Below are 114109 nucleotides of genomic sequence, written 5' to 3'. Positions count from 1 at the left end.
CTCCGGCCGGAAGAACCGGTCGAGGTCCGGCACGGCCGCGTACAGGTCCCGCCCACTGACGTCCACGTCCCCGGGCACGGCCGCAACCCCGTGCACGACGACCCCGCGCTCCTCCCCGCAGGCCACCACGCGGGCGCGCAGATCGGTGGTGAAGGTGCCGTGTGTCGAACCAAGCATCGTTCCGCCGCCCTCCTGAACACTGAACTGACGCACAGTCAGATTACAAGTCTGACGGCCAGTCAGGAACAGTCGTGCAGCGATCGTGCTCCAGCCGCGCGGTCACCGGCGCTACAACCCTCGGCGGTTCACCCTCGCCAACGTGGGTACGACCTGGGTGGCGAAGGACGGCCTCGTCGGGCCGCCCGCGCCGAGCGACGGCACGAGGCACGCCCCTCCCGTACGGTTTCCGTCCGGTGCGAGCGTCTCTAGGGCGCCACGGGGCCCTTGATGCCGGGGACGCGTACACCTTCTCCCCTGGTGCTGGAGCCTCTGAGCGCCGGTCTGGAGCGCGTGTCGGCCCGTGTCGCGACCCCGGACCTTGAGGGGCTGGACATGGACCCCGTGGACGACGAGGTCGAGGTCTCCGTGACGACTGACTACTAGCGCCTTGAGGCGGCGTGCTTCGCGATGTGCGCGGCGATGCGTTCGGCGTCGTGGGCGAGTTCGCGGAGCATGCCGCTGATGGGGTTGGTGAAGCCGGTGAAGTACAGGCCGGGGGCGTTCGGGGGTGACTTGGGGCCGCGGGTGGTCGGGCGGCCGCGGTCGTCGAGGACGTCGAGGTGGCCGACCAGGGGCTCCAGGGCGCGGCGGTAGCCGGTGGCGGCGATCACCGTGTCGGGGGTGAGGCGGGTGCCGTCCGCCAGGACGACCTCCCGGCCGTCGAACGACTCCACGGCGGCGACCGGCTCCACGCGGCCCGAGCGGATCGCGTCGATCAGGCCCACGTCCTGGACCGGGATCGCGCCCTCGCGGACGCGGGAGTACAGGCCCGTGTCCGGGCGGGGCAGGCCGTGGGCGGTGAGGTCCGGGATCGACAGGCGGGCGATCAGCTCGCCCGCCTTGTCCACCAGCCGTACCGGCAGGCGGCGCACCAGGATGCCGGTGCGCTGGGCCGGCCAGCCCACCGTCGAACGGCGCACGATGTGCGGGGCCGTGCGCACCGCGAGCCGGACCCGCGCCGCGCCGCCCTCCGCCAGGTCCGCCGCGATCTCCGCGCCGGTGTTCCCGACGCCGACGACCAGCACGTCCTTGTCCGTGTAAGGGGCCGGGTTGCGGTACGCGCTCGCGTGCAGCAGCTCGCCCTCGTAGGCCTCCGCGCCCGGCCACTCCGGCAGCTTCGGCGTGTGGTTGAAGCCCGTCGCGACCACGACCGCGCGGCCCGTCAGCCGCCGCCCGCCCGTCGCGTGCAGCACCCATGTGCCGTCGTCCGCGCGCTCGACCCGGTCGACCTCGACGCCGGTGACCGTCTCGAGTTCGTGCACCTCCGCGTACTTCTCCAGGTACCGCACCACGTCCGCGCGGGCGACCCAGCGGCCGAACGCCCGCGGTATCGGCAGCCCGGGGAGCGCGGAGAGGCGGCGCGTGGTGTGCAGGCGGAGCCGGTCGTAGTGGGTGCGCCAGGACGCCCCGACGGCATCGGACTTCTCGAGGACGACCGCGCGCACGCCCCGGGCCCGGAGCGCCGCCGCCGCGGCGAGTCCGCCCGGCCCGCCGCCGATGACGTAGACGGGGTGGACGGAGTGATCGTGGGAGGTGGTGACCATGACTTCCGAGCGTAATGACGTGGTCACCTCATGGGTCTCGGTCAAGACGGGAATCGGTTGCGAATCGGTCACGCCCGTGGGGTTTTCGTGTGCCCCGTGCGCGGCTCTTGCGTCCGGGGCCGCCCGTCCGGTGAACTGACGTACCGTCAGATTTCCTCGTTCACGGCAAGGAGGGCCCATGCAGACCGTCTGGCTCACCGGCGCCGAGTGGCTCGCCGTGCTTCGTATCGGTCTCGGTCTGTGGTGGCTGGAGAGCTGGCGCCACAAGGACCGCAAGGGCTGGTTCGAGCGCGGTACCGGCATAGCCTGGGCCGCCGACGTCGCCGGCAGGCACCGCTGGGGGTTCGTGCGGACCGGCTTCGAGCGGATCGTCGCGCCGCGCCCCAGGCTCATGGCGTACGTCGTCGTCTACGCCGAACTCGCCCTCGGGCTCGGGCTCGTCCTCGGGTTCCTCACCCCGGTCGCCCTGGTCGGCGGGCTGCTGCTCAACCTGCTGTATCTCGTCCTGATGATCCACGACTGGGCCGAGCAGGGGCAGAACGCGATGATGGCGCTGATCTCGTTCGTCGCCCTCTTCGCCGTGTCCTGGCAGACCTGGTCCCTCGACCGCCTGTGGGGGGTCTTCTGATGGCTCCGCCCCCGCCCCGGTACGACCTGCCCGACGTCGACGCCTTCAGCCGCGTCTACTGGGACGCCGCCGTCGACGGGAAGCTGCTCCTCCGGCGGTGTGCCGCATGCGCCGAGGCCCACCACTACCCGCGCGAGTTCTGCCCGTTCTGCTGGAGCGACGACGTCGCCTGGGAGGCGGCGAGCGGGCGGGCCACGCTGTACACCTGGTCCGTCGTGCACCGCAACGACCTGCCGCCGTTCGGTGAGCGCGTCCCGTACGTCGCCGCGGTCGTCGACCTCGACGAAGGGCCGCGGATGATGACCGAGGTCGTCGACTGCCCGGAGGACGAGCTGCGGATCGGGAGGGCGCTGCGGGTCGCGTTCCGAGAGGCGGACGACGGGTCGGCCGTCCCCGTGTTCGTGCCCGCCTGAGCGCCCCTACGGCCAGAGCAGTTCGCGCATCCACGCCTCGCCCTCACGCCGGTAGCGGAGCCGTACGTGCCGTCGCCGCTCGTCGCCCTGGAAGAACTCGACCTCCAGCGGTTCCAGCACGTACGCCGTCCACGTCTCCGGCTCCGCGTCCGGCTCCCGCCGGGCCCGCTCCCAGGCCGCCCCGCTCGCCGCCGCCAGGGTGTCCAGGTCCGGCAGCGGCTCGCTCTGCCGGCCGACCAGCGCCGCGGCCAGCGCGCCCGTGGAACGGGCGTGCAGATCCGCGTACGCCTCCTCGGGCGTGCCGGTCGAGACCCGGCCCCTGACCCGGACCTGCCGGCCCTGGGCGGGCCAGTAGAAGCCCAGCGCCGCCTCGGGGCGGGCGGCCAGCTGACGGCCCTTCGCGCTGGTCGCGTGCGAGGCGAAGTGTCAGCCGCGGGCGTCCGCGTCGTGCAGCATCAGCGTCCGCACGTCCGGCAGTCCGGCCTCGTCCACCGTCGCCAGGTGCATGGTGTGCGGCTCGACCGCGCCGGCCGCGGCCGCCTCGACGAACCAGGACCGGAAGAGCGTCACCGGCTCGGCGGGCACGGCCGCCGGGTCGAAGGCGGGGAGGTCGGTGTCCCACACGCGGAGGGCGCGCAGCGCGGCGTGGAAGGCACCGGGTTCGTCGTGGTCGTTCATGGCCCGACCCTACGCGTCGGGGCGCGGGGGCCGCGGGCCTGCCCGGCACGGCGGCCTCGGGCCCGGCGGTCCCGCCGGGCCCGGGCGGCTGCGGGACCCGCCAGCGCCCGCCCCGCCCCGCTGTCACACACCGGCCGGCAGGCCGTACGCCGGGTACTCCTTCACCGGTACCGCGTGCGCGCCCGCCTGGATCTCGTCGCGGATCTTCTTCGCGATCAGGTTCTTCCACGGCGTCCTCGGCAGCGTGCGGACCATGAACATCCGCAGCGCGATCTTCCACTTCCGGTCGACCGTCAGCTCCTTGACGAAGCTCTCCGCCATCCGCTGGTTCCGCTCCACGCCCGGCCGCAGCACCCGCTCGTACGCGGCGAAGGCGGTCCGGTGGTCGCCGCGCGCCGCCGCCAGCTCGCCGGCCAGCGTGTACGCGCCGAGCAGGGCGAGCCCGGTGCCCTGGCCGGAGGCCGGGGAGGCGCAGTGGGCGGCGTCGCCGAGCAGCACGACCCGGCCCTTCGACCAGCGGTCCATCTCCACCAGGGAGATCGCGTCGAAGTAGAAGTCGTCGGCGTCCGCCGCGTGCCGCATCAGCCGGGGGAGCTCCCAGCGGCCGTCCGCGAAGGCGTCGGCGAGCAGGCGCTTCTGCGCGGCCGTGTCCCGGTGGTCGTGGGGGAGTTCCTCGGGGGAGGCGAAGACGAAGAGGTTCTTGGCGTCGGTCTCGCCGGCCGAGCTGTACACGCAGGTCAGCCGGCCGGGGGCGGCGTGGTACGTCTCCCAGCGGTCCAGGACCAGATGGTTCGGCGCGGTGAAGATCGAGATGTACGCGCCGAGGTGGCGCCTGTACCGCTCCTCCGGGCCGAAGACGAGGCGGCGGGTGTGCGAGTGCATGCCGTCCGCGCCGACCACCAGGTCGAAGCGCCGCGTCGGGCCGCTCTCGAAGGTGACGTCGACACCGTCGGCGTCCTCGGCGAGGGCCGCGATCGAGTCGTCGAAGAGGTACTCGACGTCGTCGCGGGTCCGGTCGTGCAGGATCCGGGCCAGCTCGCCGCGCATGATCTCGTCGTCGTCCTCTGCCCGGCCGCCGAAGATCTCGGCCGGCAGCTCGCCGATCGTGCGGCCCGCGTCGTCGACGTACGAACCGCCCCGCATGTCCGTGGAGTTGGCGCGGACCTCGTCGAGGATCCCCATCCGGCGGCAGACCTCGATCGCGGTGCCGCGGATGTCGACCTTGTAGCCGCCGGTGCGCAGTTCGGGGGCGCGCTCGACGACGGTCGGGACGAAGCCGTACCGGTGCAGCCAGTACGCGAGCGCGGGGCCGGCGATCGAGGCGCCGGAGATCAGGACGGTCTTGGCGGGGGTGGAGGCGGAGGCGGAGGTGGTGCGCGTCATGGCAGGACTCCTCGTCGATGGGTGCGGGCGTTCCCCTGCCCGCACCGACGACTGTACGGATGTCTTACACATCTGTCTATGACGCTTGTATAAATTCCTCGGGCCGGCTCTCCGTGAGACCTCCGCGAGGCTCAGCCGCGCCCCAGCACCACCGTCCCCGACGAGCAGAACCAGCCCCCCGTCCCCGAGGCCACCGCCAGCTCCGGCAGGCTTCCGTCCGCCCGCCGCACCTGCCGCCCGTTCGCCTCGCCGCGCAGCTGCCGCACCGCCTCCACCAGCAGGAACAGCCCCCGCATTCCGGGGTGGCAGGCCGACAGGCCGCCTCCGTCGGTGTTCACCGGCAGCCCGCCGCCGTCCACCGTCAGCCGGCCCTTCTCGGCGAACGCGCCGCCCTCGCCCTTGGCGCAGAAGCCCAGGTCCTCCAGGGTCACGAGGGTCATGTACGTGAAGGCGTCGTAGATCTGGGCGAGGTCGACGTCGGCGGGCGTGACCCCGGCCCGCTCGAAGGCCAGCCGGCCGCTGACGGCCGCCGGGGAGACGGTGAAGTCCTCCCACTCCGACATCGTGGTGTGCGAGACGTGCTCGCCCGTGCCGAGCACCCAGACCGGCGCCCGCGCCGTGTCCGGTACGTACTCCTCGGCGGCGAGCAGCACCGCGCAGCCGCCGTCGCTGCGGATACAGCAGTGCAGCTTGGTGAACGGGTCGGCGATCATCGGCCCGGACAGCACCTCGTCGACCGTGATCGGCTCGCGGAACATCGCCTCCGGGTTGAGCGCCGCGTTCGCCCGCGCCTGCACCGCGACCTCGGCGAGCTGCTCCAGGGTGGTCCCGTACTCGTGCATGTGGCGGCGGGCCGCCATCGCGTACTTGGCGATGAGCGTGTGCCCGTACGGCACCTCGTACTGCAGCGGCCCGCGCGCCCCGAAGGAGAGGTTCGAGGTGCGCCGGCGGGCCTTGATGTCGGCGCGTGCGGTGGAGCCGTACGCGAGCAGCACGGCGTTCGCGTGACCGGCGGCGATGGCGTCGGCGGCGTGCGCGGCCATGACCTCCCAGGTGGCCCCGCCGACGGCGGTCGAGTCCACCCAGCGGGGCCGCAGCCCCAGGTACTCGGCGACCTCGACCGGCGCGAGCGTCCCGAGCCCGGCGGACCCGAGCCCGTCGACGAGCGACCGGTCGAGCCCGCTGTCCGCGAGCGCCCGCCGGGCGGCCTGGGCGTGCAGGGCGTAGGGGGTGGCCTCGTCGACGCGTCCGCAGTCGGAGAGGGCGATGCCGACGACGGCGACGCGTCGACCGGCGCGGTTCCGTGGAGTGGTGGGCATGAATCTGACGGTACATCAGATCCGGGCGGGCGCACCGGTCGCGGCCGGGTTCGTCCCACCCCTGTGCATTCCCGTTTCCCCGCCCTAACATGACGGCCCGTCAGATACGGAGGGAGCTCCATGGACGCCGCCTTCACCGGGGAGCAGGAAGAGATCCGCCGCACCCTGCGGGAACTGCTCGCCAAACGGTCCGGGCCCGACGAGGTGCGGGCGGCGGTCGACACCGCCGCCGGGTACGACCCCGAGCTGTGGCAGCGGCTCGCCGAGCGGCTCGGGCTGCCGGGGCTCGCGCTGCCGGAGGAGTACGGCGGTGCCGGCTGCGGCCCCGCCGAGCTCGCGCTCGCCTGCGAGGAGACCGGGCGGGCCCTCGCCCCCTCGCCGCTGCTCGCCACCGCGGTGCTCGCCGCGCCGCTGATCGCCGTGCTCGGGACCGCCGAGCAGTGCGCCGAACTGCTGCCGAAGGTGGCCTCCGGGGCGCTCACCGCCGCTCTGGCCGTGCCCGGCGGCTCGCTCGCCGTGGCCCTCGGGCTCACCGGCGGGGACCCGGACTGGGCGGGTGACGGGCGGGCCGGCGGGATGCAGGCCCGGCCGACCCGGGACGGCTGGACGCTGTACGGGGAGGCCGGCCAGGTCCTCGACGGGCACAGCGCCGACCTGCTCCTGGTCGCCGCCCACACCGGCGGCTTCGCCCGCAGCCGCACCCTGGTCTTCCTGGTCCGCGCGGACGCGCCGGGGCTCACCCGGGTCCGCCGTACCGCCCTCGACGGCACCCGCCCACAGGCGACCGTCGAACTGCGCGACGTGCCGGCCGAGTTGCTCGGCACCGACCCGGCCGACGTGGCCGGGGCCCTGGCCTCCGTCGGGCGGACCGCGGCCGCGGTCGTCGCCGCCGAGGCGGTCGGTGTCGCGGCCCACTGCCTGGACCGCACGGTCGCGTACGTGCGCACCCGCGAGCAGTTCGGCCGGCCGGTCGGCTCCTTCCAGGCCGTCAAGCACCGGCTCGCCGACCTGTACGTACAGCTCCAGGCGGCCCGCTCGGCGGCGTACTACGCGGCCTGGGACGCCGGCCGGCCCGGCCCCGGCGAGCCCGGGGCCGCCACGCTCGCGCTCGCGCAGTGCCTGGAGACCGCGCGGGCCGTCACCGGCGAGACGATCCAGCTGCACGGCGGCATCGGCTTCACCTGGGAGCACGAGGCGCACCTGTACTTCAAACGGGCGAGCGCCGACGAGCTGCTCTTCGGCCCGGTGCACCGGCTGCGCGCGGCCGCGGCCCGCAGCGCCGGGCTGTTCGACGGGCACGGGAGCGGGAAGGGGGCGGCGGCCTGATGGCGACCGGATCCGGAGCAGGAGCAGGACTGCGTCTGCTGCAGAAGGTGTCCTCCACGCGGACCTTCGCGAGGATCGCCCCGCATTTCATCCCCGCGATGGACCGCACGGTCCACCGGCTGACCCGCGGCAAGGTGATACTGAGCGCCCGGATGCTGCCCGGGGTGATCCTCACGGCGCACGGCGCGAAGTCGGGGCTGCCGCGGACCACGCCGCTGGCCTGCATGCCGGAGGACTCCGGTACGAGCTGGATCCTGGTCGGCTCGAACTTCGGCCGCCCGGGGCATCCCGCGTGGACGGCGAACCTGCTGGCCCATCCGGACGCGGAGGTGAGCTGGCGCGGCGAGACGATCCCGGTGCGCGCGGAGCGGCTGACGGGGGAGGAGCGGGCCGCCGCCTGGCAGGCCGTCCTCGGCTTCTGGCCGCCTTACGCGACGTACCAGGCGCGGGTGGAACGGGAGATCAGACTGTTCCGCCTCAGGCGCCGTTGAGCGCGGGGACGGGAACGCCGACGGCGGTCGTGAGCGTGATGCGGACCGCCGTCGGCGCGACAGGACGTCAGGACGTGGGGTGGTGCGTGCGGGCTCCGGCCCTACTTCGTCGGCTTCTTGCCCGTGATCCCGAGGTGCACCAACAGGGCCAGGTTCGGCTTCAGTTCGGCCTGCTTGACGCCCCAGGTCTGGAAGCCCTTCTGGTGGCCGGCCACCGAGGCGAGCATCGCGACGAGCGAGCCGGCCATCGCCGCCGGGCTCACGTCCTTGTCGACCTTGCCCTTGGCCTGGAGCTCCTTCACCGCGTCCGTAAGGGAGTTGGTGACCGAGTTCAGGATCTTCATGCGGATCTTGTAGAACCGCTTGTCGCCCTCCGCGGCACCGAGGTCCACCACGCGCAGGATGGCGTCGTGCTTGCGCCAGAAGTCCAGGAAGCCCTCGACGAGGTCCTCGGAGGTCTGCCAGCCCGCCTTGCCGACCCAGGAGCGGCCGGAGACCAGATCGGTCAACCCCGCGCCCTCCTTGGCCATTTCCTCCGCGAGTTCGAGGACGGCGCCCTCGACGTCGGGGAAGTACTGGTAGAACGTCGCGGGCGAAGTGCCCGCCTTCCGGGCCACGTCGATCACCTTGACGTCCCGGTACGGAGAGGAGCTGAGCATCTCGCTGAGGCAGTCGAGCAGCTTCTGCCGCGTCGCCTGACCGCGCCGACCGGCCACGCGGCCGTCGACGGTGCGTACTTGTCCTGTCATGCCGTCAGCTTACCGAGGGGTGTTCGGGGCGCGATTCGACCGACTGCAAATGGGGTGCACCCCCGGGAGCGCTCCCGGAGCGCACCGGTCCGGGGCCTCGGGCGGCGCTCACCTCCGCGAACGCGAATAGGCTTATTAACAGCCTGTGGACAACGTCGGTGGACAACCATGCTGTCAAATGTTCGATATCAGGGGGTGCGGGGTGATTCGCCCCGACCTAGCGTGGACACCGGATACCGGTATCTGGAAGGAACCACGCCCATGGCCGTATTCGCAGAGGGCACGCCGTGCTGGGTGGACGTGCAGCTCCCCGACCTCGAGGCGGGCAAGCGCTTCTACGGCGAACTCTTCGGCTGGACCTTCGACCCGGCCACCGGCGAGGCCCGCGTCGACGGCCGGCGCGCGGCCGGGCTGGTGCCCAAGCGGGACGGGCGGATGCCCACCACCTGGACGGTCTACCTGGCCACCGCGGACGCCGGGGTCCTCGCCCGGCGGATCAAGGCGGCCGGCGGCCGGATGGTGATGGAGCCGTACCCCGTCGGGCCGTACGGGGTGGTGGCGCTGGCCGCCGACCCCGGCGGGGCGGTGTTCGGGCTGCGGCAGGGCGGCGAGCGCGACGACGGCTTCCAGACCCACATGGAGCCCGGCTCCTTCTGCTGGATGGAGGTCTACACCCGGGAGAAGGACGCCGTGGACACCTTCTACGCGGCCGTCTTCGGCTATGTCGCCCAGGACCTCGCCGAGGGCGGCCTCGACTACCGGGTCTGGTCCCCGCCGGGCTCGCGGCCCGGCGACGACTCCTCGTTCGGCGGCCGCGCGCTGATCACCGACGCCTTCCCCGCCGAGATGCCCGGCCACGTCCTCGTGTACTTCGCCGTCGAGGACACCGACGCGGCCTGCGCCGCGACCGTCCGGATGGGCGGCCGGATCACCAACGAGCCCTTCGACACCCCGCACGGCCGCATCGCCGTCCTCACCGACAACCAGGGCGCGCGGTTCGGCGTCCTCGCGGAGCCGACGGGCGGGAAGCCCGCGAAGCGGGAGACGCCGGAGAAGCGCGAGCCGCAGGAGTCGCCGGAGCCGCAGGAGTCGAGGCAGGAGAAAGCGGAACCGCCGGAGAAGAGCGCACCGGGTGCCGAGGAGGGTACGGAATCCGGGGGCGACGCGGCCGCGAAACCGGATTCCGGGACCCCCGCTCCCGCCGAAGCAGCGAAAACGGCCGAAAAGTCCGCTGAAAAGCCCGACGATATGACCTAGGACACCCCGATCCGCCCCCGGGTTCGCAACCGCCGCCCCGGACAGGAAGAATCAGGGGGCGACGGGGCCGTACAGTCATGGCCCGTACGGGGAGGTGGCAGGCAAGTGGAGCAGCTGACGCAGCACGACCCGAGGCGGATCGGTCCCTTCGAGGTGCTGGGCCGGCTCGGCGCCGGAGGCATGGGCCTGGTCTATCTCGCGCGGTCGGCGTCCGGCCGGCGCGTGGCGATCAAGACCGTGCGCACGGAGCTCGCCGAGGACCAGCTGTTCCGCGTCCGGTTCACGCGCGAGGTGGAGGCCGCCCGCGCGGTCTCCGGTTTCTACACCGCGGCCGTGGTGGACGCCGACCCCCGGGCCGCCGTGCCCTGGCTGGCCACCGCGTACGTGCCCGCGCCCTCGCTCGAGGAGATAGTGAACGAGTGCGGGCCGCTCCCGGCCCAGGCGGTGCGCTGGCTCGCGGCCGGCGTCGCCGAGGCCCTGCAGTCCATCCACGGCGCGGGCCTGGTCCACCGCGACCTCAAGCCGTCCAACGTCCTCGTCGTCGAGGACGGCCCCCGGGTGATCGACTTCGGCATCGCGTCCGGCGTCTCCAACACCCGGCTGACCATGACCAACGTGGCCGTCGGCACGCCCGCGTACATGTCGCCCGAGCAGGCCCGCGACTCGCGCAGCGTCACCGGCGCCAGCGACGTGTTCTCGCTCGGCTCGATGCTGGTCTTCGCCGCCACCGGACACGCGCCGTACCACGGCGCGAACCCGGTCGAGACGGTGTTCATGCTGCTCCGCGAGGGCCCGGACCTGGCCGGTCTGCCCGACGAGCTGCGCCCGCTGATCGAGTCCTGCATGCAGATGGACGTCTCGCTGCGGCCCAGCCCCGCCGATCTGCAGGCCCAGCTCGCCCCGCACCTCTTCGGCCCCGGCAGCGACGACAGCGGCACCGCCTCGGCCTGGCTGCCGCAGCGCGCCGTCGCCATGATCGAGACCCGGCGCGGCGGCCGCCCCAGCCCGCAGCCCCCCGCGGGCAACGGCCCGTCCGGCCGGCCCCCGACGCCGCCGCCCCCGCCGGGCCCGCCGCCGACCGGGCCGCACCACGGCGACCCGCGCGCCCCCGCACCCGTGGGCGTCGGCGGCGGCCGGCACGCCGGGCCCGCCGAGTCCGCGCACCACGACGGCCCGGTGCGGCTGGCCGGCGCCGCCGTGCCGATCGGTCCCGGCCCCCGGGTCGCCGACACCCGCGCCTCGGTCGTCGCCGACACCGGCCCGGCCACCGGCTGGATCCGCCCGCCCGGCGCGGAGCCCGGCCCCGCGCCCGGTTCCCGGCCGCTGCCCGCACCGGCCCGCCCGACCGAGCCGCCGGCCACGCCCGAGCCCGGTCACTGGCGGCCCTGGCGGTTCCGCATGTCGAACGACGTCTGGGGCACCCCGGTCGTCGACGGCGAGCTGCTCTACGTCACCTCGTTCGAGGTGCACGCCCTCGACACCGGCAGCGGCCGCCGCCAGTTCAAGACGCGGGACGTCGCCTGGTCGATGGCGGTCGCCCAGGGCCGCATCCACGCCTCCGACGGGCCCTCGCTGTACGCGCTCGACGCCGCCGACGGCGTCGAGCGCTGGCGGACCGGCACGGACGCCTGGGTGTACTCGCTCAAGGTCGACCGCGGCACCCTCGTCACCGGCACCCGCGGCGGCGGTGTGCAGGGCTGGGAGGCGTCCAACGGCGCGAAGCTGTGGGAGCTGAGCGGCGCGCAGACCGACTTCGAGACCCCCGAGGCCGGCCCGGCGGTGCACGGCGACACCGTGTACGTGTGGCGGAACGCCCGCCTCCAGGCGCTGGACGCGCGCTCCGGCACGGAGCGCTGGTCGTACCCGATCGGCGACGCCGCGTCCTGCGGGAACGTGCCGGTCCGGGTGGCCCCGGCGGAGGACGGCTGCGTGTACGTCGCGGCCGGCACCCGCGTGCTGTCCATCGACATCGCCGGCGGCCACGTCCGCTGGCACTTCGAGGCCCCCGCGGTCTTCCTGTCCCCGCCCGCGTTCGTGCCCGGCCCGGCGGTGACCGGCGGCGGCGTGTACCTGGCGGACTACCTCGGCACGGTGTACGCGCTGGACGCGACGACCGGCCAGGACCGCTGGCGGATCGCCACCGAGCAGCGCCAGTCCGGCGAGCCGGTCCTGGTGGACGCCGGCAACGTGCACGTGGCCAGCGGCAGCGCGCTGTACACGCTGGACGCGGTCACCGGCACGCCGAAGTGGCGGTTCCCGGCGGGCGGCGCGATCACCGGCAGCCCGGTGGTCGCCGACGGCCGGCTGCACTTCGGCTCCGCGGACCACGTGCTGTACACGCTGGACGCGGCCGGCGGCCAGCTCCGCTGGAAGCTGGCGACCGGCGGCGAGATCACCGGCTCGCCGGTGGCCCGCAACGGCGTCGTCTACGCCTGCAGCAAGGACCGCTGTGTGTACGCCCTGGACGCGGTGAAGGGCACGGCCACGGGACGGGGCGCCTCGCAGGCGCGCGCCTGAGGCCCTCCTACCGCGGCCGTCCGGGCGGCTGTCCGCCCCGGCCGCGGTCCTGGTCGTCCGGGGCGTCCCACTGCGGGACGTCCATGGTCCGCGTGGGCTCGCCGTACGCGCCGCCGTGCCCGTCGTCGTACGGGGACTCCGGCGGCCGCTGCGGGCCGTCCAGGGTGGGGTGCGTCGGGTACGGATGCGTCGGCTCCCCGATCCGGGTGCGGTGCGCGGCGTGGCGGCGGTGCGGGGTGTGGCGGCCCGGCATGACCACCGCGGCCAGGAGCAGCAGCAGCGCCCCACCGAAGGCCATCGCCACGCCGGGGCCCAGACCGGTCCCGTCGCTCGCGACGGCGAAGCTGCCCTCGGCCTGGCCGACGCGGACCGACCACAGGATCGTGAAGCCGAGCACGATCAGCCCGGAGAGGGCGACGAGCAGCCGGGAGCGCAGCACCAGACCCACCAGGGTCACCAGGGCGGCGAAGGCGAACGGCAGCAGCATCGAGCCGATGACCTCGGCGCGTACGTCGGTGATCCCGCCGAACAGGTCCTCGATGCGGTAGTCGCTGCCGTGACGGCCGTCGTACCAGGCACGGAAGGGGCTCCATACGGCGGCCGTCGCTCCGGCGAGCGCCAGGACCGAGCCGACGATGTTGCGGATCATCGCGCGGCCTCCTCGGGTCCGGCTCTCGGTCCCGACGCTACGCCGGGTGCGGGCGGCCCGCCACGCGGCGCTAGGGTGGCGCGGACACGTCAGGATGGAAGGGAGCGGGGCGCGGTGAAGGCAGGACGAAGGCTGCGGTTCGCGGCGGTGCTGGTGGTGGTCGTGCTGGCGCTGACCGGCTTCCAGTCCGGCAAGAGCAGCGGCGGCAGCGGCGGGAAGAGCCGCGGCAAGAGCAGCAGCGGGGGCGGCTGCTCCAGCTCCGAGAAGAAGAACCACGACTACGACGACTACGACGATGACCTCGGCAGCGACAGCGGCTCCGGCTCCGACGCGTACCCCACCGACTCCGGCCCGGCGCCCACCGTCACCTCCTCCTCCGCGCCGGCGACGGTGACCGTGGTGGATTGCGTGAAGCCTTCGCAGAAGAAGCGCAAAGGCCGTCCGGCCCGCAAGGCGGACACGACGGCGAGCGTCCGGATCACCTCGCGGGCGACCGTGACCGAGACCTTCCGCGTTGAGCTGGAGTTCCGCGACGCCGGCGGCATGGAGCGGGACGAGGCGGCCGAGACCGTGCTGCTCGAGCCGGGGCAGACGCTGACCTTCGACGTGCCGATGTCGTCGCCGTCGTCGGTCAATCAGGTCAGGAAGTGTGAAATCGCGGGCGTCAGCGTCCAGTAAGGTGACGTGCGCCCGTCAATACCCATGGAAGCGGGCGTTGAAACCTGCCTGCCCGCGCCTTCGCGCACACTCAACGGGGGTTGAAGTATGAAGCTTCGTCATGTCCGTGCCATTGCCGTCTTCGGCATCGCCCTGGTCGCGCTCACCGGCGCCCGCGGCTCCGGCGGGGCCAGCTGCAGCGGCAGCTCCGGCGGCTCCAGCCACTCCAGCAGCAGCGGCTCCGACAGCAGCAGCAGCTCCAGCAGCAGCTCGTCCGGCAGCGTCAGCGGCGTCGGCGGCTCGTCGCGCGACCGCGCCGCCCGCGACATCAAGATCGACGAGTGCGCGCTCAGCGCGGACGGCAAGAACCTCGTCGCCAAGCTGACCATCACCAACAGCGACTCGTCGGCGTACCTCTACGACGTCACCATGCAGTTCAAGGGTGACGCCGGCAAGCCCGCCGGCCTGGCGGTCGCCCAGGTCGACGACCTGCGCGTCGAGGGCGGCGCCTCGAAGTCCACCGAGGCCACCACCCCGTACACCGGCACCGGCAACGGCTCCGAGTACACCAAGTGCGAGGTCGCCTTCGCGAACCGCACCGCCGCCTGAGCCGTCTCTTCGGCGCAGTGCCTCAGCGGATCCGGTAGCCCCCGCCCCCGCCCCGCCCCGTGAACAGCCCGGCCTGCCGCTCCGGCGGCAGATTGCCGAGCGACACCAGGTGCGGGGCGTGGGCCAGGGCGCCCGTCCTCGCCGGTTCCTTCGCCGACCACAGGGCCCGTACGGTGCCCTGCACCGCCTCCGTCGGGTACGAGGCGACGACGGTCGCGGCCGCCCGCGCGGCGGCGAGCGCCCCGCCCGGCTCGGTCACCTCGCTGACCAGCCCGGTCTCGTACGCGCGCCGCGCCGAGACCCGTTCGGCCGTGCCCATCAGCGCCATCCGGGCGATCTCCCCGTACGGCATCCGCTGGGCCATCAGGATCGTCTCGAACGCGGACACCATCCCGTACGTCGTGTGCGGGTCGAAGAAGGTCGCGTCCTGCCCGGCCACCACGAACTCCGCCTCGGCGATCAGGTAGAACGCGCCGCCGCAGGCCATCCCCTCCACCGCCGCCACCACGGGTTTCCACAGGTCGTTCGCCTTGGGGCCGATCGTGAGCAGCGGATCGTCGATCGTGTACGGCGACGAGGGCTGCGGCACGTTCCCCGCGGCGTCGCGGTCGATGCCGGTGCAGAAGGCCCGGCCGCCCGCGCCGGTGACGACGATCGCGCGGACGTCGTCCTCGTACCGGAAGCCCCGCCACACCTCGCCCAGGGCCCGGGCCATCTCCAGGGTGATCGCGTTGTGCTTCGCGGGCCGGTCGAGCGTGACGACGGCGACGCCGCTCTCCTTGTCCCGCTCGACGTGGACGCTCATCCCCGCTCCAGGATCCAGCGCGGCACGGTGACCCCGTCGACCTCGGCGAACGTCACCCGCACGGCCGCGCCGATCCGCAGCCGCGCCGGGTCGACGGAGTCCAGCGGCGCGTCGGGCGCGCTCACGACGTTGCCGACCAGCCGGATGCGGGGCGCGTCGGCGAGTTCGACGAGGACCACGTTGTACGGGGCCTGGGCGGCGTAATCGGGCAGCAGTGGCGGATGCGGCAGCACGTACGACCAGATCCGGCCGCGGCCGGACATCAGGCGCCACTCGCTCGCGAAGGACTGGCAGGAGGGGCAGCAGGGGCGCGGCGGGAACCGCAGTTCGCCGCAGGACGTGCAGGACTGGACGCGGAGTTCGCCCCGGGCGGCGTACTCCCAGAAGGGCGCGCCGTCCTCGTCGACGACAGGTGACAGCATCGTTCAGCTCCTCAGCAGTACGGCGGACGTGGGGACGCCCTCGCCGGCGGTGACGAGGCAGGTGGCGGCGTTCGGGACCTGAGCGGTGGACGTGCCGCGGAGCTGCTTCACGCCCTCGTTGATGAGGTTGAAGCCGTGCACGTAGGCCTCGGAGAGCCCGCCGCCGCCGGTGTTGAGCGGCAGCCGCCCGCCGATCTCCAGCGCGCCGCCCTCGGTGAACGCCCCGCCCTCGCCCCGGGCGCAGAAGCCGTACCCCTCCAGGGAGAGCGGGACGAGCGGGGTGAAGGCGTCGTAGATCTGGGCCACGTCGACGTCCTCGGGCCCGAAGTCGGCCTGCTTCCACAGGTGTCGGGCGGCGGTCCAGGCGGGGCCGGTGAGCGGGTCGTCGTTCCAGTAGTTGACCATGCCGTGGTGCTGTGCGGGCAGGCCCTGCGCGGCGGAGTGCACGTACACGGGCTTCTGCCGGCAGTCGCGGGCGCGTTCGGCGGAGACGATCACGCAGGCGAGCGCGCCGTCGGTCTCCAGGCAGTTGTCGAAGAGGCAGAGCGGTTCGCTGATCCAGCGGGCGGTCATGTACATCTCGCGGGTCAGCGGCCGCTCGTACATGATCGCGGCGGGGTTCTGGTTGGCGCGGTTGCGGCAGGCGAGGGCGACGTTGAACAGGTGGTCGCGGGTGGCGCCGTACTCGTGCATGTAGCGGCGGGCCAGCATGCCGATCTCGTCGGCCGGCCGCAGGAGCCCGAAGGGCCGGGTCCACTGGCCGGGGGTGGGCAGCTGGACGGCGGTGTTCTTCCAGGGCCGGGGCCCGGAGCCGCGTTTGCGGGAGCGCCAGGCGACGCCGACGGTGGCCTGCCCGGCGGCGATGGCGGCGGCGAGATGCCCGACGGTGGCGCAGGAGCCGCCGCCGCCGTACCCGACCTTGCTGAAGAAGGTGACGTCGCCGGCGCCGATCGCCTTGGCGACCTCGACCTCGTCGGTCTCCTCCATCGTGTACGAGGCGAAGGCGTCGACCTCGGACGGCGCGATGCCGGCGTCGTCGAGCGCGGCGAGGATCGCCCGGCAGGCGAGCGTCCTCTCGGACTCGGGCAGCTGTTTCGCGAAGGAGGTCTGCCCGATCCCCACGACGGCTGTGCGGTCCTTGAGCACGGCAACCCCCTCGGTCGTCCCCACTGCTGACAGCGCGTCAGGCTACAGCTAATCTGACGGACAGTCAGCTCTTTGGGAGAGGGTGGATGCGGATGCGCGGCGACCTGGAGTGGGGCTCGATACCGAGGCTGGTGCGCGCGGCGGCGGAGCGGTACGGATCGCGGGAGGCGGTCGTCGAGGGCCGGCTCCGGGTCTCGTACGCGGAGCTGGGCGAGCGGGTGGAGCGCGCGGCGGCGGCGTGCGTCGCGGCCGGGGTCCGTGCCGGGGACCGGGTCGCGATCTGGGCGCCGAACACCCTGGACTGGATCGTCTCGGCGCTCGGCGCGGTGACGGCGGGCGCGGTCCTCGTCCCGCTGAACACCCGCTTCAAGGGCACCGAGGCGGCGGACGTACTGGCGAGGTCACGCGCCCGGCTCCTGTTCGTCACGGGCACGTTCCTGGGCACGTCGTACGTGGCGTCGCTGCGGCGGACGGGGGCGGAACTCCCGGACCTGCGACAGGTGGTGGTCCTCGGCGACACGGCCCCGGAGGACTACACGACGTGGAAGGAGTTCCTGGCGGCCGGGGACGGGGTGACGGGGGCGGAGGTCGGGGCGCGGGCGGACGAGGTGGAGGGCTCGTGGCCCTCGGACATCGTCTACACCTCCGGGACCACCGGCCGCCCGAAGGGCGCGGTGATCACCCACGAGCAGACCCTGCGCTGCTACGACGTGTGGGCGGAACTGGCGGGGCTGCGGCAGGGCGACCGGTACCTGATCGTGAACCCGTTCTTCCACACCTTCGGCTACAAGGCCGGGATCATCGCCTGCCTGATGCGGGGCGCGGTGATGGTCCCGCAGCCGGTGTTCAACGTGGACACGGTCCTGGCGAACATCGCGGCGGAACGGATCTCGGTCCTCCCCGGCCCCCCGACCCTCCACCAGTCCCTGCTGGACCACCCGGCCCGCGCCGCGCACGACCTGTCCACCCTCCGCCTGGTCGTCACCGGCGCGGCGGTGGTCCCGCTGCGGCTGGTGGAGCGGCTGCGGGAGGAACTGGGCGTGGCCACGGTCCTGACCGCGTACGGCCTGTCGGAGGCGAGCGGCATCGTGACGATGTGCCGCCGCGGCGACGAGGCGGAGGTGATCGCGACGACCTCGGGCCGCCCGATCCCGGACACGGAGGTCCGCCTGTCGGAGACGGGCGAGGTCCTGGTCCGCGGCCACCACGTTATGCGCGGCTACTTCGAGGACGAGCAGGCGACTCGGGAGGCGATCGACGCGGACGGCTGGCTGCACACGGGCGACGTCGGCGTCCTGGACGAGGCGGGCAACCTCCGCATCACCGACCGCATCAAGGACATGTTCATCGTCGGCGGCTTCAACGCCTACCCCGCGGAGATCGAGCAACTCCTGGGCCTCCACCCCGACATCGCCGACGTCGCTGTCATCGGCGTCCCGGACCCCCGCCTCGGCGAGGTCGGCAAGGCATACGCCGTCCGCCGCCCCGGCGCGACCCTCACGGCGGACGACCTGATCGCCTGGTCCCGCCGGGAGATGGCCAACTACAAGGTCCCGAGGCAGGTCGAATTCGTCCCGGAGCTCCCGAGAAACGCCAGCGGCAAGGTGGTGAAGGGCGTGCTGCGGGCCCGCCCCTGACCGAGGCGAGGAACGGGACGGGTCCGGCTACGCCCGCCGGATCGTGGCGGGCACCGGGCCCGCCGGGTGGACGGTGATGTCGAAGGCGGGGCCGGGCCGTTCGAGCAGCGTCGGGACGAACGCGGGGAGCAGGCGCTCCAGCAGTACCCCGGCCTCGCGGAGTGCGAACTGGGCACCGAGGCAGGCGCGGGGGCCGAGGCCGAAGGGGTAGTACGTGCCGTGGCCCGAGGGCCGGCGGGCGGGGTCGGTGAACCGGTCGGGGAGGAAGGCGTCCGGGTCGGGCCAGAGGCCGGGGTCCCGATGGGTGAACCAGGGGCTGGTGAGGATGATGTCCCCGGCACGGACGCGGTACCCCGCGAGGACGTCGTCCTCGGTGGCGTACCGGGGCATGAGCCAGGCGATCGGGTAGAGCCGGAGGGTCTCGGCGACCAGCGCCTGGACACCGTCGGCGCCGCGGTCCAGGGCCCAGCCGCGCCAGTGGGGCTCGGCGTCGAGGAACAGGTACAGCCAGGCGAGGGTCGAGGCGGTGGTCTCGTGCCCGGCGAAGACCAGGGTGACGAGCTCGTCGCGGACCAGTTGCTCGGTGTAGTGCCGCGCCTGCTCGGCGTCGAGCAGGACACGGAGGAGTCCGTCGCCGGAGGGCTCGGCGCGGACCTCGTCGACGGTCCGCTTGACGACGGCGTCGATGCGGGCGACCTCCGCGGTGAGGTCGGGCGGGGTGTCGCCGGGCCGGGGGACGACGGGGAGCGCGCTGATGACCGCGTCCACGGCACGCAGTTCGTCGTAGGTCTCGTGGGTCACGGGCCGCCCGGTCAGGCAGCGCCAGATCACGTCGAGCGAGTAGAACCGCAGGTCGGCGGCGAGATCCCGGACCTCGCCGGTGCGCGCGGCACGCTCCCACAGCTGTGTCGTCCGCTCGGCGGCCCCTCCGATGGCCGGCTCGAACCTGCGGATCCCCTGCCCCGTGAAGTACCGCTGCAGCAGCCGCCGCTGGGACCGCCACGCCTCCCCGGCCGCCGTCAGCACCCCGCCCCCGAACAGCGGCGCCAGCCGGTGCGACCGCTTCACGTACCGCTCCGGATGCAGCGCCAGGACGTGATGCACGGCCTCGGGGAGGGACACGAGCACGGCGTCGGCCGACCCGAGGGACACCCGGGCCACCGGCCCCGCCTCCCGTACGCGCCCGAGGAGCTCGAAGACGGATCCCCCGCGCTCCTGCCACGCGGCCACGTGCGCGGGGGAGAGGGCGGGCGGTGCGGGGACGGCAGGGTCCGACGGCACGAACGTCATGGCAGGGCCTCCACGGGAACGGCAACCGCTCCCACCCTGCCCGCCGGACACGCCCCGCACCCGGCCCACGCGCCCGGGCGCCGAAAATCGCCCCCGCGCAGCCGGTTTCCGCCCCCGAGCAGCGGGTTTCGGCCCTTCCGCCGTGCACGCCGGAAGGGCCGGGCGGATGCCCGGCCCTTCCAGGTCGCGTTCGGTCGTCGTGCGCCGCGCTCAGCCTGCCGGGTCCCCCCGGTCCGGCAGGCGTCCCCCGAGCGCGGCGCGCGTACGGCCGACCGCGTACGGCCCCGGCGGCTCCCCCGTTCCCGTGCCGCCGCGGCCGTACCCCGTGGGGGAGTGGTTACTTGGCCGGCTCGCTGGTCGCGTGGGCGTCGAGCGGCTTGATCGGCTCGGACGTGGCGTGGGCGTCGAGCGGCTTGATCGGCTCGCTGGTCGCGTGGGCGTCGAGCGGCTTGATCGGCTCGGACGTGGCGTGCGCGTCCGTGGGCTTCAGGTTGTCGGCCATGAGGATCAACTCCTGTAACTGTTCGGGCTGAAGAGCGGACCGTCCGCCCGGCAACTCCCCCGTGGATCGCCGGGCGGACGTCCAGGGCCGATCACCATAACGGTGGGGCCTCATGACAATCCGTCTGCCCCCCGACGCGACGGATCGACATGCACGAGAGTGGCCTGCGGCGATAAACGATTGATGAACGGCCTGGTCGGCTCAGGCGACCGCGGCCGGGTGCAGCAACGCCCGGACGTCGGCCGCCTCGGGCGAGTCCAGCCCCTCGAAGACCGCGAGTGCCTCGCGCCAGCACACCCGCGCCCGGTCGACCTGCCCCAGTGCCGACAGTCCACGGCCCAGCACGGTGAGGACGTTGGCACGACGCCAGTCGCCGCCGATGCCGTGCAGGACCGCGAGCGCCTGCTCGGCGTGCGAGGCCGCCGACGCGGGCTTGCGCTCCGCGAGGTACACCTCGGCCAGACGGAAGAGCGTCATCCCGTGCCAGAGCTTCTGGCGGCTCTCCTGGAAGACGCTGAGGGCCTCGGCGAGCACGCTGCGGGCCTGGGCCGTCTCGTCGGCCGCCGTGAGCGCGAGTCCGAGGGCGTACTTGCCGTTGGCGAGCCGCAGCGGCAGGCCGGCGTCGGCCTTCTCGTAGATGGCGATGCCCTGGCGCGCCAGCTCCACCGCGCTCTTGGTCCGACCCATGGCGAGGTGCACCCGGGACAGGTTGCACAGGGCGCTGGCCTCTCCGGGCCGGTTCTCGTCCGCCCGGAACGCGTCCAGCGCCCGCGACAGATGGGCTTCGGCGTCGGCGTGCCGGCTCTCGTACAGCGCGATGATCCCGCGCTGGTTCCGCGCCTGTCCCAGCGAGACGGGGTCGCTCGCGGCCACCCCGCACTCCAGCGCGCGCCGTGCCTCCTCCTCGGCCTCCGTGAACCGCCCGGACGTGCTGTGCACATGCGTCAGCATCGTGCGCGCGCGGCCCTCGGCCAACGGGTCGTCCGCCGCCTGCGCCGCCTCGCTCACCGAGACGGCCGCCTGCGCGAACTGATGGGTGTTCGCCCCCGACTCACCCAGGTCCACCGTGGCCATCAGCAGATCGGCGGCACGGCGCAGCATCCCCGCCGCGGCGGACTGCCGTGCGCAGGCGAGCAGCCCGCCGGCCTCGGTGAACAGCCAGTCCAGCGCGGCTTCCCGGTCGCCGAACGCGAGTCCCGGGTACCGGGTCCGCTCGAAGTGGTCCAGCACCCGCTCCCCCGGCCGCTCGATCGCGTACACGCCAGCCGCCGTCGACAGGTAGAAGTCCAGGAGGCGGGACAGCGCCGCCTCCCGTTCCGCCGGGGGCTGTTCGTCGCGCTCCGCGCATGCACGCGCGTAGAGGCGCACGAGGTCGTGGTAGCGGTACCGGCCCGGTGCCGCGGACTCCACGAGGGAGGTGTCGACGAGGGCCTCCAGGAGGTCCTCCGTGTCGTGGAGCGGCAGGTCCAGGACCGCCGCGGCGGCGGCCAGCGAGATGTCCGGGCCGTCCGCCAGGCCCAGCAGACGGAACGCGCGGGCCTGGGCCGGCTCCAGCTGGCCGTAGCCGAGTTCGAACGTGGCCTTCACCGCGAGGTCGCCCGCCTGGAGCTCGTCCAGGCGGCGCCGCTCGTCCGCCAGCTTGGCCGCGAGGACCGACACCGTCCACGTGCGGCGCGCCGCGAGCCTGGACGCCGCGATGCGGATCGCCAGCGGCAGGAAGCCGCACGCCGCGACCACGTCGAGCGCCGCCTCCCGCTCCGCCTGCACCCGCTCCGTCCCCACGATCTTCGTGAAGAGCTGCAGCGCCTCCTCCGGGGACATCACGTCCAGGTCCACCAAATGCGCCCCGGCCAGGTCCACCATCCGGATCCGGCTGGTCACCAGCGCCGCGCAGCCCGCCGTGCCCGGCAGCAGCGGCCGGATCTGCGCCGCGTCCCGCGCGTTGTCCAGGAGGACGAGGACCCGGCGGCCGTCCAGCGTCGAGCGGTACAGCGCCGCCCGCTCGTCCAGCGAGTCCGGGATCGCCGAGTCCGGCGTGCCCAGCGCCCGCAGGAACGCGCCGAGCACCGTCTCCGGCGTCGCCGCCCGCGCCCCCGCGCCCTGGAGGTCCACGTACAGCTGACCGTCCGGGAAGTGCGGGCGGGCCGCGTGCGCCACGTGCACCGCGAGCGTCGTCTTGCCGACGCCGCCGATGCCCGCCAGCGCGGACACCGCCATGACGTGGCCCTCCGCCGTCGCGAGCCGGTCGCCCAGCTCCCGTACGAACGCGGCCCGGCCGGTGAAGTCCGGCACCGTCGCCGGCAGCTGCGCGGGCCGCGACACGGTCACCGGCGCGGGCGCGGGCTCCTCCACCGGGCGGGCGAGTTCCGCGTCGGCCCGCAGGATGCGCTGCTGCAGCCGGGACAGCTCCGGGCAGGGGTCCACGCCCAGCTCGTCGGCGAGCAGCCGCCGGGTGTCCGCGTACACCGCGAGCGCCTCGGCCTGCCGGCCGCTGCGGTACAGCGCCAGCATCAGCAGCCCGCGCAGCCGCTCGCGCAGCGGGTGCGCGGCGGTCAGCGCGGTCAGTTCGGAGACGGCCTCCGCGTGGCTGCCGACCTCCAGGTCCATGTCGAGCCGGGTCTCCAGGAGGGTGAGCCGCCACTCCTCCAGACGGGCGCGCTGCGTCTCCGCGTACGGGCCGGGCACGGAGGCCAGTACCTCACCGTCCCACAGGCCGAGGGACGTGTTGACGCGGTCGCGCGCCGCGCCGCGGTCGCCGGCCGCCCGCAGCTTCTCCGCCTCGGCGGCCAGGTCCTGCGCGACGTTCAGGTCGAGGGCCGCGCGCGGGGCGCGGATCGCGTACCCGCCCGCGTCGCTGACCAGCACCCCCGGGCCGAGCACCTTGCGCAGCCGGGAGGCGTACGTGCGGAGGGCGGCGAGCGCCTGGGAGGGGGGCTCCTCGCCCCAGATGCCGTCGATCAGCTCGCCCGCGGTGGCGGTGCGCCCGTCGCGCAGCAACAGCGCGGCGAGCAGTGCCCGCTGCTGCGGAGAGCCGGAGGGGAGCGGCTCCTCGTCCCGCCAGGCCCGGACGGTCCCGAGCACGCCGAAGCGGAGGTCGGAGGGCCCGTCGGCGGCGGGTACGGAGCCCCCGGTGCCGCTCTCCCCGGCGGGCACGGCGTCCCCGACGCCGTCCGTCGCGTCGGCGGGTACCACGTCACCCGGCGCGTCAGAGGTCGCGGCCTGTTCGGCCGCGGGCAGCGCGGACGGGCGCGTCGCGGTCGTGGCCGCCGCGTGCTCGGGGCCCGTTCGCGGAGCTCTCTGCTCCGGCACTCGCGGGCCGTTCTCACGGTCCATAGCTCCCCCTGCCTGTACCGCTGGTTTCGCCCAGGACAGTCTGCCTTGTCCGGAGGGCGTGCGTCAGCATCGGGTGACTGTCTGCACAGGATCTGCCGCACCGATAGCTGACGATGCGTCAGATCGGCGCTACCGTGAAGCCATGGAGACCTTCCCGAAGATCATCTCGGTGGACGACCACACCGTGGAGCCTCCCGGCGTCTGGCGGGACCGGCTCCCGTCCAGGTACCGCGACATCGGGCCCCGCATCGTCCGCGCGCCCCTGAAGGAAATGACCTTCCTCGGCGGCAAGTTCGCGCCCGTCATGGGCGCGCCCGGCGACGACGGCCCGATCGGCGACTGGTGGGTCTACGAGGACCTGCACCGCCCGCTGACCCGCCTCGACACCGCCGTCGGCTACGACAGGGACGAGATCAAGCTGGAGGTGATCACGTACGAGCAGATGCGGCCGGGCTCGTACAGCGTCCCCGACCGGCTCGCCGACATGGACGTCAACCACGTGCAGTCCGCCCTCTGTTTCCCCACCTTCCCCCGTTTCTGCGGCCAGACGTTCACCGAGGCGTCCGACCGCGAGCTGGGGCTGCTCGGCGTGCGCGCCTACAACGACTGGATGGTCGAGGAGTGGTGCGGGCCCGAGGCGCACGGCCGGCTCATCCCGCTCACCCTCGTCCCGCTCTGGGACGCCGAGCTCGCCGCCGCGGAGGTCCGGCGCAACGCCGCCCGCGGGGTGCGCGCCGTCGCGTTCTCCGAGATACCCCCGCACCTCGGCCTGCCCTCCGTGCACACCGACTACTGGGACCCGTTCCTGCGGGCCTGCGACGAGACCGGAACGGTCGTCGCGATGCACATCGGCTCGTCCAGCCGGATGCCGTCCACCTCGGCGGACGCCCCGCCGGCCGTCGGCTCCACGATCACCTTCGCCAACTGCTGCTTCTCGATGGTCGACTGGCTGATGAGCGGCAAGTTCGAGCGCTTCCCCCGTCTGCGGGTCATGTACGCGGAGGGCCAGATCGGCTGGATCCCGTACATCCTGGAACGCGCGGACGTGGTCTGGGAGGAGAACCGCGGCTGGGGCGGCGTCGCCGACAAGGTCACCCGGCCGCCGTCCGAGCTGTTCGCCGGGCACGTGTACGGCTGCTTCTTCGACGACGCCTTCGGGCTGCGCAACCTCGACTCCATCGGCGTCGGCAACGTCCTGTACGAGACCGACTACCCGCACTCCGACTCCACCTGGCCCAAGTCCCGCGAGGTCGGCGAGGCGCAGATGGGCCACCTGGACCCGGAGACGGTCGAGCGGATCGTGCGCGGCAACGCCATCGACCTCCTCGGGCTGACCGAGGACGGCCTCTGGCCCGGCGCGTGAACCGCCCCCGGGTCCCGTAGGGCGGCCCCGCGTCCCGTCCTGTCCGCCCCACCCCTTGCCTGACGGTCAGTCAGTGACGACGATGGGGCTCCCATTCATATCTGACGTAGCGTCAGGAAACCCGGCCAAGGGGTGGGTCCAATGGTGATGTACGGGATGCAGCTCCCGGTCCAGTCGCAGAGCACCATGTACGCCGAGTCCTGGGAGGCCGCCGCGGGCCCCGCCGATCTGGCGGAGATCGCCCGCGTCGCCGACCGGACCGGCTTCGGCTATCTCGCCTCCTGCGACCACGTCGCCATCCCGCGGCGGCTCGCCGGGGCGATGAGCACGGTCTGGTACGACCCCGTCGCCACGCTCTCCTTCCTCGCCGGTATCACCGAGCGGGTCCGGCTGATGTCGCACGTCGCCATCGTGGGGCTGCGCCATCCGCTGGTCTCCGCCAAGGCGTACGCGACCCTCGACCGGCTCTCCGGGGGCCGGCTGATCCTCGGCGTCGGGGCCGGGCACGTGCAGGAGGAGTTCGAGGCGGTCGGCGCGGACTTCACCGGGCGCGGGGCGCTGCTCGACGAGACGATCGACGCGCTGCGGGCGGCGCTCGGCCCGGAGGAGTACCCCGAGTTCGCCGGCGAGCGGTTCGCCTTCAAGGACCTCGGGCAGCGGCCCCGGCCGGTGCAGGAGCGGGTGCCGCTCTGGGTGGGCGGCTCCTCGCCCGCCGCCGTGCGCCGCGCCGCGCTCCGCGGCGACGGCTGGCTGCCGCAGGGCGACCCGCGCGACCGGCTGCCGGCGAAGATCGCGAAGCTGCACGCGCTGCGCGAGGCGGCCGGCATCGGGACGCCGCCGACCGTCGGCGCGATCACCGAGCCGCTGTACGTCGGCACGGCCGGCTGGGACGTCGGGCGGCGCACCCTGACCGGCGGGCCGGAGGCCCTGGCCGACTCGCTGCGCGCGTACGGGGACATGGGCGTGCACCAGATCCAGGTCCGGTTCCGCTCCCGGAGCCGTACCGAACTCACCGACCAGATGGCGGCGTTCGCCGCGGAGGTCGCACCACTCTTGAGCTGAGGAGCGTGGCAGGGATGGGCAAGCTGGACGGGCGGGTCGTCATCGTCACGGGCGCGGCGCGCGGGCAGGGCGAGCAGGAGGCCCGGCTGTTCGCCGCCGAGGGGGCCCGGGTGGTCCTCGGGGACGTCCTCGACGACGCGGGCGAGGCGCTGGCGAAGGAGCTGGGCGAGGAGAGCGCGGCGTACGTCCACCTCGACGTCACGCGGGAGGGGGACTGGACGGCGGCGGTCGCGCACGCGAAGGAACGCTTCGGCCGGATCGACGGGCTGGTGAACAACGCGGGGATCCTGCGCTTCAACGAGCTGGTGTCGACGCCGCTGGCGGAGTTCCAGGCGATCGTCCAGGTCAACCAGGTCGGCTGCTTCCTGGGCATCAAGGCCGCCGCACCCGAGATCGAGGCGGCCGGCGGCGGCACGATCGTCAACACCGCCTCGTACACGGGGGTGACGGGCATGGCGGGCGTGGGTGCGTACGCGGCGACCAAGCACGCGGTGGTCGGGCTGACCCGGGTCGCGGCGGTGGAGCTCGCGGCGAAGGGGATCCGGGTGAACGCGGTCTGTCCGGGGGCGATCGACACCCCGATGAGCAATCCCGAGGGCGTGGACCCGGCGGCGACGGCGGAGCTGTACCGGGGGCTGGTGCCGCTCGGCCGGATCGGGCGGCCGGAGGAGGTGGCGGCGCTCGCACTGTTCCTGACCGCCGACGACTCCTCGTACATCACCGGCCAGCCGTTCGTCATCGACGGCGGCTGGCTGGCGGGCGTGAAGCTGTTCTGAGCCGATCCCGAGCCGTTCTGACGCTTCATCAGCTATTGACGCACCCGTCGTGCGGTGCGACAGTCGGGCACATCAAGAATCTGACGGTACGTCAGAAATGCTAGGGACGAGGACGGTGAACCCCCTTGGAATTCGGGATCTTCGTGCAGGGATACGTCGGCAAGCGCGCCGAGACCGATCCCGAAGCCGAGCACAAGGCGCTGATGGAGGAGACCGAGTACGTCATCCAGGCGGACAGGTCCGGCTTCAAGTACGCCTGGGCCTCCGAGCACCACTTCCTGGAGGAGTACTCGCACCTCTCGGCGAACGACGTGTACCTGGGCTACCTCGCCCACGCGACGGAACGCATCCACCTGGGCTCGGGCATCTTCAACCCGCTCGCCCCGGTGAACCACCCGGTGAAGGTCGCCGAGAAGGTCGCCATGCTCGACCACCTGTCGGGCGGGCGCTTCGAGTTCGGCTCCGGGCGGGGGGCCGGCTCCCACGAGATCCTCGGGTTCTTTCCCGGCATCACGGACATGAACCACACGAAGGAACTCTGGGAGGAGACGATCGCCGAGTTCCCGAAGATGTGGCTCCAGGACGAGTACGTCGGCTTCCAGGGCAAGCACTGGTCGCTGCCGCCGCGCAAGATCCTGCCGAAGCCGTACGGGAAGTCCCACCCGGCGATGTGGTACGCGGCCGGGTCCCCGTCCTCGTACGCGATGGCGGGCCGGAAGGGCCTCGGGGTCCTCGGTTTCAGCGTGCAGAAGGTCTCCGACATGGAGTGGGTCGTCGACTCGTACAAGACGGCGATCAAGGAGGCGAAGGCGGTCGGCGACTTCGTCAACGACAACGTGATGGTGACGTCCACGGCGATCTGTGCGGAGACGCACGAGAAGGCGGTCGAGATCGCGGTCGGCGGCGGCCTGAACTACCTCCAGTCCCTCCTGTTCCGCTACCACGACACCTTCCCGCGCCCCGAGGGCATCCCGGAGTGGCCGGAACTCCTCCCCGAGTACTCGGCGGAGATCATCGAACTCCTCATCCAGGAGGAGCTGATGATCTGCGGCGACCCGTCGGAGGTCCTGGCCCAGTGCAAGCGCTGGGAGCAGGCGGGCGCGGACCAGCTCTCCTTCGGCCTGCCGATCGGGGTCTCGTACGAGGACACGATGAACACGATCAAGCTGATCGGCGAACACGTGATCCCCGAGATCGACACCGACCCGGTCCACCGCACGACCCGCTTCCGGGGCGCGGCGGGGAACTGAGGCGGCCCACCACTGAGCGCGGGGCGGTGTCTTCCCGGACCGCCGCCCCGTACCGGCCCCGGCCGGAGGCCGTTCCGCGGCGGCCTCCGCCGGGGCACACCCGTGTCCACGCGCAGAAAGGACCGTCATGCTCGACCACCTGATCACGGGCGCCACCGTCGTGGACGGCACCGGCGCCCCCGCCTTCACCGCCGACGTGGGGATACGCGACGGGCGGATCGTGTTCCCCGGGCCCGGGGAACGGGCGGAGGCCCGTACCACCGAGGACGCCACCGGGCTCGTCCTCGCGCCCGGGTTCGTCGACCCGCACACGCACTACGACGCCCAGCTGTTCTGGGACCCGTACGCCACCCCGTCCCTCAACCACGGCGTCACCACCGTCGCCGGCGGGAACTGCGGCTTCACGCTCGCCCCGCTCCACCCCGACCGGCCCGAGGACGCCGACTACACCCGCCGCATGATGTCCAAGGTCGAGGGCATGGCCCTCAAGGCCCTGGAGGAGGGCGTCGACTGGAGCTGGTCGTCCTTCGCCGAGTACCTCGACGCGCTCGACGGGCGGATCGCCGTCAACGCCGGGTTCATGGTCGGGCACTGCGCCCTGCGCCGGTACGTGATGGGCGCGGACGCCGTCGGCGGGCAGCCCACCCCCGCCCAGCTCGACCAGATGGTCGCGCTGCTCAAGAGCGCCATGGAGGCCGGGGCCTGGGGCCTGTCCACCACCCAGTCGTCCACCCACTCCGACGGCGACGGCGCCCCCGTCGCCTCCCGGCACGCGGAGCCCGCCGAGCTGATCGCCCTGTCGAAGGCCGTCGGCGAGCACGACGGCACCCAGCTGGAGGCCATCCTCGCCGGCTGCCTCGACCAGTTCTCCGACGACGAGATCGAACTGTTCGTCGAGATGACCGCCGCCGCCGGCCGCCCCCTCAACTGGAACGTGCTCACCATCGACGCCGCCGTCCCCGAACGCGTCCCGCGCCAGCTCGTCGCCTCCGAACGGGCCCGCAAGGCCGGCGGCCGGATCGTCGCCCTCACCATGCCGATCCTCACCCCCATGAACATGTCCCTCGGGACCTTCTGCGCGCTCAACCTCATCCCCGGCTGGGGCGAGGTCCTCGGCCTCCCCGTCCCCGAACGGATCGCCAGGCTCCGCGACCCGGACGTCCGGGACGAGATGCTGCGCCGCGCCGACTCCAAGGAGGCCGGCGTCTTCCGCCGGCTCGCCCGCTTCGACCGGTACGTCATCGGCGACACGTACAGCCGCGAGAACGAGGGCCTGACCGGCCGGGTCGTGAAGGACATCGCCGCCGAACGCGGCCAGGACGCCTTCCAGTGCCTCGTCGAGATCTGCGCCAACGACGAGCTGCGCACCGTCCTGTGGCCCATGCCCACCGACAACGACCCGGCCTCCTGGGCGCTGCGCCGCGAGACCTGGGAGCACGAGGACGTGATGCTCGGCGGCTCCGACGCCGGCGCGCACCTGGACCGGATGTGCGGCGCCCCGTACACCACCCGCTTCCTCGGCGACTGCCTGCGCGGGCGGAGGCTGCTGCCGCTGGAGCGGGCGGTGAAGATGCTGACCGACGACCCGGCCCGGCTGTTCGGGCTCCGCGGGCGCGGCCGGATCGCCGAGGGGTACCACGCCGACCTGGTCCTCTTCGACCCCGAACGGATCGACGCGGGCCCGGCCACCCTCGTCCACGACCTGCCCGGCGACAGCCCCCGGCTCGACTCGAAGGCGCTCGGCGTCGTGTCGGTCCGGGTCAACGGCGTCGAGGCCATCCGGGACGACCGGGTGACCGGCAACCTCCCGGGGCTCGTGCTGCGCTCCGGCCGCGACACGGAGACGGTGGCGACCCGATGAGCACGGAACCGCGAACGGAGAAGCTGTACATCGGCGGCGCCTGGGTCGAGCCCGACGGCGGCCACTACGAGGTGATCGACCCGGCCACGGAGGACGTCGTCGGCCACGCGCCGGAGGCCTCCCGCGCCCAGGTGTACGAGGCCGCCGCGGCCGCGAAGGAGGCCCTCGGCGCCTGGTCGCGCACGAAACCGGAGGAGCGGGCCGCGATCCTCGACCGGGCCGCCGACCTCATGGCCCGGGACGCCGAGGCCAACACCGTCCTCGCCCAGGCGGAGACCGGCGCGACGACGGGCACGGCCCGCGGCATGCAGGTCGCCGTCGGCGTCTCCCGCTTCCGGCGGTACGCGCGCGGCGCCCTGGAGCCGGTCGAGCAGGCGCTGCCGCCGCAGATCAACGAGGCCGGGCCGATGGGGAAGGCCGGGGTCTTCGGCGCGGTCGCGGTGCGCCGCCCGGTCGGCGTGGTCACCTGCATCACCTCGTACAACAACCCCTGGGCCAACCCGGCCGGCAAGGTCGCCCCGGCGCTCGCCATGGGCAACACGGTGGTCGTGAAGCCCGCCCCGCAGGACCCGCTGTCGGTGTACGCGATGGCCCGGGCCCTCGAGGAGGCGGGCGCCCCGCCCGGCACGGTCAACGTGGTCACCGGCTCCGCGCCGGCGGTCGGCGCGGCGGCCGTGGACTCCCCGGACGTCGACATGGTGTCGTTCACCGGCTCGACGGCCGTCGGGCAGGCGATCGGCGAGGTCTGCGGCCGGACGATGAAACGGCAGCTGATGGAGCTGGGCGGCAAGGGCGCCGCCCTGGTCCTCGACGACGCCGACCTCGACTCGGCGGTGATGGGCATCGGCACGACGTTCGCGTTCTACAGCGGCCAGATCTGCACCGCGCCGACGCGGGTGCTCGCCCAGCGCGGGATCCACGACCGTCTGGTCGAGAAGCTCACCCGCTATCTCGCCTTCATGAAGGTCGGTGACCCGAGGGAGAAGGGGACGGTCGTCGGCCCGGTGATCTCCGCGGCGCACCGCGACCGGGTGGAGTCGTACGTGGAGCTGGGCCGCAAGGAGGGCGCGCGGGTCGTCGCGGGCGGCGAGCGGCCGGACATGGCCCGAGGCTTCTACGTGGCGCCCACGCTCCTCGTGGACTGCACGAACGACATGCGGGTGGTCCGGGAGGAGATCTTCGGCCCGGTGGTCGTGGTGGTGCCCTTCGACGACGAGGAGGAGGGCGTCGCGCTGGCCGACGACAGCGACTACGGACTGATCGACTACGTGTGGTCGGGGGACGTGGCCCGCGCATTCCGCATCGCGGGCCGGCTGCGGGCCGGCGGGGTCGGGATCAACACGGTCGGCCGGAACATGGAGGCGCCGTTCGGCGGCTTCAAGAAGAGCGGCGTGGGGCGGGACGTGGGCTCGTACGCGCTGCATGCGTACAGCGAGCTGCAGGCGGTCGTCTGGCCGGGCTGACGACCGGTCCGGCGACCGGCTGACGACCGCTCGGAAAGTTCCTCGGGAAAATTTGAAACCGGACATTTGGGGTGCGGCTGCGGTTCCCGCATATCGGACGTGATCGCGTATGCCGGTGGAACGACCGGTGTACGCGATCGTAAATCTTTCAATCACTGGACTTTTCGGGTCGACGGCCTGGCAATGCAAGGCGTACCCCGCGTACTGGTTGTGGAAAGTGATCTTCCGGATGTGGAAACCGCAGCACTTAACGTCCTGTTCATGACTCAGGTGGACATGCGGCCCCAGGCCGGAGACACGGTAAGGGGCGTTGCGGCGCCCGGCGACGCCCAGGGCGTACGCGACAAAGGACTCGGCGGGAACTCCGTCGGGCTGATGGGCGGCGCCGTCATCGGCGTCTCGACCGTGGCCCCCGTCTACTGTCTGACCTCCACGCTCGGCCCCACGGTCGGCGAGGTCGGACTCCAGATGCCCGCGATCTTCCTCATGGGCTTCCTGCCGATGCTGCTCGTCGCCTTCGCCTACCGCGAGCTGAACCGGGCCCTTCCCGACTGCGGCACCTCCTTCACCTGGACGGTGAAGGCGTTCGGCCCCAAGATCGGCTGGATGTGCGGCTGGGGCCTGCTGATCGCCACCATCGTCGTCCTCTCCAACCTCGCCGGCGTGGCGACCTCCTTCTTCTGGCTCACCGCCGGAGAGATCACCGGCAGCGACAGCGTCGCCGCCCTCGACGGCAACAAGGCCGTCCACATCGCCACCACGCTGGTCTTCATCGCCATCGCCACCGCGATCAGCTACCGCGGCATCACGGCCACCAAGTGGGTCCAGTACGCCCTCGTCGGACTCCAGCTCGCGGTCATCGCGATCTTCGCCGTCATGGCCATCAGCAAGGCCGACGAGGTCGCCGGATCGATCGACTTCTCCCTCAGCTGGCTGAACCCCTTCGGCGTCGAGTCGTTCTCCGCCTTCACCGCCGGCCTGTCGCTCTCGATCTTCATCTACTGGGGCTGGGACGCCTGCCTGTCCATCAACGAGGAGAGCACCGGCAGCGCCCGCACCCCCGGCCGCTCCGCCTTCCTCGCCATGGTCGTCATCGTCGCCTCGTACCTCGTCGTCGCCATCGCCGTGCAGATGTACGCGGGCATCGGCGAGACCGGCACCGGCCTCGGCAACCCGGACACCTCCGACAACGTCTTCGCCGTCCTCGCCGGCCCGGTCATGGGCTCCGGCCTCGGCATCCTGCTCTTCGTCGCGGTCCTCGCCTCGGCGGCGGCCAGCCTGCAGACCACCTTCATCCCGGTCGCCCGCACGGCGCTCGCCATGAGCAGCTACGAGGCCTTCCCGCCGGCCTTCGCGAAGGTCCACCCCCGCTTCAAGACCCCGGGCCGCGCCACCGTGGTCGCGGGCGTCGCGACCGGCGTGTTCTACGCGGTGATGAGCCTGGTCAGCGAGAACGTCCTGGTCGACACGATCTACGCGCTCGGCCTGATGATCTGCTTCTACTACTCGATCACCGCGTTCGCCTGCGTCTGGTTCTTCCGCAGGGAGCTGACCGCCTCCTTCTCGAACCTGATGGTCAAGGGCGTCCTGCCGGGCATCGGCGGCCTGATGCTCACCGCCGTCTTCGGCAAGACCCTCTACGACATGTGGGACCCGGCCTACGGCTCCGGCTCCTCGGTCCTGGGCATGGGCTCGGTCTTCGTCATCGGCGTCGGCCTGCTGCTCCTCGGCGTGGTCATCATGCTGGTCATGCAGCGCCGCAGCCCGGCCTTCTTCCGCGGCGAGATCCTCACGAAGGAGACCCCGTCGCTGGTCGTCCCCGACTGACGGCGAGCGGCCCGGGAGGCCGTACGCACCCCTGAATCATGAACGCCGAGGTGGCGGGACCGGAAGACGGTCCCGCCACCTCGGTGCTCACCCGGCGCCTCGGTCAACGGGTGCTCCAACTCGGCCGCCGAACAGCGGGGTTACGGGCGGATGGCCCGGGCTGCATCCTGTTCGAAGCCGCGTCCGTGAGCGGAGCGCAACCACGCTCTTACAGCGGAGAAATCGCGGAGCGAGGGCCCGTGCCTACCGTCGTACGGCGTGACTCCCACAGCAATCGTCTTCCGGCACCTCGCACGGCTGACCCCCGGCTGGCGCACCATCCGAGGGCGGGTCACCGTCGTTCTGGCCGTACCCACCTGCCTGCTCCTCGTCCTCACCGGCCTCGCCGTCGCCGACCGCGCCGGAGACTGGGCCGCCGCACGCGAGACCCACGACCGGGTCGACCGCGTCCTCGCGGTCCAGGCCCTCGTCCACGAGCTCCAGCGCGAGCGCGGGCTCAGCAACGGGCTCCTCGGGGGCGCCCGCCAGTACCGCGACGACCTCGACGTCCAGCGGACCCGCTCCGACACCGCCCGCACAGCGCTCGGCGACCTGATCGGCGCCGACCCGCTCGGCCGGCTCGGTGCCGTGCGCTCGTCCGTCGACGCAGGCGGCACGCGCAGCGAGACCTTCGCGTTCTACACCGACGCCATCACTGCCCTCACCCGCACTCATACCGCGCACGCGGCCGGCGGCGACCGTGCCCTCGGCGACGCCATGGACGCGCTGCGGGCGCTCGGCGACGCCACCGAATCCGTGGCCCTGGAGCGTGGATCCCTCAACGGGGTCTTCGCCGCCGGACGCTTCCGGACCGATGAGTACCTGGCCTTCGCCGAGGTGCGGGCTGCCCGGGTCGCCGCCCTCGGCCAGTTCGGCAAGTCCGCGACCGCCGGCCAGCGCGCGGCCCTCGACAAGGCCCTTGCCACCGCCGACGCCCGCCGCGCCGCGGACCTGGAGAAACGGGCCGCGGCGGCGGCCGACGGCTCCCGGCTCGCCGTCGACCCCGACCTGTGGTGGCGGTCGATGACCGTCCTCGTGGACGACCTGTACGGCGTGCAGCGCACCGTCGGCGCGGACGCCCGGGCCCGGGCCGGCGAGCTCAGCGAGGCGGCCGGCAGGCAGCTCGCCGGATTCCTCGCCCTCGGCATCCTGATCGTGGCGGTCGCCGCCGCCCTCGCCGTACTCTCCGCGCGCTCCATCACCCGCCCGCTCGGCGCGCTCGCCGAGGAGGCCGACGAGGTGGCGGGAGTACGGCTGCAGGAGGCGGTGCAGCGCATCCAGGAGGCGGACGCGGGCGCGGAGCCGGCGGCCACCCCGCTTCCGTACCGCCCGGACGCACCCGCGCCCGGCAGCGCCCAGGAGATCACCCAGCTCGCGGCCGCGCTGCGGAATGTGGAGCGCACGGCCGTCGGCCTCGCCGCGCAACAGGCCGCCCTCCGCCGCAACACCTCCGAGTCGCTGGCCAACCTCGGCCGCCGCAACCAGAGCCTGCTGCGCCGCCAACTCGGGCTCATCACCGCCCTGGAGAGTCAGGAGATCGACCCGGAGGCGCTCGGAGAGCTCTTCGAGCTCGACCACCTCGCCACCCGGATGCGCCGCAACGCCGAGTCGCTGCTCGTCCTCGCCGGCGAGCAGGAGCCGCAGCGGGCTTGGCCGGGCACGGTCACCACCCGGGAGGCAGTGCAGTCGGCGATCGCGGAGGTCGAGCAGTACCGGCGCGTGGCGACGGCCGACATCGAACCCTGCCGCATCCGCGGCGACGCCGTCGCCGACCTGTCGCACCTGCTGGCCGAGCTGATCGAGAACGCGCTGGTCAACTCGGCGGCGCAACTGCCGGTCGAGGTGTACGGCTGGCGGGACCTCGACGAGTACTGCCTGGCCGTCGTGGACCGGGGCATCGGCATGGGCGCGGAGGCCCTGGCACGGGCCAACGCCCGGCTGGCCGGCGACGAGAGCTTCCTGGTCGCGCCCTCCCGGCAGCTCGGCCACTACGTCGTCGGCCGGCTGGCCGCCCGGCTGGGCGCGCAGGTCGAGCTGCGCCCGACGGACGGCTCCGGCATCACGGCGTACGTGGGTCTTCCGGCGACGGTGCTCGCGGCGGAGGGCGTCGTACCGGCCACCGCCGCTCATTGACGGATCGCTCGGCACGGATGTGACACGTTCCGGAGAGTTTCTCAGGACGCCCCGTCGATCCGGGCCCGGGTCCGGATCGCGGCCGCGCGCAGGGTCTCGTCGATCACGGTCTCGCCGCAGCGGGTCGAGTCGTCGGACGGGATCCGGCTGCGCCCGTTCGATCAGCGCCTCCGGGGTCGGGAGCGCCGTACGAGCGTGCGGTCAGGGCGCCACGCGGCGACGGCGGTCCGGCCGCATCCGTCAGGATGGGGGCATGACCGAGATCCGCACGCCCCGCCTCATCCTTCGCCGCTGGACCGACGACGACCTCGTCCCCATGGCCGAGATCAACGCCGACCCCGAGGTCATGCGCTGGATCAGGGACGGCTCGGTGCGGGATCTGGAGCAGACCGCCGAGGACATCGAGCGCTGGGAGGAGGAGTGGGACGACGAGGGCTTCGGGCTCTTCGCCGTCGAGCTCATCGGGTCCGGGGAGCTGATCGGGTTCGCCGGGCTGTCCGTGCCCCACTTCCTGCCGGAGGCGCTGCCGGCCGTGGAGATCGGCTGGCGGCTCGGGCGGCCCTTCTGGGGGCAGGGGTACGCCTCCGAGGCCGCCCACGCGGCCCTGGAGTTCGCGCTCCAGGACCGCGGCCTCGACCGGGTGATCAGCATCGCCCACATCTCCAACACGGCCTCCGAGAACGTCATGCGCAAGCTCGGCATGGCCCCCGAGCGCGAGACGACCCACCCGGTCGCAGGGACCCCGCTGCGCGTCCACGCCATCGACCTCAGCGAGTACCAGGCCTGAGCTCGCCTGAGACGACGGAGGACCCGCGCCGACGTCGTCGGCGCGGGTCTTCCCACGTGCGGCCGAGGGTCAGCGAATGCTCTCGAAGCTCTGCCAGCCGATGCCGATCTTCACGCCGGTACCGATCCCGCCCGTGCCGTTGCCCGCGTAGCGGTACAGGTCCCCGGTCTTGGTGCGGCCCAGGATGTCGTCCTTGCCGTCGCCGGTCAGATCGCCGATGCCGACGAAGTCGGCCATGCCGCCCCAGCCCGAGCCGATCTTCGTGCCCGAGCCGATGGTGCCCTTGCCGGTGCCGTAGTAGCGGTACAGGTCGCCGGTCGCCGTGCGGGCCACCAGGTCGGCGTGCCGGTCGCCGTTGAGGTCGCCGGCGCCCACGATGGTCAGGGACTTCCAGCTGGTGCCGATCTTGCCGATGCGGGCGAGGCCGCCGGTCTTCGTCCCCGCGTACAGGTACAGGTCGCCGGTGGCCGTGTGGCGGGCCACCAGGTCAGGCAGGCCGTCGGCGGTGAAGTCGCCGGAGTAGGTCAGGCCGTCGTAGGCCGTCCAGCCGGTGCCGATCTTGGTCGACGGGGTGTCATGGGTCACCGGCTGGCCGCGGTCCGGCGTGTAGCGGAACATCGACCCGGCCACGTCGGTGACGATCGTGTCGTTGACGGCGTCGCCGTCGAGGTCGCCGAACGGGACCAGCGTGGAGCCCATCCCCCAGTAGCCGACCTCCACCTTCGCCGAGACCGTGCCGGCCGCGTTGCCCCGGTACACGACCATTGTGCCGTCGGAGCGGAGCCCGTACAGGTCGGGGAATCCGTCGTCGCCCACGTAGTCGCGGTGCTCGGCCGGCTTCTTGGCCGCCCCGGTGGCCGACGACCACACCTCGTTGATCTCGTAGCTGTCGCTGCTCGTCCCGAGCCGCTTGCTCCACACGGCGACGGCCCTGCCGTCCGTGTCGGCGGCGACCCGGCCCGGCTGGGTGTAGGGCGCCACTTCGCCCAGCTCCATGGGACGTCCCCAGAATCCGCCCGAGCGCGTGACGGCCCACAGCTCGTTCTCAAGTGTCGTCCATACCATCGCGAGCGAGCCGTCACGGCCGAGGCTCGGGGTCCAGAGGCGCGAGAAGCTGTTGCCGTCCGCCAGCGTCCGGGGCTGTGACCAGGTGCCGTCCACGGCTCGGGTGGCCGTCCGCAGCGCGCGATAGGTGGACCACAGGGCCGTCACCCGGCCGTCGGCCTCCAGCTGGGGCACGGCGGTGCTGGACCGGTCCTGGTCGGCCGGAAGGTACTCGACCTGGCCCCATACCGTGCTGCCTGCCGGGCGGAGGAGGAAGGCGATGTCGCCGTACCGGGGCCAGCTGACCAGCGTGGCGCCGTTGGCGGCCGTCTGGACGTCGATCTCGCCCACCGGTTCGGTTCCGACGGAGGCCATCTTGGGGGCGCTCCACTGAGCTGCGCCAGCCGGCCGGGTCGATACGTTCAGAGAGTCCGTGCCCAGGGCACCAGGCCGCCACGCGACCGTCACCGCGCCGTCAGCCCCGGCCGACGCGGTGAACTGGTTGACCGAACCAGCGTGGATCATGACGGCCTGCGACCACGTGCCGTCGGGCGATGCCAGGTCGGCGGCGTACAGCCCCGTGTCCGCGTCGTTCGCCCCCGGGGTCGGGTCGCCTCTCCACACGGCGGTGAGACGGCCGCCGGGGCCGCTCGCCAGCGCGAGCTCGTACGCGTACGGTGCCGCGGTGATCCGCGTCGGCGGCGTCCACGCGGCGGCCCCGGGGAGGAGCGTCGACGTCTGGTGCGCGGCGGAGTCCTCGGTGTCGTACCGGTCCCAGACCACCGTGGCCGACCCGTCCTCCCCGGCGACCAGCTGCACACCACTCACCCAGCGCTGGTCGGCCGCGATGCGGACCGGTGCGCCCCAGGCCGTCGCACCCGCCGGGCGGGTGGCGCCCCAGAGCTCCTGCGACGCGTCGCCGCGTGTGCCCTTGGTCCACACGGTGACGGCCGTGCCGTCCGTCGTGGCCACCACTCCCGCGCTCGTGTTCCGTTCACCGGTCACCGCCGTGGGTGCGGACCACGTCCGGTCGGTCGCCGCCGCCGGGGTCGCCGTCACGAGGGTCGTGGTCAGGCCCGCGCCGACGACCCCCAGCGTCAGCGTGAGCGTGGGCAGCAGCGCCGCGGCGGTGATCGTGTTCCTGGTCCTGCGCATGGTTGAGAACCCCCTGCCGATCGCGCACGAACAGGGCGGGGAGGGGGTGCGCGCTCGCGGCGCGCACCCTGAGGCGAACGAAGACCCTGGCCCCCCTGGGCGTCTTCCCTCCCGGCCCTGAAGATCGTCCGTGAGCGTAACAGGGGAGCGCAGGTCACTCGAACGAGTTGTCGGGTCGCCTCCCGGACCCTCAGATCCGGTCCAGATACACCGGGTTGGTCAAAGCCGCCGGTGCTCCCGGAAGCGGCGGCAGCGCCGCCGGGTGGCGGACCTCGGCGCGGACGTACGTCGCGTACGCGCTCGTCGTGCGCCACTCCACCGTGCCCGGGCCCTCCGCCGGCAGCGTCGCCGTGTGCAGGACGCCCTGGTCGGTGACCAGGCGGGCGGTGCGGCCCGGGGCGCCGGTGACGGTCAGACGGACCGTCACCGGGGCGTCGGGGGCGGTGCGGAGGTGTTCGCCCAGGCCCGCGGTGCGGCCGCGGCCGTCCGTGACCGTGAGGTCCACCGTCACCGCCGAGGACTCCGCGATGTACGAGCGTCCCGCGCGCAGGCCCTCCAGGATCGCCTCGCGCGTCAGGTCGTCGGCGAGCACCACCGTCTGCGGCGTGCCCACCGCGTCCGGGGCGCGGTGCGCGTCGCTGTTGCCCATGGCGGGGGTCCGGCGGCCCCGCGCGAGCGCCGCGTCCCAGGCCTGGAGGGACACCTCGTCGTCCGGGGTCCAGGGGCCGTTCCACACCTCGACCGCGTCCGCGTCGCCGAGGCCGAACTTCCAGTTGCAGCCGATGCAGGTGGCGTGCGGATGCGCCGGGACGACCAGGCCGCCGGCCCGCCGGATCTCCCGTGCGAAGCGCCCGAAGCGGTTCTCCCGCGCCCGGTAGCGCCAGTCGACGAAGGTCCCCGGGGCGGTGCCGAGGGCGAGGACGTGGCCGTTGCGGGTGGTGATCTCCTCGCCGAGCAGGACGAGCAGGTCGTCCCCGGCGAGGTCGGCCCACGCGCCGTGTCCGGCGTGCGTGTTGTGCTCGGTGGTGGTGAGGAAGTCGAGGCCCGCGGCGCGCGCCAGGGCGGCCACTTCGGCGGGGGTGCGGCGGCCGTCGGAGTACACGGTGTGCAGGTGGCAGTCGCCGCGGTACCAGGCGCGGCCGCGGCCCTTCGCCCGTTCCGGCGGGTAGGAGGGTGGCCGCGTCGGCGCCGGGGTGCCGGACCGGAGCGTGATCGTCACGCTGTAGGCGAGGCCCTGCGGCGCGACCGTGTACGGGCCGAGGGCGACGGACCAGGTCCCGGCCCGCACCGGTCCGGCGACGTAGCCGGGGGTCGCGTCGTCGGCGCGCACGAAGAACTCGGCGCGGGCGCCGCCGGACCAGCCGCGGAAGCCCTTCCCGCCGAGGTCGGTGCCGCGCTCGTCGAACAGGCCGATGTCGAGCGCGTTGCCCTGCGTGCCGGCGGGCACGGCGGGCCGCTCGTACGCGTAGGAGACATGGATCTCGCGGACGCCCTCCGGCACCACGAAGGGCAGGTACACGTAGTCGGGGGAGCCGGGCGGCAGCGTGCCCCGGACGGTCTCCGTCCGGTCGCCGTCGGGAGTGTCTGCCTCGGCGAAGCTCACGGTCCCCAAGGTAAGGGCGGAGGCCATGCCCGTCGTCAGGAGCGTTCTTCTGGTGGGTTCGCTCATGACCCAGGACTCTCGTACGAACCCGTGAACAAGGGAACAACGCGGGACGCCGTGCTGTCGCACCTCTCGGAAATCCAGTCGGCAGCCCCTACCGTGCGGCCTATGCGGATCTCGACCACGATCTTCCTGACCGACGAGACCATCGCCCCCGTCCGGCTGGCCCGTGAGCTGGAGCAGCGCGGCTTCGCCGGGCTCTACCTCCCCGAGCACACCCACATCCCGATCGAGCGGACCACGCCCTACCCGGCGGCGGGCGACGTGCTGCCCGCGGAGTACGGCCGCACCCTCGACCCGCTCGTCGCCCTCGGGCAGGCCGCGGCGGTCACCGAACGGCTCGGTCTGGGCACCGGCGTCACGCTGATCGCCGAGCACGACCCGATCGTGCTCGCCAAGCAGATCGCCACCCTCGACCACCTCTCCGGCGGCCGCTTCACCCTCGGTGTCGGCTTCGGCTGGAACCGCGAGGAGGCCGCCGACCACGGCGTCCACTGGCCGACGAGGCGCGAGCTCGGCCGCGACCGGATGGCCCTGATGCGCGCCCTGTGGGCGGCCGAACCGACCGCGTACGAGGGCGAGTTCGCCTCCGTACGGGCCTCCTACGCCCACCCGAAGCCGGCCGGCGGCGCGCCCCGCACCCTGCTCGGCGGTGCGGCCGGCCCGAAGCTGTTCGCCCAGATCGCCGAGTACGCCGACGGCTGGCTCCCCATCGGCGGCCGCGGCCTCACGGCGACGATGCCGGTCCTGCGCGAGACGTGGGAGAAAGCCGGCCGCGATCCGGCCGACCTCCAGGTCGTCCCGTACGGCGTCCTCCCCAACCCCGGCAAGCTCGCCCACTACGAGGAACTGGGCTGCCCCGAGGTCGTCCTCCAGCTGCCGCCGGGCGACGAGACGGAGGTCCTGGGCGTCCTCGACGGGTACGCGGTCTACCTCTGAGCCGGCCGGAGGACGGGCGGGTACAGGCCGTCGGTCGCGTCCTCGCCCTGCGCCCCGGCCGGGTCGTAGGCACAGGGCATGCCGGTGAAGCCCTCCAGGGTCTTCCAGTGCGACCACCAGGTGAAGGACAGCCGGTCGTCGTACCCCTTGTCCGCCCGCAGCTCCCAGTCGTCGCCGGACTTCCGGTAACCGGTCACCGTCCAACCGGTCTTCTTCAGATGGGCCTCCAGCCGATCCAGGGCCGCCGTGCCCTCGGCCTCGGTGACGGCGTTCAGCCGCCACTCGTGGTACAGCCGGTACGAGCGGGGCTCCGGTGTGTCCTCGATGCCCTCGATGCCGCGCTGGTGGCAGAAGTCGGCGGACAGCACGTTGGCGGCCGCGCTGTAGTCGCCGCCGCCGGGCACGCTCGGCACCCGGCGGGTGAGGCCGGACGCCTCGTACATCTCCTGCGAGCGGTCGGTGGCGCGCCGCGCCATCTCGGCCGGCCGCACGCTGTCGAAGCCCTCGCCGGTCGCCTTGTCGATGCCGTACCAGACGAACAGCCCGACGATGAGCAGCACGGGCAGCGCGACCACGCAGAGGACGACGAAGAAGGCCGCGCGCACGGGGCCGCGGAGACGCTCGTTCATGGCCCCGACGCTACGGGCGGACCGGAGCGGGCGGATCCGTGCGACGACTCAGATCAGATACTCAGATGTGTGCCCGGTCCCCGACCCGTCCCCCTCCTCCGCACCCGCTCGTATGCTCGGTCCATGACGGATCACCAGGCAGGACGGCCCACCGAGAACGCGATGCGGCGTGCCCTGAAGCGGGCGAGGGACGGTGTGGCGCTCGATGTGGCCGAGGCCGCCGTGCTGCTGCAGGCGCGCGGGGCGGACCTGGAGGACCTGACCGCGACCGCGGGGCGGGTGCGGGACGCGGGGCTTGAGGCGGCCGGGCGGCCGGGGGTCATCACGTACTCGAAGAGCGTGTTCATCCCGCTCACCCGGCTCTGCCGGGACAAGTGCCACTACTGCACCTTCGTGACCGTCCCCGGCAAGCTCCGGCGCGCGGGCCACGGGATGTACATGTCGCCGGACGAGGTCCTCGACATCGCCCGCCGCGGCGCCGAACTCGGCTGCAAGGAAGCCCTGATCACCCTCGGCGACAAGCCCGAGGACCGCTGGCCCGAGGCCCGTGAGTGGCTCGACGCGCACGGCTACGACGACACCCTCGCGTACGTCCGCGCCATGGCGATCCGGATCCTGGAGGAGACCGGGCTGCTGCCGCACCTCAACCCCGGGGTGATGTCCTGGACCGATTTCCAGCGGCTCAAGCCCGTCGCGCCCTCCATGGGGATGATGCTGGAGACCACCGCGACCCGGCTCTGGTCCGAGCCCGGCGGCCCGCACCACGGCTCCCCGGACAAGGAGCCCGCCGTGCGGCTGCGGGTCCTGGAGGACGCGGGACGCTCCTCCGTGCCGTTCACCTCCGGGCTGCTGCTCGGCATCGGCGAGACGTACGAGGAGCGCGCCGAGTCGCTGTTCGCGCTGCGCCGCGTCTCCCGCGCCTACCACGGCGTCCAGGAGCTGATCATCCAGAACTTCCGCGCCAAGCCGGACACCGCGATGCGCGGCATGCCGGACGCGGAGCTCGACGACCTCGTCGCCGCGGTCGCCGTCGCCCGGCTGCTCCTCGGCCCGTCCGCCTGCCTCCAGGCCCCGCCGAACCTCGTCGACGCCGAGTACGAGCGGCTCATCCGCGCCGGCATCGACGACTGGGGCGGCGTCTCCCCGCTCACGATCGACCACGTCAACCCCGAGCGGCCCTGGCCCCGCATCGAGGAGCTGGCCGAGCACTCCGCCGCGGCCGGCTTCGAGCTGCGCGAACGGCTCTGCGTCTACCCGGAGTTCGTCCGCCGCGGCGAGCCCTGGCTCGACCCGCGGCTGCTTCCGCACGTCCGCGCCCTCGCCGACGCCGAGACCGGCCTGGCGAACCCGGACGCCGAGGTGCGCGGACTGCCCTGGCAGGAGCCGGACGAGGCGTTCACCTCCGCCGGCCGCACCGACCTGCACCGCACCATCGACACCGAGGGCCGCACCGCCGACCGGCGCGACGACTTCGACGAGGTGTACGGGGACTGGGCGGCGCTGCGCGAGGCCGCCGCCCCCGGCATGGTCCCGCAGCGCATCGACACCGACGTACGGGACGCCCTGCGCGTAGCCGCCGACGACCCGACCCGCCTCACCGACGACCAGGCCCTCGCCCTGCTGCACGCCGACGGCCCGGCGCTGGACGCGCTGTGCGCCGTCGCCGACGACGTCCGGAAGACCGTGGTCGGCGACGACGTCACGTACATCGTCACGCGGAACATCAACTTCACCAACGTCTGCTACACCGGCTGCCGCTTCTGCGCCTTCGCCCAGCGCCGCACCGACGCCGACGCGTACACCCTCTCCCTGGACCAGGTCGCCGACCGGGCCCAGCAGGCGTGGGACGTCGGCGCGGTCGAGGTGTGCATGCAGGGCGGCATCCACCCGGACCTGCCCGGCACCGCGTACTTCGACATCGCGCGGGCCGTGAAGGAACGCGTGCCCGGCATGCACGTGCACGCCTTCTCGCCGATGGAGGTCGTCAACGGGGCCTCGCGCACCGGCCTGTCGATCCGCGAGTGGCTGACCGCCGCCAAGGAGGCCGGCCTCGACTCGATCCCGGGCACGGCCGCCGAGATCCTCGACGACGAGGTGCGGTGGGTGCTCACGAAGGGCAAGCTGCCGACGGCCACGTGGATCGAGGTGATCACGACCGCCCACCAACTGGGCATCCGGTCCTCGTCCACCATGATGTACGGGCACGTGGACCAGCCCCGTCACTGGCTGGGCCACTTCCGCACCCTCGCCCGCATCCAGCAGGCCGCATCGGATTCGGGGGCGGCAGGCTTCACCGAGTTCGTGACCCTGCCGTTCATCCACACCAACGCGCCGGTGTACCTGGCGGGCATCTCCCGCCCCGGCCCGACGGTCCGCGACAACCGCGCGGTGACCGCCATGGCCCGCCTCCTGCTGCACCCGCACATCCCGAACATCCAGACCAGCTGGGTGAAGCTCGGCGCCGAGGGCGCCGCGGCGATGCTGCGCTCCGGCGCGAACGACCTGGGCGGCACGCTGATGGAGGAGACCATCTCCCGGATGGCCGGCTCGAGCTACGGCTCGTACCGCTCCGTCCGGGACCTCGTCGCGATCGCGGAGGCGGCGGGGAGGCCGTCCAGGCCGCGGACGACCCTGTACGGCGAGGTCCCGCAGGAGCGGGTGCGGGCGGCGGAGGCGTCCGACGGGCATCTGCCCGAACTGCTGCCGCTGGCCGAGCCGGACCACTAGACCCGGTCACGGAGTCGGCAGCCGCCGTCGACGACAGGGGCGTCGGCGGCCGGGGCCGTGCACCTGATGAGCAGCTCGCCCCGGCTGCTCACCGAGCCTCGCCGAGCCGCCCGGGCCCGCACGTCCGCCCCTGGTCGGGACCCGCTCCGCCACCGGGCGGAGACGTCTCCCGGCCAGGGTGACCGGAAGGCACCCTGAACCGACCGAACCTGATCGGTTACAGTGCTGCGCCAGACCGCCGCCGAGTCGCCACGGGAACCACGGGGGACGCGTGACCACAGCAGCAGCCACCGCCGTCTGGGGCCGGGCCGAGCAGCAGGACTTCCGTGCCCGGGTACGGGGCTGCCTCCTCGGCGGGGCGGTCGGCGACGCGTTCGGGGCGGGCGCCGCCGGGCACACCCTGGACGAGATCCGCGCCGCCCACGGCGCGCAGGGCCTGATGGAGCCGGTCCCCGCGTACGGGCTGCCCGGCGCGGTCACCGCCGCGACGCAGCTGACCCTGTTCACCGTCGACGGACTGATCCGCGCCCAGGTCCGCCGGGACATCGGCGCCTGGCACCCGCCGACCGACGTGCACCGCGCCCATCTGCGCTGGGCCGCGACCCAGCGCGACTGGGGGCCAGACGAGCGCCGCAAGGACGGCGGCTGGCTGGCCCGCCAGGAATGGCTGTACGCCCGCCGCGACCCGTCCCGCGCCTGTCTGGCCGGGTTCGGCGACGACGTGCTCGGCACCCTCGACAGGCCCAAGAACCCCGAGGCCCGGGACGCCGGCGCGGTGGTGCGCTCCGCGCCGTTCGGGCTGCTCGTCGGCTGGGAGCCGGACCTGGTGTGCCAGCTCGCCGTCGAGTGCGCCGCGCAGACGCACGGCCACCCCGCCGCGTACCTCTCCGCCGGGGCGTTCGCGCTGATCGTGCACGGCCTCGCGCGCGGCGACACCGTGGACGGCGCCGTGCAGCGGGCGCTGGCCCAGCTGGCCCGGCGGCCCGGCCACCAGCCCGTCACCGACGCGCTGCAGCAGGCCCTCGGCGCGGTACGCCAGGGCATACCCGGACCGGGCAGGGTCGACGCGCTCGGCGCCGGCGAGGACCTGGCCGAACGGGCGCTGGCGGTCGCCGTGTACTGCACCCTCGTCGGCGAGGACATACGCCACGGCCTGCGGCTCTCCGTCAACCACGACGGCCCGTCGGCCGTCACCGGCGCCCTGACCGGCGCCCTCCTCGGCGCCCTCCACGGCGAAACGGCCCTCCCCCCGGCCTGGCTGGCCCAGTTGGAGGGCCGCGCCACGATCCTGGAACTGGCGGACGACTTCGCGATGGAGATGACCCAGGGAGCGGCCTTGCACACCCCGGCGGAGTCGAGCCAGGCATGGCTGACGAGATACCCGAGGGATTGAGGAGAGCCCGGTAAGGGGCGGGGGCTGTCTTCATGTGGCGCTCCCCCGCGATGGGGGGTCCCCCGCTCGAGCGAAGCCGAGAGTGGGGGAGCGAGCAACCGCGACGCACCCGCGGACAAGGAAACCGCCCCCGTGAGCGCTACCGCATCATCTCGCCCGCGTTGACGAGCAGCGACTGCCCCGTGATGGCCCGCGCCCGGTCCGACGCGAGAAACGCGACCGCATCCGCCACATCCCCGTCCGTCGCCAGCGACGGCAACGCCATCCGCCTCGTCAGCCGCGCCAGAACCTCCTCCTCCGGCACCCCCTCCGTGCTCGCCGCGAACGTCACGTACGCCTGCACCGGCGGGCCCCACATCCAGCCCGGCTGCACGGTGTTGACCCGGATCCGGTGCGGCCCCAGCTCCCGCGCCAGCGAGTACATCGCACTGGTCAGCGCCCCCTTGGACGCGGCGTACGCGGCCTGCCGGACCTCCGAGGGCGCGGCCACGGACGACTGCGTGCCGATGACGACGACCGAACCGCCCCGCTCCTTCAGGGCCGGCAGACAGGCCCGCGTCATCCGCAGCGTGCCGAGCAGGTTGACGTCGAGCACGCCCTGCCAGCTCACGAAGTCCGCGTCCTCCAGCCCGCCGAAGTAGCCGTCCAGGGCGGCGACATGGACCACCGCGTCGATCGCCCCGAACCGCTCCACGGCGAGCGCCGCCAACGCCTCGCACTGCGCCTCGTCGGTGATGTCGGCCGCCCGGTACGCGGTGTGCTCGCCCTTCGGGTCGAGCTCCGCGGCGCAGGCCGCGAGCCGGTCCTCGGTGCGGGCGCCGAGCACCGCGTTGCCGCCGTCCCGTACGACGGCCGCGGCCACCTGGTGTCCGAGCCCGGCCCCGACCCCGGACACGACGACGGTCTTCCCCTGCAGCAGCATCCGCGACCTCCCGGCTCTGGCCATCCATCTGACGGCCCGTCAGAGTAGGTCTCCGGCAACGACTTGGGAAGGGGCAGCGAATGAGCGACGACCCGCGCGACACGCACGGCGACACCCGCAACGACACGTACGCCGAACTGGCCGCCGTCGGCCCGTACGGAGTGCACCCCGGGCACGCGCTGATCACCATGGTGGAGCCGCACCCGGGCCACGAGTACGCGTACAACCGCTGGTACGAGGACGACCACTACTACGCCGGCGCGATGGCGATGCCGTGGATGTACGCGGGCCGCCGCTGGGTCGCCACCCGCGACCTGCAGGAACTGCGCTACCCGGAGAAGTCCGCGGTGGCGCAGCCGGTCACCGCAGGCTGCTACATCTCCACGTACTGGATCACCGAGGGCCGCTACGACGCGCACATGAAGTGGACCGTCGCCATCAACAAGCGGCTGAACCGCGACGCCCGCGTGCACCAGGCCCGCACGCACGTCTTCACGTCCTTCCAGGACCACGAGGCCACCGTGTACCGCGACGGCGCGGCCGGGCCCCGCGACTTCCACGCCCTGGACCACCCGTACCAGGGACTCGTCCTGCAGGTGGTCGACGCGGAAGACGCGGAGCGGCGGGCCGGACTGCTCGAGTGGCTGCGCGGCCGGGAGCTGCCGCGCCGCCTCGCGGGCTCACCGGCGGCGATGGTCACCGTCTTCCGGCCGACGCCGCTGCCCGGCGACCGGATGACGTACGTGAAGCAGGTCGAAGGGGTCGACACCCGGCTGACGCTGCTGTGGTTCCTGGAGGCGGATCCGCGGGACTGCTGGCAGGAGCACTTCGCGGGCCTCGACGCGGGGGAGTGGGGGAGGGTGGAGCTGGTCGCGCCGTTCGTCCCGACGGTGCCGGGGACGGACCGCTACGTGGACGAGCTGCGCTGAGCGCTCCGGGGGAGCGGGTGGAGCCGGGGGAAAGGCCGAGCCCTCTCGGCCAGGACGGCGAAGACCGGTCGAGAGGGCTCTGTGCGGGAACGTTCCGCTTCAGTTCCGTGCGGGGGGAGCACTCAGAGAGTTCCCGTGCTCACTTCACCGACGAACTCGTTCCACGAGTGCGAGGCGAACATCAGCGAAGGGCCCTCGGGAGCCTTCGAGTCACGCACCGCGATGGACGCGAGCAGCGGGGACTTGACCTCCACGCAGGCGCCGTTCCCGCCGGAGTAGGAGGACTTGGTCCAGGTGTCCGTCGCGCCCTGAAGAATCGCCATGATCTTGGCTCCGTATCTGCCGATCGAAGTGGCGCCGACGTCGTCGCCGGCGCTCATGTTGGCGTGATCGACGCTACTGGTCGGCCTCGGGGCGTGGGTCAGGCGTTCACTCGTGAGGGTGGCATATTCCAGACGGACTTCCGCCCCGGAGTAACCGGGGTGTACGGTTCCGCTCCCTCAGTTCGCGCCCGCGTACTCCTTCGCGATCCGCTCGATGAATTGCCGGGTTTGCTCCACATTCAGGGCCTGTGCGCGAAGGTGCTCGTACATGACGCTGTACTTGGCCACATCGTTCGCCTTCTCCAGGTACAGGTCACTGGTCACCCCCTCGATGTAGACCACGCTGGAGTCCGAGGCGTCCGGGAACTCCAGGATCGCGTAATGCCCGCTGATGCCCGGATGCGCGCCCATGTCGAACGGCAGGACCTGAACGGTCACATGCGGCAGCTGCGACTGCTCGACGAGATGCTCCAGCTGCTCGATCATCAGCTGCCGGTTGCCGACGATCCGGCGCAGCGCGCCCTCGTCGATCACCGCCCACAGCCGCAGCGGCGCCTCGTCCGCCTGGATGCGGTCCTGCCGCCGGGTGCGCACGTTGACCCGTTTCTCGATCTCCGCCGGCGTCGACTCCGGCAGCGCGCCCGCGATGAGCGCCTCCGCGTATTGGTGCGTCTGCAGCAGGCCGGGGATGATCTGGGGCTCGTACACCCGCAGGCTCTCGGCGTCGGTCTCCAGACCGATGTACACGCTGTACGGGATGTCGCCGAAGGCGTGCCACCAGCCCTGCTGGCGGGAGTCCTTGGCCATCTGCATCAGCGACTCGACGACCCGGTCGTCCTCCACCTCGTAGACGCCGCACAGATCGCGGACGTCACGCTGGCTGATGGAGCGACGGCCGTTCTCCAGCCGGCTGATCTTCGACTGGGAGACCAGGAGGCGCTCCGCCACCTGCTCCGCCGTCATGCCCTTGAGCTCGCGAAGCCGGCGCAACTCCTGGCCCAATCGGCGACGCCTGACGGTGGGGTTGACGTTGGACGCCACGGAAACTGCACCTCCGGCTGCGTAGCTGTACGTATCTACTGCTTGGCAGACTGCCACCAAAGGTGCGCGGCGCGCTGGAAAACGGCGACAACGCAGGTACGCGGGACAGCCGGTGGGGCTGCCCCGCGCACATACGCGTGGTGCGTGCCGTGATGTGGTGCATGTAGTGCGGTGCGTGGTGCTGCGCTGTGGTGCGTGCGGTGCCGTCAGTGCGACGCGACCGCGCGGGCCATACGGCCGCGGGCCGGCTGCACCGGCACCGCCGGTCGGCCGCCGCCACCCGGGGCGGCGCCACGGCGCGGCTGCGCGCCCACACCGTTCTGGACGTCCATCACCGCGTGCGCGACGAGACCGCCCATCGGGTCGTGCCGGATCAGGTCGCGCAGCCGGGACCGCGACGACCGTCCTTCGTTGCCGGGATACAGGTGCTTGCCGAGACCGACCGCGTGGGCCAGCGCAGCGAGCGCCGCGGTCCGCGGGTCCGGCGGTACGCCGGTGCGGATCGCACTGTCCAGCCGGGACCTGATCTCCCGGCTGATCGCCGTGTCCGTCGCCTGGTAGCGAGTCGTCGGCAGCACCCCGCACATCTGGCCCGCCACGGCATGCACCATGCCGCACCGCTCCAGATGCGAGAGATACGTCTGGCGGAGCCCCAGTCGGGGTCCGCCGATCCAGTGGACGGCCCGAACCGGGCTGCCGCGCCTGCGCAACAGCTCCAGTGCGGAGTCCAGAGTCGGATCTCCGGTCGGCCGTGGCATCACCACGGCGATACGATCCCCGTCAGGGGCTATCCGTCCTGCCAGAGCCAGCTCCACTAGCTGTGCTCCGGCGAGGCCGAGGTCGAGCGACTGCGGCTGCGCTGTGGTACCCGTGGCCGGGTCCAGAGCGAGCAGCAGAAGCTCCTCCGGAAGTGTTCTGCGGCTCCTGCCCATCCATGCCTCCCCGCGTGGATGAATGACAGGGTGACCCCTCTCACATTCATCTGTCGAGAGTGCCTGGTCGGTTGGGGCGGGAACCGGTAGGTATGTCGTTCTCGTCTAGCACGGGGGCCAAGGGGTTCACACAGGACACTGGTGAATGGTTCGGACGAACAGATGACGCATGGAGGAGGCACGGTGGCGGGCGAGTCCCCCGACAGGTCGGAGCAGCGGAAGTCGTCGGGGGAGGCGGCTTCGGGCGGACGGGATCCGCGGCTGGCCCTCTTGGGCGATTCCGGTTCCCCGGTTCAGGTGGACCAGGCGACCGCCGTCTTCAAGACGGTGTCTCCCCGCGCTCCGGAGGATGCCGGGGCGAAGGCGGAGCCCGCGACGGAGCCCGCGGCCGCCGAGACCTCCGAGGTGCCCGAGAAGGGCGCCGACGACCGCCTGAAGGCCGCGGTGGCGGCCTGGGTGGCCACGGACGGGGCGGACGAGGCCGACGAGGACGCGCAGGATCGTGCCGCCTCGGAGGACGCGAAGCCGGCGGAGCCCGCGGAGGCCGAGACGGCGGAAGCGTCGCCGGAGCCGGCGGCGGACGAGTCGGCTGCGGATGCGTCCGAGGGCGCCGCCGAGTCGGACGCGGACGCGTCCGCGGGTGGTGACGAGCCGGACGCCGAGGAGACCGCGGGTGGCGACGAGCCTGCCGCGGCCGCCGAGGCGGAGTCCGCGGAGTCCGCGTCGGCGGACGAGCCGGACGCGGATGCCGCGCCCCACGCGGACGAGACCACGGCCGACGCCGAGCCGACCGCAGACACCGCGCCCGACGCGGACGCGGGCGCGTCCGCTGTCGACGCCGAGCCCGCGCCGGCCGCCGGTGCCACGGTCCATCTCACGCGTGCCCCGGCCGCCGCCGACGGCGAGCCGGCCGAGGGCTGGTTCGCCGCCAGGAAGCCCGCCACGCCCGCCGCGCCCTCCCGTACGCCCGAGGAGGCCCCGGAGGCTCCCGAGGCCCCCAAGGCGGCCTCTGGGGCGTCCGACGCGGCCGAGGAGAAGCCTGCCGCGGCCGAGGACAAGCCCGCCGCGGCCGAGGAGAAGCCCGCCGCGGCCGGGAAGCCCGTGGATCAGCCGACGGCGATCTTCAAGGCCGTGCGTCCGCCGGTCGTCGACCAGCCGACCACCGCCCTGAAGCTCCCGCCCACGCTCCCGCCCGCGCCCAAGCCCGCGACCCCGCCCCAGCGCGAGTCCGCGCCCGAGCGCCCGAGCACCTTCGTACCGCTGCGCAAGCCGGAGGAGGCCGCACCGGCCGCCGCCCCCGCCGCCGCGCCGCAGCCGCCGGCGTCGCTCACCGAGGCCGAGCGGACCAAGCAGCAGCCCATGCCGCCGCTGCCCCCGCTCGACCTGCTCGCCGAGCTCACCAACACCCCGCCCCCGCCGCCCAGCCCGATGCGCAACGTCGTGCGGCGGTTCAAGATCTGGACCCCGCTGGTCGCCCTGCTCTTGATCGTCTTTGCGGTCGCGCAGTACGTGCGCCCGCTCCCGCAGCCCGTCCTCTCCCTCTCCGTGGCCCCCGCCCACACCTTCGAGGGCACGCTGCAGATGCCGTGGCCCACCGAGGGCCAGGGCGCGGTCGAGGTCGAGGGCGTCGGCTCCATGGGCACGTGGGGCGCACAGAAGCCGGCCCCCATCGCGAGCGTCACCAAGACCATGACGGCGTATGTGATCCTTCGCGACCACCCCCTGAAGGGGGACCAGGAGGGTCCGAAGATCACCGTCGACCAGAAGGCCGAGGACGAGGCCGCGAACAAGTTCGAGTCGCGGGCCTCGGTGAGGAAGGGCGAGGAGTACACGGAGAAGGAGCTGCTCCAGCTCCTGATGATTCCGTCCGCGAACAACGTCGCCCGGCTGCTCGCCCGCTGGGACGCCGGTTCCGAGGCCGCCTTCGTCGACAAGATGAACGCCGCGGCCAAGGACCTGGGCATGACGAACTCCACGTACACGGACCCCTCCGGCCTGCTGGACAGCACGGTCTCCACGCCGAAGGACCAGCTGAAGCTGGCGAAGGCGGCCATGCAGAACGACGTGTTCCGCGAGATCGTGAACAGCCCGAACGCCACCATCGAGGGCGTCGGCCGCGTCGAGAACAACAACAACATCCTCCTGAAGCCGGGCGTCAGCGGCATCAAGACCGGCTCCTCCACGCCCGCCGGCGGCAACCTGCTCTGGGCGGCCAACACCGTCGTCGACGGCAAGACCCACCGTGTCCTCGGCATCGTCATGGGCGCCCAGAACGCCAAGCTCCTGGACGACAAGCTGCAGCTCTCGATCGACTACAGCCTCGAACTCATCCAGCAGGCCCAGAAGGACGTGACGTCCGCGTCCGTCATCCGCAAGGGCCAGGTCGTCGGCTACGTCGACGACGGTCTCGGCGGCCGCACGGAGGTCGTCGCGACGAAGGAGCTGAAGCCGATCGGCTGGCCGGGCCACAAGGTGCACCTGGAGCTGACCGACGGCGGCAAGACCGTCCCGCACAGCGGCAAGGCCGGCGACGTCGTCGGCACGGTGTCCGTCGGCGTCGGCCAGGGCCAGGTCAGCGCGCCGGTGGCGCTGAAGACCGACCTGGTCGAGCCCGGCTTCGGCGCGAAGCTGACCCGCGTCGGCTGACGCGCCACACCCCCTGCGCGCGCGTGGGCGCCCCGGTCTCCGGGGCGCCCACCTGTTAGCGTTCCGGGCAACCCTCGGCGCGGGGACGGCGTCCGAGCGGGAGACGGGGATGGGGAGCGGGACAGGACCGGAGAGAGCCGAGTGACCACCGCCGAGCCGACACGCGCCGACGACGGCACGAACGCGCCCGCCCGCCCGCCGCAGGACGGGCCGCCGGACGGACCGAGCACGACAGCCCATGGTGGACCGAGCACCACACCCCGCGACGGACCGAGCACCACACCCCACGACGGACCGCTCGACGGACCGGCCGCCGCCACGCGAATAACGCTGCCGTCGCCCCGTCCCGCACCCCCGGCAGCCCAGCCCCCCGGCCCCCGGCCGGGTACCCCCGCCCGCCGGCGTCGCCGTCGCTACCCCGTCCTCGTCGCGACCGCCCTCGCCGCGCTCACCCACATCCTCTGGTTCCTGCTGTTCGCGAACAGCGGCGGCGACCTGGCCGCGCAGGACGCGTGGGCGGAGTTCGTCGGCCGTCACCCGGACTCGGCGTACAACCTGGCCTGGTACGGCGGAATGCACCCGGTCTCGTACAGCGTGGTCTCGCCGTACGTGATGTCCGTGCTCGGCGTACGGGCGACGATGATGATCGTCGGCACGGTCTCGGCGGGACTGACGGCGTTGATCCTGGTCCGGGTGCGGGCGGTCCGGAACCCGATGGCGTGCGCGCTGGCCGGGGTGTTCGCGTTCCTGTGCAACGCGATGTCCGGCCGGGTCACGTTCGGGCTCGGCATGACGTTCGCGCTCGGCGCGGTCGCGGCGGTGTTCTGCTGGCCCCACAGATGGCGGCGCAAGCGCTGGGCGAAGGCCGCGGTCGCGGCGCCGCTCGCGGGCCTCGCCACGGCGGCCAGCCCGGTGGCGGGGCTGTTCCTCGGCGTCGCGGCGGCCGCGCTGTTCCTCAACAAGCGGCGGCCGGGCGCGTACGCGCTGGGTCTCGCGCCGGTCGCGGTGGTGGGGCTGTCGGCGTGGCTGTTCCCGTTCTCGGGCACGCAGCCGATGTCGCTCGCCTCGACGTCGCTGCCGTTCGCCTTCGGCGTGCTGGTGTACGCCCTGGTCCCGAAGGACTGGCGGACCGTCCGCACCGGCGCGGCGGTCTACGCGGCGGGCACGGCGCTCACCTTCGTGATCGACTCGCAGATCGGCTCCAACGTCTCGCGCCTCCCGATGCTGTTCGCGGGCGTGGTCCTGCTGGCGGCGCTGCCGTACACGGCGCCGCGCTCGCGCCGCTGGTACGCGCTGGTGCTCGCGATCGCCGGGCTGAACCTGTGGATCGGCTACAAGAGCGTCGACGACGTGATCCGCACCGCGCCCGACGCGTCGTGGGCGCGTGAGCTGGCGCCGCTGGTCAACCAGTTGCAGGTGCGGGGCGCGGAGCGGGCGCGGGTGGAGGTGGTGCCGGCGAGCAGCCACCGCGAGTCGTCGGCGCTCACCCCGTACATCAACCTGGCCCGCGGCTGGAACCGGCAGGCCGACCTCGAACGCAACCCGGTCTTCTACGACGACACCCTGAACGCCGCGAACTACCAGGAGTGGCTGGACCGCTGGGCGGTGCACTACGTGGTGCTGCCGACGGGCGCGCCGGACACCGGCGGCGAGCGCGAGGCGAAACTGGTGGAGGCGGGGCTGCCGTACCTGAAGCAGGTGTGGTCGGACGCGAACTGGCGGCTGTACGAGGTCCAGGACCCGACGCCGCTGGCGGACCCGCCGGCGAAGGTGCAGCGGGCGGGCGAGAACGAGGTGACGATCCGGCTGGAGACACCGGGCCGGGTGCTGATCCGGGTCCCGTGGTCGCCGTGGCTGGCGCTGCTCGACGAGCACGGCGCGAAGGTCGAGCCGCCGCAGGAGACGGAGGCGTCGAAGCGGGCGCGCGAGGCGTCGGAGGAGGAGCTGCCGGCGCAGTACGCGAACGCCCACGGCTGCCTGTTGAAGGCGGAGCCGGACGGCGAGGGCGACGAGTGGACGGAGCTGCTGGCGCCGAAACCGGGCACGTACCGCCTGGCGGCCCCGTACAAGCTCTTCCCGCGCGGCACGGCCTGCCCGGAGGAACTGCGCTGACCCTCCCGCTGCGGGGAACAGTCCTGCAAGATGTGCGGCTATGGCATGCGAACGGTGCGGGAGAGGGCGGCGCGGACCGCTGCCGGGCATGGTCTGCCCGGACTGCGCGGCGGCGCGCCCGGTGCAGCGGGGCGGGACGGTCCTGCTGGTCGCGGGCGTACTGACGGTGGCGGCGGCGATCACGGTGGTGGTGCTGCTGGGCGGCGGCGAGGGCGACGCCGGGCGCGGGGAGGCGGTGGCGAGACCGGGGGACGGGCTGGTGCGGGCGGTCCCGACGAGGATCGGCCCGACGGAGTTCCCGTCGGAGTTCCCCACGGAGCCGCCCACGCCGTCGACGGAACCGACCGGGAGCGCGTCCGCGACGGCGCCGACGAGCGAGCCCCCGACGAGCCCGCCGGCCCAGGCCCCGCCCCGGCCCCGGACGTACGAGGCCTGGGCGGGCCCGGGCTGCGAGGGCGGCGGGTCCGGCGAGTACCTCGAGCGCGGCCGCTTCGAGGACGGCCGGGAGGGCTGGTACACGGTGCGGAGCGGCGGTCACCGGGGCGACGGCTGCGACGGCGGGTTCTCGGCGATCCCGATGTCGGGCAGTGCGACGCGGGACAACGGCAACACGGCGACGTGGAGTTGGCACGTGGGCGGGGGCTACGGCAGCTGCATGCTGGCCGTCCAGGTCCCGGCGCCGCCGGACCGGCAGGACGCGGCGGGCGACCCGTCGGTCTACGAGGTGCTGGCGGACGGCCGGGTGTACGCGAGGTTCGAGGTGGACCAGCCCGCACACAGCGGCGAACTCCTCCACACGGCGTGGTACCCGCTGCGCGACGACCGCTTCACGGTCCGCCTCCTGGACCGGGGCGTGGACTGGGGCTCGGACGCGCGGGAGGGAGCGCATCACGGCGCGGCCCAGATGCGGCTGAGCTGCCGATGAGGAGCTGCGGGTGAGGAGTTCGGGCCGGCGGTGGCGGCGCAGCCGCGTGCCAAGCTGGCCCCATGACCACCACCGAGCCCAGTGACTTCGTCAAGAACCTGCCGATAGGCGAGCCGATCCCGTTGTCGCCGGAGGGCGTCCCGTCCTGGGAGATCTTCCCGTACGAGGGCGACCTGAAGGCCAGGGTCCTGCAGGAACCGGTCCTGCCGGAGCCCCCGCGCAACGGGGAGGACGGCGGGGAGTGTGACGGCTGCGTGGACCGGGAGGGCGCGCTGCTGTGGAGCGACGACCACTGGAAGCTGCGGGGCTTCGTGGACCCGGAGGGCGTACCGGCGCAGGTGATGCTGCCGAGGGCCCACGGAGATCTGGCGGACCTGCCGCCGGAGCGTGCGGCCGAACTGGGCGGCATGCTGCAGCGGGTGGAGCGCGCGGTGATGTCCCTGGGCGGGATCGCGCGGGTCCACATCAACCGCTGGGGCGACGGCGGCGCGCACTTCCACGTCTGGTTCTTCGCCCGCCCCGCCGGCATGCTCCAACTCCGCGGCTCCTGCCTCCCCTTGTGGGGCGACGTCCTGCCGAAGGTCCCCGAGGAGACCTGGCGCGCGACCAACCGCCGCATCGCCGAGGCCCTGGCCGGGCAGGGCGGCACCGTGCACGTCCAGGACACCGACAGCCTTGTGTAACAGGGATGTCGCCGGTAACTCACCGACACCGCGAATGTGCTCTTGGTAACACCGCCGAGGTCGCGAGGCGTGGGTGACAGCCCGCCGGGGCAGTCACTAGATTCGCCCCGGTGGGCGTCACGTGTTCGGGGGAGTGCGGAGGGTAGTCGTGGTGCGGTGGACTCTCGGGCGATCCCCCTCGAACGTGCGGGTGCTCATCGGGCTCGGCGCCGACCACGGCGTGCCGCCGGAGACGAGCCTGGCGGACACCGGACTCCGGGAGTCCGCCCTGCGCGACCCCTCGGTGACGGTCGGCGCCCGCCAGGAGCTCACCGTCGTCGCCAACCTGCTGCGCGCGCTGGGGAATCCGCCCGGCCTCGGCCTGGAGGCCGGCGCCCGGTGCCACCTCACCTCGTACGGCGTCTGGGGCTTCGCGATGGCCAGCAGCCCCAGCTGGCGCAGCGCGATCGACATGGGCGTGCGCTATCTGGATCTGACGTACACGTTCACCCGGATCCGGATACGGGACCACGGCGAAACGTTCCACCTGGTGCTCGACGTCCCGGATGTACCGTCCCACCTGCAACGCTTCCTGCTGGAGCACACCAGCGCGGCGATCCAGACCCTCCAGAACGAGCTGCTCGGCTCGACGGTGCCGGTCCGGGACGTCGGCTACGCCTTCCCGCCGCCGGCGTCGGGCCGGCAGCGGTACGCCGAGATCTTCGGCACGCCACCGGTGTTCGGGGCCGCCGAGAACGTGGTGGGCATCCCGACGGAGATCCTGGACGTGCCGCTGCCGCAGTACGACGCCCTCACCACCGCCCTCGCCCGGGACCGGTGCCGCCGCCTGCTGGACGACCTGGACACGGACACCGCGCTCGCCGGCCGCGTACGGGACTACCTGCTGACCCGGGCGTCGGCGCCACCCGCCCTCGAACGGGTGGCGGCCGACCTGCACATGAGCGAACGCACGCTGCGCCGGCGGCTGGCCGGGGAAGGGGTGTCCTTCCGCGGCCTGCTCGACGGGATCCGCGAGCAGCTCGCCGAGGAGCTGCTGGTCGACGGCGGGTTGCCGGTCGCGGAGGTGGCGCAGCGGCTGGGGTACGCGGAGGTGTCGAGCTTCTCGCAGGCGTTCCGCCGGTGGAAGGGCATGAGCCCGCGCGCGTACCGGGCGCGTCAGCCGGCGGGCCGTCGCTGACGCCGCCACCTCCGGGTCCGCCGGGTCGAGGTGCCGGGAGTGACGCCCAGGAACTCGCCCACGACAGCGGCTAGTTCGTCCTTCATGGTCAGCAGCCCGAGATGACCGTCGTCGTACACATGCAGCCGGGAGCGCGGCATCAGACGGGCCATCATGCGGGCGTTGACCAGCGGGATGATCGGGTCGTCGGCGCCCGCGAGGATGAGCGTGGGCTGGCCGATCAGCGGCAGGAACGGGGTGCTGGTCCAGCCGGCGCCGGTGGCGAGCTGGTAGAGGTAGCCGCGGGCGGAGAGCTTGCGCTCGTAGTCGAGCAGCAGCTTCTGCACCAGGTCGGGCCGGTCGCGCAGGCTGCCGCCGTAGATCCGCCCGGCGATGGACCGCGCGTAGCCGGCGTCCCAGTACCGCCTGGGGGTGGCCATGTGCGCGAGGACCTTCGGGCGGGCGGGCACCATCATCCAGCCGGTGGCCGTGGCGACCAGTACCACCTGCCGGCAGCGGCGCGGATTCTGCAGGGCGAGCTGCTGGGCCAGTCCGCCGCCCCAGGAGATGCCGAGCACGTCGAACCGGTCGTACCCGAGGGTGTCGAGCAGCCGGCCGACGAGCCCCGCCAGCGCCGGGAACGGGTAGGGCAGCGTCGGTACGGGCGAGCCGCCGACGCCCGGCGGGTCGAACCGGACCACCTCGATCGCCGGGTCCAGCGCGTCCACGAACGGGTCGAGCAGGTCCAGGCTGGCACCGATCCCGTTGCACAGCAGCAGGGGAGGCCGGTCGGGGTCGGTGCCGGGCCGGACGGCGACGCGCAGACGCCGCCGTCCGACCGTGACGACACGTACGGAATCGCCCATCAGCGGTCCAGGACGTAACTGCCGGGGGCGTCGCCCAGCACCCGGAACCGGTCGCCACCGGGCGCCTCGGGCGCCGCCACCCGCTCGCCGGAGCGCTCCCCGAGCCAGCGGGCGTAGTCCGGCCACCAGGAGCCGGCGGTGCTGGAGGCGGAGGCGGCCCAGTCGTCGGGATCGGCCGGGGAATCCTCGGCCACCCGAAAACTCGACTTCTTGTTACCGGGCGGATTGACGACGGACGCGATGTGCCCGTTCGTGGACAGCACGAACCGACTCTTGCCCCCCAGCAGTTGGGTGCTGGCATAGCAGTTGCGCCAGGGGCAGATGTGGTCGGCGCTGCCGGCGACGACGTACGAGTCGAGCAGCACCTGGCTGAGGTCGACCTCGTGACCGAGGAGGGTGGCGCCGCCGGGCCGGGTCAGGGCGTTGGACATGGCGAGCCCGAGGAAGTCGCGGTGGAGCCGGGCGGGCATGCGGGTGGTGTCGGCGTTCCAGTACAGGATGTCGAACGCCGGGGGCGTGCGCCCCTGCAGATAGTTGTTGACCCAATAACTCCAGACCAGATCGCCCGGCCGGAGCCAGGCGAAGACCTCGGCGAGCTGCTTGCCGTCGAGATAGCCGCGGGCCCGGGAGGCGGCCGTCGCGGCCCTGGCGATGTTCTCGTCGACGATCGCGCCCGCGGTGCCCGCCCGGGTCTGGTCGAGCAGGGTCACCATCAGCGTCAGCGAGGCGAGTTGCTCCTGGCGGCCCTCGGCGGCGAGGTACGAGGCGACCAGGGCGCCGAGGATGCCGCCGGAGCAGGCGCCGAGCAGATGCGCCGAGCCGGCCCCGGCGACCGTCCGGGTCGTCTCCAGCGCCTCGAGCACGGCCCGCGCGTACGCGTCGATGCCCCACTTGCTGTGCCGGGCGTCGGGGTTGCGCCAGGACACGAGGAACACCTGGACGCCCTGGCCGACGAGGTACTCGATCAGACTGCGCTGCGAGGCGAGGTCCATGATGTAGAACTTGTTGATGGTGGGCGGAACCATGAGCAGGGGAGTGGCCAACACCGTCTCGGTCCGCGGCTGGTACTGGATCAACTCGAACATCGGGGTGCGCAGCACCACCGCGCCGGGCGTCACGGCGAGATCCCGGCCGACCTCGTAGGCGTCGGGCGGCACCATGGTCGGTACGCGGGGAGCCGCGGCCAGGTCGCTGACGAGGTTCCGCAGCCCCTGCAGGGCGCTGACGCCGCCGCTGTCGATCATCGCCTTCCAGGCGACCGGGGACAGCAGGGGATTGTTGGACGGCGCCGCGGCGGCCAGCAGATTGCTGACGAGGAACGACACCCGCTCCCGGTCCTGCCACTCCAGGGGCACGTCCTGCACGAGCCCCTCGACCATCGTCGACGTGGCCAGATACGACTGAACGACCTTGCGCAGCAAGGGGCTCTCGGTCCAGGCCGGATCGGCGAACCGCCGGTCCCGCGTGGACGGCGCGACGGTGGACGACCCGAGCCCGATCCGCACGTACTCGGCGGCCAGCCCGCCCACCCGGTTGGCCACCAGCCGCGGCCGCCCCGCGAGCGCCCCGGCGAACCGCGCCGTGGAAGCCCCGGGCAGGAACCGGCGATGCACCCCCAGCGCCGCCCCCGTGAACATCAGATCAAGCACCCCGGCAACCTCACCGGCCTCGTCGAGCGGTATGGCCGACGGCTCGGGATACGTCCGAGCGGCTTTCATGACTGTGCCTCTCTCTCGCATCGAGCGGCAGACGGTGCCGTGGGAGGGAGCGATTCCGAAGCGCCCGCATCGCGTGCCAGCAGGACCCCGACGCTAGCCCCGCCCCCACCGTCGGTCACATGTGATCAAAGGCCGATCAGTTACTCCCAGAGGCCACCGGGGCGCTCCGCCCCCGCACAGGGCCTACGTGCCGGGAGCCCGGTACCGGACCTGCCCGGCCTTCCGCAGAGCCTCCACGGTCTCGTCCACGGTCAGGAGAACAGTCGTCTCGAACGAACTGAGCGCGCCGCCGCCACTGATGGCCAGGGCGACCCCGGCCATGGACACGTTGTCGGGCGCTTCCCACAGGTTGTAACCGTCGTGCTTGCCGAAGGCGTACCAGAAGCCGTGAAGCTTCCCGCCGACGGACTCGATGTACGCCTGAGCGGCCTTCGCCCGATCCTCGGGGTGCCCGACGAGCCGCGCCCAGGTCTCCGGCGTGTAGCTGAACCTCGAGAGGTAGAGAGGCATGGTGTCTCCGTTCCGTTTCCCCAGGCATGCCTCCGAGAGACGGGAAAGCCCTCCGAGCCCGTCCCCACATCCCCCGAACGGCCGGTACCGACGACCGGCACGGCCCCCGGCGGCCGGGTGAGCGACGCAGGAAGCCCTCGACGGCGATCCCCCCGACGCCATCGCGCAGAGGACGCCGGACGCCCGCGACAGGTCAGCACCACTCCGTCAGAGGGTCTCCACCGGCACCGGTCCGTGGTGGCGCATCCGGAGTGAGGCGGTCATGCCCGGGTCGCCGGCCGCGGCGCCCCGTCGAAACGGGAGGCCGCGGCCTCGCCCCGTCGTGCCGGGAGGCGCGGTACGTGGTCCACCCACGCCATGTCGGCCGTCGCGATGAGCGACTCGCCTGCCACGGTCGCGGGGGTCACACCGGTGAACGCCACGACGTCCCGGTGGAGATGCGACTGGTCGGCGTAGCCGCAGTCGGCCGCGACCCCGGCCGCCTCCTGGCCCCCGGCCAGGCGGGTGGCGGCCCGGTCGAAGCGGACGAGCTTCACGGCGCGCTTGGGCGGCAGGCCGAGCTGCGCGTGGAAGCGGGACCACAGGCGCTTGCGGCTCCAGCCCAGCTCGTCGGCCAGCGCCTCGACCCGCACCTGGCCGTGCCCGGCGACGATACGGTCCCAGGCCCAGGCCAGCTCCGGCTCGATGGCGGGCCCCGCGGAGGACAGCCGGGCGAGGATCGCTTCGACGAGCGCGAAGCGTTCCTCCCACGAGGCGGCCTCGGCCAGCTGCTCGCGCAGGCGGGCTGTCCGCCGCTCTCCCCACAGGTCGTCCAGGGCCACCACGGAGCCCTCCAGCTCGGCGGGGTTGACGCTCAGCACCGCGCGCGCGATGGCGGGGGACAGGCGCACCTGCATCCACTCGACGTTCGCGGCCCGTACCCGCGCCGCACCGCCGGCGCCGAACCCGAGCCCGGTGACCAGACTGCCGCGGTGCCGCCGCCCCGTCGACTCGTCGATGCCGGGCGCCGCCTCGCCGCAGGCCAGCGCCAGCGTCAGCACGGGGTGCGGATCGATCCGGTGGTCGACCGGAGCCGGGCCGCGGTCGCGCATCCCCGCCAGGACGACGCCGGGCACGCGGCCGGGCCAGGCCGGGCGCGTGACCTGCCACGCGGGGGTAGCGACGCGCCGGTGCACGGCAGTTGACATGCATCCATGCTACGGGCCGGCCCTGAGGGAACATTTCTTCAATCCAGCGGGCCGCACCGCGGCGAAGGTGAGCGCATGACTTCCACCGGAACCACCGCGTCGCCACCACCGAGCGTGGCCCGGCTGCTGCGCCCGTACGCGGGCGGCTTCGCCGTCGTCGTCGTCCTGCAGGTCATCGGCGCTGTCGCCGGCCTGGCGCCGCTGCTCGCGGTCGTCGAGCTCGGCCGCACGCTGCTGGCGCCGGGGCCGGCCGACGACGGGCACGTCCGCGACGTCGTGATCGCGGGCGCGGCAGGGCTGCTCGTACGGCTGCTGTTCACGGCCGCATCGTCCGGTGCCGGACACCTCCTCGACACCCGGGTGCAGCTGTCGCTGCGCCGGCAACTCGCCACGCGGCTCGGGCGGATACCGATCGGCCGGCTGGCGCGGCGGCGCAACGGGGAGCTGGCGAAGCTGGTGGGCGAGGACGTCAGCGCCGTGCACCCGTTCATCGCCCACACGCCGGGCGAGGTGGTCTCCGCCTTCGTGGTGCCACTGGTCTCGCTCGGCTACCTCTTCACCGTGGACTGGCGGCTGACGCTGATCACACTGATCCCCGTGCTGCTGGCGGTCGCGCTGGTGCCGCTGATGATGACCCCCGCCCGGCTGCGCGAGCAGAAGGAGTTCGACGCCGCGATGGGGCGGATCTCGGCGTCGGTGGTCGAGTTCGTGCAGGGCATCGCGGTGGTGAAGGCGTTCGGCGGGTCGGATCGGGCGCACAGCACGTTCCGTACCGCGGTGGGCGACTTCACCCGGAGCTTCTACCGGATGGTGCGCGGTCTTTCCGGGGTCGCCGCGGGGATGCAGGTGGCGCTGTCGCCGCCGTTCGTGCTGCTCGCGGTGCTGGCCGGCGGCGCGTACCGGATCACCGGGGGCGGGCTGGACCCGGCGGACCTGCTGCCTTTCCTGCTTCTCGGCCTCGGGCTGACCGCGCCCGTGGCCGCGCTCGGGCACGGCTTCGACGACCTGCAGGCCGCGCGGCGCGCCGTCGGCCGCATCCGGGACGTGCTCGCCGAGCCGGCGCTGCCCGAGCCCGTACGGCCGGTGGCGCCCGAGGGACACCGGGTGGAGCTGCGGGACGTCCGCTTCGGGTACGAGGATGCCGCGGCAGGGCGCGAGGTGCTGCGCGGTATCGACCTGGTGCTGGAACCGGGGACGATCACCGCCGTGGTCGGGCCGTCCGGCAGCGGCAAGTCCACGCTGGTGCAGTTGCTGCCGCGGTTCCACGACCCGACGCACGGCTCCGTGCTCCTCGGCGGTGTCGACCTGCGTGAGGTGGACAGCCAGGAGCTGTACCGGCGGGTGTCCTTCGTCTTCCAGGACGTCCGGCTGCTGCGCGCCTCGGTCGCGGACAACATCGCCCTCGCCGTCCCGCACGCCGACCGCGACGCCGTCGTCCGCGCCGCCCGCCGGGCGAGCATCCACGACCGCATTCTCGAACTGCCCCGCGGCTACGACTCGGTGATCGGCGAGGACGCCCGCCTCTCCGGCGGCGAGGCGCAGCGCGTCTCGATCGCCCGTGCCCTGCTCGCGGACGCCCCCGTCCTGGTACTCGACGAGGCCACCGCCTTCGCCGACCCGCAGACCGAGCAGGCGGTGCGCGAGGCGCTGGCGCAGACCCGGGAGCAGCGGACGACGCTGGTCATCGCCCACCGCCTGGAGACGATCGCCGACGCCGACACGGTCGTGATGCTGCGCGACGGCGAGATCGTGGAGCGGGGCACGACCGCGGAACTCCTCGCGCGAGACGGCACATTCGCCGAGTTCTGGAAGATCCACACCGGTGCGAAGGAAAGGGAAGAGGCCCGATGATCAGCACACTGCTGCGTGTGCTCGGCGACGAGTACGCCGGGCCGGTGCGCCGCACCGTCGCCCTGATGACGGCAACCGCCCTCGTCGAGGGACTGTCGTACGCCCTACTGGTGCCCGTGCTGCGCGCGCTCTTCGGCGGCACACCCGAGGACTCCCTGCCCTGGCTGCTCGCCTTCGGCGCCGCGGTCGCGCTCTATGCGGCGCTGCGGTACGTCAGCGACCGCTCGGGTTTCCGCGTGGGCACGACGATGCTGCACGGCATGTACGAGCGCCTCGGCGAACACCTCGCCCGGCTGCCCGTCGGCTGGTACCGACCCGGCCGCACCGGCGAGGTGTCCGTCATGGCCAGCCAGGGTGTGTTGCAGGCGATGGGCGTGATCGCGCACCTGCTGGCGCCGTTCATCTCCGCCTGTGTGACGCCACTGACGATCGTCGCCGTGATGCTCGCCTTCAACTGGCAGCTGGGGCTTGCCGGCCTGGCCGCTGTGCCGTTGGTGGCCGCGGTCCAGCTGCGCACGGCCCGCGCGACGACGGCGGCCGACGCGGAGCGCGTGGAACGCGAGCGCACGGCCACCGGCCGCGTCATCGAGTACCTCCAGGCCCAGCCGGTGCTGCGCGCCGGCGGCCGCACCGGTGAGCGATTCGGCTTGCTGGACGACTCCCTGAAGGAACTGCGCCGCGCCTCGCGTCGCTCCACCCTTTCGGCGCTGCCGGGTGTGCTGGGTCTCGCGGTCACCGTGCAGGCGGTGTTCACCGCGCTGCTCGCTCTCGGCGCGTACCTCGCCCTCGGCGGTGACACCGGCGCGGCCGAGGTGCTTGCCGTCCTGGTGCTCGCCGCCCGCTGCGCCGACCCGCTGCTGTCCCTCGCCGAGATGAGCGGTGGCATCCGCGCCGCCCGCGCCGAACTCACCCGCCTCGAGGACGTCCTCACCACCGAGCCGCTGCCGGAGCCCCGCGCACCGCGCGAACCGTCCTGCCACGACATCGAGTTCGACGCGGTCACCTTCCGGCACGGAGACCGTGTGGTCGCCGACGGGGTGACCCTGTCCGTACCCGAGGGCGCACGGCTCGCCGTCGTCGGACCGTCGGGCGCGGGCAAAACGACGCTGCTGCAGCTGCTCGCCCGCTTCTACGACGTCGACGCGGGCGCGGTGCGGATCGGTGGCGTCGACGTACGGGAGATGGACACCGCGGCGCTGATGGCGCGGATCGCCATCGTCTTCCAGGACGTCTACCTCTTCGACGGCACGATCGAGGAGAACGTGCGCCTCGGCCGCCCGGACGCCACCGACGCCGAGGTACGGGCCGCGGCCGCCGCGGCCCGTCTCGACGAGGTGATCGAGCGGCTGCCCGGCGGCTGGTCGGCGCACGTGGGCGAGGGCGGAGCGCTCCTGTCGGGCGGCGAGCGGCAGCGCGTCTCCATCGCCCGCGCGCTGCTGAAGGACGCGCCGATCGTGCTGCTCGACGAGGTCACCTCGGCCCTGGACCCGGTGAACGAGGCGGCCGTGCACGCCGGCATCGAGGAGCTGATGGCGGGCCGGACCGTGGTACTGGTGGCGCACCGTATGGGCACTGTGCGCCGAGCCGACCACGTCGTCTTCCTCGACGCGGGGCAGGTGGCCGAACAGGGCAGCCACGACGAGCTACTGCGGCGTGGCGGCCGGTACGCCGCCTACTGGAACCTGTCCCTGGCGGGGACGACACGCGACTGAGACGGCCGCGCAGGGCGAGGCGATCAGTCGTACGGACCCGCTGCTCTGGAGGCGGCCTGACTGTCCTTGATCGCTGCCGTTGATGCCAGCCGTGGATGTCAAAGGCCACCTACCAAGATCGGTAGGTGGCCTTTGCGCTTGTGCCCCCGGCAGGATTCGAACCTGCGACACCCGCTTTAGGAGTGGGATCGAATCCGTGCCGGGCGGTTCCAGACCGTGCCGAGCGGTGCTGTTCTGCCTGATCAGCGACGCGCGGCACAGCGCCTGATCCTGCGTGTGACGCCTGGTGCTGACCCGTCCGCTCACGCATCGCGCACGCCGCTTTGCCCCCTCAGCCGTGGGCAATTGGCAGGAGTGATGGATCGCCTGAGGCCAAGGTTGCATGTTCCGAGTGGCACCTCCGGACCTCCAGCTGAGCGGCTCACTCCTACGAACGTTGCTCCCACTTAGCGCGGGTGAGTTCGTACTCCACTTCGCCGTGCTCGGAGCCTTCGATCGCCTCCGGCCACTCGCCAGTGAAACTGCGGAGGAACGCCAGGCCCGACTTCTCCATCACGCGCCGGGATCCCGTGTTGACCGTCATGGTGTTCGCGGTCACTCGTTCCACGCCGAGGTTCGTGAATCCCTCGCGGATCAGGGCCCGTGATCCCTCGGTGGCGTACCCGCTGCCCCAGGCGGCCTTGTGCAGCCGGTAGCCGAGTTCGACGACGGCGGGGCTGTGGTCGTCCAGGGGGCGGAATTCGAACCAGCCCAGGAAGGCCCCGGTGGCCCTCTCCTGAGCGGCCCAGTAGCCGTGGGTTCCGAAGCACGGGTGTACATGGAGGAGCCTGGGCAAGGTTCGGGCCTGGATCACCTCGCGGCTCGTGGGCTGGCCGCCGTTGATGAAGCGCATGACGTCCGGGTCGCTGTCCAAAGCGACCAGGTGGTCGACGTCGGCCTCGGTGAACGCGCGCAGCACGAGCCGATCGGTCTCCAGGAAGATGCTCATGCCGCGATCTTCACCACCGACAGGAGAGCCCGCCACCGGATATTCGCAGCAGGCCCGTGAAGGTATCGACGAGGTCGCAGGCGCGGGCCAGCCAGCACATGGGGACTCACCCGCCGAACCCTGGTCGGTACCGCGCGTTCACCCGCCTGCATCGGCATGAGGGCAGAGCGAGCGCTGCTGGTAGCTGGCGGGTACATCCAGGCTGATGGCGGCCCCGAACGATCTCGTTAGCTGAGGTGCCTGCCACAAGGTGTGCCAGAACAGGCCAGGGTGCTCGGCGCGCAGCGCGTCCAGGCCGGCGATGCCCAGGCCGCACTGCGTCGCCAACGCCCTCGGGCACCGCGCTTACCCGGGGATGTCGAGGTCCTTCAGGTACGTGAGGCGGGCGTTTATCGCTGCGGAGAAGTGGCGCCAGTCGAGGCTCTCGACCAGTTCGATCGGCTTCGGGTTCTCAGCCGAGGATGTGACGTAGCACGCGGCGTCGTAGAGCTGTTCGCCCATGAGCCTCTCGCAGAAGATCCCGAACCGGTCCTGATACGACGTGTTGTGCCAGATCTCATCCGCAGGAAGGGCGCCCTTGGCCGTCTTGACCGGCCTCCGGGATCCTTCACCATCCTGCATGATGAAGAAGTAGCCCAGCCAGGGCTTCTCCTTCGGGTACAGCTCGGCAAGGGCTGCTCGGCGCAGGTCTACGGCGCTACCCAGCGCCTCCTCGACCCTGTTGTTGTAGTTGTTGCCGTACGACGGCCCGCCCAGTGCCTTCAGCTCGAACGCCGCCACGAGGACGTTCTTGTGGACGACCACGAGATCCCACTGTTTCTGCGGTCGGTAGTAGCCGGGCAGTTCAAGACCCTGTGACTTGGTGACGCGGATACTCTCTGGCGGGTACCCAGCGTCGAGGAAGAACTTTGACAGCAGCACGGCGATGGCGTCGAAGTGCTTGCCGCCTCGTACAGCACCTGCCGTGCCCGCTCCCACAGCGGCCTTGATCGCCGACTGCTCTCTCTGAAGTTCCTTGGCACCCCAGTACGCCGCGATGGCGTCTTCGAAGTCTTGGCGGGTGACCGTCAAGATTCGTTCCTCCTAGTCAGGCAGCTCGGCGAGCCCGTAGACACGCAAAGCGGCCTCGGTGGCGGCCTCCCTATCCCGCTTGTCGAAGGCTTCGGCGAGAGCGGCCTGGTCGCCTTCGCTGATCGTCGCTGGGTCTGGGACGCGGATCTTCCGGAGGTACTGGGCTTGGAAGCGGAGGGTCCCCCCGCGCATCTTGACCGCGTACGCCTCCACGAACGCTTCCGCGACCTTGGACAGCAGCAGGCCACCGAGTACGCGCATGTCCCAGACGTCCGAGACGATGAAGTACAGGTTGTGGTGAGGGTACAGGCCGCCTTGATCAAGGACAGGGTGGATCCGCAGCTTCATGTCCGGAAACAGCAGCTTCTGGCGACGGGTGAGCTGGTGGTCGACCTTGTCGATGGTCTTGTACCAGCGCTGAGGCTGCTTGACCGCGACGTATCGCTTGCGCAGGGCCTCGCCGTGCTTCTCGAAGTAGGAGGCGAGGCGCGGATACGCGTCGAGGTCGACTAGGTCGCCGCTGGCCGTCCAGGGATTGACCAGGTACATACCGTCCCAGTCGATCGTGCCGCTGGTGGTGTCGCGGACCATGGCCATGGGGAGCAATCGTTCCTCTTCGACCAGGTCCTTCTCCTTGGTGAGAAAGATCTTGTCTGCGCCGGTCGCGATGCCGATCCCAACCTTCGTTCCCGTCTCGGCGTCCTCAAGGAGCCGGAACCGCTCGGTGAGGTCTTCAAGGACGGCGAGCCTGGCCGGTGAAGCGGCCGGCCACGAATCCTCCTCCGGGAACCAATGAGGCATGCGAGCAGCTTGATGGGAAGCCGTGACGACCGTCGACGGCTCACCCTCCAGGTACCAGTCGGCGAAGATCCGCGCCTCTTTCGCTCCGAAGGACCGGTTCGTGTCCGCGGCCACCGCCGCACCTTGGGGCTTGTTCGAGATGAGCGTGATCGCGGGATAGGCCGAAACCTGATCGTCGAAGGCGTCGACATCGTGCATCACGAGAGCGAGGTCCATGCTGAAGTGCTTGGTCACCAGCTCCCTGAGCCGTCGACCGTACTGGTTCCGCATCCAACGGTCGGCGCAGATGAAGCCCAGCTGGCCCCCTGGGTTGAGGCTGCGCAAGGCCACTTCGTAGAAGCCGATGTAGATGTCGGCTCGGCCACCCATCGTGGAGCAGGCCCGCCGGTAGGCGGCCATCCGGTCGTCGGGAACGTCTTCGAGCCGGATGTACGGAGGGTTACCCACGACGTAGTCGGCGCGATGCTCGGCGTCCGACTGTAGAAGGTAGTCGCCCTGCTTCACCCACGCGGTGGCGACCTTCCTCGCGTCCTCCGCCGCCCAGCCCTCTTCTTGCAGCGCTGCCGTGACCAGCGCCCGGCTCTGCTCTACGTTGCGGCCCAGCAGGTCGAAGGCGCGAACGGCGTCGATCGCATCGATGATGGGACGCTGGTGCGCATGGCATGACGCACTGATTCGAGACGCGATCACGGCCAGGAACGCGCCACCGCCGCAGGCCGGCTCCACGAGCCTCAAATCGCAGAGGTCCCTATCTGCCGTATAGCCGAGAAGGTCCAGGATGAGCTCGACCACCCAGGCGCGCGTGAATACCTCACCGTGCTCCACGGCCTCCTGCAGAGACTCGGGAAGGGAGAGGTCGTCGGTGCTGAACAGCGCGATAGTTGCCACGCAAGGACAGTACCGCCCGGCCCTCCCCAAGCCCGACTTCTATCCACAGGGTGTAGTCAGGTAATAACAGAGCCGACAATCTGGGTCCGTCGGATCACGAGGGCGTCGTGTCTGTACGGGCCGATGGGGACCGTGCAGGTCCGGCGATTCGGCGCGGACAGCAAAGATCAGCTCCTCCCACTAACGGGTGGCCGGCTGCCTTTCAGCCGCGCGCCTGTGCCACCTGGACAACCATCATCCAAGTGGGAAATGAACCAGAGATGATCGGATCGGGGAATGGGCCGAGGCGGCGCTACACGTACCCCGAGGCGGCGGAGATCCTTCGAGTCAAGGAACGGTGGCTTCGGGAGAACATCAAGCGGCTTCCGCATTCAAGGAAGGGCGTCACGGTGACGTTCTCCGAGGCTGACCTCGACTCGATCGACGCGATGTTTCACCACCAACCTGCTGTGCCCGCGGTTCCCACTCCCCCGCAGGGGACCCACCCGCTCGCCAGCATCAAGCCAGCAGGCTCCCGGAGGCGCCGGCAGTAGCAGTAGAGCGCCGAAAACGTGATCGCCTCGCCAGGTGCCTCAGTCCAGTCAGCGGCTGGACTGAGGCGAGGGCATGCAGTCTTCGGTGCTGTCAGACCGCATCGGGCAGAGCCCGGAGGCGGTCACGGAATTCACCTACGGCTGGCACCGCAGAGTGGGGTTCGAGGTACTTGCTGAACTTCGTCAGCCGGACGTGTGCGCGGTCGGACTGGACGCGGTTCTCCAGTAGCTCCAGGCCGAGGTTGGCGGCGTCCAGGGCGCCGTCCAAGTCCCGGGCGGCGAGCCGTGCCGTGGCGAGGCGGCCGGACCGGACAGCTCGGTCTCGCGGTACTGCTTGGTCCACTGCTACCGCGAGGGCGCTGGTCGCTCGCTCGGGGAAGCCGGAGCGGAGCATGATCTTGCCCTCGGTGGACTTGAGCTGGGCTTCGCCGTACCAGCCCAGCCAGTCAGGGCGGTCGCCTTCGCGGTGCGTGCCCCACAGGTCGTAGGCCCGGTTGAGGGACTTGCCGGCCGCCTCGTGCTGGGTGTCCCGGGACAGGGCTTCGGCCTGGTGGAGGTAGAGGTACGAGGTCGCCGCAGGCGGGAGGGCCGACGGGGCGTTGCTGATGGCGGTGTCGATCAGCTTCACGCGTGCGGCCGTGTCGCCGGAGTCGGAGATGTGGACGCCCATTTCGGCGAGGATGAAGGCGCCGAAGCCCTCGTCCTTGGCGCTGTGGGCGCTGCGGAGGGCTCCGACGTAGTAGCGCTGGCCGAGGGAGCGGAGGCCCTTGTCGTAGGCCATCCACCCGGCGAGGTAGGAGACGCGGGCGGCTGTGGCGTACAGGCGGTGTTCGATGGCATCGGTGTAGCGCCCGTGGTCGAGCAGGCTGGTGATCAGTGCGAGGTCGCTGGTGGCCTGGTCCAGGAGGCGGGCGCCGCCCATCTGGTCGTCGAGGGTGCGGAGGGTATCCACGCGCGCTTCGATGGTGGTCACCATCGCGTCGGTGACGCGGTCGCCGTCAATTGCCGAGGCGAACGCCTCGGGTGCGGCTGCCCAGTTGGCGGCGACACCTGTGAGTGCGACGCCGGTGATGGACAGGAATCCACGACGATCCATGTGGCCGCTCCTGACCAAATCAGCGAATACCTTCACGGTGCCGGCCGGAGTCCACGGGGCCGCCAGGGCCGTCGACTCCCACGCCGGTAACCATCGGGGCCAAGGCACCGAGCGTACGTGCTCCTCGGGGACGCCCAGCAGGTCGGCGAGGACCCGTTGCGCGTCCGCGTCGGGCGCCTGCCCCTGCTCCCACTTCCAGACTGTTGTCCGGTTGGTGGCCAGCGGTACGCCCTGCTCGGCCCCGCGTTCGCGCATGCGCCTGGCTAACTCGGCCTTGCCCCAGCCCTTGCCTTCTCGCACGTAGGTCAGCGGGTGCAGAGCCATCGGGTCAGACATCCCACCCTCCCCTCAGGTCGGTAGTCAGGAGGCTACTCCCCGTGCGTGCGAGAAACGGGGGTTTCTCTCGCTGGAGGAACCCCCTGGAAACGTTCCGGGCCCGTGGGCCACGGCCGTTCACTGGGCCCCACGCCGTTCGGAGCTGAGCACCCGGGTTAACCGGCTCCCCCGCCCCGCTCCGGACGGCTCCCAGGACCGCAGCCCGTCATAGACGTCCCTCGCGTGGGTGACGGGCTGCACCACCCCCGAGGAGATCGTGATGAGCCAGCCTCTGCCCGTCCGTACGCCCGGCGACAGCGGACGACAGCACACGGTTCCCGAGCCGCCGGCCGGTCCGAGCCCGGCCCTCCGAGCACGCGCCGAGTCCGGGTGGGAGAGATTCCTCCGGCGCGCAGCGAGCGACCGCGAGGAGTCCGAGCGGTGAATCCGATCGATGCCGAAGGCCGGGAGGACCACCCCCTCCTTCACCGCCTGGTCCGCGACATCGCGAGCCGCGGTGAAGGGCAGCTGACGGCCGTCGTCCACGAGAGGCACGGCGGCCGGCTCATCCGCATCGCCCACATCCAGCCCGCGAACGGCATCGCCTGGTCGACCGCCGCCGACAACATCGGCCCCGCCCGATGAGGCAGCGCCTCGCTGTCGTGGCCTACGTGATCGTCGTCAGTGCGCTCGTCGTCACGTTGGCCATCGCCGGAACCCCGGACCACTGAGAAACGGGAGGAGCACCATGAGACGTACCGCGAACCGCGGCTTCAACCACCGCCAGGCCGTGACCGAGGAGTGGTTCCGCACCCAGCTTCTTCCCCGCGTTTCCGGCGCGCGGTTTCTCCCCTACCAGGTGCGGCAGCTGCGGAGCGAACACCTCCCGGCGATGTTGCGTGACGAGGACAGGAAGAGTCTGGCGCGCATCGCGGGGGACCTGGTGAAGGTCTCCGCGCAGTGGCGCTGCCTGCCCTTCCACTACTTCCGCTACGGCGGATACCGGCGCGAGGTGTCCTCCGAGCGGGCCTGCTCGTACTTGCCCGAGACGGCCCTGTTCAACCGGATCCTTCCCCGCGTCAACCGGGACGCGATCGACCTGGACGACAAGACGTCCTGCAAGAGGATCCTCGCCTCCGCCGGCATCCCGCAGCCCGCGCTCATAGCGAGCGGTGACCGCCGTGCGGGTGTGACGTCCGACGGTGAAGCGGTGTCCCTGCCGGACGTCCTTGATCGTGCTTCCGGCTTCGGGCGCGTGGTGGTCAAGCCCTCCCGCTACTCCAGCGGTGGCTCCGGCGTCATGATCGTGCGCCCAGGCGAGGACGCGTTCGACCTGCCGGCCTACGCGCAGCGGTGGGGCACGTGGCTGGTGGAGCAGCACGTGCCGCAGCACCCCGACCTGAACGTGCTGAACCCGTACGCCCTCAACACGTTCCGCGTGATCACCCTGCTGCGGGAAGGCGCCGCCGAGGTCCTGTACGTGATGTTGAAGCTCGGCGACGCCAAGAGCACCACGGACAACTCGGCAGCCGGCGGCATGCAGATCCGAGTCCACCCCGACGGGCGACTCGACCGACACGGCTACGACCGGTACCTGAACGCCCACACCCGCCACGAGGTCAGTTCGGTGCCGTTCGCCGATCACCGGATCTCCCGAATGACAGAGGTCCGAGAGCTGGCCGAGCGCTGTGCCCGCCTCTTCCCACAGGTGCCCTTCATCGGCTGGGACATTGCCCTCACGCCCGGCGGCCCTGTGGTCATCGAGGGCAACAGCAGCCCCTCCCTCGCACACATCCAGCGCACCCACGGTGGCGTCGCGCTGGAGCTCGTTCCCGCGCTCCGCTCCGTGATGGATCGCCCGATCATCTGACCAAGGAGTTCCCGTGGAAAACCTGAGAATGCAGGCCCGCGCCGCTGCCGGAGGTTTGCTCGACACGCTCAAGACGATGCCCGAGGTCCAGGCGCTCTACGTCCTGTCCTCCTCGGCGGTCGCGCCCCGCAACGTCACGCGGTTCAGCACCGACTCCGACTTCGACCTGGCCGTCATCCTCGACGTCCCGCTCAAGGAGGACGAGTGGAGGTCGCGGCCGGCGGACACGTACGCCCTGGTCCGCGACCGGCTCCCCGCCTGGATCCCGGAGTTCAGCTTCCATCTGCCGGTCCCCTGGGGGCGCATGGAGGTCAACGTTCACCAGCTCCTCTTCCAGTACGAGGCTGACCCGCGCACGACGTGGAACAGCGACAAGTGCGACGCCTACGGGAACAAGGGCGAGCCGCTGTTCGACCGCGAGGAAGCCTTCGGGGCACTGATCTCCCACAAGACGCGCGAGCAGCTCCAGCGCCTGGAGGGCGAGACCTACCGGCTGCACAACCGGATCACCTGGGACGTGCGCGAGATCCCGCTGCGCATGGCGCGGCGGGTCGGAGTGCCCACAGGCCATTTCGTCCTCTCCGGGGCGCTGGACGAGGTCGTGGACTGGATGTACGCCCGCTCGGGCCAGCTCCTGCCGAACATGAAATGGAAGCTGTACTCCCTCGGCGCACTCGGCCTCATCAGCAGCGAGCAGGAGAACCTGCTGATCGAGGCCCAGCAATGCGATCCGCTGTCGATGGTCGACCTTGAGCGGCGGTGCGAGGCTCTGAGCGAGTTCTGCCGCGTGGTCGGGATGGACCTCAGCCCCGGGGCGATCGAGGTCGTGCGGAAGGCGTACCAGCAGGCCAACCACCACCTTCTCGGGGAGAAGGCGGCGATCTTCGCCACCCTTCCGTCCCCGCGATTCGTCCCCTTCGGCGAGCGCGGCGGTTCCAGTTAGACGCTTATGTCCGGGCGTCAGTACGCTGCGTGATCCGCTTACACAGGAGGCATGATGTCGATCAAGGTCCACAACACGCTGACCGGCCAGGTCGAGGAGTTCCGCCCCGAGCGGGAGGCCGAGGTGCGGATGTTCGTGTGCGGACCCACCGTGTACGGCCCCAGCCACGTCGGGCACGCGAAGACGTACACGCAGTTCGACTTCATCGCCCGGTACCTGGAGGCGAGCGGGTACAAGGTCACGTACCTCCAGAACATCACCGACGTCGACGACAAGATCATCCGGCGGTCGGCGGAGCAGGGCGTCCCGCCGGAGGAGATCGCGGCCCTCTTCGAGAAGCAGTACCTGGAGGACATGGCCGCGCTGGGGAACACCCGTGTCGACGTCCACGCGCGGGCCCACGACCACATCGACGCGATCGTGGACCAGATCAAGCGGCTGATCGAGCGCGGCCACGCCTACCAGCTCGACGACGGCTGGTACTTCGACCTGGCCTCGTTCCCCGCGTACGGCAAGCTCTCCGGCCGCACCGACCTGCGCCCCGAGGACTCGGTGTCGCGGATCGACGACAGCTCGAAGAAGCGCAACCCGGGTGACTTCGCCCTGTGGAAGGGGCGCAAGGACGGCGAGCCGTACTGGGAGACCGAGCTGGGCCAGGGCCGGCCGGGGTGGCACATCGAGGACACCGCGATCACGGAGACTTTCTTCGGGCCCTCGTACGACCTGCACGGCGGCGCCGTCGACCTGATCTTCCCGCACCACGAAGCCGAGGTCGCGCAGATGGAGGCCGCCTCCGGGATCGAGCCGCTGGCCCGCTACTGGATGCACACCGGTCTGCTGCGGGTCGACGGCGAGAAGATGTCGAAGAGCACCGGCAACTTCCTCACCATCCGCGACGCCCTCGCCCGGACGGACTTCCGGACTCTGCGGCACGCCTTCCTTTCCCAGCACTACCGCTCCTCGATGGAGCTGAACGACTCCACCCTGGAGCAGGCCCGAGGGGCACGCCGCCGGATCGAGAACTTCGCCCGGACCATCGATCCCGCGCACACCGACAGCCAGGCGAACAGCGCACGGGCGACGGACGCCTGGAAGGAGATGCGCGAGCGCCTGGACGACGACTTCGACACCCCCGGTGCCCTCGCCGCCCTGTTCCAGTACATCCGCGAGCAGAACCGCATGGAGGAGCCGGCCGGCCCGGCCGCCCTGCGACTGATCGAGGACGTGAACAACCTTTTCGGAACCTTCGACATCCCCGGCTCCGCCCAGAGCGACGCCGCCGTCGACGAACTCGTGAAGGAACGCGACCGACTCCGCGCGGCGAGGAAGTTCGCCGAGGCCGACGCGATCCGCGACCAGCTCACCCAGCAGGGCGTCGTCCTTGAGGACTCGCCCGAGGGCACCCGTTGGTGGAAGGAGACCATCTCATGACCTGGAAGAGCCGCTTACCGCTCGTCGTAGAGAGCGCCATTCCGCTCAGCCTCTGCGGAGCGCTGATGGACCACGTGAAGAACCACACCGCCCGCCCGCGTACCTACCAGGGCGTCATCGACGAATCGCTGCGCAAGAGCGAGTACGTCGAGATTCCGACGCACCTGCAGGAGGCGGTCATCTCCCACTGCGCCGACCACGTCCGCAGCCACTTCGAGATCGCCCCGACGCGCATACCCAGCCAGCCGGCGGTCGTCTACCGTTACGGCCCCGGCGTCGGCTTCGTCGCCCACCACGACGAGGTCACCGACATCGAACGCGAACGGGCCCGGACCAACGGCCAGCCCGTCGTCGGCGGCGACCTCACCCTCGTGGTCTGGCTCAACACACCGGACTCCTACGGCGGCGGCGAGCTGTTCTTCGAGAACCCCGCCCAGGAGATCAAGCCGCCCTGCGGCACCCTGGTCGCCTTCCCCGCCACCCGCGACCACATCCACGGCGTACGGCCGATCACGAGGGGCGAACGCGTGACGCTTGTCGTACGCGTCGACGCCGAATGCCTCTGAAGAGAGGCCAGTTCCCCTGTCAGTGAGGGCAGCGCGGCTGCCAGGATGAACGGTATGACGACGATCAACGGTGAGGTAGCGCCCGGGTTCGAACCGGTCCGCGAGGCGTTCGCAGCGAACTTCACCCAGCACGGGGACATCGGCGCGGCCGTGTGCGTCTACTGGCACGGCCGGCCGGTGGTCGACCTGTGGGGTGGCGTCGCCGACGTCGACACCGGCCGGCCGTGGGCGCAGGACACCCTGCAGCTGGTCTACTCGGCAACCAAGGGAGCCACGGCGACCGCGGCGCACATGCTGGTCGAGCGCGGCATGCTCGACCTCGACGCGCCGGTGGCGAAGTACTGGCCGGAGTTCGCGGCGAACGGCAAGGCGGACATCCCCGTGCGCTGGCTCCTGTCCCACCAGGCCGGTCTCGTCGCCCTCGACGAACCGCTGCCGCTGGCCGAGGCACTGACCTGGGACCCCATGGCAGCAGCGCTGGCAGCCCAGCGCCCGCTGTGGACTCCAGGCACCGCACACGGGTACCACGGTCGCACCTGGGGCTGGCTGGTCGGCGAGCTGATCCGCCGCGTCTCCGGCCGCTCGCCGGGCCGCTTCTTCGCCGACGAGATCGCGCGCCCGCTCGGGCTGGACTTCTTCATCGGCCTGCCGGCGAGCGAACGCGAGCGGGTCAGCCGCATGGTGTACCAGCGCCCGGCCGTCGACCTCACCACCGTTCCCCCCGAGGACGTTCCCGAGGAACTCCGCGAACAGGTCGCCGCCTGGCGCGACCCGCACTCCTTCAGTAACCGGGCCTTCGCGGTCACCAACCCGGCCGCGATCGACTTCGAATCCCCCGAGGTACAAGCCGCCGAACTTCCGTCCTCCAACGGCATCGGCACCGCACAGGCACTCGCCCGCATGTACGCCGCCCTGATCGGCGAAGTCGACGGCGTGCGCCTGCTAGCCCGGGAGACGTTGGCGTCGGCAACGGAAGAGCAGGCCAGCGGGAAGGACCAGGTGCTGCTGTTCCCAAGCCGGTTCAGCACCGGCTACATGCTGCCCACCGAGGGCAACCTCATGACCGGTCCGCACGCCTTCGGCCACACCGGCCGCGGCGGCTCCCTCGCCTTCGCCGACCCCGAGCACGGCATCGGCTTCGGCTACGTGATGAACCACATCGTCAGCGGCTCCGACGACGTGCGGGCGGCTTCGCTGACCGAAGCGGTGCGGAAGTCGCTAGCGTAAGCACCTCTTTCTGAAGCTGATTGCGCAGGTCAGCAGGATGAGGTGAAGGCGCAGACGAGGATCCTGGTGGAACGCGACGACACCCGAGCTGGCACAGTGCGCGACCTGGACGAACTCTGCGCGAGCGAGTTCGTCCAGGTCGCCATTCATGTGATCTCTTCGCGGCCCTGCGCCTGTCGGCGACCTTGCCATCGGGTGAACTAAGGGACAGGTACCCGGGGATTCACCTGCGAGGCCGGCGCTGGTTCTCCCGCGTTGACAGAAGCCCGAGCACAGCGCGCTCTTGGTGGTGGCTGAACCAGCGCGCGGCCAGGTCGCGGTCCTTGAACCGTCCGAGTCCCGGTTCGGTGGATGGAGTCAACTCGATCGCTTCCCACCCGCCTACCATCTCGGCGAACTCCTCAGCGATGTCCACGAACGAGGGGCCCCGGAAGTAGCTCACGGCAGTGTTGGTGCTCTCCAACGGCGTACCGGACTGGTCCGAGATCAGAGAGCCAGCCGCTTTCCGGGACTCGAAGTAGGTGTTGATGGTCGTCTTGACCTCGTCCCGCATCACGTTCAGGACCTGCTGGCGGTAGGTCGGCGGTTTCAGACACGTCTGATACGAAAAGTCGATGCGACTCCCGTCCGTGCGAATCACCTCGAAGCCGGGATACGGGCCGCGCTGCGGCGGGGCGATCGCAAAGGCTTCAACCCCCGGACCGATCTTGTCTTCCGCTTCGTGGTGCATGTTGAGAAGGTCCACCAGAAGCAGGTGATCCTCCTCCTGGTCCACGATGCTCCCCACCGTGTACCGATACAGCACCTCGCGCACAGCCTCTTGCGCTTCCCCCTTCGTCCGGTACCGGCGATGCCCAATCCAGAACTCAGCCACGGCCCGATCCTTCCGTTCCATCTTCTGGCTCAGCCGCGACGCACCTCAGCGGCCGGTCCGACGCTACGCCTACAACGGCGCCTGCGGTGTGGGTCTTCCGCAAGGCAGCGTCCTTGGTGGTGATCCGGTCCTCGACGAGGTGAGTGAACACCATCGCGCGCTTGTCGTGATCAGCGTGGACGTAAGGGAGCGCCTGCCCATGTCTGGGGAGCCGGATGCGCCTATCGGCCCCGTCGATGCCGTTGTTCAACGGGCGTCGTGGGTGCCGTGGTGGGCCAGAGGTTTCGGGCCTGAGGTCCGCCGGGCGCGGGCGCCATGGTGGTGCGGCGGCGGGCGGCTTCGGCGCGGGGGTTGGGGGCGGGGTTGCGGCTGGTGTGCTGGATGCGGGTGATCAGGACGCGGGCGGGTTGGCGGGCGGTGGTGAGTTCGCGTTGGGCGGCGGCCTCCTTGAGGAGCTGGTGGGGTTTGTGGCCGCTGGCTTCGGCGTCGGCGAGGACGGCGGCGAGGGCTGGCCAGGCGGGGTCGGTGAGGATGCGGTCGGCGTGGTCGGGGACGGCGGCCCGGACGTCGTGGGCGAGGGTCCGGCGGGCCTGATCGTTCGGCCGGCGGGTGGCGAGGCTGCCGACGATCGGGGTGAGGGCCTGGTCTGCGGCGGCCTGGAGGTGGTGGAGGGTCTGGCGGGCGGCTTCGGTCTGGTGGGCGTGGTTCTTCGCCTCGTGCCAGCGGGCGGCGACGATCGTGGCCCAGACGAGGGCGGTGAGCAGGGTCGCCAGGGCGCTGCCGTCGGGGCCGGTGGGGGTGTGGGCGAGGTCCCGGGCCGCTCGGCGCAGGGTGTGGGCGGCCTGGTTCTCGGCTCGGATCTGGGAGCGCTGAGCGCGGGCGAATGCCCGTGAGGCGGCTCGGAGTTCGGCCTGGAGGTGATCGGGGGCTTTCTGGGCTGTGGCTTCGATGAGGTCGCCGAGCGCGGTGATGTGGGCCTGGGCGTGGGTGTCGTCGGTCATCCCCTGGTGGAGGGTGTCGAGGGCGTCGGTGGCCTGGTGCCAGGGGGTGGCGGGCTGGTCACGGCGGGCGGTGGGGTGTTCCTCCGGCGCGGTGGTCTCCAGGCGGGCTTTGAGCTTGGGGAGGGTGAGGTCGGGGGCGATCTTCCCGCCGGGGTGGAAGATCTGTTCGCCGTCCTTGTTGAGGTCGCCGGGGCGGCCGACGGCGTAGCCGAGGAGGTCTCCGGACGGTCCGCGGCGGGGTTTGACCGCGATGCCCATGGCTTCGAGGTAGGCGAGGAGTTCCTCCGTGTTGCCGGCGTGGGGGATGGCGGCGCGGATGTGGTCTTGGAGCCAGTTGCGGCTGGTCTGCTCCCAGCCGAGGCGCTGGGCCTTGTGCATCTCTGCCTGGGTGGGCCTGCGGCCGGCGGTGCGGTCGCCCTTCTTCAGTTGGCGCAGGCCGTAGTCGGTCTCGATCTGGCGGCGGGCGTCGCCGACGCGGATGCCGCTGTCATGGAGCCTGGGGCGGCGGCCGTCCTCTCGGACGGTGGTGGCGAGGATGTGGATGTGGTCGTCGGCGTGGCGTACGGCGATCCACCGGCAAGCCAGGTCGTCGCCGGGTGGGGCGATGCCGGCGGCTTCAACGATCCGCTGGGCGATGTCGGCCCACTCGGTGTCGGAGAGGTGTCGGTCTTCGGGTGCGGTGCGGACGGGGCAGTGCCAGACGTGGTCGGCGATCTTCTTGCCGAACTCGCTGTTCCGAAGATGGACGGGTGCGTCGAGGTGGCGGGCGAGCTGGGTGAGGGTGGCGTCGGGGTCGCGGCCGGGGTCGGGCATGCCGAGCATGGCGAAGCCGGCGACGATGTGCGGGTCGGTGTGCTCGTCGTGGCGGCCGGGGCCGTAGAGGTAGGCGAGCAGGCCACGGGTGTTGGACCCGGCCGGTTTGATGGCGGCGATCACGCGGCCTGGTCCTTCCTGGATTCGGTCGGTTCGCGCAGGGCCTCGGCGATCAGCTCCAGCAGGCGGTGGAGCTCGTCGAGGCGGTGGCGGATGTCGGGTGGGGTGAGGTCGCTGTTCACCGCGCGGGCGATCTGGTTGACGTTGACGCCGATCCGGTTGAGCTCGCGCAGCACCTGGGCGCGGAACATGTGGGTACGGCGGCGGTCCTCGGACAGCGGCAGGTTCGCGGTGAACTGGCCGGTGATGAAGGCGAGGACGATGTCGGCGGCGAAGCCGGATTCCCCCTTGTAGCCGTTCTCGGCGGCGGCCTCCTGGAGCGCGTTGTGCTCGTCGCCGGTGAAGCGCAGCGGTCCGACGCGTACGGTCCGCTTGGTGCCGGTGAAACGGCGGATCGCCGGCTGGACGCTCTGCACCGCTCGCTCGCCGACCGGAGGATCGGCGGCGAGTGCGGGGCGGAGGATCTGCTGCTGGACGGCGTGGAGCTCGTCCGGGTCGGGGCCGCCCTCGGTCCCGACCTCCCGGTCCGGCGCCCCCTGGCGTCGGGCCGTCTCCGCCACCCCCGGGGCGGAGATCCCCGAAGACCGGCCTTGAGTCGGACTCGGGGTACTACTGGCTCCGCCAGGAGCAGCCCGTCCGAACGCCAGCCGCAAACGTCCCAGCAGCGTAGGGGACTTCGTCGGCACGGACAGCTCGTCCGGGACGACTCCGGCATCGTGCGAGTCGTGTGTGTGGCGCGTCATGGGCAGTTCTCCGGATGAGGCAGAAAGGACAGGCAGGCCCGACGTGGAAGGCCAGGCGACGTGCAGCAGGCAGTTGGCTGTCCACAGCTGTGGAGGAGTGCGGGCAGTGGCCTGGTGGCGGAGGCGGGTCCGGCGGGGTCGGTGCGGGGGCCGACGGGTTTCGGTGGCACCGGAAGTACTTCCGGTGCCACCGAAGGGCATCGTTGCGGACGGCTCAGCCGGTGCTGCTGCCGACTGCGACCGTGGGCCCTGACTCGGCCTTTCGGGCGTTCAGCTCGTCGCAGACGTTCTTCACGCGGCCGTTGCCGACCTTGCGGCCGCGGTTGACGCGGATCTCTTCGACGATCTCGGTAGGGGAAGCGGTTCCCGTACGGGTCATGACCTCGCGCGCGATGGCCCGGATCTCGTCATCGGAGATGTCCTGCGGGCGCCCGGTACGCCGAGGCCGTGCTCCGGTCGGCTTGGGGGGCTTGCTGACGGCCTCGCCGCCGGGCGGGGTCGCGGTGTCGGCCAGACGATCGGGGTCGGGATGCTCCGTCGACCCGTCGCCGCGATCCTTGCATTCGCCAGGAGTGGCCAGCGGGACGACCACCTTGGCCAGGGGCATCGACTCCGGGACGGACACGGACTTTCGGTGGCCGTCGGGCCGCTCGACGAGCTGGTGGATCTGCCTCATCAGAACGCCGAAAGCAAGGAGCGCGGCGGTCGGCGGGACTGCGGCGACCACGTAGTCGAGCCAGTGCACAGTGCGGGCGTCGCTCGTTCCACTCACACCCGCCACGTTGAGCGCGATGGATCCGACCGACCCGATGGCGGTCACAGCTATGGCCCACAAGTCGGTGACCTGGCGCAGGCTCGCGCGGAGCATGAGCAGCTCGCCCGCGACGATGAACGCGTCGAGGGTGGCGGGCCACGCCCAGCGGCGGATCGGGGAGTTGCCGAGGCCGTGTTGGCCGGCTACGTCGGCCAGGTGCGCGTAGGAGAGCCAGAACGCTCCGGCCGTCAGGAGGACGATGACGACTCCGGCCGCGATGAGCGCGAACCGTTCGGCAGTGCGCCCAGTTGCCATCGGCTGCCCCTCACCGGGCCTGCTACCCGGCTGCGTGCGGCGTAGTGGTCGAAGGCGGGAGAGGAGAGTCAAGCGGGATACTCCTTGGGGTAGTGGTGTGCAGCGTCTTGGGCGTCCTGGCCGTTGCAAGCGCAGGTCAGGGCCGGTACGGCAGGCCCGGGCAGTGCCCGTCTTGGCCCCGCCCTGGCGGGTACGGCACGGATCGGCTTTCCGTCTTGGCCTCACGGCCGGTGACCTGCGGCGATACGGCACGTACGAGTGGGACGGCATAAGACGGATACAGGCGACGTCCCGGCGGTCTGCACGGCGATGGTGATCGTGTTGCCGTCTTGGGCCCGGTTGCCGTCTTGCGCGTATGCCCTGTGACCTGCGAGATCACGGCAGGGACGGCAAGGACGGCAACCAGCGGGGGCGGGGCGGGGTCAGCCCTGGGGGAGGGTGGGTGCGGCGTCGACCGGGTGGACGGTCGGGCAGTAGCGGCGCCAGGGGTCGAGGAACTTGTTGCGCATGTAGCCCTTGCGCTGGGTTCCGTCGGCCATGCGGACGTTTCCGGGCTTGAGGCCGAACTGCCGGAGCATCGAGCCGAGGTCCCGCGGGCTCAGCCCGCTGCGCCCCCACTCGGCCCACGGGCTCTCCGGATCCTGGCGCAGATGGTGGATCAGCTCCTCCGTGGAGAGGCTGTCGACCTCGCGCTGGGCGACGAAGACGCGCCGGATGTCGGCCAGGATGCGGGCCCCGCTGGGGTGGTCCTCCTCGGCCGCCGCCTCGGCGGAGACCATCTGCTCGCACGCGGTACGGGCACGGCGCGGCCAGGTTCCGGCGGCGAGGTCGGCGACGATGGCCAGGGGCTCCCAGGTGTCGGCGGCCCGGTCCTCGACCGGCATCATCGGTTCCAGATCTGCGGCCTCGTCCACCAGGGGCGCCGCCCAGGCGGCGATGCGGTCGCGCAGGTCATGGAGTGCGGGGATGTCCCGCCGCGACCGGAAGGGCCGGACGCTCTCGCCTTCCGCCCGGCGGCGCATGCGGATGACCACCGACCGGTCCATGATCGTGTCGGGCAGGTCGCCGATTCCGGCGATGGCTGCCATGGCGAAGGTGGCGAACCGGTGGGGTGTGTGGTCGTTGCCGACTACCCGTGTCACGTACCGGTTGCGCTGGTGGCCGGCGTTCAGCAGCCCACGCATCTCCTCGTTCTTCTCCGCCTGCTTCGGCGTGCCGAAGATCGTGTCCGCCTCGTCCACGAGGAGCGTGGGCGGCTCCTCGGTGATCGAGCGGAAGACCGCCGCCGGCGTGGTGTTGATCGTGAGCATCGGCTCGTGGACCGTCTCGGTCAGCACGTCGAGCAGCCGGGACTTGCCGCACCGCTTCGCCGGGCCGACCACCGCGAGGCGTGGGGCGTGCTGCCACGCGGGCTGCAGATGCGTCGCTGCCACCCACAAGGTGACCGCGTCGAGCGCCTGCTCGGAGGGCAGGATCACGAATTTCGCTATCTGTCGACGCAGTTCGTCCAGCAGGGACGATCCTGCGGTCGGCTCGGGGTCCGGTTCCGTCTCCTCGGCAGGCTCGTCCGCCACGGCGCCTTCGACGTCGTCGGCGGCAGAAGCCTGACCGATGTACTCGCCGGGCTTGCCAGGGACGGGGACCGGCGGCCACGCGGGCTTGTCGGGGTTGGAATAGGGCTGGGGTTCGGGGTGTTCCACAGGGCAGCTCCTCGTCTGGCGGTGGCGGGCTCGCACGCCCTTGCCGCCGGGTTGGTTCTTCCAGGGCCGTTCGGGGTTGCTCGGGCCTCCGGCGTCGCACCGCCGGGGGCCCATCCCCTTCTCGCGGGCAGCAGGCCACCGCGAGGGACCACGAACCGTACGTCCACGCCTGGCCACAGTCCAGCGCTTCTGTGTCAGCTCAGCGCAGAACCGCCTGCTATGTTGCCTCGCCCTCACGCGGCCAGCCCCAGCAGATTGAGCAGATCTGCGGTCACCACGCGGTACGCCTTCCCCAGGCGCAGGACCTTGCACGGGTACTCGCCCCGCTTGGCCAGCTCGTAACCCTTGCTCCGCCCGAGACCCAGTGCACGGTTGCCCGTGTCCAGGTCAACGGCAACAGGAAGGGCCAGCAGCTCCTCGCGAGTCATGCCCTTCGCCTGCTCGGCCGTCACCTCATCGCGCACGCGGCGCTCCTTTCGTCACAGCCCTCGGCGAACATGCCCAACACGTCCGGCTCCAGGCGTCCAGGAACCATCATGAGCGAGCTACTGTGTCTGCATGACACAACATGGTTTCGATGATGAAGAGGACGACGACTTCCCCGAGTGGGTGGACCGGATCAAGGCCAACGTGGCCGGCGAGGTCCGGCGACGGAGAAAGGAGATGGGATGGAGCGCACAGGACCTGGCCGACCAGTGCGAGCGGCTCGGGCACCCGATCCCGCGCAACGTGATCGCCAACATGGAGTCCGGACGCCGGGCCAACCTGCCGCTGGTGGACGTCATCGTCCTGGCCGCCGCCCTGGAGACGTACCCGGTCTGCCTGATCTTCCCGGTCGGGTACGTCGATCAGACCCAGGAGCTTCCGTTCCAGAGGCTCGTCCCCACCTGGGACGCCCTACGGCGCTTCACCGGCGAACAGGAGGTGCCCGAACGCGACGCGGGCATGGTCCCCGACTTCGAGCTTCACGCCAGACTCACGCGCACCGCGCTCGCCGCGCTCGAAGAGGAAGAACGGGCACGGTTCGCCGCCAAGACGGCCACCAGCCGCGCCCAGCAAGAAGAAGCCGAACGCAGGCGGACCGAATACGCCGACCAGGCCATCTCCGCCAAGTACAACCTCCGCCACCTCCGCCGGGACATCCGCGACGAGGGAGCCACCCCACCCGACCTGCCACCCGCACTGGGCGATGTCGACCCACCCGAAACCGACCCCAACACCACCCCGGAGGAACGCCTTTGAAGGGCTCCACCCACCGCCGCTGCTACTGCCGCGACCCCCACACCGGGAAGCCGCTCGGCAAGAACTGCCCCAAGCTCTCCAGTCGCAAGCACGGCTCCTACTCCATACGTCAGGAGCTTCCCCCTCGTGAGGACGGCACCCGTCGCTCCTTCAGCCGCGCCGGCTACGAGACCCTCAAGGAAGCCCAGGCCGACCTCGACCACGTGCGTGCCCTCCTGGGGCTCGCTGAGTCCGACGACCCCGAAGCCCTGGCCCAGATCGCCCAGCTTCTGGAGACCGTGGCCGCCGAGAAGGCGCCGCTGCCGAACATCGAGTCGACCCGGCGCCGCCTCAGCCACGGCTTGGACCTGATCAGCCGGCTCACCGTCGGTGAGTGGTTGGACATGTGGCTGGCTGGCAAGAAGGGGCGTCAGAGCGCCATCAGCCGCGACGAGAGCAACATCCGCGTCCACCTCAAGCCGCGCATCGGTCACCTGCGGCTCGACCGTCTCCGCGTCTCTCACCTCTCGGAGATGTTCGAGGCCATCGCCGAGGACAACGTCGAGATCGCCGAGGGCAACGCCGCCCGGCGCAAGGCGTTCGAAGAGCTGGCCCGGGTCCCGTGGAAGGGGCGCGAGCCGCGCGCTCGCCGCAAGGCGATGAAGGCGGCCATTGCCGACATGGAGCCGTACCGCCGCATCGTCGGGCCGGCGACGCGCCAGCGCGTCCGCTCCACCCTGCGCGCCGCTCTGAACTCCGCGATCGCGCAGCAGATGATCACCTTCAATCCGGCCGCTCACGTCGAACTGGAAGCGGGCAAGCGGCCCAAGGCGCTTGTGTGGACCGAGGAACGGGTCTTGCACTGGCAGCGCACCGGCGAGAAGTCCTCGTCCGTCATGGTCTGGACGCCGGAGCACACCGGCCTCTTCCTCGACCATGCGGCGGACGACCGCCTGTACGCGCTGTTCCATCTGATCGCGTTCCGCGGGCTCCGCCGTGGGGAGGCGTGCGGGCAGAAGTGGACCGACACCCACCTGGACGCGGGTCTCATCACCGTCGCCAAGCAGCTCGTCGTCGACGGCTGGGAGGTCTACGAGGACGACCCCAAGACCGACGCGGGTGCGCGCACCATCGCCCTGGACGCGAACACGGTCGAGGTCCTGCGCCAGCACCGCGCTCGGCAGGACGAGGAGCGTGAGAAGTGGGGGACCGCCTGGGTGGAGACCGGCCGCGTCTTCACGCGCGAGAACGGGGAACTGCTCCACCCCGCCAACGTCACCCGCCGCTTCATCGAGCTGTACGAGGAGATCGGCCTCCCGCCGGTCCGGCTCCACGACCTGCGCCACGGCGCGGCGACCCTCGCCCACGCGGCCGGCGCCGATCTGAAGGACATCCAGGAGATGCTCGGCCACTCCTCGATCACCATCACGGCGGACACGTACACGAGCCTCCTTCCCGAGGCGGATCTCGCGATCGCCGAGGCTGCGGCCCGTCTCGTCCCGCGTGCACGCGCCCCTCGCGACGTGCCGGATGGTGCTGATCGGTTGGGGGAAATTTCGGGGGCTGCCACCCCGTCCGCTCACGCAGCGCGCACGCAAACGGCCCCGGACGAGACGTCCGAGGCCGAATAAGCCCCTTCCCTGAGGAGAAACCCCAGGTCAGGGTCATGCGTTTGGTGCCCCCGGCAGGATTCGAACCTGCGACACCCGCTTTAGGAGAGCGGTGCTCTATCCCCTGAGCTACGAAGGCGAGTCGTGAACAGGGTAGCGGATGGGTGGGGGAGGGGGCCGGGGAACCCGGGCCTCGGGCTGGGCGTCTGTGGGGGTGGGGGCAGAGGTGATCTTGAGGGGGAGTCGGAGATGGGTGTGACGCTGGCGGAGGAGATCATGCTGCTCTCGCTCGACGACGCGTCCGGGTCCGCCAAGCAGCGGCAGGCTGCCGGGTGGGCCGTCGCCGGGGGGATTCTGCTGGATCTGGTGCTGGACGGGCGGGTGGTCGTCAGCGGGAAGCAGTTCGCCGTCGTCGATGCCGGGGCCGTCGGTGAGCCGCTGCTTGACCAGCGGGTCGAGCTCATGCGGGGCTGGATCGGGGGGCGTGGGCGGCGGCGGGTGGCGGACTGGCTGACCAAGGACCAGGCCAGGGCCGTGCGCGCCACCCTCGAGCGGCTCTGCGCGCGGGGGATCGTCGTCGAGCAGACGCACATGGCCCTCGGGCTCTTCCCCGTGCGGCGCTACCCCGAGGCCGCCCCGGACGTCGAGGCCGAGCTGCGGGAGCGGCTGAGGGCCGTCGTGCTGCGGGGTGCCCAGCCCGACGAGCGGACCGCTGGGCTCATCGCCCTGCTCCACGCCGCCAAGCTGCACCGGCTCGCCTTCCCCGACCTGCCCCGCCGCGACGTCGTCGGCCGCATGGCGCAGATCGCCGAGGGGCAATGGGCGGCCGAGCACGTCCGCGCCGCCATCCGCGACATGCAGGCCGCCATCACCAGCGTCACCATGGTCACCGTCATCGCGGCCGGCAGCTGATCCCCTCGTCCACAGGGCATCCACAGGCGCGTCCTCAGGCTCGCCCACAGGGGCGTCCACAGGGTTTGACGGGGTACTTTCGGGGCGCCTAGCGTCGGGCCTCAGGTAGGGCGACCAAGGAGGCGTGATGGCCGGCGGTGACGAGGAGCGGCTTGCTTACGCGCGCGCCGTCGCGCGGCTCACCTCTGACGGTGCGCCCTTCGCCGTGCGGGACGGGGACTACGCCGGCGGGCCCGCGACGCTGCGGGAGTTCGTCGAGGCCACCTGGGGGTTCGGGGAGCGGCTCTTCCTCGTCGGGGAGGAGCGGACGTACACGTACGGGGAGTTCTTCACCGCTGCCTCCGGGCTCGCGCGGCGGCTCGTCGACACGTACGGACTGCGGCCCGGCGACCGGGTCGTCATCGCCATGCGGAACCATCCCGAGTGGTTCGTCGCCTTCTGGGCCGCCCAGCTCGCCGGGCTCGTCGCCGTGCCGCTCAACGCCTGGTGGACCGAGGACGAGTTCGCGTACGCGCTCGACGACTGCGAGCCCGGCCTTCTGCTTGTCGACGGGGAGCGGCTTCCCCGGGTGCGGGAGTGGGGGCGTAGGCGTGGTGTGCCTGGGGTTGTCTTTCATCCCCCGGGCGACGATTCCCTTCCTGACGGGTTCGTGGCCTACACCCCCGACGACGATCCCCTCCTCGGGCCGCCGCCCGTCGACGTCCTTCCCGAGCACGACGCCACCATCATCTACACCTCCGGCACCACCGGCCGGCCCAAAGGCGCCGTCGCCACCCACCGCGCCCATGTCGGCGCCGCCCTCAACCCGCGGTACCACGCCGCCGTCTCCGCCCTCCTGCGCGGGCGGATCCCGGGGGCGGGGCCCACGCCCGTCTCCCTGACGACCTTCCCCCTCTTCCACGTCGCCGCCTTCACCTCCTTCTATCCGCTCATGGCCGCCGGCGGCACCCTCGTCCTCATGCGCAAGTGGGACGCCGAACGCGCCGTCGACCTGATCGAGCGGCACCGCGTCACCCACTACGCCGGCGTCCCCACCACCGCCCTCCAGCTCCTCGACCTCGTCGAGCGCCGCGGCTGGACGGACCGCCTCGCCACCCTCAGCCACTTCAACACCGGCGGCGCCGCCGCCCCGCCCGGCCTGGTCGGCCGCCTGACCGCCCTCCTCGGTGAGCACATCGAACCCCGCAACGGCTACGGCCTCACCGAGACCTGCGGCGGCGTCCTCGCGAACTTCGGCGCCGAGTACCGCGCCCACCCCCACAGCGCCGGCCGCCCCGCCCCCGCCTCCGAGGTGCGCATCGAGGACCCCGATCCCGCTTCCGGCATCGGCGAGCTCTGGCTGCGCGGTCAGTGCCTGGTCCGCGGCTACTGGGGCGACGAGGCCGCCACCCGCGCCGCCTTCACCCCGGACGGCTGGTTCCGCACCGGCGACCTCGCCACGTACGCCGACGGGCGCGTCACGATCGTCGACCGGATCAAGGACATGGTGATCCGCGGCGGCGAGAACGTGTACTGCGTCGAGGTCGAGGGCGCGCTGTACGACCATCCGGACGTCGCCGACGCCGCCGTCCTCGGCGTCCCGCACCCCACGCTCGGAGAGGAGGTCGCCGCCGCCGTCGTCCTCAAGGACGGCGCGACCACCGGCGCCGACGAGCTGCGGGCGCATGTCGGACGGAGCCTCGCCGCGTTCAAGGTGCCCGCGCACGTCCTCGTACGGAACGTCCCGCTGCCGCGGAACGCCACCGGGAAGGTCCTCAAGCGCGAGCTCGCGGCCCTCTTCACCAGCAGCACGAGCAGCACCGGCAGCACGAGCGGCACCGACAGCACCAGCAGCACCGGCAGTACGAGCGGCACGCTCTTCACGAGCGGCTGACCCTGACCCGGTAGCTGCCGTCCTCCCCCTCCGACACCACCGCGATCCGGATGCCGTTCTCCCGGTCCGTGAACGACTCACCCGGCCGGTACGGCGCGTCCGACAGTTCCGCGTGGACGTTCGGGCGGCGCGTGCAGCCGCCGCTGTCCCGGTCGCTGTCCGAGATGCTGATCGGCCCGTGCCCGGTGTCCACGTCCGACTCCACCCGGTACACCAGCACCCCCGCCTCGCAGACCGCCTCGTCGTTGCCGTCCCGGGTACGGACCTCCACCGCGTACCCCGACCGCTCCGACAGCGGCACGAACGCCAGCTTCGGCCCGCCCGCCTCCGCCAGCGGCGTCAGCTCGTACTCGTGCACGCCGGTCGCCGACGCGCAGCGCACCTGGTCGTTGTCGAGCCAGCCCAGCTTCCACTTGTGCCAGCCGAGCAGATCGTTGTTGGCCCCCCAGTCCTCGGACATGATGTCCCAGTGCCCGACGGTGCCGCCGCCGTCGACGGTGTACAGGTCGGGCAGGCCGAAGACATGGCCGTTCTCGTGCGGCAGCACCCGGTAGCCGGTCTCCTCGTACGAGCCCGAGCCGTCGTCCTGGCGGCTGTAGACGAAGGACGTGTTCGAGAGCGGGACACCGTCCGCGTACGGCGCTTCGTCGTTCCCGGAGAAGGTGACGGACAGGACCGTGTCCAGTGCGGAGGGGCCGGCGTTCGGCGTCACCAGGACGTTGACCAGGTCGTACGCGCTGAAGTCGACCTCCGCGTCGGCGGCTTTCACGAGGTCCTCGACCAGTTTGCGGTACCCCGGCTCGTACGGTGAGCCGCGCTCTATCCCGTACGAGGCGAACGGCATCGGCATCCGCAGCCAGTCGTCCAGCGGGGTCTCCGGCTGGTAGACGAGCCGGCCGTACGAGCTGACCCGGAACCAGTCCGAGGTCTGCGGGAAGAACTCCCGGAACCGGCTCAGCGCCGTCCCCTCGCCCTCCGCGTCCGGGAAGTCGATCATCAGGGTCAGTGCCCGGATCCGGCCGGTGGAGCGTACGTACCCGGGGGCGGTCGGCAGGCCCTCCGACATCTGCACGCCCAGCGCCGTGGTGATCCGGCACGGCCCGAGCAGGGCCTCGGCGGCGGGGGCGGGGCCCGCGGATGCGGGGGCGGGCCCGGGGAGGGTCGCGCTCGCGGTGGCCAGGGTGGCGAGCGCGAGCGCCCCGGCCGCGGCCAGGGCGAGGGGTCTGCGTATCCGCCGGCGGGTCTGCTGCATGCGGTCGCCTTCGGTGCGCGGCAGCCGGCCGGGTCCGTACTGCGCTGTCCGATCAGCCTGTGACGGGTGGTGCGGGGGCGCGCGCCGGGTGGCCCGATCGTGGGTATCGCCGGGGCGGGAGGGTCGGGGGTGGCGCAGGTCACATCCGGGGTGGGAAATAAGCGGGGATGCCGTCCCCGTTTACGCCTGTGTTCGCAGAAACGGGGAGTCGATCCCCAGATCTCGGATCACGTGGGTCTCGGATCGCTCGCTCGGGTCTCGGATCGCGTGGGTCCCTGATCCGGTCCCTGATCCCCGATCCCCGATCTCGCGTCCGTATCCGTCCTCATCACGGCAGGAGCCAGTGGCATGAACCCCACCGCCGGTACCGCATCCGCGCGTCGCGTCCCGCGGCCGCGGGCCGACGCGCTGCGCAACCGCGAGCGGATCGTGACCGCCGCCCGCGAGATGTTCGTCGAGTTCGGCCCCCAGGTGCCCCTCGACGAGATCGCGCGCCGCGCCGGTGTCGGCAACGCCACGCTCTACCGCAACTTCCCCGAGCGCTCCGACCTCGTCCACGAGGTCGTCCTCTCCGTCACCGCCCGCACCGCCGAGCGGGCGGCCGAGGCGGCCGCGGAGGAGGCGGACCCGTTCGAGGCGCTGCGCCGGTTCACACACGCGGCCGCCGACGAGCGGATCGGCGCCCTGTGTCCGATGATCGACGGCTCCTTCGACAAGGAGCACCCCGAACTCCTCGCCGAGCGCGACCGGTTGGAGGAGGCCGTACAGGGCCTCGTCGACCGCGCGCACGCGTCCGGCCGGCTCCGCGCCGACGTCGCCGTCGGAGACCTGATCGTGGCGCTGTCCCAGCTGACCCGGCCGCTGCCGGGCGGTGCCTGCCTCCCCGACTTCGACCAGTTCGTCCACCGTCATCTGCAGCTGTTCCTCGACGGCCTGGAGGCCCCCGCGCGCTCCGTGCTGCCGGGTACGGCGGCGACGCTGGAGACGCTGCGCCGACGCGATGCGGGGGCGGCCTCCTGACCCACGCGGCTTCCCGAGCCTCCCCGGCTTCCTGGGCTTCCCGAGCTCCTTGACTCCCTCGGCTCCTCAACTCCCTCAGCTCCCTTAACTTCCTCAGCTCCCTTAACTTCCTTTTCTTCCCTTATGCGCCAAGAGGTGGCTACCCCCATGTCGAAAATCCCCGTTCCCTCGGGAATCCCCGATCCCAACCGCTGGAAAGCGCTGGTCTTCATCGCCCTCGCGCAGCTGATGGTCGTGCTCGACGCGACGATCGTGAACATCGCGCTCCCCTCCGCCCAGCAGGACCTGGGGATCTCGGACGGCAACCGGCAGTGGGTCATCACCGCCTACGCCCTCGCCTTCGGCGGACTGCTGCTCTTCGGCGGCCGCATCGCCGACCTGTGGGGCCGTAAGCGCACCTTCGTCGTCGGTCTCGTCGGCTTCGCCGCCGCCTCCGCGCTCGGCGGCGCGGCCACCGGCGAGGCGATGATGCTCGGCGCCCGCGCGCTCCAGGGCGCCTTCGGCGCGCTGCTCGCCCCGGCCGCCCTGTCGCTGCTCGCCGTGATGTTCACCGACGCGCGCGAGCGCGCCAAGGCGTTCGGCATCTACGGCGCGATCGCCGGTGGTGGCGGCGCGGTCGGCCTGATCCTCGGCGGTTTCCTCACCGAGTACCTCGACTGGCGCTGGACGTTCTACGTCAACATCCCGTTCGCGATCGTCGCCGCCCTCGGCGCGTACTTCGTGATCCGCGAGCCGTCCGGCGGCCGCAACCGCTCGCCGCTCGACATCCCCGGCGTCGTCCTGTCGACCCTGGGCCTGGTCACCCTCGTGTACGGCTTCACCCGCGCCGAGTCCGAGGGCTGGTCCGACGTGACGACGATCGGCCTGTTCGTCGCCTCGGCCGTGCTGCTGGGCGCGTTCGTGCTGACCGAGGCGAAGGTGAAGTCGCCGCTGCTGCCGCTGCGCGTGCTGACCGACCGCAACCGGGGCGGGGTGTACCTCTCCCTCGGCCTGGCCGTGATCGCCATGTTCGGCCTGTTCCTCTTCCTCACCTACTACCTGCAGGTCGTGAAGGGGTACTCGCCGGTCAAGACCGGCTTCGCCTTCCTCCCCATGATCGCGGGCATGATCATCGGCTCGACGCAGATCGGTACGCGTCTGATGACGCGGGTCGCCCCGCGCTGGCTCATGGGCCCGGGCTTCCTGACCGCCGCCGTCGGCATGCTGCTGCTCACGCAGCTGGAGGTCGGTTCGTCGTACGCCGGGCTGATCCTGCCCGCGCAGCTGCTGCTCGGCCTCGGCATGGGTACGGCGTTCATGCCGGCCATGTCGCTGGCGACGCACGGCGTCGACCCGCGGGACGCCGGTGTGGCCTCCGCGATGGTCAACACCTCGCAGCAGGTCGGCGGCGCCATCGGTACCGCGCTCCTGAACACCATCGCGGCCTCCGCGACCACCGCCTACATCGCCGACCACGCGGCCGGCGCGACCACCCCGACCGCCCAGAAGCTGCTGCAGCTGCAGGGCATGGTCGAGGGGTACTCGGCGGCGATCTGGTGGGCGGTCGGCATCCTCGTCGTCTCGGCGACGATCGCGCTGACCCTCATCAACACCGGGAAGCCGCAGATGGGCGAGGTCGCCGGCTCGGGGGCGGGCGCCGGTGAGGGCGCCGAGGACGAGGTGAGGATCCCCGTCGTCGCGCACTGACCCGGGCGTAGAGGGTCGCCGCCCCCTTCCGCGGACGGCTCCCGCTCCGTCTCCTGCCCTGGTTCCGCCGAGCGTCTGCTCAGCGGAGCCAGGGCAGGTCCGCGTCCGGGTCCGTGGGCTGGAGGCCCTCCGCGATCAGCATCATGATCTCGCCGAGCTGCTTCACCTGTTCCGGCGCGAGCCGGTCGAACATCGCCTGGCGCACGGCGGAGACGTGCCCGGGCGCGCTGCTCCGCAGCACCTCGTACCCCTCCTCCGTCAGCTGCGCGAACTGGCCGCGCTTGTCGGAGGGACAGTCCTCGCGGCGCACCCAGCCGTTCTTCTCCAGGCGGGCGATCGCGTGCGAGAGCCGGGAGCGGGTGATCTTGGCGTTCTTGGCGAGCTCGGTCATCCGCATCCGGCGGCGGGGCGCCTGGGAGAGGTGGACGAGCAGCCCGTAGTACACGTGCGGCATGCCCGCGTCGCGCTGCAGCTGGCGGTCGAGGTGGTCGTCGAGGAGGGTGGTGGCGTGGAGGTAGGCGCGCCAGACGTGCTGTTCCTCGTCGCTCAGCCAGCGGGGTTCCCGGGATGCCGTGGTCATGCGCTCCATCGTACGACCCATTCTTGAAAGTTGAACTAGATCGGGTCTAAGCTCGTCATGTCAGCGAGCTTGAACTTTCAACGAACTTCGGAGGCGGTGGCCACCGTGAACGCCATGACCCCCATGAACGCGGTGAACGCGGTGAACGCGGTGAACGCGGCGAACGCGGCGAATGCTGTGAATGCTGTGAATGCAGGGGACGCCACGACTGTCGCGAGTGCAGCCGCTGCCGCCCCGGGTGGGCGGACTCCCGTCGCCGGGCGGATGCCCGCCCTCTACCTCTCCCACGGCGCACCCCCGCTCGCCGACGACCCCGTCTGGCCCGGCCAGCTCGCCGCCTGGTCCGCAGACCTGCCCCGCCCCACCGCGATCCTCATGGTGTCCGCACACTGGGAGGAGGCCCCGCTGGCCCTCGGCGCGACCGAGACCGCACCGCTCGTGTACGACTTCTGGGGCTTCCCCGAGCACTACTACCGCGTGCGGTACGCGGCCCCCGGCGCGCCCGCGCTCGCCGAGTCCGTCCGCAAGCTGCTGCGCGCGCCGGGTACGCCCGTGCAGGACATTCCCGACCGCGGGCTCGACCACGGCGCGTACGTGCCGCTCGTCGAGATGTTCCCGGACGCCGACCTCCCCGTCCTGCAGATCTCCCTGCCGACCCTCGACCCGCAGAAGCTCATGGAGATCGGCCGCACCCTCGCCCCGCTGCGCGACGAGGGCGTGCTGATCGTCGGCAGCGGCTTCTTCACCCACAACCTGGCCGCGCTGCGGCACACCGGCGGCGGGGTGCCCGGCTGGTCCGCCGAGTTCGACGACTGGGGGCACCGCGCCCTGGAGACCCAGGACGTCGACGCGCTCCTCGACTTCGAGCACAAGTCCCCGGCCGGACGGCTCGCCCATCCGCGCACCGAGCACTTCGCCCCGCTGTTCGTCACCCTCGGCGCGGCGGAGGCGGCCGGCGACCTGGATGCGGGACGCAGTGTCATCGACGGGTTCTGGATGGGGCTGGCGAAGCGGTCCGTGCAGTTCGGGTGACATCCGTGCGGTTCGGGTGACAGGGGCGGTGGTACCGGGCTGCCGGGCTACCGCGCTGCCGGGCTACCGCGCCCCCGGGCTGCTCGGCCGAGCCGGTGCCGCGCTGAGCAACCGTACGGCGACACTCTGCGTCCTGAGGGGTGGAAGTGGCGTCGAGGGAGCCGCCTGACCTGCACCTTCGTCCGCTCCGGCAGCCTCGGCGCGCCCGAAGACGGCGCAGGATACTGCATGATCGCGAAAATCGATGCGCCGAGTGGGAATTCTGTCCTGATTCCAGTCGTTGTTTCCGTCGGATGCAGGGCACCCGAACAGGGTGTCGCGGCCTACTCAGCAAGGGAGCACGCATGGCAACCCGTGCCGTCGCCCGTCGTCAGTCGTCCGCCACGAGCAGCACCAGCACCAAGAGCAGCGCGCGCGGAAGCAGCCGGGCGAGCAGCGTTCGCGCAGGCGGCGAGATCGCCGACCGCGACCTGGTCGGCATGTACCTCGACGAGATCGCGCGTACGCCGCTTCTTGACGCCGCCAAGGAGGTCGAGCTCTCCCAGACCATCGAGGCGGGCGTGTACGCCCGGCAGATCCTCGACGGTGCGGCCGAGAGCGAGATCGGAAGCAAGGCGGACGGTGCGTCCCGCGAGGAGCTCGAAGCCCTCTATGAGGCGGGCGAGCGCGCGAAGGACCTGTTCATCAAGTCCAACCTGCGCCTCGTCGTCGCCGTGGCGCGACGCTACCCGCGCAGCGGGCTGCCGCTGCTCGACCTGATCCAGGAGGGCAACGCGGGCCTGGTCCGCGCGGTCGAGAAGTTCGACTACACGAAGGGCTTCAAGTTCTCCACGTACGCCACGTGGTGGATCCGCCAGGCCATCACCCGCTCCATAGCCGACCAGTCGCGCACCATCCGGCTCCCCGTCCACCTCGTGGAGGAGCTCGGCCGGATCCGGCGCGTGCAGCGCGAGTTCAACCGTGAGCACGGCCGCGAGCCGGAGCCCGCGGAGGTCGCGGAGGAGCTCGGCTCGACCCCCGAGCGGGTCACGGACGTCCTGGACTGGGCGCGCGACCCGGTCTCGCTGAACATGTCGGTGGACGACGAGGGCGAGACCCAGTTCGGCGACCTCCTCGAGGACACGTCCGCGGTGTCGCCGGAGCAGTCGGTCCTCACACTGCTGCGCAGCGAGGAGCTCGACGACCTGATCGACAAGCTCGACGACCGCACGGCGTCCATCATCCGCATGCGGTACGGCATCGAGGACGGCCGGGAGCGCACCCTGACCGAGGTCGGCAAGGAGCACGGCCTCACGCGGGAGCGGATCCGTCAGATCGAGAAGCACGCGCTGCTCGAACTGAAGAAGATGGCGCACGACACCGGCTTCGACGCGGTGGCATGAGTCCGCGTGGGCGCAGACCCGGGCAGGGCCGCGACGGCGGCCGCCCGGGCCCGCGTGCAGCGGAGGGGGCGCAGCTGACGGGGCCTGGGACGCCCAGGTCGGCGGGGCCTTGGACGCCCAGGTCGATGGGGCCTCAGGCCCCCGCGTTCGCCGCCGCGCCGAGCCGGGACGCCAGGTCCTGGGTGTAGGCGAGGAGTGCGTCCGGGCCGTGGATCGTGTACGGCGCGTCCACGAGCGCGAGCCGGACCGCCAGCCATTCCATCGAGTCCGCCGTACGCACCCGCAGCCGGCACGTGTCCGCCCCGGTGGCCACCGGGGCCAGATGGCCCGGCAGCCGCGAGGCCACGAACTCGGCCGGCGCCTCGAACCGTACGTCCAGCTCCCACTCCGGCTTCGCACGCGACATCGAGCGCTTCAGCAGCTGCGCCGCGTCCCCCGCCGGCAGCCCCCGCGGCGCGAACCGCGCACCCGTCGGGAACGGGTCGCTGACCCGGTCCACGCGGAAGGTGCGCCAGTCCTCCCGCCCCAGGTCGTACGCGACCAGGTACCAGCGCCAGCCGGTCGACACGAGCCGGTACGGCTCGACCAGCCGGCGGCTCTCCGCCCCGTCGCCCGCGCGGTAGCCGAAGCGCAGCCGCTCCTGCCCGGTCACCGCACCCGCCAGAGCGGTGAGCGTCTGCGGGGCGACCGTGGCCCCGTCGCCCCTAGTCAGCGGGATCGTCGCGTTCTGGAGCGTGGAGACCCGGTGCCGCAGCCGGGCCGGCAGTACCTGCTCCAGCTTCGCCAGCGCCCGTACGGAGGCCTCCTCCACGCCCTCGATGGCGTGCCCGGCCCCCGCCCGCAGGCCGACCGCGATCGCCACCGCCTCCTCGTCGTCGAGCAGCAGCGGCGGCATGGCCGTACCCGCGACCAGCCGGTACCCGCCGATCGCGCCCTTCGTCGCCTCCACCGGATAGCCCAGGTCCCGGAGCCGGTCGATGTCCCGCCGGATGGTGCGCGGGGAGACCGAGAGCCGCTCGGCGAGCTCGCTGCCGGGCCACTCGCGCGGCGTCTGCAGGAGCGACAGCAGATTCAGAAGTCGTGCCGGGGTGTCCGTCATGCAGTCCAGCATGAGGGCCGACTAGGACATGAGCTGACCTAGATCAGTCCTACTGTCCTCTCATGAGTAGACACGACGCCGTCCCGCAGGCGGCTACGAAGACTGCCCACGAGACGGCGGACACGACGGTGGACACGACGGACAGCTCCACGGCCGACACGGCGGCAGAGGCGACGGCCGACGTGAAGGCCGATGTGAAGGCCGACGCGACGGCGGACGTGAAGGCCGACACGACGGCGGACAGGACCGCGGGCGGCGACGACCGGAGGCGCTGGATCGCCCTCGCGATCGTCATGACCGCCGCCTTCATGGACCTGGTCGACGCCACGATCGTCAACATCGCGATCCCGAGCATCGAACGCGACCTCGGCGCCACCTTCGGCGCCATCCAGTGGATCACCGCCGGCTACGCCCTCGCCTTCGCCGCCGGCCTCATCACCGGCGGCCGCCTCGGCGACATCTACGGCCGCAAGCGGCTCTTCCTCCTCGGCACCGCCGGCTTCACCCTCGCCTCCGCGCTCTGCGGGTTCGCCGCCGGCCCGGAGATGCTGGTCGCCTCCCGGCTGCTCCAGGGCGCCGCGGCCGCGATGATGGTCCCGCAGGTCCTGTCGATCATCCACGTCACCTTCCCGGCGCATGAACGCGGCAAGGTCTTCGGCATGTTCGGCGCGATCATCGGCCTCGGCGCCGTGTCCGGCCCGCTGCTCGGCGCGCTGCTCACCCAGTGGAACCTGTTCGGCCTCGAATGGCGGCCGATCTTCCTCATCAACCTGCCCGTCGGCATCGCCGGCATCATCCTGGGCCGGAAGTTCATCGTCGAGTCCAAGGCCCCGAAGGCGCTCAAGCTCGACCTCGTCGGCGTGCTCCTCGTGACCGGCGCGCTGCTGATGCTGATCTACCCGCTGACCCGCGGCCGCGAGCTGGACTGGCCGCTGTGGGGCCACCTGATGATGGCGGGCAGCCTGCTGGTGTTCGGCGCGCTCGCCGCGTACGAGAAGTACAAGACGAAGAAGGACGGCTCGCCGCTGGTCGAGCTGAGCCTGTTCAAGGTGAAGAGCTTCGCGGCGGGTATCGCGGTCCAGCTGACCTTCGGCGTCGTGATGGGCGTGTTCTTCCTGGTCTGGACGCTGTACATGCAGATCGGGCTCGGCTGGAGCCCGCTCAAGGCCGGTCTGACCGGTGTGCCGTTCTCCATCGCGGTCTCGGCCGCAGCGGGCATGTCCGTGCAGAAGCTGGTGCCGCGGTTCGGCCGCAAGGTGCTGCAGAGCGGCGCGCTGACCATGGCGGCCGGCGTCCTCCTCTACATCTGGGAGGCCGGACGGTACGGCACGTCCATCGCCCCCTGGCAGATGATCCTGCCGCTGGTCGTCATGGGCGCGGGCATGGGTCTGATCGTCGCCCCGCTGACGGACGCGGTCCTCTCGGAGGTGCCGCGCGAGCACGCCGGTTCGGCGTCCGGCCTGATCAACACGACCGGGCAGATGGGCAACGCGCTCGGACTCGGCCTGGTCTCGGTGGTGTTCTTCGGCGTGATCGACGAGGAGCGGCTCCAGCGGATCCCGGGCGAGGTCGGCACGGCGTTCGCGGACGCCTTCCAGAACGCGCTGGGCTGGGTGGCCGGGGTGCTCCTGGTGATCTTCCTGGTGATGTTCGCCCTGCCGGCGAAGCCGAAGCAGCACGTGGAGGGCGCGGAGCAGGAGGAGGAGCACGAGACTCCGCAGGACGGCCGGGACCTCGGCCTCGCGAAGGAACCGGCCCTGGCGGGCTGAGGCTCGTGGCGGAGCCGGACGGGGGCCGCGTACGGGGCGGCCTCGGGGCCGAACCGCAGCCGTACGGGCGTGGGCCCGGGGACCGGGTCAGGTCCCCGGGCCCACGCTCGTGTCCGTCGGGGGACGCCCGTGTCCGTCGGGGGACGGGCGTGTCTGTCGGGGGACGGGCGTGTCTGTCGGGAGGACGGGGCAGCGCACGCGTTCTGCCGGGGGCATGCCTCAGTGAACGCCGTCCGCCCCCGGGTGCGCGGCTCAGCGCACCCGCGCCCGGGACTCCATCGCGTCGCGCGCGGTGCGCTCGTCCTCGTACACCTCGCACATGTGCCGCCCGTCGGGCGTCGCCGTGTGCTCGACCTCCCACAGGCTCAACTCGCTGCCGTCGAGCAGCAGGAAGGCGTGCTCGTAGAGGGTGAACCCGGCGTCCCGGCCCTCCACCGGGCAGTGCCGCCCGAACGCCTGCGTGATGTGGTGCGCGAACGCCACCCGGAGCCGGCGCGAGGTCCCCTCCCCGGGCCGGTCGGCGTTCTCGGCGCGCCGCAGCACACGGCGCGCGTGGTCCGCCGAGTTGTCCGACACGTACATCCGCGGCTGCCGCGGCATCGGCCGGGACAGCAGCGCCGTCAGCGCCTCCAGATCGCTCTCCAGCTCGTCGTCCGGATCGTGGGAGAGCACGCCGAACCGCTCCACGTCCCAGTCGCCGTCGAAGCCGGCCGGGAGACGGGACGCGGCGAGCGTCGCCTCCGCCTCGTCCGCGTACAGCTCGTGGTGCTCGGCGCCGCCGCGGCCGCTGTTGTGCACCAGCTCCCACAGGCTCAGCGCGGTGCCGTCCGCGAGCAGGAAGGTGTGCCGGTACGTGCTGCGGTGCAGCGACGCGCTGTGGTGCGAGGAGTGCAGGGCGGAGGAGTGGGCGAGCGCGCCCTCCAGCTGCTCGACCGTGGAATCTGGCAGCTCGAAGGAGTTGAGGGCCCGGCCCAGGAGCCGCTCGACGTGCGTCTCGGTGGTCTCGTACGGATCGTGAGGATCGTTCAAGGTGGGTCTCCAGGCCGTCGCCGCATGTCACGTAGTGCTCGCTTAACGTAGCCCCTGGGTCTGACATCGTGTCCGGGGTTCGGCAAAACGAAGGGGGAGCGTGGCGAGTTCCCGCACGCCCCCAACTCCCTTACATCTCTTCCTTCTTCGCTGCTTCGGGGCCGTACAGCTCGGTGTGCGAGGGGAACTCGCCGCCCGGCCCCGACACCCCCTCCGCCGCCCGAACGGCCCGCACGATCGCCCGTGTCACCATGTCCGCGCCCGCCGCGAGGATCTCGTTCGGGGCCAGCGGACCGCCCTCCGCCGGCAGCGGACGCGCCCCGGTCGCCAGCGCGAAAACGGTGTCGCCGTCGTTCAGAAGATGTACCGGTCGAATGGCGCGTGCGATGCCGTCGTGCGCCGTCCCCGCGAGCTTCTGCGCCTGCGCCCGGGTGAGATCCGCGTCCGTGGCGACCACCGCGAGCGTCGTGTTCATCGGCGGCGGCGCATTCCGCTCAGCCGCCCGCGCCAACCGCTCCATCGCCGCGGCGTGCACGGCGGGGTCGGGGTAGAGGGGGTCGGGGTGGAGGGGGTCGGCGGACAGGGGGCCGGGGGTCAGGGGGGCGTGTGCGAGCCCTTGTTGCAGATGCACGTACGGGGGGAGGGGCCCCTCCCCCTCCCCTCCCCCGCCCACCCCACCCGCCCCGTACGACGGTTCGAAATAGCGGCCGTAGAGCGCTCCGGTCACCGGGTCCAGCGCGGAGCCGACCGCGTTGACCACGACCAGGGCGGCCACGGTGATCCCGGACGCCAGGACCGTGCTCGCCGTGCCGACGCCGCCCTTCATCCCGCCGACGACCGCGCCCGTGCCCGCGCCGACCGCCCCGCACTCCACCGGCGCGCCGAGCTCCGAAGCGGCCGCGGCCTCCACGGCGGCCCGGCCCGTCGACGCGTCCGGCCGCGCACCGAAGTCACCGCCGCGGCCCAGGTCGAACACACAGGCCGCCGGCACGACCGGCACCACGTGCGACGGGTCCGGGCCGACCCGCACGCCACGGCCCTGCTCCTCCAGCCAGGCCATCACCCCGGCCGCCGACTCCAGTCCGTACGCGCTGCCTCCGGTCAGCACCACCGCCTCGATCCGCTGGACCAGGTTCCGCGGATCGAGCGCGTCCGTCTCCCGCGTCCCCGGCCCGCCGCCGCGGACGTCCACGGCGGCGACCGCCCCGCCCTCCGGGGCGAGTACGACGGTCGTCCCGCTCAGCGCCCCCGGCCCGGCCACCCGCGCATGGCCCACACGCAGCCCGGCCACATCCGTGAGCCCGTCGCGCCGAGGTCCCTGGCGCTCGGCGTCCCGCCCGCCGGGCCGGTCGCTGTACCGCCCGCCGTCCCGCTCGTCGTGTCCGTCCGCCTCCTGATGCGTCATGGTCCTCTGCCTACCACGGCGGTCAGTGCCGGGTGGCCGGATTGTGCTGCGTCAGCGTCACCCCGACGGCGACCGTGGCCGCCGCGACCAGGCCGGCCGCCAACACCGCCCAATGCCCGGCGAACGTGCACATCAGGACCGCCAGGGCCGACACCGGCAGTACCGCCTGCTGCGCGATGCCGACCTTGAAGTACCGGGCGTGCAGCAGCCACACCGACAACAGGAACACCGCCGTCGGGATCGTCACCGCCGACGAGGCCGCCAGCGTGGACAGATGGGCCTTGCCCACGGCCTGCTCGACCGCGATCTCGATGCCCGCGCCGATCGCCGCCGCCGAAGCGAAGATCACGTAGTGCCCGTACCCCCACAGGAACCCCTGCCCGGTCTCCGTGAGCCGGTCGTGGGCCGGCACGACGAAGTAGATCCACCACGCCGCGAAGACGATCAGCAGCCCGCCCGCCGCGATCGGCAGCAGCTCGCCGAGCGCGTCGTGCTCGGTCACCCCGGACTTCACCGCCACCGTCGCCGCGGCGACGGACTCGCCGAGCACGATGATGGTGAACAGGCCGTACCGCTCCGCGATGTGATGCGGATGCCACGCCGTCGTGACGTCCTTCTCCGCATACATCGGGACCGCCAGCTCCAGCAGCGCCATCACCAGGAACACCCACGGCCGTGCCGTCTCGGGCACGAGCAGCAGCGCGATCCAGCCGATCTGGACGGTGATCACCCCGCCCGCGTACCGGCGGCACATGGTCCGCTCGGCGTCCGAGCCGGCGTGGTGTGCCGCCCGCAGCCACTGGCTGGCCATGGCCAGCCGCATCACCAGGTAGCCGAGGTAGACGACGAGGAAGTCGTGGTCCTGGAAGGCCCGTGAGACTCCCGCGGCGAGCACGAGCACGCCGGCGATCTGGACGAGCGTGACGACGCGGTACAGCACGTCGTCGTTGTCGTAGGCCGAGGCGAACCAGGTGAAGTTCATCCACGCCCACCAGATCGCGAAGAAGACCAGGGCGTACGAGGCGAGGCCCTCACCGGCGTGACCCTCGGCGACCGCGTGCACGAACTCCGCGCCCGCCTGGGCGACGGCCACGACGAAGCAGAGGTCGAAGAACAGCTCGAGCGGGGTGGCCGCACGGTGCGACTCCTCGCGGGAGCGCGAGGTCAGTGGCAGGAACGGTTGTGTCATGGGCCCCAGCACAGCAGAGGCGCGGGCGGAGGGCCACGCTCGGCACGCGGGCGGTGCGACACCCCGGCGTACCCTTGTCGTATGAGCACCGCCCCCGCCCACGGACCGCGAGACGCGAAGCAGCCCGAGGCTCGTCCCAAGCCGAAGCTGATCTTCGACGATCCACTGGACCAGCAGTCCGCGGACGATACGGACCGTGGGTGGGGCGAGCGGCCTCCCGGTGGCGACAGCGCCGCCGATCTCGCGCGCTTCCTCGACGAGAAGCCGCCGCACCACCTCTGATGCCGGCCCCGGCCGGCTAGGAGGTGGGACGTCCCACCGTCGTGTGCGACTCGCCGGAGCCGCGCTGGTGGACGAGGTGGTCGCGGATCTCCTTGAGCACCTCCAGTTCGCTGACCTCCAGGGTTTCCTGGACGCCTTCCTCCGCCCTGTCGTGCGCGGCCCGCCGGGCCAGGACCTTCGCCATCGGCAGGACCATGAGGAAGTACACGACGGCGGCCGTGATCAGGAAGCTCAGCACGGCGCTGAGGACCGTGCCCCACATGATCGGGATGCCGGTCACGACGTTCCCCGCGTCGTCCACGTCGCAGGGGCCCTTGAGGCAGGACCGGTAGCTCTCCAGGTCCTTGGTGCCGAAGGCGCCGACGAGCGGGTTGATGACGCCCTTCACGACGGAGTTCACGATGTTCGTGAAGGCCGCACCGATGACGACCGCGACCGCCAGGTCGATCACGTTCCCGCGCATCAGGAAGGCCTTGAAGCCGTCCATCACGCTCTCCTTCTTCTGCTGGCTCACCAGGGCGCCTTTCGTCACTTGTGGAGTTGGCGGAGCCATTACGCCGTGAAGGGTGCAGGAACGTCCAATCCGTACACACGGACCGGTTACTTGACAGGCCGTCCGTGCGAATCAGCACAGTGTCACCGCCAGTTGGGAGGTGACGGAGGCGCCGGCGAGGACCGTCGCGGTGGACCGCGGGACGGACAGGACGACCAGCGCTCCGTCGTCCGAACGAGTCTCGCCCGGACGGGGAACTCCCGCCACCCGGGCGCCGGTCGCGATCACGCGGGCGGCAGTCTCCTCTCCCGTGGGGGAGTTGGCGGCGGCGATGACATCGACCCGGTCGCCCAGGCGTAGCAGGCGGACGGTCGCGGCGTCCGCGATCCGCACGGGCGCGGAAACCAGTCGTACGGCGGGTGGGGTGCGTTTCTCGCGGGCGGCCGCCGCCGGGTTCGCGGGGCTCTCCGCCGACACGGTGCTCACCGCGCCCGTGGCCGAGAGGGCCGCTGCGGCCGTCGCGAGCACCGCGGCGGGTGTCCGGCGGCCGCGGCGCAGGGTCCGCGGCAGTTGCCGGCGTCCGCCGCGTACGCGCACGGGCGGGAACTGCGGCACGGTGCCCGGTTCGGGGACGTGCGGCAGGTAGCCGGCGGAGGGCGGGCCGGAGGGCGCCGGCGCGGGAGGGAGGGGAGGGGTGGTGGAGGCGGGTCGGCTGGGGGTGGGAGGGGTGGAGGGGCGGGTGGTGAAGGGCATGACGGTGACCGCCTGTCTCGTGCGAGAGGCCCCGGGACGTCCGGAGCACCTCCACCATCCGCTCTTCGCCGGAATCCCGCTCCAGCCTGTGGACTACTCGCCGGTTGTGGACAACTTCCTCACTCCGGACGGTGATTGTCCTGCGGGCCGGGGAGGTGGACAGTGGTCACGGGAGCCGGATCCCCGGGTCCCATCCGTCCAGCGCTCGCGTGCACGCACAGTCCCGGTCAGTCGTGGCGGGGAGCGCTCCGATCGCGTCGAACAGCACGGTCCTCAGCCGTTCGACGTTCGCACCGAACACCCGCAGGACCTCGGTGTGCGAGACGCCTTCGCCCGTCTCGGTACCGGCGTCGAGGTCCGTCACCAGCGCCAGCGAGGTGTAGCAGAGCTCCAGCTCGCGGGCGAGCGCCGCTTCCGGATGGCCGGTCATGCCGACGACCGACCAGCCGGCCGCGGAGTGCATGCGCGACTCGGCCCTGGTCGAGAAGCGCGGGCCCTCGACGACGACCATCGTGCCGCCGTCCACGGGTTCCCAGCCGCGCCCCCGCGCCGCCTTGAGCGCGACCCGGCGGCCGTCGAGGCAGTAGGGGTCGGCGAGGGAGACGTGGACGACCTTCGGGGTCGTGCCGTCGGGCAGCGGTTCGCCGTCGAAGAAGGTCTGGGCCCGGGCCTTCGTCCGGTCGACGAACTGGTCCGGTACGACCAGGGTGCCCGGCCCGTGGTCGGACCGGAGGCCGCCCACGGCGCACGGTCCGAGGACCTGCCGGACGCCGACCGAGCGCAGGGCCCACAGGTTGGCGCGGTAGTTGATGCGGTGCGGCGGCAGCCGGTGGCCGCGCCCGTGCCGGGGGAGGAAGGCGACGGGACGGCCGGCCACGTCGCCCAGGAACAGGGAGTCGCTGGGGGCTCCGTACGGGGTGTCGACCCGCACCTCCGTGACGTCCTCGAGGAAGGAGTAGAAACCCGATCCGCCGATCACGCCTATGTCCGCATACGGCTTCGTCACACCGATCCCCCTCGTCGCCATGGCACTCACCCTATCCGCGGCATCCGGCGGCGGGTGCGGGAACGCCGTGGACCCCGCCGGAGTGCGGCGGGGTCCACGGTGAGGTCGGCGGGGCCGGTCAGGCGGCCGAGGTGGAGCCGGAGGAGGACGAGGAACTCGACGAGGAGCTCGACGTGCTCGCGGCGGGCTTGGAGTCCGACGAGGAGGTCGAAGACGTCGACGAGGACGACTTCGAGGAGGCCGGCGAGCTGCTGGACGACGAGCCGCGGCTGTCGTTCCGGTAGAAGCCGGATCCCTTGAAGACGATGCCGACGGCCGAGAACACCTTCTTCAGGCGGCCCTTGCAGTTGGGGCACTCGGTCAGCGCGTCATCGGTGAACTTCTGCACCGCCTCGAGGCCCTCGCCGCACGCGGTGCACTGGTACTGGTAGGTCGGCACTTGTCTTCCTCCTGGCACTCTCACTCGATGAGTGCTAACGACGATCCATAGTGACGTATTCCGTCGGTTCAGTCCACCGTCACCGGCACTCGGTGACCGATACCACGTGCCGCGATGCGGCCCGGCGCCTGGGGGGTGAGGCGGGAACGGAGGGTCACCAGGGTGGCCAAGGCCAGCAGTGTGCCGACCATCGGCACCAGGAATGCGGCGGTCGCGCCGTGTGCGTCGGCCAGCCGGCCGGCGACGGTGACGGCGGCGGCCTGGCCCAGCGCCACGGCGCCGGTCAGCCAGGTGAAGGCCTCGGTGCGGGCCGACGCCGGGACGAGCGTCTCGACGATCGTGTAGCCGGTGATCAGGGCCGGGGCGATGAACAGGCCGACGACCAGGCCGAGCGCGCCGAGGAGCAGCGCGGAGTGGACCGACCACAGAAGGGAGGCTGCGATGGTCAGACCCACGTAGCCGAGGATCAGCCGGCGGCGGGGACCGGTCTTCCAGGCGATGGCGCCGCAGGCGATGCCGGCCAGCATGTTGCCGGCGGCGAAGACGCCGTACAGGACGCCGTTGACGCCGGGGTTGCCGATCTCCTCGGCGAAGGCGGTCAGTGAGACCTGCATGCCACCGAAGACGGAGCCGATGCCCAGGAAGGCGATGGCGAGGACACGGACGCCGGGGATCGACAGGGCGGAGGCGGGCGGTTCGGCGCTCGTGGCGGTGAGCCTGCCGTACGCGGGCTGGGTGGCGCGCTGGGCGGCGAAGAACAGGCCGCCGACCAGGGTCAGCGCGGCCTCGGCGATCAGGCCGGCCGCCGGGTGGACGCCGGTGCACAGGGCGGTGGCGAGGACCGGGCCGACGACGAAGGTGAACTCGTCCGTGACCGATTCCCAGGCGGCGGCGGTGGGCATCAGCGGGTTGCCGTCGAGCTTGGCCGCCCAGCGGGCGCGGACCATCGGGCCGATCTGCGGGACGGACGCGCCGGTGGGCACGGCGGCCAGCAGCAGCGCCCACATCGGGGCGCCGGAGAGGGCCAGCGTGACCAGGGTCGCGACGGCGGCGGTGTGGATCAGGACGCCGGGGATCAGGACGGCGCGCTGGCCGAAGCGGTCGGCGAGCTTGCCGCTCTGCGGGGCGAACAGTGCCATCGAGACGCCGGTGACGGCGGCGACGGCGCCGGCGCTGCCGTACGAGCCGCTGGTGTGCTGGACGAGCAGGACGATGCCGATGGTGAGCATCGCGAACGGCTGCCGGGCCAGGAAGCCGGGCAGGAGGAAGGAAAGGGCGCCGGGGGTGCGCAGGAGTTGTCCGTACCCGGGGCGCTTCGCAGCGGACGTGGTGACCGTGGACGCCACGGTCCTGGCCTTTCTGCCGCCTGGTAGCGCTCCTGGGGTGCCGGGAGTCGCCGAGAGCTGTCCTCTTGCGCTGAACTGCGGTAGATACCAGGACCCCGCTGCGGGAGGGGTGTCACGGCCGCCATACGGTCGCGCCAGCTCTGCGTCAGGCAGAGTTGGTCGATCAGTGTTCCTTGATGGTACAGGGAACGGCCGGTTTCCGCCTGGGAAAATACCGACCGTTCTCGATGTGTGCCTGTGATTAACCGGACGTTCTTCACGGGGCTCCCTCGGTCAACCCGGGGGCCGCGGCGCCTCGGCGCCGCGGCCCTGTAGCCCCGCGGCGCCTCAGTGCCTCAGGCCGCCTCGGCCCCAGCCTCGGCCCTTGCGGGTGCTGCCGCGGGCGCCGCCCGGGCCGCCGCGGGGGCGGCGGGCGCCTTCCGCGCCGCCGCGGAGCACGCCCGTCGCGCCGGCGGTGCCCAGCCAGCCGGCCAGCTTGCCGCCGTGGCCCACGGCCCGCAGGCGTCGCTCGGTTGCGTCCCGGACCGGGTCCGTCGCCACGACGAGGAGCTCGTCGCCGCGCCGCAGCACCGTGGACGGGCCGGGGACGAAGCTCTTCTGCTCCCGGACGACGAGGGTGACCGCAGCACCGGGCGGCAGCCGCAGCTCGGCGACCTCCACCCCGTGCATCTTCGACTCCGTCGGGATCGCCACCGACAGCAGATGCCCGCGCAGCCGCTCCAGCGGGGCCGACTCGATGCCGAGGTCGGCCGCCTCCCCCCGGTCGCCGAGCTTCAGCGCCTTCGCCAGCCACGGCAGGGTCGGCCCCTGCACCAGGGTGTAGACGACGACGAGCACGAAGACGATGTTGAACAGCCGCTCGCTGTCCTCAACCCCCGCGACCATCGGGATGGTCGCCAGGATGATGGGTACCGCGCCGCGCAGTCCGGCCCAGGACATCAGTGCCTGCTCCGGCCACGGCAGCCGGAACGGCAGCAGGCTGACGAAGACCGACAGCGGCCGGGCCACGACCGTGAGCACCAGTCCGATGACCACCGCCGCCCAGAAGTCGTGGCCCAGGTTGTGCGGGGTGACCAGCAGGCCGAGCAGGACGAACATGCCGATCTGCGCGATCCAGCCGAGTCCCTCGGCGAAGCCGCGGTTGGCGGGCTGGTGCGGCAGCTTGGCGTTGCCGAGCACCATCGACGCCAGGTAGACGGCGAGGAAGCCGGAGCCGTGCGCCAGGGCGCCAGCCGCGTAGGCGGTGACCGCGATCGCCATCACGGCGATCGGGTAGAGGCCGGAGGCGGGCAGGGCGATGCGCCGCAGCCCGTACGCGCCGAGGAAGCCGACCGCGAGGCCGACGGCGGCGCCGATGGCCAGTTCCAGGGCGATCTCGCCGACCAGGACGTACCAGTGCTCGATCGGTCCGGCCATCGAGAAGGCGACGACCAGGATCACGACCGGGGCGTCGTTGAAGCCGGACTCGGCCTCCAGGACACCGGTCACCCGGGACGGCAGCGGCACCCTGCGCAGTACGGAGAAGACCGCGGCGGCGTCCGTCGAGGAGACGACCGCGCCGATGATCAGCGCCTGCCGCCACTCCAGGCCGATGAGGTAGTGCGCGGCCGCGGCCGTGATGCCCACGCTCACCGCGACGCCGACGGTCGACAGCACGGCCGCCGCGGGCAACGCGGGTTTGATCTCCTTCCAGTGCGTGCCCAGGCCGCCTTCGGCCAGGATCACCACGAGGGCGCCGTAGCCGATGACCTGCGTGAGTTCGGCGTTGTCGAAGGCGACGTTGCCGATGCCGTCCTGCCCGATGAGGACCCCGATCCCGAGATAGAGCAGCAGGCTGGGGAGCCCGCTCCGGGAGGAGATCCGCACCGCCGCGACGGCGACGAGCAGCACGAGCGAGCAGACGAGCAGGAGTTCGTTGAGCTGGTGGACAGTCAGTGGCGTTCCCTTCCCCTCGGCGACGGCCGGATCGTTACTCCCGGGACCACGGAGACCCCCAGGGACCTCAGAGACTCCAGCCGTCGGTACTTCGTTACCTTACCTAATCTTTAACGCTTTCTTGACGGGCCCAGGTCTCCTTCCTGTCTCCTTACTGACTCCGCGTCCGGGCCGCGGGAGCGCTGCGCCTATGGTTGCTCCAGCACTCCAGGACCACCCTGCCGCTCGAAGGACAGCGATGCCCTCCAACACCACCGCCCCTCCCGCCAAGAAGAAGGGGCGACGCGCCCGCCTGTTCGTTGTCGCCCTGGTCCTGGCAGTGCTCGCGGGTGCCGGGTACGGCGGCTACTGGGGCGTCAGCACCGTCCGGGCCTCGTTCCCGCAGACCTCCGGCACGATCGAGATCGAGGGCCTGTCCGGCCCGGTCGAGGTGAAGCGCGACGCGTACGGGATCCCGCAGATCTACGCCGACACCGAGGCGGACCTGTTCCGCGCGCAGGGCTTCGTCCACGCGCAGGACCGCTTCTACGAGATGGACGTCCGCCGGCACATGACCGCCGGCCGGCTGTCGGAGATGTTCGGCAAGAGCCAGGTCGACACCGACGCGTTCCTGCGCACCCTGGGCTGGCGCAAGGTCGCGCAGGAGGAGTACGACAAGGTCCTGTCGGCGGAGACGAAGAAGAACCTCCAGGCCTACGCGGACGGCGTCAACGCCTACCTGAAGGGCAAGGCCAACGACGAGGTCTCGGTCGAGTACGCGGCCCTGTCCTTCTCCCAGGACTACGCGATCGAGCCGTGGAACCCGGTGGACTCGGTGGCCTGGCTCAAGGCGATGGCCTGGGACCTGCGCGGCAACATGCAGGACGAGATCGACCGTTCGCTGATGACCAGCCGGCTCAGCGGGCAGCAGATCAAGGACCTGTACCCGGCGTACCCGTACGCGCTGCACCAGCCGATCGTCTCGCAGGGCGGCGTCGACGAGACGACCGGAAAGTTCGACCCCAAGGCCCGGAACGACAAGAGCGGCAAGAACGGCCAGAACGGCCAGAACGGCAGCGGCAACGGGAACGGTCAGCAGGGCGGCGCCCAGAGCGCCGACGACCGCTCCCCGCACGCCGGTTCGCCCGCCGACGCCGTCGTCGGCATGCAGTCGCAGCTGTCCGCGCTCTCCGACTCCCTCGACGAGATCCCGGCCCTGCTCGGCCCGAACGGCAACGGCATCGGCTCGAACTCGTGGGTGGTCTCCGGCCGCTACACGACCTCCGGCAAGCCGCTGCTTGCCAACGACCCGCACCTCGCGCCGATGCTGCCGAGCCTCTGGTACCAGATGGGTCTGCACTGCCGCACGGTCTCCGCGAGCTGCCGCTACGACGTCGCCGGCTACACCTTCTCCGGTACGCCGGGCACGATCATCGGCCACAACGCCGACATCGCCTGGGGCTTCACCAACCTCGGCGCGGACGTGACCGACCTGTACCTGGAGAAGATCACCAATGACGGGTACCTGGTCGACGGCCGCCGCAAGGAGTTCAGGGTCCGCGAGGAGACCATCAAGATCGCGGGCGGCGGCAGCCGGCTCATCACGGTCCGCGAGACCGGCCACGGCCCGCTGATCTCCGACCGCTCCGCCGAGCTGGAGCGGGTCGGCGAGGAGGCCCCGGTCGACAACGTCGCCCCGGACCGCGGCGACGGCTACGCCGTCTCGCTGCAGTGGACGGCGCTCCAGCCCGGCACGTCCATGGACGCCGTGTTCGAGCTCAACCGGGCCAAGGACTTCAAGCAGTTCCAGGCCGCGGCCGCCAAGTTCGAGGTCCCCTCGCAGAACCTGATCTACGCCGACACCAAGGGCCACATCGGCTACCAGGCCCCCGGCAAGATCCCGGTCCGCGCCAAGGGCGACGGCACGCTGCCCGCGCCGGGCTGGGACTCGGCGTACAGGTGGAAGAGCTACATCAAGTACGACGAGCTGCCGTACGAGCTCGACCCGGAGCGCGGCTACATCGTCACCGCCAACCAGGCCGTGGTGAACGCCGACTACCCGGAACTGCTCACCAAGGACTGGGGCTACGGCGCGCGCAGCCAGCGCATCAACGACCTGATCGAGTCGAAGATCAAGGACGGCGGCAAGATCTCGCCGGACGACATGCGCACCATGCAGACGGACAACCGCAGCGAGATCGCCACGCTGCTGAACCCGCTGCTGCTGAAGATCGACGTCTCCGACCCGTACGTCCGCGAGGCGCAGAAGCTGCTCGAGGGCTGGGACTACACCCAGGAGCCGGACTCGGCGGCGGCCGCGTACTTCAACGCGGTCTGGCGCAACGTCCTCAAGCTGGCCTTCGGCGACAAGCTGCCGAAGGAGCTGCGGGTCGAGGGCGACTGCATCAACGTCCGCAAGGCCGACTCCACCGGCCCGGTCGACGAGCAGAACAAGCTGGTCCGCGAGTGCGGCATGCGGGAGGCCGAGTCGGCGCAGCCGGACGGCGGCGACCGCTGGTACGAGGTGGTCCGTCCGCTGCTGAAGAACGAGGGCAGCGACTGGTGGAAGACGCCGGGCGACCGGACGAACGCCCCGACCGAGACCCGTGACCAGCTGCTCGCGCAGGCCATGAAGGACGCCCGCTGGGAGCTGACGGCGAAGCTCGGCAAGGACGTGTCGACCTGGTCGTGGGGCCGGCTGCACCAGCTGACCCTGGAGAACCAGACGCTCGGCACCGCCGGCCCCGGCTTCCTGCAGTCGATGCTGAACCGCGGCCCGTGGAACCTGGGCGGCGGCGAGGCCGCGGTGAACGCGACCGGCTGGAACGCGGCCGGCGGCTACGAGGTGGTCTGGGTGCCGTCGATGCGCATGGTCGTCAACGTCGGCGACTGGGACCGGTCCCGCTGGATCAACCTGTCCGGCGCCTCCGGCCACGCGTACAACAGCCACTACACCGACCAGACGGACAAGTGGGCCGAGGGCGAGCTCCTCGACTGGGCCTACGGCGAGCAGGCCGTGTCCGCGGCGACGGAGGAGACGCTGGTCCTGAAGCCGAAGGCCGGCGGAGCGGCCCAGTAGCTCAGAAGCGGTGCACGCCCTCGGGCGTCACCACCGCCTGGACGGGGTGGTCGTGCGGTTCCTCCGGGACCCGCGCGACCACCTCGTCCGCGTACAGGAGGACGACGAGCGCCGGGTCCGCGCCCGCGTCGGCGAGCCGGGCGAGGACCCGGTCGTACGAGCCGCCGCCGCGGCCGAGGCGCATGCCGCGGGCGTCGACGGCGAGGCCGGGCAGCAGCACGGTGTCGGCCGTGCGGACGGCGTCCGGGCCGAGCCGTTCGCCGGCCGGTTCGAGCAGTCCGAGCCTGGCCCGTTCCAGGTGCGCGGCGCCCTCGTACACGGCCCAGTCCAGGTCGTTGTCGGGCAGCAGTACCGGCAGCAGGACGCGCACCCCGCGTGCGCGCAGGGTGTCGAGCAGGGCGCGGGTGCCGGGTTCGGTGCCGATGGACACGTAAGCGGCGACGGTGCCGGCCGCGGCGAGTTCGGCCAGTCCCTGCCCCTGCCGGGCGATCGCGCGGGCGGCGGCGTCGACGTCCTCGCTGCTCAGCAGGGCCCGGCGGGCGAGGAGTTGGCGGCGCAGGACGGCCTTTTCGGACTTGTCCTCGGACACAGTGGATTCACATACCTCTCATAGCCATGCTTATGACACGGAACTTAATCGGAGCCTCATCTTTTCTTCCATACCGAGCGGATAGGGTGCACGGCATGACTCAGTCGTTCCCCAGGATCAGCAAGGCTGTCGTCCCGGCCGCCGGCCTCGGCACCCGGTTCCTGCCGGCGACCAAGGCCACTCCCAAGGAGATGCTGCCGGTCGTCGACAAGCCTGCCATCCAGTACGTCGTCGAAGAGGCGGTGGGCGCCGGGCTCACCGACGTCCTCATGATCACGGGCCGCAACAAGCGGCCGCTCGAGGACCACTTCGACCGGAACTACGAGCTGGAGGAGGCGCTGACCCGCAAGGGGGACATCGACCGCCTCGAGAAGGTCCAGGAGTCGACCGACCTCGCCACCATGCACTACGTGCGCCAGGGCGCCCCGCGCGGGCTGGGTCACGCGGTGCTGTGCGCGGCCCCGCACGTCGGCGACCAGCCGTTCGCGGTGCTGCTCGGCGACGACCTGATCGATCCGCGGGACCCGCTGCTGTCGCGGATGGTGGAGGTGCAGGAGCGCGAGGGCGGCAGTGTGATCGCGCTGATGGAGGTCGAGCCGGAGCAGATCCATCTGTACGGCTGCGCGGCGGTGGAGGCGACCGTCGACTCCGACGTGGTCAAGGTGACGGACCTGGTGGAGAAGCCGAGTCCGGAGGAGGCGCCGAGCAACTACGCGATCATCGGCCGCTATGTCCTCGACCCGGCGGTCTTCGCCATACTGCGTGAGACCGAGCCGGGCCGCGGCGGCGAGATCCAGCTGACGGACGCGCTGCAGAAGCTCGCGGCGGACGAGACGGTCGGCGGTCCGGTGCACGGCGTCGTCTTCAAGGGCCGCCGTTACGACACCGGTGACCGCGGCGACTATCTGCGTGCCATTGTCAGACTCGCGTGCGAACGTGAAGATCTCGGACCGGACTTCCGTTCCTGGCTCCGCAGGTTCGTCAGCGAGGAGATGTAGCGCGGTGAGCAGCAGTACGGCACCGTCGGCGGCCCGGTTGTGGTCGGTCGACGAGCACCTGGACGACATTCTGGCGGCGGTCGGGCCGCTGGACCCGATCGAGCTGCAACTGCCGGACGCGCAGGGCTGCGTCCTGGTGGAGGACGTGACGGTGCCGGTCGCGCTGCCCCCGTTCGACAACAGCTCCATGGACGGGTACGCGGTCCGTGTCGCGGACGTGGCCGGGGCGTCGGAGGAGTACCCGGCGGTGCTGACGGTGATCGGCGACGTGGCGGCCGGGGCGGGCGGGCTGCCGACGGTCGGACCGGGCGAGGCGGCGCGGATCATGACGGGTGCGCCGCTGCCGCCGGGCGCGGAGGCGGTCGTCCCCGTGGAGTGGACGGACGGCGGTACGGGCGGCGGTGCGGCGAGCGGGATGCGGGCGGCGAGCGCCGCGCCGGAGGGCGCGGGCGGCGAGGTGCGGGTGTACCGGCCGGCCGGGGCGCGGGCGCATGTGCGGGCCCGCGGCAGCGATGTGCAGGCGGGTGATCTGGCGCTGGAGGCGGGTACGGTCCTCGGCCCGCCGCAGCTGGGCCTGCTGGCGGCGATCGGCCGTGGCACGGTGCGGGTGCGGCCCCGGCCGCGGGTGGTCGTGATCTCCACCGGCAGCGAACTGGTGCAGCCCGGCGAGGAGCTGAAGGAGGGTCAGATCTATGACTCGAACAGCTTCCAGCTGGCGGCCGCGGCGCGCGACGCGGGCGCGCTGGCGTACCGGGTGGGCGCGGTCGCCGACGACGCGGAGGCGCTGCGCGCCGCGATCGAGGACCAGTTGATCCGGGCGGACCTGCTGGTCACCACGGGCGGCGTGAGCGTCGGTGCGTACGACGTGGTCAAGGAGGCGCTGACGGCGGACGGCGAGGTGGAG

Annotated in this window: 95 protein-coding genes, 1 tRNA gene and 1 pseudogene (2 of these 97 running past the window's edge); 49 read left to right on the top strand and 48 right to left on the bottom strand. The window is 71.9% G+C overall.

Annotated elements, in window-relative coordinates:
- On the bottom strand, nucleotides 1-177 hold the 5' end (the start) of the coding sequence (locus ABZO31_RS14070) for an acetate--CoA ligase family protein (RefSeq protein ID WP_406861522.1). Its footprint begins 2046 nt before the window's first position; the window shows 177 of its 2223 coding nt (coding positions 1-177); its start codon is at nucleotides 175-177; the stop codon falls past the left edge of the window.
- Nucleotides 178-477: 300 nt separating this feature from the next.
- Between ABZO31_RS14070 and ABZO31_RS14065 the strand changes: the two genes are divergently transcribed.
- Complete coding sequence (locus ABZO31_RS14065; RefSeq protein ID WP_406861521.1) at nucleotides 478-603, top strand: hypothetical protein; 126 nt, start codon at nucleotides 478-480, stop codon at nucleotides 601-603.
- Here ABZO31_RS14065 and ABZO31_RS14060 read toward each other — a convergent pair.
- Complete coding sequence (locus ABZO31_RS14060) at nucleotides 600-1763, bottom strand: flavin-containing monooxygenase (RefSeq protein ID WP_406861520.1); 1164 nt, start codon at nucleotides 1761-1763, stop codon at nucleotides 600-602. The genes ABZO31_RS14065 and ABZO31_RS14060 overlap by 4 nt on opposite strands.
- Before the next feature lie 178 nt (nucleotides 1764-1941).
- Between ABZO31_RS14060 and ABZO31_RS14055 the strand changes: the two genes are divergently transcribed.
- Both ABZO31_RS14055 and ABZO31_RS14050 read left to right on the top strand, forming a co-directional pair.
- Complete coding sequence (locus tag ABZO31_RS14055; RefSeq protein ID WP_406861519.1) at nucleotides 1942-2391, top strand: DoxX family protein; 450 nt, start codon at nucleotides 1942-1944, stop codon at nucleotides 2389-2391.
- Nucleotides 2391-2804, top strand: a complete 414-nt coding sequence (locus ABZO31_RS14050) for a Zn-ribbon domain-containing OB-fold protein (protein ID WP_406861518.1) — start codon at nucleotides 2391-2393, stop codon at nucleotides 2802-2804. The genes ABZO31_RS14055 and ABZO31_RS14050 overlap by 1 nt, the downstream gene beginning before the upstream one ends.
- Nucleotides 2805-2810: 6 nt before the next feature.
- On the opposite strand, the pseudogene ABZO31_RS14045 reads toward ABZO31_RS14050, so the two are convergent.
- The 3 genes and pseudogenes from ABZO31_RS14045 to ABZO31_RS14035 form a co-directional block, all read right to left on the bottom strand.
- Nucleotides 2811-3482, bottom strand: a pseudogene (locus ABZO31_RS14045) (pyridoxine/pyridoxamine 5'-phosphate oxidase).
- Between the two features lie 123 nt (nucleotides 3483-3605).
- Nucleotides 3606-4865: an FAD-dependent monooxygenase gene (locus tag ABZO31_RS14040; protein WP_406861517.1), complete on the bottom strand. Its 1260-nt coding sequence runs from the start codon at nucleotides 4863-4865 to the stop codon at nucleotides 3606-3608.
- A gap of 131 nt (nucleotides 4866-4996) precedes the next feature.
- Nucleotides 4997-6184, bottom strand: a complete 1188-nt coding sequence (locus tag ABZO31_RS14035) for a thiolase C-terminal domain-containing protein (protein WP_406861516.1) — start codon at nucleotides 6182-6184, stop codon at nucleotides 4997-4999.
- Between the two features lie 120 nt (nucleotides 6185-6304).
- Here ABZO31_RS14035 and ABZO31_RS14030 point away from each other — a divergent pair, with 120 nt between their 5' ends.
- A complete protein-coding gene (locus ABZO31_RS14030; RefSeq protein WP_406861515.1) occupies nucleotides 6305-7510 on the top strand; it encodes an acyl-CoA dehydrogenase family protein in 1206 nt (401 codons plus the stop codon).
- Nucleotides 7510-8001: a nitroreductase family deazaflavin-dependent oxidoreductase gene (locus tag ABZO31_RS14025; RefSeq protein ID WP_406861514.1), complete on the top strand. Its 492-nt coding sequence runs from the start codon at nucleotides 7510-7512 to the stop codon at nucleotides 7999-8001. Before ABZO31_RS14030 ends, ABZO31_RS14025 begins: the two co-directional genes overlap by 1 nt.
- A 101-nt stretch (nucleotides 8002-8102) precedes the next feature.
- Here ABZO31_RS14025 and ABZO31_RS14020 read toward each other — a convergent pair whose 3' ends face one another.
- A complete protein-coding gene (locus ABZO31_RS14020) occupies nucleotides 8103-8750 on the bottom strand; it encodes a TetR family transcriptional regulator (protein WP_406861513.1) in 648 nt (215 codons plus the stop codon).
- Between the two features lie 261 nt (nucleotides 8751-9011).
- Between ABZO31_RS14020 and ABZO31_RS14015 the strand changes: the two genes are divergently transcribed.
- Both ABZO31_RS14015 and ABZO31_RS14010 read left to right on the top strand, forming a co-directional pair.
- Complete coding sequence (locus ABZO31_RS14015) at nucleotides 9012-10007, top strand: VOC family protein (RefSeq protein WP_406861512.1); 996 nt, start codon at nucleotides 9012-9014, stop codon at nucleotides 10005-10007.
- A gap of 105 nt (nucleotides 10008-10112) precedes the next feature.
- A complete protein-coding gene (locus tag ABZO31_RS14010) occupies nucleotides 10113-12524 on the top strand; it encodes a PQQ-binding-like beta-propeller repeat protein (protein WP_406861511.1) in 2412 nt (803 codons plus the stop codon).
- A gap of 7 nt (nucleotides 12525-12531) precedes the next feature.
- Here ABZO31_RS14010 and ABZO31_RS14005 read toward each other — a convergent pair whose 3' ends face one another.
- Nucleotides 12532-13173 carry a hypothetical protein gene (locus ABZO31_RS14005; protein WP_406861510.1) on the bottom strand — a complete coding sequence of 214 codons (642 nt, stop codon included), beginning with the start codon at nucleotides 13171-13173 and terminating at the stop codon, nucleotides 12532-12534.
- Between the two features lie 114 nt (nucleotides 13174-13287).
- Here ABZO31_RS14005 and ABZO31_RS14000 point away from each other — a divergent pair, with 114 nt between their 5' ends.
- Together ABZO31_RS14000 and ABZO31_RS13995 are read left to right on the top strand one after the other, a co-directional pair.
- The gene (locus ABZO31_RS14000) at nucleotides 13288-13851 is read left to right on the top strand and encodes a hypothetical protein (protein ID WP_406861509.1); all 564 of its coding nucleotides are present in this window, start codon (nucleotides 13288-13290) and stop codon (nucleotides 13849-13851) included.
- An 87-nt stretch (nucleotides 13852-13938) separates the two neighbouring features.
- Entirely contained in the window at nucleotides 13939-14439 is a 501-nt protein-coding gene (locus tag ABZO31_RS13995) for a hypothetical protein (RefSeq protein WP_406861508.1), read from the top strand.
- Nucleotides 14440-14461: 22 nt separating this feature from the next.
- Here the strand turns inward: ABZO31_RS13995 and ABZO31_RS13990 are convergent, their stop codons facing one another.
- From ABZO31_RS13990 to ABZO31_RS13980, 3 genes are read right to left on the bottom strand one after another with little or no spacing between them, the layout of a single operon-like run.
- Entirely contained in the window at nucleotides 14462-15244 is a 783-nt protein-coding gene (locus tag ABZO31_RS13990) for an enoyl-CoA hydratase/isomerase family protein (protein WP_406861507.1), read from the bottom strand.
- Nucleotides 15241-15666, bottom strand: a complete 426-nt coding sequence (locus ABZO31_RS13985) for a Zn-ribbon domain-containing OB-fold protein (RefSeq protein ID WP_406861506.1) — start codon at nucleotides 15664-15666, stop codon at nucleotides 15241-15243. Before ABZO31_RS13985 ends, ABZO31_RS13990 begins: the two co-directional genes overlap by 4 nt.
- 3 nt (nucleotides 15667-15669) lie before the next feature.
- A complete protein-coding gene (locus ABZO31_RS13980; RefSeq protein ID WP_406861505.1) occupies nucleotides 15670-16812 on the bottom strand; it encodes a lipid-transfer protein in 1143 nt (380 codons plus the stop codon).
- Between the two features lie 92 nt (nucleotides 16813-16904).
- Here ABZO31_RS13980 and ABZO31_RS13975 point away from each other — a divergent pair, with 92 nt between their 5' ends.
- Entirely contained in the window at nucleotides 16905-18449 is a 1545-nt protein-coding gene (locus ABZO31_RS13975; protein ID WP_406861504.1) for a FadD3 family acyl-CoA ligase, read from the top strand.
- 27 nt (nucleotides 18450-18476) lie between these two features.
- On the opposite strand, the gene ABZO31_RS13970 is transcribed toward ABZO31_RS13975, so the two are convergent.
- From ABZO31_RS13970 to ABZO31_RS13960, 3 genes are all read right to left on the bottom strand, one after another.
- Nucleotides 18477-19739, bottom strand: coding sequence for a cytochrome P450 (locus tag ABZO31_RS13970; protein ID WP_406861503.1), 1263 nt, complete (start codon nucleotides 19737-19739; stop codon nucleotides 18477-18479).
- Nucleotides 19740-20076: 337 nt separating this feature from the next.
- The gene (locus ABZO31_RS13965) at nucleotides 20077-20241 is read right to left on the bottom strand and encodes a hypothetical protein (RefSeq protein ID WP_406861502.1); all 165 of its coding nucleotides are present in this window, start codon (nucleotides 20239-20241) and stop codon (nucleotides 20077-20079) included.
- A gap of 201 nt (nucleotides 20242-20442) precedes the next feature.
- Complete coding sequence (locus ABZO31_RS13960; RefSeq protein WP_406861501.1) at nucleotides 20443-23574, bottom strand: AfsR/SARP family transcriptional regulator; 3132 nt, start codon at nucleotides 23572-23574, stop codon at nucleotides 20443-20445.
- 142 nt (nucleotides 23575-23716) lie between these two features.
- Between ABZO31_RS13960 and ABZO31_RS13955 the strand changes: the two genes are divergently transcribed.
- The 9 genes from ABZO31_RS13955 (at nucleotide 23717) to ABZO31_RS13915 (ending at nucleotide 36135) form a co-directional block, all read left to right on the top strand.
- The gene (locus ABZO31_RS13955; protein ID WP_406861500.1) at nucleotides 23717-24937 is read left to right on the top strand and encodes an amidohydrolase family protein; all 1221 of its coding nucleotides are present in this window, start codon (nucleotides 23717-23719) and stop codon (nucleotides 24935-24937) included.
- Between the two features lie 141 nt (nucleotides 24938-25078).
- Nucleotides 25079-25999, top strand: a complete 921-nt coding sequence (locus tag ABZO31_RS13950) for an LLM class F420-dependent oxidoreductase (protein WP_406861499.1) — start codon at nucleotides 25079-25081, stop codon at nucleotides 25997-25999.
- A gap of 14 nt (nucleotides 26000-26013) precedes the next feature.
- Nucleotides 26014-26775: an SDR family NAD(P)-dependent oxidoreductase gene (locus tag ABZO31_RS13945; RefSeq protein ID WP_406861498.1), complete on the top strand. Its 762-nt coding sequence runs from the start codon at nucleotides 26014-26016 to the stop codon at nucleotides 26773-26775.
- A gap of 125 nt (nucleotides 26776-26900) precedes the next feature.
- Nucleotides 26901-28025, top strand: coding sequence for an LLM class flavin-dependent oxidoreductase (locus ABZO31_RS13940; protein ID WP_406861497.1), 1125 nt, complete (start codon nucleotides 26901-26903; stop codon nucleotides 28023-28025).
- A gap of 127 nt (nucleotides 28026-28152) precedes the next feature.
- Nucleotides 28153-29886: an N-acyl-D-amino-acid deacylase family protein gene (locus ABZO31_RS13935; protein WP_406861496.1), complete on the top strand. Its 1734-nt coding sequence runs from the start codon at nucleotides 28153-28155 to the stop codon at nucleotides 29884-29886.
- Nucleotides 29883-31349 (top strand): aldehyde dehydrogenase family protein, encoded by a 1467-nt coding sequence (locus tag ABZO31_RS13930; RefSeq protein WP_406861495.1) that lies wholly within the window; start codon nucleotides 29883-29885, stop codon nucleotides 31347-31349. Before ABZO31_RS13935 ends, ABZO31_RS13930 begins: the two co-directional genes overlap by 4 nt.
- 261 nt (nucleotides 31350-31610) lie before the next feature.
- On the top strand, nucleotides 31611-33176 hold the full coding sequence (locus ABZO31_RS13925) for an APC family permease (RefSeq protein ID WP_406861494.1): 1566 nt from the start codon (nucleotides 31611-31613) through the stop codon (nucleotides 33174-33176).
- Between the two features lie 258 nt (nucleotides 33177-33434).
- On the top strand, nucleotides 33435-35348 hold the full coding sequence (locus ABZO31_RS13920; RefSeq protein WP_406861493.1) for a nitrate- and nitrite sensing domain-containing protein: 1914 nt from the start codon (nucleotides 33435-33437) through the stop codon (nucleotides 35346-35348).
- 253 nt (nucleotides 35349-35601) lie between these two features.
- Nucleotides 35602-36135 carry a GNAT family N-acetyltransferase gene (locus ABZO31_RS13915; protein ID WP_406861492.1) on the top strand — a complete coding sequence of 178 codons (534 nt, stop codon included), beginning with the start codon at nucleotides 35602-35604 and terminating at the stop codon, nucleotides 36133-36135.
- Between the two features lie 69 nt (nucleotides 36136-36204).
- On the opposite strand, the gene ABZO31_RS13910 is transcribed toward ABZO31_RS13915, so the two are convergent.
- Nucleotides 36205-38334, bottom strand: coding sequence for an FG-GAP repeat domain-containing protein (locus tag ABZO31_RS13910; protein ID WP_406861491.1), 2130 nt, complete (start codon nucleotides 38332-38334; stop codon nucleotides 36205-36207).
- Nucleotides 38335-38524: 190 nt separating this feature from the next.
- The gene (locus tag ABZO31_RS13905) at nucleotides 38525-40003 is read right to left on the bottom strand and encodes a CehA/McbA family metallohydrolase (protein ID WP_406861490.1); all 1479 of its coding nucleotides are present in this window, start codon (nucleotides 40001-40003) and stop codon (nucleotides 38525-38527) included.
- A 102-nt stretch (nucleotides 40004-40105) separates the two neighbouring features.
- Here ABZO31_RS13905 and ABZO31_RS13900 point away from each other — a divergent pair, with 102 nt between their 5' ends.
- Complete coding sequence (locus ABZO31_RS13900; RefSeq protein WP_406861489.1) at nucleotides 40106-40936, top strand: LLM class F420-dependent oxidoreductase; 831 nt, start codon at nucleotides 40106-40108, stop codon at nucleotides 40934-40936.
- On the opposite strand, the gene ABZO31_RS13895 is transcribed toward ABZO31_RS13900, so the two are convergent.
- Nucleotides 40927-41565 (bottom strand): hypothetical protein, encoded by a 639-nt coding sequence (locus ABZO31_RS13895; RefSeq protein ID WP_406861488.1) that lies wholly within the window; start codon nucleotides 41563-41565, stop codon nucleotides 40927-40929. The genes ABZO31_RS13900 and ABZO31_RS13895 overlap by 10 nt on opposite strands.
- A 123-nt stretch (nucleotides 41566-41688) precedes the next feature.
- Here ABZO31_RS13895 and ABZO31_RS13890 point away from each other — a divergent pair, with 123 nt between their 5' ends.
- Nucleotides 41689-44292, top strand: a complete 2604-nt coding sequence (locus tag ABZO31_RS13890; RefSeq protein WP_406861487.1) for a bifunctional FO biosynthesis protein CofGH — start codon at nucleotides 41689-41691, stop codon at nucleotides 44290-44292.
- A 271-nt stretch (nucleotides 44293-44563) separates the two neighbouring features.
- Complete coding sequence (locus ABZO31_RS13885) at nucleotides 44564-45685, top strand: ADP-ribosylglycohydrolase family protein (protein WP_406861486.1); 1122 nt, start codon at nucleotides 44564-44566, stop codon at nucleotides 45683-45685.
- Between the two features lie 139 nt (nucleotides 45686-45824).
- Here the strand turns inward: ABZO31_RS13885 and ABZO31_RS13880 are convergent, their stop codons facing one another.
- Nucleotides 45825-46607 (bottom strand): SDR family oxidoreductase, encoded by a 783-nt coding sequence (locus ABZO31_RS13880; protein WP_406861485.1) that lies wholly within the window; start codon nucleotides 46605-46607, stop codon nucleotides 45825-45827.
- 80 nt (nucleotides 46608-46687) lie between these two features.
- Between ABZO31_RS13880 and ABZO31_RS13875 the strand changes: the two genes are divergently transcribed.
- Complete coding sequence (locus ABZO31_RS13875; RefSeq protein WP_406861484.1) at nucleotides 46688-47536, top strand: hypothetical protein; 849 nt, start codon at nucleotides 46688-46690, stop codon at nucleotides 47534-47536.
- Between the two features lie 122 nt (nucleotides 47537-47658).
- Here the strand turns inward: ABZO31_RS13875 and ABZO31_RS13870 are convergent, their stop codons facing one another.
- The 3 genes from ABZO31_RS13870 to ABZO31_RS13860 all read right to left on the bottom strand — a co-directional run bounded on the left by ABZO31_RS13870 (nucleotide 47659) and on the right by ABZO31_RS13860 (nucleotide 49832).
- Nucleotides 47659-47859: a DUF397 domain-containing protein gene (locus tag ABZO31_RS13870; protein WP_406861483.1), complete on the bottom strand. Its 201-nt coding sequence runs from the start codon at nucleotides 47857-47859 to the stop codon at nucleotides 47659-47661.
- A 177-nt stretch (nucleotides 47860-48036) separates the two neighbouring features.
- Nucleotides 48037-48900, bottom strand: coding sequence for a helix-turn-helix domain-containing protein (locus tag ABZO31_RS13865; protein ID WP_406861482.1), 864 nt, complete (start codon nucleotides 48898-48900; stop codon nucleotides 48037-48039).
- A 206-nt stretch (nucleotides 48901-49106) separates the two neighbouring features.
- Nucleotides 49107-49832 (bottom strand): GOLPH3/VPS74 family protein, encoded by a 726-nt coding sequence (locus tag ABZO31_RS13860; protein ID WP_406861481.1) that lies wholly within the window; start codon nucleotides 49830-49832, stop codon nucleotides 49107-49109.
- A 162-nt stretch (nucleotides 49833-49994) separates the two neighbouring features.
- Here ABZO31_RS13860 and ABZO31_RS13855 point away from each other — a divergent pair, with 162 nt between their 5' ends.
- From ABZO31_RS13855 to ABZO31_RS13835, 5 genes are all read left to right on the top strand, one after another.
- Nucleotides 49995-52478: a D-alanyl-D-alanine carboxypeptidase gene (locus ABZO31_RS13855; protein ID WP_406861480.1), complete on the top strand. Its 2484-nt coding sequence runs from the start codon at nucleotides 49995-49997 to the stop codon at nucleotides 52476-52478.
- A 141-nt stretch (nucleotides 52479-52619) separates the two neighbouring features.
- Entirely contained in the window at nucleotides 52620-54590 is a 1971-nt protein-coding gene (locus ABZO31_RS13850) for an MFS transporter (protein ID WP_406861479.1), read from the top strand.
- A 40-nt stretch (nucleotides 54591-54630) separates the two neighbouring features.
- Nucleotides 54631-55515, top strand: coding sequence for an adhesin (locus ABZO31_RS13845; protein ID WP_406861478.1), 885 nt, complete (start codon nucleotides 54631-54633; stop codon nucleotides 55513-55515).
- Nucleotides 55516-55577: 62 nt separating this feature from the next.
- On the top strand, nucleotides 55578-56198 hold the full coding sequence (locus tag ABZO31_RS13840; RefSeq protein WP_406861477.1) for a hypothetical protein: 621 nt from the start codon (nucleotides 55578-55580) through the stop codon (nucleotides 56196-56198).
- Nucleotides 56199-56346: 148 nt separating this feature from the next.
- A complete protein-coding gene (locus ABZO31_RS13835; protein WP_406861476.1) occupies nucleotides 56347-57375 on the top strand; it encodes an AraC family transcriptional regulator in 1029 nt (342 codons plus the stop codon).
- On the opposite strand, the gene phaZ is transcribed toward ABZO31_RS13835, so the two are convergent.
- The 4 genes from phaZ to ABZO31_RS13815 form a co-directional block, all read right to left on the bottom strand.
- Nucleotides 57354-58220 carry a poly(3-hydroxyalkanoate) depolymerase gene (phaZ, locus tag ABZO31_RS13830; protein WP_406861475.1) on the bottom strand — a complete coding sequence of 289 codons (867 nt, stop codon included), beginning with the start codon at nucleotides 58218-58220 and terminating at the stop codon, nucleotides 57354-57356. The genes ABZO31_RS13835 and phaZ overlap by 22 nt on opposite strands.
- Entirely contained in the window at nucleotides 58220-59938 is a 1719-nt protein-coding gene (locus ABZO31_RS13825) for a PHA/PHB synthase family protein (protein ID WP_406861474.1), read from the bottom strand. Before ABZO31_RS13825 ends, phaZ begins: the two co-directional genes overlap by 1 nt.
- 183 nt (nucleotides 59939-60121) lie before the next feature.
- A complete protein-coding gene (locus ABZO31_RS13820) occupies nucleotides 60122-60448 on the bottom strand; it encodes a GYD domain-containing protein (protein ID WP_406861473.1) in 327 nt (108 codons plus the stop codon).
- A 260-nt stretch (nucleotides 60449-60708) separates the two neighbouring features.
- Entirely contained in the window at nucleotides 60709-61635 is a 927-nt protein-coding gene (locus ABZO31_RS13815; RefSeq protein ID WP_406861472.1) for a helix-turn-helix domain-containing protein, read from the bottom strand.
- A 75-nt stretch (nucleotides 61636-61710) separates the two neighbouring features.
- Here ABZO31_RS13815 and ABZO31_RS13810 point away from each other — a divergent pair, with 75 nt between their 5' ends.
- On the top strand, nucleotides 61711-63486 hold the full coding sequence (locus ABZO31_RS13810; RefSeq protein WP_406861471.1) for an ABC transporter ATP-binding protein: 1776 nt from the start codon (nucleotides 61711-61713) through the stop codon (nucleotides 63484-63486).
- Nucleotides 63483-65198 carry an ABC transporter ATP-binding protein gene (locus tag ABZO31_RS13805; protein WP_406861470.1) on the top strand — a complete coding sequence of 572 codons (1716 nt, stop codon included), beginning with the start codon at nucleotides 63483-63485 and terminating at the stop codon, nucleotides 65196-65198. Before ABZO31_RS13810 ends, ABZO31_RS13805 begins: the two co-directional genes overlap by 4 nt.
- A 427-nt stretch (nucleotides 65199-65625) precedes the next feature.
- On the opposite strand, the gene ABZO31_RS13800 is transcribed toward ABZO31_RS13805, so the two are convergent.
- The 4 genes from ABZO31_RS13800 to ABZO31_RS13785 form a co-directional block, all read right to left on the bottom strand.
- Nucleotides 65626-66186, bottom strand: a complete 561-nt coding sequence (locus ABZO31_RS13800) for a GNAT family N-acetyltransferase (protein ID WP_406861469.1) — start codon at nucleotides 66184-66186, stop codon at nucleotides 65626-65628.
- A gap of 345 nt (nucleotides 66187-66531) precedes the next feature.
- A complete protein-coding gene (locus ABZO31_RS13795; protein ID WP_030219063.1) occupies nucleotides 66532-67257 on the bottom strand; it encodes a PaeR7I family type II restriction endonuclease in 726 nt (241 codons plus the stop codon).
- A 12-nt stretch (nucleotides 67258-67269) separates the two neighbouring features.
- Nucleotides 67270-68946: an Eco57I restriction-modification methylase domain-containing protein gene (locus tag ABZO31_RS13790; RefSeq protein ID WP_406861468.1), complete on the bottom strand. Its 1677-nt coding sequence runs from the start codon at nucleotides 68944-68946 to the stop codon at nucleotides 67270-67272.
- A gap of 624 nt (nucleotides 68947-69570) precedes the next feature.
- Nucleotides 69571-70911, bottom strand: a complete 1341-nt coding sequence (locus tag ABZO31_RS13785; RefSeq protein WP_406861467.1) for a helix-turn-helix domain-containing protein — start codon at nucleotides 70909-70911, stop codon at nucleotides 69571-69573.
- Between the two features lie 420 nt (nucleotides 70912-71331).
- Between ABZO31_RS13785 and ABZO31_RS13780 the strand changes: the two genes are divergently transcribed.
- The 6 genes from ABZO31_RS13780 (at nucleotide 71332) to ABZO31_RS13755 (ending at nucleotide 76927) form a co-directional block, all read left to right on the top strand.
- A complete protein-coding gene (locus tag ABZO31_RS13780) occupies nucleotides 71332-71535 on the top strand; it encodes a hypothetical protein (RefSeq protein ID WP_406861466.1) in 204 nt (67 codons plus the stop codon).
- Nucleotides 71536-71638: 103 nt separating this feature from the next.
- Complete coding sequence (locus tag ABZO31_RS13775; protein ID WP_406861465.1) at nucleotides 71639-72760, top strand: sugar-transfer associated ATP-grasp domain-containing protein; 1122 nt, start codon at nucleotides 71639-71641, stop codon at nucleotides 72758-72760.
- 13 nt (nucleotides 72761-72773) lie between these two features.
- Nucleotides 72774-73703 (top strand): hypothetical protein, encoded by a 930-nt coding sequence (locus ABZO31_RS13770; protein ID WP_406861464.1) that lies wholly within the window; start codon nucleotides 72774-72776, stop codon nucleotides 73701-73703.
- A gap of 51 nt (nucleotides 73704-73754) precedes the next feature.
- Entirely contained in the window at nucleotides 73755-75134 is a 1380-nt protein-coding gene (cysS, locus tag ABZO31_RS13765; RefSeq protein ID WP_406861463.1) for a cysteine--tRNA ligase, read from the top strand.
- Complete coding sequence (locus ABZO31_RS13760) at nucleotides 75131-75700, top strand: 2OG-Fe(II) oxygenase (RefSeq protein ID WP_406861462.1); 570 nt, start codon at nucleotides 75131-75133, stop codon at nucleotides 75698-75700. Before cysS ends, ABZO31_RS13760 begins: the two co-directional genes overlap by 4 nt.
- Nucleotides 75701-75754: 54 nt before the next feature.
- Nucleotides 75755-76927, top strand: a complete 1173-nt coding sequence (locus ABZO31_RS13755) for a serine hydrolase domain-containing protein (protein WP_406861461.1) — start codon at nucleotides 75755-75757, stop codon at nucleotides 76925-76927.
- Nucleotides 76928-77150: 223 nt separating this feature from the next.
- Here ABZO31_RS13755 and ABZO31_RS13750 read toward each other — a convergent pair whose 3' ends face one another.
- From ABZO31_RS13750 to ABZO31_RS13725, 6 genes are all read right to left on the bottom strand, one after another.
- Nucleotides 77151-77801, bottom strand: coding sequence for a DCL family protein (locus tag ABZO31_RS13750; RefSeq protein WP_406861460.1), 651 nt, complete (start codon nucleotides 77799-77801; stop codon nucleotides 77151-77153).
- A gap of 221 nt (nucleotides 77802-78022) precedes the next feature.
- On the bottom strand, nucleotides 78023-79738 hold the full coding sequence (locus tag ABZO31_RS13745; RefSeq protein ID WP_406861459.1) for a relaxase/mobilization nuclease domain-containing protein: 1716 nt from the start codon (nucleotides 79736-79738) through the stop codon (nucleotides 78023-78025).
- The gene (locus tag ABZO31_RS13740) at nucleotides 79735-80295 is read right to left on the bottom strand and encodes a MobC family plasmid mobilization relaxosome protein (RefSeq protein ID WP_406861458.1); all 561 of its coding nucleotides are present in this window, start codon (nucleotides 80293-80295) and stop codon (nucleotides 79735-79737) included. The genes ABZO31_RS13745 and ABZO31_RS13740 overlap by 4 nt, the downstream gene beginning before the upstream one ends.
- Before the next feature lie 397 nt (nucleotides 80296-80692).
- Entirely contained in the window at nucleotides 80693-81547 is an 855-nt protein-coding gene (locus ABZO31_RS13735; RefSeq protein ID WP_406861457.1) for a DUF2637 domain-containing protein, read from the bottom strand.
- 422 nt (nucleotides 81548-81969) lie between these two features.
- On the bottom strand, nucleotides 81970-83247 hold the full coding sequence (locus tag ABZO31_RS13730; protein WP_406861456.1) for a DUF3631 domain-containing protein: 1278 nt from the start codon (nucleotides 83245-83247) through the stop codon (nucleotides 81970-81972).
- Between the two features lie 233 nt (nucleotides 83248-83480).
- On the bottom strand, nucleotides 83481-83675 hold the full coding sequence (locus tag ABZO31_RS13725) for a hypothetical protein (protein ID WP_106962285.1): 195 nt from the start codon (nucleotides 83673-83675) through the stop codon (nucleotides 83481-83483).
- A 130-nt stretch (nucleotides 83676-83805) separates the two neighbouring features.
- On the opposite strand from ABZO31_RS13725, the gene ABZO31_RS13720 reads away from it, so the two are divergent.
- The gene (locus tag ABZO31_RS13720; protein WP_406861455.1) at nucleotides 83806-84489 is read left to right on the top strand and encodes a helix-turn-helix domain-containing protein; all 684 of its coding nucleotides are present in this window, start codon (nucleotides 83806-83808) and stop codon (nucleotides 84487-84489) included.
- Nucleotides 84486-86099 carry a site-specific integrase gene (locus ABZO31_RS13715; RefSeq protein WP_406861454.1) on the top strand — a complete coding sequence of 538 codons (1614 nt, stop codon included), beginning with the start codon at nucleotides 84486-84488 and terminating at the stop codon, nucleotides 86097-86099. The genes ABZO31_RS13720 and ABZO31_RS13715 overlap by 4 nt, the downstream gene beginning before the upstream one ends.
- A gap of 42 nt (nucleotides 86100-86141) precedes the next feature.
- Here the strand turns inward: ABZO31_RS13715 and ABZO31_RS13710 are convergent.
- Nucleotides 86142-86217, bottom strand: a tRNA-Arg gene (locus ABZO31_RS13710).
- 110 nt (nucleotides 86218-86327) lie between these two features.
- Here ABZO31_RS13710 and ABZO31_RS13705 point away from each other — a divergent pair.
- Together ABZO31_RS13705 and ABZO31_RS13700 are read left to right on the top strand one after the other, a co-directional pair.
- Entirely contained in the window at nucleotides 86328-86990 is a 663-nt protein-coding gene (locus tag ABZO31_RS13705; protein WP_406861453.1) for a GOLPH3/VPS74 family protein, read from the top strand.
- A 127-nt stretch (nucleotides 86991-87117) separates the two neighbouring features.
- Nucleotides 87118-88863 carry a class I adenylate-forming enzyme family protein gene (locus ABZO31_RS13700; RefSeq protein WP_406861452.1) on the top strand — a complete coding sequence of 582 codons (1746 nt, stop codon included), beginning with the start codon at nucleotides 87118-87120 and terminating at the stop codon, nucleotides 88861-88863.
- On the opposite strand, the gene ABZO31_RS13695 is transcribed toward ABZO31_RS13700, so the two are convergent.
- A complete protein-coding gene (locus tag ABZO31_RS13695; protein WP_406861451.1) occupies nucleotides 88850-90115 on the bottom strand; it encodes a M6 family metalloprotease domain-containing protein in 1266 nt (421 codons plus the stop codon). The genes ABZO31_RS13700 and ABZO31_RS13695 overlap by 14 nt on opposite strands.
- A 348-nt stretch (nucleotides 90116-90463) precedes the next feature.
- Here ABZO31_RS13695 and ABZO31_RS13690 point away from each other — a divergent pair, with 348 nt between their 5' ends.
- Nucleotides 90464-91135 carry a TetR/AcrR family transcriptional regulator gene (locus tag ABZO31_RS13690; protein WP_406861450.1) on the top strand — a complete coding sequence of 224 codons (672 nt, stop codon included), beginning with the start codon at nucleotides 90464-90466 and terminating at the stop codon, nucleotides 91133-91135.
- A gap of 147 nt (nucleotides 91136-91282) precedes the next feature.
- Nucleotides 91283-92821: an MFS transporter gene (locus ABZO31_RS13685; protein WP_406861449.1), complete on the top strand. Its 1539-nt coding sequence runs from the start codon at nucleotides 91283-91285 to the stop codon at nucleotides 92819-92821.
- A 79-nt stretch (nucleotides 92822-92900) separates the two neighbouring features.
- Here the strand turns inward: ABZO31_RS13685 and ABZO31_RS13680 are convergent, their stop codons facing one another.
- A complete protein-coding gene (locus tag ABZO31_RS13680) occupies nucleotides 92901-93410 on the bottom strand; it encodes a MarR family winged helix-turn-helix transcriptional regulator (protein WP_406865351.1) in 510 nt (169 codons plus the stop codon).
- A gap of 255 nt (nucleotides 93411-93665) precedes the next feature.
- Here ABZO31_RS13680 and ABZO31_RS13675 point away from each other — a divergent pair, with 255 nt between their 5' ends.
- Both ABZO31_RS13675 and ABZO31_RS13670 read left to right on the top strand, forming a co-directional pair.
- The gene (locus ABZO31_RS13675; RefSeq protein WP_406865350.1) at nucleotides 93666-94433 is read left to right on the top strand and encodes a dioxygenase; all 768 of its coding nucleotides are present in this window, start codon (nucleotides 93666-93668) and stop codon (nucleotides 94431-94433) included.
- 344 nt (nucleotides 94434-94777) lie between these two features.
- Nucleotides 94778-95815 (top strand): sigma-70 family RNA polymerase sigma factor, encoded by a 1038-nt coding sequence (locus tag ABZO31_RS13670; RefSeq protein WP_406861448.1) that lies wholly within the window; start codon nucleotides 94778-94780, stop codon nucleotides 95813-95815.
- Nucleotides 95816-95948: 133 nt separating this feature from the next.
- Here ABZO31_RS13670 and ABZO31_RS13665 read toward each other — a convergent pair whose 3' ends face one another.
- The gene (locus tag ABZO31_RS13665) at nucleotides 95949-96914 is read right to left on the bottom strand and encodes a helix-turn-helix transcriptional regulator (protein WP_406861447.1); all 966 of its coding nucleotides are present in this window, start codon (nucleotides 96912-96914) and stop codon (nucleotides 95949-95951) included.
- 293 nt (nucleotides 96915-97207) lie between these two features.
- Between ABZO31_RS13665 and ABZO31_RS13660 the strand changes: the two genes are divergently transcribed.
- On the top strand, nucleotides 97208-98683 hold the full coding sequence (locus tag ABZO31_RS13660) for an MFS transporter (protein WP_406865349.1): 1476 nt from the start codon (nucleotides 97208-97210) through the stop codon (nucleotides 98681-98683).
- Nucleotides 98684-98935: 252 nt separating this feature from the next.
- Here ABZO31_RS13660 and ABZO31_RS13655 read toward each other — a convergent pair whose 3' ends face one another.
- The 3 genes from ABZO31_RS13655 to ABZO31_RS13645 form a co-directional block, all read right to left on the bottom strand.
- Nucleotides 98936-99712 (bottom strand): DUF6227 family protein, encoded by a 777-nt coding sequence (locus ABZO31_RS13655; protein WP_406861446.1) that lies wholly within the window; start codon nucleotides 99710-99712, stop codon nucleotides 98936-98938.
- A 130-nt stretch (nucleotides 99713-99842) separates the two neighbouring features.
- Nucleotides 99843-101117 (bottom strand): P1 family peptidase, encoded by a 1275-nt coding sequence (locus ABZO31_RS13650; protein ID WP_406861445.1) that lies wholly within the window; start codon nucleotides 101115-101117, stop codon nucleotides 99843-99845.
- A gap of 22 nt (nucleotides 101118-101139) precedes the next feature.
- Nucleotides 101140-102306 (bottom strand): low temperature requirement protein A, encoded by a 1167-nt coding sequence (locus ABZO31_RS13645; RefSeq protein ID WP_406861444.1) that lies wholly within the window; start codon nucleotides 102304-102306, stop codon nucleotides 101140-101142.
- Nucleotides 102307-102387: 81 nt separating this feature from the next.
- On the opposite strand from ABZO31_RS13645, the gene ABZO31_RS13640 reads away from it, so the two are divergent.
- Nucleotides 102388-102588, top strand: a complete 201-nt coding sequence (locus ABZO31_RS13640; protein ID WP_393644065.1) for a hypothetical protein — start codon at nucleotides 102388-102390, stop codon at nucleotides 102586-102588.
- A gap of 16 nt (nucleotides 102589-102604) precedes the next feature.
- On the opposite strand, the gene mscL is transcribed toward ABZO31_RS13640, so the two are convergent.
- The 6 genes from mscL to ABZO31_RS13610 form a co-directional block, all read right to left on the bottom strand.
- Nucleotides 102605-103075, bottom strand: coding sequence for a large conductance mechanosensitive channel protein MscL (mscL, locus tag ABZO31_RS13635; RefSeq protein WP_406865348.1), 471 nt, complete (start codon nucleotides 103073-103075; stop codon nucleotides 102605-102607).
- A gap of 138 nt (nucleotides 103076-103213) precedes the next feature.
- The gene (locus ABZO31_RS13630; RefSeq protein ID WP_406861443.1) at nucleotides 103214-103834 is read right to left on the bottom strand and encodes a hypothetical protein; all 621 of its coding nucleotides are present in this window, start codon (nucleotides 103832-103834) and stop codon (nucleotides 103214-103216) included.
- A gap of 166 nt (nucleotides 103835-104000) precedes the next feature.
- A complete protein-coding gene (locus ABZO31_RS13625) occupies nucleotides 104001-104861 on the bottom strand; it encodes an S-methyl-5'-thioadenosine phosphorylase (protein ID WP_406861442.1) in 861 nt (286 codons plus the stop codon).
- Nucleotides 104862-104958: 97 nt separating this feature from the next.
- Nucleotides 104959-105279 carry an FmdB family zinc ribbon protein gene (locus tag ABZO31_RS13620; RefSeq protein ID WP_406861441.1) on the bottom strand — a complete coding sequence of 107 codons (321 nt, stop codon included), beginning with the start codon at nucleotides 105277-105279 and terminating at the stop codon, nucleotides 104959-104961.
- Nucleotides 105280-105347: 68 nt separating this feature from the next.
- The gene (locus ABZO31_RS13615; RefSeq protein WP_406861440.1) at nucleotides 105348-106625 is read right to left on the bottom strand and encodes an MFS transporter; all 1278 of its coding nucleotides are present in this window, start codon (nucleotides 106623-106625) and stop codon (nucleotides 105348-105350) included.
- Between the two features lie 327 nt (nucleotides 106626-106952).
- Nucleotides 106953-108515, bottom strand: coding sequence for a potassium/proton antiporter (locus ABZO31_RS13610; protein WP_406861439.1), 1563 nt, complete (start codon nucleotides 108513-108515; stop codon nucleotides 106953-106955).
- Between the two features lie 283 nt (nucleotides 108516-108798).
- On the opposite strand from ABZO31_RS13610, the gene ABZO31_RS13605 reads away from it, so the two are divergent.
- Nucleotides 108799-111618, top strand: coding sequence for a penicillin acylase family protein (locus ABZO31_RS13605; RefSeq protein WP_406861438.1), 2820 nt, complete (start codon nucleotides 108799-108801; stop codon nucleotides 111616-111618).
- A 1-nt stretch (nucleotide 111619) separates the two neighbouring features.
- On the opposite strand, the gene ABZO31_RS13600 is transcribed toward ABZO31_RS13605, so the two are convergent.
- Entirely contained in the window at nucleotides 111620-112207 is a 588-nt protein-coding gene (locus ABZO31_RS13600; protein WP_406861437.1) for a 5-formyltetrahydrofolate cyclo-ligase, read from the bottom strand.
- Between the two features lie 95 nt (nucleotides 112208-112302).
- On the opposite strand from ABZO31_RS13600, the gene galU reads away from it, so the two are divergent.
- On the top strand, nucleotides 112303-113205 hold the full coding sequence (gene galU / locus ABZO31_RS13595) for a UTP--glucose-1-phosphate uridylyltransferase GalU (protein WP_406861436.1): 903 nt from the start codon (nucleotides 112303-112305) through the stop codon (nucleotides 113203-113205).
- 4 nt (nucleotides 113206-113209) lie between these two features.
- A protein-coding gene (gene glp / locus ABZO31_RS13590) for a gephyrin-like molybdotransferase Glp (protein ID WP_406861435.1) crosses the window boundary here: on the top strand, nucleotides 113210-114109 show its 5' portion. 402 nt of this gene lie beyond the right edge of the window; 900 of the gene's 1302 nt are visible here — the first part of the coding sequence; the start codon lies at nucleotides 113210-113212; its stop codon lies off the right edge, out of view.

This window comes from Streptomyces solicamelliae (genome assembly GCF_045348655.1).
In the GTDB taxonomy this organism is placed as follows: Bacteria; Actinomycetota; Actinomycetes; order Streptomycetales; family Streptomycetaceae; genus Streptomyces; species Streptomyces solicamelliae.
This window is presented reverse-complemented; position numbering and strand designations above follow the sequence as displayed.

Coding starts and splice junctions, on each gene's coding strand:
- ABZO31_RS14060 (WP_406861520.1), bottom strand. CDS start 1,763: ATGGTCACCACCTCCCACGATCACTCCGTCCACCCCGTCTACGTCATC.
- ABZO31_RS14055 (WP_406861519.1), top strand. CDS start 1,942: ATGCAGACCGTCTGGCTCACCGGCGCCGAGTGGCTCGCCGTGCTTCGT.
- ABZO31_RS14050 (WP_406861518.1), top strand. CDS start 2,391: ATGGCTCCGCCCCCGCCCCGGTACGACCTGCCCGACGTCGACGCCTTC.
- ABZO31_RS14040 (WP_406861517.1), bottom strand. CDS start 4,865: ATGACGCGCACCACCTCCGCCTCCGCCTCCACCCCCGCCAAGACCGTC.
- ABZO31_RS14035 (WP_406861516.1), bottom strand. CDS start 6,184: ATGCCCACCACTCCACGGAACCGCGCCGGTCGACGCGTCGCCGTCGTC.
- ABZO31_RS14030 (WP_406861515.1), top strand. CDS start 6,305: ATGGACGCCGCCTTCACCGGGGAGCAGGAAGAGATCCGCCGCACCCTG.
- ABZO31_RS14025 (WP_406861514.1), top strand. CDS start 7,510: ATGGCGACCGGATCCGGAGCAGGAGCAGGACTGCGTCTGCTGCAGAAG.
- ABZO31_RS14020 (WP_406861513.1), bottom strand. CDS start 8,750: ATGACAGGACAAGTACGCACCGTCGACGGCCGCGTGGCCGGTCGGCGC.
- ABZO31_RS14015 (WP_406861512.1), top strand. CDS start 9,012: ATGGCCGTATTCGCAGAGGGCACGCCGTGCTGGGTGGACGTGCAGCTC.
- ABZO31_RS14005 (WP_406861510.1), bottom strand. CDS start 13,173: ATGATCCGCAACATCGTCGGCTCGGTCCTGGCGCTCGCCGGAGCGACG.
- ABZO31_RS13995 (WP_406861508.1), top strand. CDS start 13,939: ATGAAGCTTCGTCATGTCCGTGCCATTGCCGTCTTCGGCATCGCCCTG.
- ABZO31_RS13990 (WP_406861507.1), bottom strand. CDS start 15,244: ATGAGCGTCCACGTCGAGCGGGACAAGGAGAGCGGCGTCGCCGTCGTC.
- ABZO31_RS13985 (WP_406861506.1), bottom strand. CDS start 15,666: ATGCTGTCACCTGTCGTCGACGAGGACGGCGCGCCCTTCTGGGAGTAC.
- ABZO31_RS13975 (WP_406861504.1), top strand. CDS start 16,905: ATGCGCGGCGACCTGGAGTGGGGCTCGATACCGAGGCTGGTGCGCGCG.
- ABZO31_RS13970 (WP_406861503.1), bottom strand. CDS start 19,739: ATGACGTTCGTGCCGTCGGACCCTGCCGTCCCCGCACCGCCCGCCCTC.
- ABZO31_RS13965 (WP_406861502.1), bottom strand. CDS start 20,241: ATGGCCGACAACCTGAAGCCCACGGACGCGCACGCCACGTCCGAGCCG.
- ABZO31_RS13960 (WP_406861501.1), bottom strand. CDS start 23,574: ATGGACCGTGAGAACGGCCCGCGAGTGCCGGAGCAGAGAGCTCCGCGA.
- ABZO31_RS13955 (WP_406861500.1), top strand. CDS start 23,717: ATGGAGACCTTCCCGAAGATCATCTCGGTGGACGACCACACCGTGGAG.
- ABZO31_RS13950 (WP_406861499.1), top strand. CDS start 25,079: ATGGTGATGTACGGGATGCAGCTCCCGGTCCAGTCGCAGAGCACCATG.
- ABZO31_RS13945 (WP_406861498.1), top strand. CDS start 26,014: ATGGGCAAGCTGGACGGGCGGGTCGTCATCGTCACGGGCGCGGCGCGC.
- ABZO31_RS13935 (WP_406861496.1), top strand. CDS start 28,153: ATGCTCGACCACCTGATCACGGGCGCCACCGTCGTGGACGGCACCGGC.
- ABZO31_RS13930 (WP_406861495.1), top strand. CDS start 29,883: ATGAGCACGGAACCGCGAACGGAGAAGCTGTACATCGGCGGCGCCTGG.
- ABZO31_RS13925 (WP_406861494.1), top strand. CDS start 31,611: ATGACTCAGGTGGACATGCGGCCCCAGGCCGGAGACACGGTAAGGGGC.
- ABZO31_RS13915 (WP_406861492.1), top strand. CDS start 35,602: ATGACCGAGATCCGCACGCCCCGCCTCATCCTTCGCCGCTGGACCGAC.
- ABZO31_RS13910 (WP_406861491.1), bottom strand. CDS start 38,334: ATGCGCAGGACCAGGAACACGATCACCGCCGCGGCGCTGCTGCCCACG.
- ABZO31_RS13905 (WP_406861490.1), bottom strand. CDS start 40,003: ATGAGCGAACCCACCAGAAGAACGCTCCTGACGACGGGCATGGCCTCC.
- ABZO31_RS13900 (WP_406861489.1), top strand. CDS start 40,106: ATGCGGATCTCGACCACGATCTTCCTGACCGACGAGACCATCGCCCCC.
- ABZO31_RS13895 (WP_406861488.1), bottom strand. CDS start 41,565: ATGAACGAGCGTCTCCGCGGCCCCGTGCGCGCGGCCTTCTTCGTCGTC.
- ABZO31_RS13890 (WP_406861487.1), top strand. CDS start 41,689: ATGACGGATCACCAGGCAGGACGGCCCACCGAGAACGCGATGCGGCGT.
- ABZO31_RS13880 (WP_406861485.1), bottom strand. CDS start 46,607: ATGCTGCTGCAGGGGAAGACCGTCGTCGTGTCCGGGGTCGGGGCCGGG.
- ABZO31_RS13875 (WP_406861484.1), top strand. CDS start 46,688: ATGAGCGACGACCCGCGCGACACGCACGGCGACACCCGCAACGACACG.
- ABZO31_RS13870 (WP_406861483.1), bottom strand. CDS start 47,859: ATGGCGATTCTTCAGGGCGCGACGGACACCTGGACCAAGTCCTCCTAC.
- ABZO31_RS13860 (WP_406861481.1), bottom strand. CDS start 49,832: ATGGGCAGGAGCCGCAGAACACTTCCGGAGGAGCTTCTGCTGCTCGCT.
- ABZO31_RS13855 (WP_406861480.1), top strand. CDS start 49,995: ATGACGCATGGAGGAGGCACGGTGGCGGGCGAGTCCCCCGACAGGTCG.
- ABZO31_RS13845 (WP_406861478.1), top strand. CDS start 54,631: ATGGCATGCGAACGGTGCGGGAGAGGGCGGCGCGGACCGCTGCCGGGC.
- ABZO31_RS13840 (WP_406861477.1), top strand. CDS start 55,578: ATGACCACCACCGAGCCCAGTGACTTCGTCAAGAACCTGCCGATAGGC.
- phaZ (WP_406861475.1), bottom strand. CDS start 58,220: ATGGGCGATTCCGTACGTGTCGTCACGGTCGGACGGCGGCGTCTGCGC.
- ABZO31_RS13825 (WP_406861474.1), bottom strand. CDS start 59,938: ATGAAAGCCGCTCGGACGTATCCCGAGCCGTCGGCCATACCGCTCGAC.
- ABZO31_RS13820 (WP_406861473.1), bottom strand. CDS start 60,448: ATGCCTCTCTACCTCTCGAGGTTCAGCTACACGCCGGAGACCTGGGCG.
- ABZO31_RS13815 (WP_406861472.1), bottom strand. CDS start 61,635: ATGTCAACTGCCGTGCACCGGCGCGTCGCTACCCCCGCGTGGCAGGTC.
- ABZO31_RS13810 (WP_406861471.1), top strand. CDS start 61,711: ATGACTTCCACCGGAACCACCGCGTCGCCACCACCGAGCGTGGCCCGG.
- ABZO31_RS13805 (WP_406861470.1), top strand. CDS start 63,483: ATGATCAGCACACTGCTGCGTGTGCTCGGCGACGAGTACGCCGGGCCG.
- ABZO31_RS13800 (WP_406861469.1), bottom strand. CDS start 66,186: ATGAGCATCTTCCTGGAGACCGATCGGCTCGTGCTGCGCGCGTTCACC.
- ABZO31_RS13785 (WP_406861467.1), bottom strand. CDS start 70,911: ATGTCTGACCCGATGGCTCTGCACCCGCTGACCTACGTGCGAGAAGGC.
- ABZO31_RS13775 (WP_406861465.1), top strand. CDS start 71,639: ATGAGACGTACCGCGAACCGCGGCTTCAACCACCGCCAGGCCGTGACC.
- cysS (WP_406861463.1), top strand. CDS start 73,755: ATGATGTCGATCAAGGTCCACAACACGCTGACCGGCCAGGTCGAGGAG.
- ABZO31_RS13760 (WP_406861462.1), top strand. CDS start 75,131: ATGACCTGGAAGAGCCGCTTACCGCTCGTCGTAGAGAGCGCCATTCCG.
- ABZO31_RS13755 (WP_406861461.1), top strand. CDS start 75,755: ATGACGACGATCAACGGTGAGGTAGCGCCCGGGTTCGAACCGGTCCGC.
- ABZO31_RS13735 (WP_406861457.1), bottom strand. CDS start 81,547: ATGGCAACTGGGCGCACTGCCGAACGGTTCGCGCTCATCGCGGCCGGA.
- ABZO31_RS13725 (WP_106962285.1), bottom strand. CDS start 83,675: ATGACTCGCGAGGAGCTGCTGGCCCTTCCTGTTGCCGTTGACCTGGAC.
- ABZO31_RS13720 (WP_406861455.1), top strand. CDS start 83,806: ATGACACAACATGGTTTCGATGATGAAGAGGACGACGACTTCCCCGAG.
- ABZO31_RS13705 (WP_406861453.1), top strand. CDS start 86,328: ATGGGTGTGACGCTGGCGGAGGAGATCATGCTGCTCTCGCTCGACGAC.
- ABZO31_RS13700 (WP_406861452.1), top strand. CDS start 87,118: ATGGCCGGCGGTGACGAGGAGCGGCTTGCTTACGCGCGCGCCGTCGCG.
- ABZO31_RS13695 (WP_406861451.1), bottom strand. CDS start 90,115: ATGCAGCAGACCCGCCGGCGGATACGCAGACCCCTCGCCCTGGCCGCG.
- ABZO31_RS13690 (WP_406861450.1), top strand. CDS start 90,464: ATGAACCCCACCGCCGGTACCGCATCCGCGCGTCGCGTCCCGCGGCCG.
- ABZO31_RS13685 (WP_406861449.1), top strand. CDS start 91,283: ATGTCGAAAATCCCCGTTCCCTCGGGAATCCCCGATCCCAACCGCTGG.
- ABZO31_RS13680 (WP_406865351.1), bottom strand. CDS start 93,410: ATGGAGCGCATGACCACGGCATCCCGGGAACCCCGCTGGCTGAGCGAC.
- ABZO31_RS13675 (WP_406865350.1), top strand. CDS start 93,666: ATGCCCGCCCTCTACCTCTCCCACGGCGCACCCCCGCTCGCCGACGAC.
- ABZO31_RS13670 (WP_406861448.1), top strand. CDS start 94,778: ATGGCAACCCGTGCCGTCGCCCGTCGTCAGTCGTCCGCCACGAGCAGC.
- ABZO31_RS13665 (WP_406861447.1), bottom strand. CDS start 96,914: ATGACGGACACCCCGGCACGACTTCTGAATCTGCTGTCGCTCCTGCAG.
- ABZO31_RS13660 (WP_406865349.1), top strand. CDS start 97,208: ATGACCGCCGCCTTCATGGACCTGGTCGACGCCACGATCGTCAACATC.
- ABZO31_RS13650 (WP_406861445.1), bottom strand. CDS start 101,117: ATGACGCATCAGGAGGCGGACGGACACGACGAGCGGGACGGCGGGCGG.
- ABZO31_RS13645 (WP_406861444.1), bottom strand. CDS start 102,306: ATGACACAACCGTTCCTGCCACTGACCTCGCGCTCCCGCGAGGAGTCG.
- ABZO31_RS13640 (WP_393644065.1), top strand. CDS start 102,388: ATGAGCACCGCCCCCGCCCACGGACCGCGAGACGCGAAGCAGCCCGAG.
- mscL (WP_406865348.1), bottom strand. CDS start 103,075: ATGGACGGCTTCAAGGCCTTCCTGATGCGCGGGAACGTGATCGACCTG.
- ABZO31_RS13630 (WP_406861443.1), bottom strand. CDS start 103,834: ATGCCCTTCACCACCCGCCCCTCCACCCCTCCCACCCCCAGCCGACCC.
- ABZO31_RS13625 (WP_406861442.1), bottom strand. CDS start 104,861: ATGGCGACGAGGGGGATCGGTGTGACGAAGCCGTATGCGGACATAGGC.
- ABZO31_RS13605 (WP_406861438.1), top strand. CDS start 108,799: ATGCCCTCCAACACCACCGCCCCTCCCGCCAAGAAGAAGGGGCGACGC.
- galU (WP_406861436.1), top strand. CDS start 112,303: ATGACTCAGTCGTTCCCCAGGATCAGCAAGGCTGTCGTCCCGGCCGCC.